Raw genomic sequence first — 115,343 nt, forward strand, 5'->3', positions numbered from 1 at the left:
GTATTCCGGGGAGGGACACACCTGTGGGGACGCCCAGTCGTCACTCCAGGTCCGGAATGCGACTACCTTCAGGAGCGGTATGAGCAAAAAGACACCGACGGCAGAGCAGGTCGCGGCAGCCATCTTTCAGGCGCAGGGGAGGTTCGACGTTCCAAAACCCTGTGGCGAGGCCTCGTTCCTCGATTTTGTCAACGATGTTGGGGTGGAGGTGGCGCGAAGCAACTTCGAAAAGATCATGGGCATGCTCAGTTGGGGAAAGTCACTTGAGGAAGTCACCAGGAAACTGAAGGAAGGCCAATGACCGCGCCTCCAAGGCACACAGCGTTCTTCCCAAGCGTGGTGCACGCTTCAACCACGTGTGATTTCACCCCACGGGCGCGCGACAACCGCTTTGTGCCGTCCCGTTCCACTCCCAAATCCCTCAGTCACCGCAGCGCCCCCCAGCCACCGGTGCGCGGGCGGTGCCTCGCCCGTTGCCGCCACGCCTCGCCGTTGAGAGCATGGGTCAAAGTGCGGACTTCTTGTTGACCGAGCCCGGCGGGCGAGCTGAATGCGCATGGGGAGAATGGGGCCTGCCGAGGACCGTACTGGCCGTACACGCCGGGTAAGCTGCTGGCTCCCCCCCTCCGGCACGACCGCATACCGCTCCTGAATCCGGTGGGTGCAGGGGCAGGAGGGGGGGCCTCTTTCCGCGCTTGCCCTGTGCAGAAGTGTGGCCCACGGGGCCTCCCGGTTTCCCTTCTAATGCGCGTACTCACATTGAAGCGCTTCCAGGAGGACACCATGTCGCCGATTGCTCCCTTTACCGCCCGGTTCTTTCTCGGTCTGGCCCTCTCGGTCTCCACGATGGCGCAGGCCGGGAAGGTCACCCTCACCGTCACCCGCCTTCCTGCAGGCACCCCCGCCGACGCCCGGCTCACGCTGGGGGCCAACGTCAACGGCTGGAACCCGGCCGACCCCCACAGCATCCTGAAGAAAAACGCGGACGGCACCTTCAGCGTGAACCTCGACGTGCCCGACGGGAGCGTCCTGGAGTACAAGGTGACCCGGGGTGCCTGGAGCAGCGTGGAGAAGAACGCCGACGGCTCTGAAATGGCCAACCGCACGCTGAAGGTCCAGGGCGACGCCACCGTAAAGCTTGAGGTGGCGCGCTGGGCTGACGCGGGAACGGCGGCGGGTACAGGGACGGCGGGCACGGTGACGGTGCCCACCCCCGGTCCGGTGGACGCGCCCAGGGTGCAGATGTTGCCCCGCGCGCCTGTCGCCGCCGCCAATGCCTGGTGGGCGAACGCCGCGGTTTATCAGGTGTTCGTCCGGAGCTTTCAGGACAGCAATGGGGACGGGGTGGGGGATTTCCGGGGGCTGACCTCCCGCCTCGACTACCTCAAGGACCTGGGCGTCAACACCCTGTGGCTGATGCCCATCTACCCGTCGCCGTCGTACCACGGCTACGACGTGACCGACTACGAGAATGTGCATCCGGACTACGGGACCCTGGCCGACTTCGACGCGTTCGTGAAGTCGGCCCACACCCGGGGAATGCGGGTGCTGCTCGACTGGGTGCCCAACCACACCTCACGTGCGCATCCCTGGTTCCAGGCGGCCCTGGACCCCAAAAGCCCCAAGCGCGACTGGTACCTCTGGCGGTCCCAGAACCCGGGGTGGGGGCCGCCCTGGGGCGGAATGGGCAACGTCTGGCACCGCTCGGGCGACGCCTACTACTACGGGGCCTTCTGGGAAGGGATGCCGGACCTGAACTGGCGGAACCCGCAGGTGAAGGCCGCCGTGAACGGCGCGGCGGCCTTCTGGCTGAAGCGGGGCGTCGACGGCTTCCGGGTGGACGCGATTCGCTACGTGGTCGAGGGTAAAAACGGCAATACGCCCGACAACCCGGACAACCTCGCCTGGGTGCGGGACTTCGAGACCTTCGTAAAGGGCCTCAGGAAGGACGCGGCGGTGGTGGGCGAGGCCTGGACGGGCGCCCCGAACGTGGCCAAATACCTGCTGGGCGGCGCGGGTGAGGACCTGGCCTTCGACTTCGACCTCCGCGACGCCCTGCTCAGCGCAGTGGGGGGCCGCAGTGCGGCCCCCCTGCAGGCCGCCCTCGATCAGGTCACGGCCCTGTACCCAAAAGGCAGCGTGGACGCGATTTTCACCACCAACCACGACCTCGTGCGCCCCGAGTACGGGGGCCTGGCCCAGGCAAAGGTGGCGGCCAGCCTGCTGCTGACCCTGCCCGGCACGCCCTTTCTGTATTACGGCGAGGAGATCGGGCTGCCCAACGGCCCCGGAGGCGCAGACGAGCAGAAGCGGACGCCCATGCGCTGGAACCCTGGCGTGGGGGCAGGCTTTACGAGCGGCCAGCCCTGGTACGCCTTCAGCACCGACGCCCCGTCGGTGACCGTCGAGGCGCAGCGCAAAGACCCCACGTCCCTGCTCAACCACGACCGCCGCCTGCTGGCGCTGCGGGCGCAACATCCGGCGTTGCGCGTGGGCGGCTACGTGCCCCTGCTCGCCCAGGACGGCGTGCTCGCCTATGCCCGGTACCAGGGGCAAGACGTGGTGGTGGTGGCCGTGAACCTCGGGGCCACGGCCGCGCCCGTCAAGCTGGACCTGACCCGGGTTCCGGTGGCCCTGCGGGGACCGGTCACCGACGCCTGGAGCGGCCGGCGCCTGACGGATGTGGGCGCGGGAAACGCGGGCCACTACGACGCCGGGACGCTTGACCCAGACGGGTTGGCGGTGCTGAGCCTCCGCGCCGCGCCCTGACACGGCTGTCCCGCGCCTGTTCGCCGCTGGCCCCCGTGGACCCGGCGGCGTTGCCGGGGGGTTGCCGGCGGCGAACTTGAGGGCGAGGTGATGGGGGTTGGCGGATCATCCGCCACGCTGGTCATGGCCAGCGCTGGCAACGTCAGCCGCTCACCCGGCCGCCCCTGCAGCTCCTCGGCCCCGTTGTTCACCACGATCAGCCCAGCCGCGCCCGCCGCAAGGGCATTTGCCAGGAAGAGGACCTGACCGCGCTGCACCACCGCCACCTGACCACTGACGTCCACTGTGCGGAAACCCTGGGGCGTCCTGCCGGTCCGTGCCGGGCCCAAGTCCCGCAAAGGGGAAATGGCCAGGCAGTCGGTCCTGCCTGGAGTCGACCGCTGGAGTGCAGGGCGTACCGGAGTAAAGTTCCGCCAGCAGGGTCACCGGCTGATCTTCACCCTGCCGCTGAACGTCCCTGCGCGGCCCAACCGCGTGTACACGGGCCTCAACGTAACGGGCACCGCCGTCTTCAACAGCGGCGCGAGCAAGCCTGTCTGTGAGCCGCTGCCGGTCCGGCCCGCAAACTGAAGCGGGAGGGGCGCGGCCGCTTCCCCGAAAGGAGCCCCATAGGTCTGGCGCCTCACGTGCGAGAACACTCTCGGGAAACGGGCGCGACGACGAGGGGCGCGGCCAACCTGCCTTCCTGGTGGAGGAGGTGGACGGCACGGTCAACGTGCATGGGGAGGCGCACCCCAGCCGGCCCTTACCCCCGCTGAACGCTCCGCCGCCGGTACCTCTGAACGGCAACATCGATGAAGCGCGGAACGGCTGCGCCCAGTCCCTGACCCGCCTGCTGCGCGGCCGTCCAGCACCCGAGTGCCCCGTCCCGGTTCCCCAGGTGGAGGTGCGCCTCAGCCAGGCCAAGGAGGGCCAACCAGCGTGCTGGTGCGTGCCCCTCGGCCTTCTCAGCGTCGGTGACGACAGATGCAAAGGTCGCGCTGGCTGCCACCCAGTCGCGACGCCGCAGGGCCAGATTCCCCAGGCCCAACCGGGCCATCAGTTCACCCTGCCGGTTCCCGCAGCTTCTGGCCCCCTGAACGTCGCTCTCGAAGCACGCTTGTGCTTGACTGATGTGGCCCAGGACGCTGAGCACGAACCCACGGGCGTTGACATTGTCGCGGACAGCGAAGCGCCCTTGCGCGCTGAAGGTTTCGTCGGCCTGATCACACCAGCCGAGGGCCGACCGAACAGCTGCCTTCCGGTTCCCCGGACCGATTCTGAACAGGCAGATGAAGGCCAGGGTGTTCAGGCAGCTGCTGGCCTCGGGCCGGAAGCCGAGGGTGGTGAACAGAGAAAGGGCTGAGCGAAGGCACTGCTCGGCCGATTCCAGTTGACCTTGCATGGCGTGGACCTGCCCCAGCAGCAGGTGTAAGTCTGCCTGGATAAACGTCGTTCCCAGATGCCTGACGAGGATCAGGGCCTCTTCAATATCATCTCGGGCGGCCTTCCCGTCGCCTCCGGAGAGGACCACGCTGGCGCGCCTCCTCAGGGTAATGGCGAGCGGCGCAGGCCTTCCGGTCTGGACGGCCGCGCCGTACAGTTCTGCCATCAGGGCGCGGCGCGTGGGGTCTCCCCGCTGCTGTGCTCCGTACTCCCGGATGTAGAGGGCGCACATGACCGCAAAGTCGTTGTTCGCGCGCCGCGCGGCCGCCAGAGCGTCCCCGACCGGCGCGACACCGCTGTACATGGCGAGCGCTTCCGCCGTGATCAGCGCCCACGCGTACGCGTCGGCGTGTTCCGGTCCTTCCAGGTGGGGCAGGAGCGAGAGCACCGTCGGAAGGGAGGTACCCGCCAGCCCCCGGTTGTTCCACTCCCGGTGGAGGTTGCGCGCCAGATACGCTGCCGAAACGAAATCACTGCGGGCAACGGCGCTCGTCAACGAAACCGTGAGATTCAAGTATTCCACAGTAAACCAGACGCGCCACTCGGTCTGCCGGTGCCCGTCAAGCATGTTCTGAAAGCCCAGATCCGATCGCTGCAAAAAAAATGCCGTGTGCTCCGCTTCCATGACACGCTGTACCGCTTCTGGAACGTTCAGGCGCTGGCGCGAGAGCTGGGCAATCAAGGGGTGCCGGCTAAAGCGGCCCGTCACGTCCACGCGCAACATGGACTGATCGACCAGCGCCATCAAGTCGTGGAGCGTAGCTCCAGTTACGCTGGAGGCCGCCTCAAAGGTGAAACCACCCTGGAAGACCACCAGCGCTGCGAGCACCTCCTGGTTCCGGGGGGTCAGGCGCTGCCAGCTCTGCTCCAGCACCGCCCGCAGGTTGCGGTGCCGTTCCGGCAGATCCAGGACCGGCACGTCCAGCAGGTCCAGGCTGGCGTGCAGTTCACTCAGGAGTTGCTTGGGCGTGAGCATCCGAATCCAGTTGGCTACCAGCTCGATGACGAGCGGTAGGCCGTCCACGAAGGCACACACGTCCTGCGCGTGCGCCAGGTCCTCGCCCGTCAGGCGGTACGTCGGGCGCACCCGCTGGACCTGCCCGATGAACAGCGCCAGGGCGTCACTGTGGGGCTGACCTGGCAGCGCATGCACGTTCAGTCCGTTGAGTTCAAACGTCGTCTCTGCGCGCAGGGACAGCCGGCGGCGCGACGTGACGATGATCTTCAGGTGAGCACATTTTCCAAGCAGATCGGCCAGCAGGGGGGCTGCCCCACCCAGATGCTCGAACTGGTCGAACACGATCAGCGCGGGGCGTTTGCGCAAGACGGTGACGACCATGTCCAGGGCAGGGCGACCGGGTGTGAGCGCCGCCCCGATCGCCAGGGCCGTATGTGCGAGCAGATCGCCTGGCTGGCGGACGTCTTCCAGCGCGATCCACCACACCTGGTCCTGAAATGCTCGCCCGGCGTTCCGTGCGGCCCGCAGGGCCAGGCGTGACTTCCCAGCGCCGCCAACCCCCCAGATCGTCAGCAGGCGCACGCCTGGGTCCGCCAGCGCTTGGCCAAGCTGCTCGAGGAGTTCCCGGTGCCCCACAAAGGGCGTGACCTCCACCGGCAGGTTGGTTCCGGGAAGGGTGAGGGGCTCCAATTCGGCGGCAGGGAGCAGACTGGCCTCCACGTCCACGCCCAGCTCACGGGCCTTGCGGGCGACCCACCCCGCCTGCTTGCTCCCCCCGAGCAGCAGCAACCGGTGCAGACGACGCAGGTCATGCACGTCGCGGGGCGGGAGTCCCGGCAGGAGCCAGGCGGCTTCGGCCTGCACGGTCGCTTCTTCCAGGCGCCCCTGCCCAGTGAGGTGTTCTGCGGCCTGGATCAGCGACTCCCACAGCTGTTCCGCGATGGACTCCCGGGTGTCCATGAGCCACTCCTCCAGCTCCGGACCAAAGAGGGTCGGGGAGAGTTCGGCCAGAAAGGGCCCACGGTACAGGGGCAGGGCCTGGGCCGGGCGACCCGCCTGAATATGCCCAAGCAGATCGGCAAAGTCACTGCCGCACTGGAGAATCAGGTGGTCCCCCCGCTCGGTGATCAGGCCAGGTGCGGTACGGCGCATCGTGCTGAGCAGCACCCGGAGGCTGGCCGCCGCGCTCGCGCTGCTCGGCCAGAACAAGGAGCGCAGCCGCGCACGGCTTGCCGAGCCTTCCACCGCCAGATAGGCGAGGAAGAGCAGGTGCCGGGGTGGGAGCCGGGGGCCGGAGAAGTGCGGGGCACCGAAGGTGTTCAAGTACATGGAGCCTCAAAAGCGGACGGACGGTGTGCACCGGCGGAAACGGGGCCTGAACCTATGCGGAGATGCGCCACGGCGGGTGCAGAAAGCCTGCTTCCGTCCTGTGCACTAGGGCTGGTCAACGGGCATGGGGTTGGTCAGTGAACTTAGCTGACCACGTTCGTCCACCGACCGCAATTGGTACTGGCTTTGAGGTGTGCCCGCGGTGTCCGTGAACGATCCCGCAGTGATCAGGTCCGATGCCTGAAGGGCTGGGCGGCCCGCGGCGTCCAGGCGGTAGACGACCACGGCCAAGCCGGGCGCGGCTTTCCAGGTCACGCGGTTGCCCGCCCGCGCCCCCAACGCCTTGACCTGCACCCCCTGGGGCGCAGCCGGAACGCCCGTGCTGGCCCGGTGGATGGCCACCGGTGTGGACGGTGCGGACACGTTGCCCGCGCCGTCCACACTCCGGACGCTGTACGCGTACGTCACGCCTACCTCGGCGGTGGCGTCCAGATATGTGCGGGTCGCGGCGTTCAGACGGCCGAGTTCTACAGGGGCGGCGTTGCCCGTCGCGCGCAGCACCCGGAAACCGGCCAGGTCCGGAATATCTGCCTGCATCCAGCTCAACTTCACCCCTTCGGCGCTGACCGTGAAGGGCAGCAGGGCCGGAGCGGGGGGCGGCGTCTTATCGACGAGCTTGGAGGAGACGGTGGCCGAGCGCGCCGATTCCGCCTGGGAAGTGTTCAGGGCCGTCACGCGGTAAAAGTACCGGTTGAGGAGACCGGCCCTGAGAGGGTCGGAGAAGGTCGTCCCCACGACGGGCTCGGTGTTCACGAGCAGTGCGGGGGCACCGGGCTGCTCGGATTCGCTGCGGTAGATCTGGTAGCCGCGAATGTCCTCTTCCCGGTTGGCCTTCCAGCTGAGGGTGAGGGCCGATTCGCCCGCTTTGATGGTCACGCCACTCGGTGCGGCGGGAGGCCTGGTGTTGACAGGCCGAGCGGAGACGAGGTTGCTGCGGGTCCCGACCTCTCCGCCCGCCGTCCCCGCGATGATCGCGTACACGTAAGGCTCGCCCACCCGTCCGGTGGTGTCGGTGTAGGTGGCTTCCCCGGGCTTCAGCGTCGCCACGGCCGTCAGCGGCCGGCTGGGGTCGGTGCCGCGCACAACGACCTGCCGGGTGATCCGGCTGTCCTTTGGGGGAGTCCAGCGCAGGGTTACGGCCCGTTCCCTGACGGTGGCCCGCAGGTCTTCGGGAGCGGGCAGAACCGTCACGGCCTCGGTGGTCACCGTGATGGGGACGGTCCGGGCCGATTCCCGCCCGAACAGATCAACGGACGCCACCCGGTAGCGGTAGGTGGTCTTGGCCTGGAGGTCCGCGTCCTTGAATACGTCCCCGCCCGGCTGGCTGGACGGGAAAAACGGTGCGGGCCGCAGCAGCACGAACGGGCCGTTGCCCGCAGCGCGGTAGATGTTGTACGCCACCACCAGCCCGCTGGACGCCGCAGCCGGAACCGACCAGCTGAGTTGTACGGCAGCGGGCGCGGCCTTGGCCCTGGGCGGTCCGGGCTGGGGCACGGGCATCAGGGGAGCGGTTGCAAAGGTGGCCTGCCCGACCTTCGTTTCCGTGCTTCCCAGCGCGGTGACGGTCACGGTGTACTGGCCAGGCCTGAGGTCCTTGAGGGTGATCATGATGCCCAGCGCGCGAGCATAGGCGGGCCGGGCGACCACGCTCAGCCCGAAAAAGGCCCGCTGGGTACGTTCGCTGGCACTGCGGGGCGGCGTCTTGTATGTGGCGATCAGCGAGTCGTACTCGGGCCGGGGCAGTCCCAGGGCCGCCGTATACGGTTGCGGTGAGGAAACGGAGACAGTGCGGGTGCCGCCCGGGCCGCTGAGGCGCAGGGCAAACCCGCGCGCGGGCAGTACGTCCCCGGGCAAGTACCAGCGCAGGTAGGCGCCGTCCGGGGTGGGCAGGGCCGCGACGCCCCCCTTGGTGGGGGCGGTCTGGGCAGCGGCCACGCCGAGGCTGGCCGTCAGGGTGAGTAGCAGCAGGGTTCGCATGGGGGTCCTCAGGGTGGGGAGGGATAAAGGGAGCGGCCCGCAAAGTCGGGAACGGACCGCTCTGTCCGGGGGGCTAGAAGTCTGCGCGCCCGTTCACAGAGAAGCTGATGTCCGGAATCACAGGCATCGTGACCCGGCCCGCGAACGTGCCCTCGAAGAAGCGGCTGGCTGCCGAGACGTACAGGCGTCCCGTCATGGTCAGGCTGACGCCGACCGTGACATCGACGCCGCACGCACCTGCCCCTGCCGACGCACTCGCCCCCAGGCTCACGGAGGCGTCCAAGGCCGTCGGGTTATAGATGACGGCGAAGTCGGCGTTGATGCCCACCCAGGCTTCCGCCTCCCAGTGCCAGTTGCAGACCGCGCCCTCGCCCTTCTCGCCGATGCGGTAGCGGTAATTCGCGCCGAAACCCGCGCGCACGCTGTCGCTGGCGAACATCAGGTAGCCGTTGATCTCCAGACCGTTCTGCTTGGTCTGGACGGGGGGCGCGGGGGTGGTGGACGTGGCGTCCGCATTCGGAACGCTCGGCGCCGTACTGCCCAGGGCCAGCAGGCGCACACCGATGGGATTTTGCTTCGTGCCGAGGTACACGTGCTGCCCGTCTCCGGAGAAGGGAGTGTAGACCTCGGCGTAGCCGCGCAGGGCCATGATTCCAGCAAATTCCAGCTCGCGGTTCTTGCTGCAATCCAGGCCGCGCCCGATGTTGGTCGCCGGTCCGACGCAGGCCTGCGCCAGGAAGTACCCGGAGCTGGGATCATCCACCGGGACGTTCAGGACGACCAGCGCCGCCGCGTTCGGCTGTTCGGTGCCGAAGGCCCCGTCCTTGAGCAGCGTGAGGAACCAGCCCTTGGCCGAGATGGCAATCGTGCCCGCCGTGTCGATCCCGAGTGCGCCCCGGAAGTGTACCGTGGAGCCCTTATCGGCCCACGGACCGAACACGGTCCCGGCCTGGACAGCGACGGTAACTCCGCTTTTCGGAATGGCCTTGACGGGCGGCACGTCGAAGTTGCCGTCTTTCCAGCTCATGTTGATGGCCAGCCCACCGTTGAATTCGTAGAAGCCGAAAGCGCCCACTGTGGCCAGAGGCTTGACGCTCAGGTCCGGGGCCCGGTACTTCGCCCACAGAAAGCCGTAGCCGGTACCGTTCTCGCGACCGAAGCCCGCCTTAACGCCCACGCCAAGCTTCTTAGCAATGGTCAGGTCGCCCTCACCGATGAACTCCAAGGTGTTCTCGTCCTTGAACATCGCGCTCACGGCCACGTCGAAGCTGACGGTCTTGATCTCGCCCTTCACCCGCAGCTTCTCGAAGACGATCTTGACGTCCTTGCCATCCTTGACCCAGAAGTTGACGGGTTCCACGGTGCCGCTGAGCGGCACCGCTTCGGTCAGCTGCAGCTTGCCGCGCAGGCTCAGGGTGTACTGACCTGCACCCTGATACGCGACACCAACGTCGGCGGCGGGGAAGGGGTACTGAAACAGGCTGAAGTTGGTCAGGCCCGTGGCGCTGGCCCACGCTTCTCCGTTCAGACTGACGCCGCCGTCTGGCGTGAAGGTCAGGTTGTAGAGCGGGAGTTTGACTTCCGCGCCGCTCACGCCGCCCAGGTTCCAGCGGGCATTGGAGAAGGTCAGCTTGGCGGTGCCGTCCCCACGGGTTTCCCAGGCGGGGGTGCCCAGGTCCAGCTTGGTCCGGCCAAAATCATGAACCGCTGGAGACCCGGCGGCGCTGAAGACCCACTTCGCACCTGGCGTGCCCAGTTGGGTGTTCCAGCCGATGTTCAGGGGCAACGCCTCGTTCACCATGGGCACGGTCAGGCTGCCCTTACCGCTCACCTTGGCGATCACGCCCCCGCTGATGGTGACCTGCATCCCAGCGGTTCGCACCGACCAGCCGCCGAAGGACAGGGTGGTGGACTCCAGGTCAAAGGCTGTGGTGTAGCCACCGAGGGTGTAGGCGGCGGGACCCGTCACTCCGGCCACCGTACCCGTCACGAGGGGCGCGCCAACGAGCATGCGGGCGGTGGGCAAAACCACGCCCATCCACTCGGGCCCGGGCGCACCGGCCTCGCTGCGGGCATAGGCGGTCTTGAGCACGTCGGAATTCTGCTTTCTCGACAGGTCGAGAACTCCCTCGACCGCCGAGACGGTAATGCCCGTCCCGAGGGTGGCGTCCCTGATGCCGGAACCTTCGCCGCTCAGTTCGGCGAAGAGTTCGCCGCCTTCTTGCAGGGCCGCGTCCCGGAAGGCCAGGCCCTCGCCCGTGTTCCCCGGTAGCTGCACCCTGCCGCTCAGCGTTGCCCCATCCGTCTTCAGGGTGAGGGTCTGGAGGCGCACGTCCGCCTGTCCCAGACTCAGAACCCTCAGTTGCAGGGAACCCAGGTCCACGCGGGTGGGCGCGCCGCCCGTGACTTTGTATCCCGCCTCCGTGCGGGTGACCTGAAGGGCCGAGAGGGTCACGTTCTGCGCGCCGAGATCGGATCCGCCGACGATCAGCCGCACGGTGCCCGTGCCCGAGAATGACTGGAGGTCCAGGTTCGTCACGCCCGTCAACTTCACGGTCAGGTTGCCGTAGGTCAGGGCCGTCGGGACGTCCAGCGTGTAGCTCAGGGTGTTGGCGGCGGGAATGCGTGGGGCCGAACACGCGGCGGCGCAGCGCGGCGTGACGCCTGTGATCTGGAACGACAGCGTGTGCCGCCCGGGTTTGGGCGGAGCCACCGTGTAGGTCGCCGTGGCGGCGGTGCTCCCCTCGGGCAGGTCCACCGTCACGGTGGGTCCCGCCTGTCCGTCCAGAACCCATTGGCCGGTCAGGCTGCCGCTGCCGGTATAGGCGACGTTCAGGCGCACCCCCACCGGGTCCAGGGAACTGAGCGTGAGGGTGGAGCCGGACGGCCCTCCCGGGAACGCCAGGGTCGCGGCGCTCAGGGTCAGGGGCTGCTGGGCCTGCACGGTGGTCACGGCGCGGACGCTGCTCACGCCGTCTGGTGTACGCAGGCTCAGGGTGAGGGTATAGATGCCTGTCTGCGCGTAGCGGTGCGTCCAGCGGCCCGACTGACCGGTAAAGGTCAGCGGTTCGACCTGGCCGTCGCCATAGTCGAGCAGGTAGGTGGCGCCGGTCAGCAGCCCGGTGATGCGGAAGTCCAGCACGTCCGGCGAGGAACCGGGCGTGGCGGTGATGACCTCCCGCGGGGGCAGCCCAGCGGTGAAGGTGGTGGTCACCAGATCAAGGCCGGGGGCCGTCACAGTGACCGTGTATTGACCAGGCTTCAGGTACGTGTGAACCAGGGTGGTGGTCGTCCGTCCGGTCACCGTGTCCTGCTGGCCGTCGCCCCAGTCCACGGTGTAGGTGAGGGCGCTGACCAGTCCGCCGAGGGTGGCGCTGGCGCGCAACTCGGGGGACACGACCTGGAGGGTGAGGGGCTTGACCTGAAGGACGGCGGTGGCCGTGACGTCGGCGGTGCCAGGGGTACTCAGGGTGAGGGTGTAGGTGCCGGGTTTGGCATAGGTGTGGGTGAGGGTATCGGCGGCCACGCCGCTGACGGTGCGGTTCGACCCGTCGCCCCAGTTCAGGGTATAGGTGAGCGCCTTTTGCAAGCCGCTCACGTTGGCCGTGACCGTCAGGGCGTCCGTCGTGGCGCTCAGGGTGGCCGCCGTGACGGCCACGTTCACCGTGACCTTGACCGGAGCTGCACCGGGAACGGTGAGGGTCAGGGGATACACACCGGGTCGGCCGTAGGTGTGCGTCAGGGCCTTGGTGTCCACGCCGGTGATCTCCACCGCAGGGGTACCGTCTCCCCATTCCAGCCGGTAGGTCAGGGCAGGGATCAGGCCCGTGACCGTCACCTGGGCTTCCAGGGCGGTGGAGGTGGCCGTCACGACGGGCACCGGTTGAGTAACCGTGACGGGCGCAGTTGCTGCTGGGGACTGGGGAGCCTTGAGACTGACGGTATAGGTCCCGGCCTGCGGGTAGGTGTGGACCTTCTGGCCCTCGGTGACGCCGGTGATCGTGTCCCGCTGCCCGTCGCCCCAGTCCAGGGTGTAACTCAAGCTGGGGATCAGCCCCCGGAAGTCCGAACGGACTTCCGCATACACGTTGGCGCTGGAGGGGGTGACGGAGAGGATGGGGGCGTCCACGCTGACGTACTGAAGGGTGACGGGAACGCTGGCCGCGTCGCCGAGTTCGGGCGTGATGGTCACGGTGTAGGTGCCCGGAGCCGCGTAAGTGTGGCTCAGGGTGGTCTCGGTGGACTGAGCCGTGAGGGTCTGCTCCTGGGCGTCGCCCCACTGCACGCGGTACGCGGCGGTCTTGACGAGACGCCCGAGTTGCAAGGTGAGGGTGAGGTTGGTGCTGGTGGTGCCCAGGACCGGTGCGGGAACCCGCACCGTGACGCTTTGCTGCGCGGGAGGTGCGTCCGGAGACGTGACGGTGACAGCGAAAGTACCGGGAAGCGCGTACTGGTGAACGCGGGTGAAGGTGGAGACCCCAGTCACGGCTTCGGTGCTGCCATCTCCCCACGCGAGGGTGTACGTCAGGCTCGGTACCAACCCCGAAAGCGAAGCGGTGAAGGCCGTGTCCGTCTGTCCCTGGGCGGGCGTCACGGTCAGGACAGGGGTGGGCACACTCAGCGTGACGCTGGCCGTGACGTCGGCGGTGCCAGGGGTACTCAGGGTGAGGGTGTAGGTGCCGGGTTTGGCATAGGTGTGGGTGAGGGTATCGGCGGCCACGCCGCTGACGGTGCGGTTCGACCCGTCGCCCCAGTTCAGGGTATAGGTGAGCGCCTTTTGCAAGCCGCTCACGTTGGCCGTGACCGTCAGGGCGTCCGTCGTGGCGCTCAGGGTGGCCGCCGTGACGGCCACGTTCACCGTGACCTTGACCGGAGCTGCACCGGGAACGGTGAGGGTCAGGGGATACACACCGGGTCGGCCGTAGGTGTGCGTCAGGGCCTTGGTGTCCACGCCGGTGATCTCCACCGCAGGGGTACCGTCTCCCCATTCCAGCCGGTAGGTCAGGGCAGGGATCAGGCCCGTGACCGTCACCTGGGCTTCCAGGGCGGTGGAGGTGGCCGTCACGACGGGCACCGGTTGAGTAACCGTGACGGGCGCAGTTGCTGCTGGGGACTGGGGAGCCTTGAGACTGACGGTATAGGTCCCGGCCTGCGGGTAGGTGTGGACCTTCTGGCCCTCGGTGACGCCGGTGATCGTGTCCCGCTGCCCGTCGCCCCAGTCCAGGGTGTAACTCAAGCTGGGGATCAGCCCCCGGAAGTCCGAACGGACTTCCGCATACACGTTGGCGCTGGAGGGGGTGACGGAGAGGACGGGGGCGTCCACGCTGACGTACTGAAGGGTGACGGGAACGCTGGCCGCGTCGCCGAGTTCGGGCGTGACGGTCACGGTGTAGGTGCCCGGAGCCGCGTAAGTGTGGCTCAGGGTGGTCTCGGTGGACTGAGCCGTGAGGGTCTGCTCCTGGGCGTCGCCCCACTGCACGCGGTACGCGGCGGTCTTGACGAGACGCCCGAGTTGCAAGGTGAGGGTGAGGTTGGTGCTGGTGGTGCCCAGGACCGGTGCGGGAACCCGCACCGTGACGCTTTGCTGCGCGGGAGGTGCGTCCGGAGACGTGACGGTGACAGCGAAAGTACCGGGAAGCGCGTACTGGTGAACGCGGGTGAAGGTGGAGACCCCAGTCACGGCTTCGGTGCTGCCATCTCCCCACGCGAGGGTGTACGTCAGGCTCGGTACCAACCCCGAAAGCGAGGCGGTGAAGGCCGTGTCCGTCTGTCCCTGGGCGGGCGTCACGGTCAGGACAGGGGTGGGCACACTCAGCGTGACGCTGGCCGTGACGGGAGTGCCGCCATCGGGCGTTACCGTCACGGTCTTCGTGCCGGGGGCACTGTAGAGGTGCGTGAGGGTCATGGTCGGCCCAGTCGCCGTGAAGCGCTCGGTCGCCCCACCTCCCCAGTCAATGGTGTACGCAACCCCCCTGTACAGGCGGCCCGCGCTCAGCGTGGCCGTCAGGGTGTCGGCCGTCAGGGTCAGGATGGGCCCGCCGGGCCGGACGGTCACGGGTGCCGTGGCCGGGTTGACGTTCGGCGCGCTCAGTTCCACCTGATACGTGCCGGGGGCCGTGTACACGTGCGTCTGGGTGGCCTGAGTCTCCAGGGGCGTGAATTTCAGGGGAGGGCTACCGTCGTTCCAGTCGAGCATGTATTCCAGGGCGGGAACGAGGTCCATCATGGCGGCGGTGACGGGCTGGTCGGTGTCCACGACCGGGGGCGTGACGGTCAACTTCGCCTGCGAGGCGACGACCGACACGGACTCGGTGGCCGGTGCGCCGCGAGCAGGTGTGACCGTCACCGTGTAGGTGCCGGGGGCCGTGTAGGTGTGCGTGAGGGTGGCCGCCGGACCCGTAGCGTTCAGGGATTCAGGCGTTCCCTGACCCCAGCTCACCGTGTAGGCGGCTCCCGCCACGAGGTTCTGCACCTGAAGGGTCAGCGTCAGGCCCTGGGCGGTGTGCGACAGTACCGGGGTGGGCACCTGCACGGCGACGGTGGTCGTCCCCAGTGGCTGCCCGCCGCTGCGGACCGTCACGGTGTAGTCCCGCGCGGCGGTGTAGGCGTGCGAGCGGGTCGTGGTGGTCTGCCCGGTGATGCCGGACTCAACCGTGCCGTCGCCCCAGTCCAGTTCGTACGTGGCCGCCTCGGCCAGCCCGGTCAGGGTCAGCACGACCTGTCCCCCGATCACGGGTCGGTCGGGCGCGGCACTGAGGCCCACGTTGCCCAGGGTGGCGGTGAAGGTTCCGGTGGTCAGCACCCCCACGCTTCCGTTTGCGGCGGGACCGTACAGCTTGACCGTGTAGGTGCCAGGCGCGGCGTAGGTGTGGCTGGGCTGCTGGCCCGGAGCGTCCCGCGTCAGCGGTGTGCTGGAGCCGTCGCCCCAGTCCACCGTGTAGTCCGTGCCCCCCTGAAGGCCGCTGAACGACAGGACCGCTTTCGGGCCCGTACCGCTCACGGTCAGGGTGGGGGGCGGCGACTGAACGGTCACGGTCGGCGGCGCGCTGTTGGTCAGGTTGACCGAGCCGAGCGTCGTGATCTGGTACACGCCGTCTTTCTTGTACTGGTGCGTCACCGTCTGCTGACTGCCGTCCCCGACGAGTGGTTGGGAGGTGCCGTCGCCCCAGTTCACGGTGTACGTCCTGCCTGTAACGAGGTAGTCGTACGAGACGGATACATCGGTAAAGGCGGCGGTCGTGGCTGGGGAATTCAACGTGATCGTGGGCAGGCTGATCACATGGTTTGTCTGATAACCCAGATCTGATTCGGTGTGACTCCTCGAATAATCCGAAACAGTGAACTTGCTGGAGATGGAGGACTGATAGAGGAATCTGCCGGGGGTGGTCAGGCGGTAGGTATGCTGGAAGGTATGGGTGGGCGACCCGTCACCGATCCAGGTGTCGACGCCGTCCTTCCAGTCCATGGTATAGATGACGTCCTTAGCTGCATTGGTAATGCCAACAGTCGCTGTTTCACCTGATTCAAAACGGGTATTTTCATTTGTCAGTTGAAGTTTATCGACAGCGACTGAAGGGGTAAATGTATATAGAACGTATGAGTTGTTCGTCCATGGGCAGGCAAATTCATATGTGAATCTAACGGGTCCGGCAGCAAGAGGAAACGTCTCAAATTGATACTGTGCTCCCGGACCCTGATAACCACCCAGTAGGAGATAGTTGGATTCACCATTTGGCCAGTACCAATAGAGGATTCCAGCATCCCTCCCTGTATCTGAACCCGATCTACAACTTCCGTTTGAGATGGTCGCTGTGAGGCGCTCACCAAAGACCGCACGGGTCTTGTTGAGCGTGATGGTCGGTGCGGTCTGGCCAGGACCTGGCCCAGCCTGCGCCCCGCTCCAGCTGATGACCAGGGCAACGAGGGTCAGCAGCAGGTGCCGCCCTCCCGCTCCAAGTGCGTGCGCCAGGACCTGCCCTGGCAACCAACTTCTCCTCATGCTCATCCTCCGCCGGGCCGCTGTCAAAAGCGGTACCGAAGTCCCACGCCGTAGCGCAGGCGAGCGGGCGCCTGGGGGCCTGAACCGGCCTCATACCGCAGGCTGCCCGACACGTCGTATTTCTCCCCAACGGCATACGCGGCCGTCAGGTCGGCGAAACCGCTGATCTGCCACGCGCCGGGCGTCGTCCCTGTCTGCCCCGCGCTGGGGCTGCTTGCGCTTTGCGTCGCGTTCAGGGCCACGGTGCTGCTCACGTCGAGCTTGCCGCTGCGGTAGCCGAACGTGCCCGAAGCGTTGCCGCTCTGGTTGGGGTCCTGCCGCCGGTACCCCACGAACAGCGAGCCGTACAGGGGCGCCGCCTGGCTGCTGACCGACGCGCCGACGCTAAACGCCGGGGCCGTGCCCGGCCGGGTGCCCAGGGACGTGTTCGCGCTGAGGTACGCGGCCCCCAGTTTGCCCGAGGCGTCAGCGGTGTAGGTCACGTCGGAGGTGGTGGGCGTGAAGGCGACGCTGCCCCCCAGGCTCAGGTTGGGGTTTACGGTGGTCCGCACCCGCCCGCTCACGGTGTACGCAGCGGACGAAACGCTGATGGCAGAGCCCACGCTCAGTTTGCCCTTGGGCGTCCCTGTCCCCAGCAGGGCGCTGGCGTCGTACTGGACTTCGGCGGAAGCCGTGGGCGGAGATGAGGACGAAGCGTTGGCGTTTGCAGACAGCGTGAGGTCGCTTCGTGGGGCGGTCCGGGCATTCACGCCCACGTTCCAGCTGGCTTTACCGTCCGCCAGGGAGACGCTCGGGCTGGCCGACACGGTGGTGGCGTCCTTGCGGTAATTCAGTGAGCCGGAGAGGGTGGCGCTGCGCTGCGTGCTGCTGGACGTGCCCGCCTTGATATCCACCAGAAAGACGGAACCATTCACCGACCCGGACAGGGTGTCCGAAAAGCGCACGCCGAAGTTCAGCCCGCCCGAATGCACCTGAACGGACTGCGTAGGTGACTGGCTGGCGCTGTACGAGTAGTAGGTGGAAAACGACGACATGGCGAGGCCCGTGGGCGCCAGAGCAGGGGAATAGCTGTAGCTCAGCGTGCCGGACAGCGTGGAGTTGTTCAAAATGGGGTCTGACTGGCGGCGCGCCTGAACCTGAAAGAAGTTGCGGCCCGACGAGTACCGGGCGGTCAGGTTCTGCTGCCGCGACTCGGCCAGCAGCTCGGCAGCGTAACTGCTGGGGCCGCCCCCTGGGGACTGAATCCTGAACTGCACGCTGAGGGCGTCCGCGAGGGTCTGCGGAGCCGCAAAGCTGTAGAACTTGACGTGGAATTCTCCGCTCGCGCCCGCAGCTCCGCCAAGGGCGGCGCAGCACATCACTGTCCAGCCTGCGAGGCAGGTGAGTTTCGGGCCGCAGGAGGGCGTGACCGCTTCACGCGGCCGTGCTGGGCGTGCGGGTTCACCGGGTCTAAGCTTCAACTCTCACGTCCTTTGGCGTCCTCCGACAGTGGATGTTCATCCACAACGCTGCGCTGGCGTCCGCCGCTGACCGGAATTCGGGCAGTCAGAATGGACAGAGCGGAGGAGACTGACGACAGTGTGTCAAAGCAGACGTAAAGAAAGCGTAAACACCAATCTCACGGCCAGCCCATCATGCGTCGGGAGACCGCCTCGCCCAATCCAGGACCGTCAACGGTGGACCCGTCCCCGCCCGGTCCGCGGCGCCCTGCCTGGGCGCAGGTCTCCTCGGCGATATGGGTAAGACCTCGGGCTGTTGGGAGCGAACTGGGGTGGTCATGGTCTTCCCCTGTCGGGGTGGGGGCAAGTGGCGCCCGGCCATATCTGGGCCAGGAGAAAAACGGGGACGGGTCTGGGAACGGCCCGGTTCGTGGGCCCTTGCGGCGATGCGGTATGGCCGAGATCAGTGTAGGGAAGCTGCGTCACAACAGCGCAGGAGGCGCCGCAAGGCGGGACCGGCGTGGTCTGCCCCAGCTCAGCAGCTCCGCCGCCTCAAACCAAAACCAGCGGACGGCCACCTCTGATGCGGTTTGTGGATCATCCCTTCCCTCCCCGCCCCTTCGGTGACTCCTCGCCTCTCCGTTATGAAGCCCTGTTCGGCGGTGGGACGGACGGCTGAGCAGCGGGCTGTTCCCCCGGTGCGCGAAGGCCTGCGTGCGTTCACAGGGTGGTGCGGGAGAGGCTGCGCGTAGAAGTCTGGCCACTGACCCTCCCCGGTCAACGCCGGGGAATGGCGCGGGCACAACCACCCCGAGCAGAGGCTGAACCCAGGGGCAGACGCAAACGCTCTGCAGGGGAGTGCGGAAGGCCTCCGCGCTGCACCCCGCCACGGCGTGTCCCGGGAAGCCGTCCGCGGTTTATCCCCCAGCGGGTGCCGCCGGTGCAGGAGCCCACGCACCCCTGTCCTCTCCGTGCGGCGGGTGACGGACGGCCCTGCTTCCCGCAGGCGGCATGATGCCCTCACCGCCTTTGCCCTCCGGAGGGGAGGCACTCACCGGCTGCTGAGCGCTTTATCGGGGCGGCGCCGTGACCAAGGAGGGGAGCCAGAGCCGTGTGAACGGCGCCGGGCGCCCCCTCGGTGGGAAGGTCACGCGCAAGCCTACGGGCCTTGGTCTGCGCCTGCATGTTCGGGGTTGCGCTGGAGTTGGAACAGGAGGCCGCGCGCGTGGGGCCAGCGGGAAGCGCCGTGACAGGGCCCCACGTGGCCTGGGTCCTGCCCCACGTCAGCTGCCATTACGCCCAGAGCGTCTCGGGAATCCAGCCGCTCCAGAGCGCAGTTGTCCGAGTGGCGCCGCGCGTGGAAGGCCGCTCCTCACGGCTCCCCATTCTCCCCCATGCCCATTCAAGTTCGCGCGCTGGACCTGATCAAAAAGAAGTCCGCACCTCGACAAATGCTCGAAAATACTGCGTTGAATTTATGGAATTTCTGCACGAAGCGGGGAACTGTCAAAATCGCGCATCCGCTGCCAGGTTTGCTCGACCTTATCGGCGAGCAGGATCACCAGATCCCCCGGCTGGGCGACGCTGAGGGCACGGTCCACGGCGTCCATCTCGTCGAGAACCGTCGTGACACGTTCAGCGGGGAAGCCAGCCTCCCGCGCGCCCTCTTCCAGCAGGCGCGCCCCCTCGCCTTTGGGGCGGCCCCGGCGCAGTTCGTCCTCGCGAACGATCAGTTTGTCGAAGGTCTCGGCAGCCAGTACGCCCATGCGTCGGATGTCCTCGTCGCGGCGGTCCCCGGCCACGCCCATCACGCCGATCACCCGTCCCCTCGGCGGGCGGAGGTGGGTGACGAGGTCGCGCAGGTACTCCATACCCGAGGGGTTGTGCGCGTAGTCCAGCAGGACGCGGAAGGGGTGGCCGTCGTACAGGTTGAGCCGTCCCGGACTCTGCTCGAAGGAGGTGGTGAAAGACCCGAGTGCCGCGCGGATCACGCCCAGATCCACGTTCTGCGCCACGGCGATGGCGGCGGCGGCCAGCGCGTTCTGCACGTTGACCTGCGCGAAGCCGCCGAGGGTGGCGGGAATATCGCGTGCCCGCAGAATCGGGCGGCGCTGCCCGCCCTCATACAGCACGATCTCGTCGCCAAGCACGGTCGGCTCGCGCACCAGGGCCGTGCCGCCGCCCGCGATGTGTTCCTGCAAATCCTTGGAGGCCGCGTTTCCGCCGTGCATGGAAAAGAGCGTCAGGCTGCCCCTCGCCTTCCGGCGCATCTTCAGGGTCAGCGCGTCGTCGGCGTTCAGCACGCTTGTGCCGCCCTCGGTCACCACCTCCACCACCAGCGACTTGACCCAGGCGAGGTCTTCGACCGTCTCGATACCTTTCAGGCCCAGGTGATCGGCCTGGATGTTCAGCACCGCGCCCACGTCGCAGCGGTCGAAGCCCAGCCCTTCGCGCAGAATGCCGCCGCGCGCCGTTTCCAGCACCGCGACCTCGACATTGGGGTCACTCAGTACGACTTTGGCGCTCTTGGGGCCGGTGGTGTCTCCGCTGACGATCTGTTCGCCGTTGATGTAGATGCCGTTGGACGTCGTCAGGCCCACGACCTTGCCCGCGTGCCGCAGGATGTGCGCCACCATGCGCGAGGTGGTGCTTTTGCCGTTCGTGCCCGTGATGGAGATGATGGGCATGCGGCAGGGCGTGTCTTTTGGAAACAGCATGCTCAGCACGGGGCCAGCCACGTTGCGCGCCTTGCCCTCAGACGGCTGAAGGTGCATGCGGAACCCGGGGGCGGCGTTGACCTCCACGATGCCGCCCCCCGTTTCGTGGACGGACCGGGAGATGTCGGGGGTGATCAGGTCAATGCCCGCCACGTCGAGCCCGATGACCTGCGCCGCCCGGCGGGCGATGGTGATGTTTTCGGGGTGCGTCACGTCCGTGCGGTCCACCGCCGTGCCGCCGGTGGACATGTTGGCGGTGTCGCGCAGAAAGACGACTTCCCCGGCTGTGGGCACCGTGTCGGGCGTCTGTCCAGTGCGGGCAAGCAGGGTCAGGACATGCTGGTCGATCTTGATGCGGGTCATGACGTTCTCGTGCCCGTTCCCCCGGCGGGGATCCAGATTGATGTCCTCCACGAGTTGCGCGATGGTGCGCGTGCCGTCGCCCACCACGTGTGCGGGAACGCGCTCAGCCACCGCGACGACCTGGCCATCTACCACGAGGACGCGGTGGTCGTTGCCGGTGTAGTACTGCTCCACCACCACCCTGGCGCTGTGTTGCCGCGCTTCCTCGAAGCCCTGGCGCACCTGCTCGTCTTCGGTGAGGTTCAGGGAGACGCCGCGCCCGTGGTTGCCGTCCAGAGGCTTGGTCACCACGGCGCCAGGCAGCCGCCGCGCCGCCGCCACCGCTTCCTCTGCGCTGCGGACCACCACGCCCTGCGGCACAGGCAGTCCCGCGCGGTCCAGCAGCCGCTTGGTCAGGTCCTTGTCGCTGGCGGTCCCGGTGGCGATATGCGGCGTCTTGCTGGTGATGCTGGCGCGAATCTGCTGCTGGTACTTGCCGTAGCCGAGCTGCACCAGGCTCTGGTCATCCAGCCGCAAAAACGGTATCCCGCGCCGTTCGGCCTCACTGACCAGCGACTGCGTCGTTGGTCCCAGGGCGAATTTCTTGACCAGGCGGCGCAGTTCGGTGAGTTCACCCTCGAAATCGAACTGCGCGGCTGCGTCCAGGAGGGTATGGCCCTCTGGAAGCAGCCGCTCAATGCCCTCCAGCCCCCGAAGTTCAGCGGGCAGGAGGCTGTTGATCAGCCGCAGCGCCACAGCCCCGGCAAGCAGGCCCACGCGCTCCTCCGTGTAGCTGTACAGCACGTTGTATACGCCCGGCTGCCCCTTCACCGAGCGGGTCTTGCCGTAGGTCACGCGCGTGCCCGACAGCGTCTGCAACTCGAGCGCCACGTGTTCGGTCACGTGCCCCAGCCAGGTGCCCTCACGCAGCTGCGGAACAGAACTGCGTAGCGTGGGGAGCAGCTCCACCAGGCGGTCGCTGAAGCCTTGCAGCTGGTCCGGTGGATATTCTTCCAACGCACCCAGGTCCAGCTGGAGGCGAATCATGGGGCCATAACCGTAGATGTTGGGGCCACGGTAAATTTGCCGCTCCAGCACACGTAGGGGGGCAGCGAGAACTGGCGAGTCAGTAGACTCGCCAGGAAGATATGCTTTGCTGGTCATCTTGGAACTCCCGTTTCGCCCAGGCTTCTACCGCCCTAAGGGGCTCTCCCAAGGTAGCGTGCAGCGTTGCCTGGGGAGGCCGAGAGATCATTGGGGCAATTCTTACCCTACTCCTCAGGAAGGTAAAGCTGCGCTCATCTTCAGGAAGTGGGACCAGGCGGGAGCAGGGGTTGGTGGCCGGGGCGCTGGCGGCACTTTGTACGCACCGGGAGCACCGCAGCGGCCAGTGCGGGTGTACGGCCCTGCCCTGAAGTCCGGGGGCGCCATTGAAACGGACGCTGCACCCGTGGAAGTCGGTCCGTCGCAGAACGGAGGTGGCTTCCCGTCAACGCTGTTCGTTCTGCACCGCAGAGCTGAGCACTGCTGAGGCAGTCGCAGGTGCGCAACTTCAAATTATCTGCCCTGACCGGGCCTCCGAGGAGCTCGCGCATCCCCAGGGAATGCCCCGCTCTAAAGAGCGGGGATGAACTATACGGCGCGCCCATCCTCGTGAACTTGGGCCGGAGGCGTCAGTGCGTGCCAACGCATCCGGTGAACACACCGGCTTTGACCATCTCATCCGCGATCCTGCCGGCAAAGACCCCCCAGACCCCGAGGCCCAGCGGAAAAGCGAGCAAGAACGCCAGCAGCAGCCCCACTGCAAACGGCCCGATCAAGTCACCGATCACGGCGACACGCGTGTCTCCGCCACTGGGGACTACCCCACCGCCCAGAATCATGTTCCGCGCCTTGAACACCTGAAATGCTCCGTTGATCACAACATCCCAGAACGCGATATGGAGGGTTTGGGCGCCCATACCTGGATACAGGTGCGGCAAGAAAAACGCAGAACCCATAAACAGGACCCAAAGACGCTCCCCGTGAACACGCCGGCGCGCAGGAGCGCATGCGCCCACAGGCGGGCCCGGCGGTGCTGCCGGCCCCCACAGCGTGCCCAATGAGCGTTGTACCTGCGGAGGGCAACCCATACGAGGCAACCATGAAGATGCCCCCGAGCGACTGAACCATTTGACTGACGGCCAGCGCAGGGGTGCCCAGACGCCCCAGCAGCAGGGTGTAGAGAAAAGCCCCGCCACTCCACGAAAGCAGGGTAATGGCCAGGGGAAATGCCAGGCGCAGCAGTTCTGCCGAGAGGTTACGCCCAACAGCCGCAGACTTGGGCCAGGCCGCGGGAACGCCGCTGGACCGGACGTGGAGCAGCCACAACAGCAACCCCGCCCGAACAACCTGGGCCGTGAAGTTCGCGCCTGCCGCCCCCAGCAGACCAAGCTCTGGAACAGGCCCCCCCATCCGGTGACCAGGACATACGCGAGGACAGCATTGACGAGCACCGCGACGATGGAGATGGCCATGGGTGTGGGCGCGTGACCAAGGGCGCGGAAGGTGGCGGTGGTGATCGCCGCGTTCATCATGAGTGGCAGGGCCAGGACCGTGAATGCAAAATAGCCGGCGCCAACGCGGGCCACTTCAGGTGGGGCGCCCAAAGCGGCGAGCAACGGCACGGCAAAGTGCGCAGCAGCCAGGCACAGCCCCAACGTCAGGACGAAAGCCAGGGTTTGAGCGACCCTTACGGTTCGCGCGACGCCCACCGGATCACCCGCACCGTGGGCACGTGAGGTGACGATGGCGCAGGCCGTCCCCACAGTGCCGAGGGTGACACCATGCCGACCAGAATGAGGCTATTGGCGAAGCCGACGCCAGCGACCGCCAGTATGCCGAGGCGGCCAACGATCAGTTGTATGGCGAGGTTCAGGACAAGTTGGAAGACCATTTCAAAACTGACGGGAACGGCGATTCTGTCGATTTGACGGTGCGTAGAAGGTAAGCTCAAAGCGTCTCCCCACCATGGGGTCCCAACAGGTGGGGAAGGCGGGCAACGACTGGAGAGGGTGACGCGCGCCGCTTCCCTCCTGGAAGGCAGGTCTGGACGGCCGCCGATCACGCTCACGCAGCGGCGCAGCGAGAACGTAACGTCTGGAAGGCCCCCACCTCCCCACGGCAGATTTTTTCGATGTTCCACTTCTTGAAAGCCCTTTGAATGTGTTTCGCAACGTGGCTAACCGTCGGCCCTTCTGAGGAGTCACCGCATGCATGGAGGGATTGGAGGCGCCGACCGCGGCGCACAGGACGAGGCGCTGATCGGTGAAAGACCTTGATAAGGGTTTCAGAAAAATTGTGAGGTGCATGCTCTACATCCGGTTTTTCGGGCCAGGTCCATGTACCCACCCCTGAAACGTCCCTATGGATTCCGGCCCGTCAGCTATGAAATCACTGATCAAGTCGAGCGGCGCAAGCAGGAACAACGGCGACGGAGAGGCGTGGAATCACCGAAGTGGAGCCGCGGGGGTGGAACGGAGGATCCGGAAACCGTATTCGAGGGCGAAAGCGCCGTCAGAAACCCAGGGTGGTGGAACCCGCGAACGCTGCGGAGCAGTAACGCCTGTAGGCCCCCTCGGCTCCTGGAGAAAGTGCGCAAAAGGCAGTGTGGACGGACGCTGTCACCGCCGTGCCCTGGTCGCTGTACGGGCGCTTCGGGGACGTGGGCATGAGGGCCCGTCTTAAGGGCCTGTGCGCGTGGGTGAATGTGCTTGACCGCCACTGTGGAGCTCCCAGAGGCGATCAGGGATTCGGGTCTGGTGGCAGGTGGGTTGCCGCGTCGCCACTGGATCAACCTGTTGCGGCGAAGAACGCGGTGCAGATCGCCGCAACGGGGTGTTTCGCTGGGTCCGCACAAGGGTCCTGCAGGCTGCTGCCGTCCTCGGCCTTGCTGACCGTGCGGAGGATTCCCCCTTCCTGGCGGTGAGAAGCAACTTCAGCGGATGATCTCCGTACCCAGCGGCTTGATGCTCAGGTCCGCAGGCAAGCCGGAGGGCGTGACGCTGACCACTCGGGGAATAAAGGCTGGCGCGCCCTTCCTGCCACTGGCAGGCCGTAAAATTCGTTGAGGGCGAGGAGAACGGGGGACGTGCAGAAAGGCGCGGCGCCCAGCCAGCCTCCGCGGTTGTTGCAAAGCCCCAGGCGCCGCGCGACTCCCCTCATTGTCCCCCAGGTGCACTTCAGCGCTCCGGCCGGGTATTTACGGAAGACTGTTCGGACATACCGGGGCGGACCGGCACCCCTCCTCCGGTGGTGAAGTCGGCGCGGCGGAGCCCCAGGGCGATCAGCAGGCCCCCCAAGGCGAGGGCAGCACCGACCAGCGCAGGCGAGGTGTAGCCGTATCCTGCGGCAAGCGGCACGCCGCCCAGGAACGCTCCAAGGGCATTGGCGATATTAAAGGCGCTCTGAATCGCAGCGGACGCCAGCGTCTCGGCACCACGCGCAGTGCGGATGATCATAAGCTGCAGGGGACCCGTCAGCGCAAATGCGGTGGCCGTGAACAGAAAGACCGTGGTGACAGCCGCCGCAGGCCAGTGCGCCGTGGTGGCCAGGACCACCAGGATGCCAGCCAGGGCCACCAGGAGCAGGTAGGTGGACGTAAGGGGAGCGCGGTCCGCCAAACGCCCACCGATCAGGTTGCCAGCGACCATCCCCAGGCCTGCCACCATCAGGATAGGCGTGACGGTCCGGGGACTAAATCCCGCCACCCTGGTCATCAGCGGCGCAACGTAGCTGAAGCAAGCGAACATCCCTGCCATGCCGATCATGACAACGCTCAGGATCAGCCACAGTTGCAGGCTCCGAAAAGCCTGGAGTTGAGTTCGCAGGCCGCCGTGTTGATTGTTGTCCAGCGCTGGGATCCAGCGCCATACGCCCAGGGCGGCGATGACGCCGATCGCAGCAACCACTCCAAAGGTCAAGCGCCAACTGTAGTGCTGCCCCAGGTATGTACCGAACGGAACGCCAATCACGTTCGCGAAGGTCAAGCCGAGGAACATCAGGGAGATGGTCTGCGCTTCGCGGCCATGGGGAGCAAGGCGGGCGGCGACCACGGCACCGGCGCCGAAGAATGCACCGTGCGGCAAGCCCGACAGGATGCGCGCCAGCAGCAGGGTCTCATACGTGGGGACGAGCGCAGACAGGAGGTTGCCAAGCGCAAACAGACCCATGAGCCCTGCCAGGATGGGTTTGGGGTTGAGCTTCCGAGCGAGAATGGTGAGGGTAGGCGCACCGATGACAACTCCCAATGCGTAGGCGGAGATCAGGTACCCAGCAACTGGAATGCTGACCTGCAGGGCATGCGCAATGTCGGGCAGCAGCCCCATCGCGACAAATTCCGTCATACCTATGCCGAAGGCACCGATGGCCAGGGAGAACACGGGAAGACGCACACACCATTCTACGTGTGGCGTGCGGCGGCGAAACGGCCAAGCTTGTCGTACCCGCCGAGCACCGCCTCCACGTCTGCCGCCGCGCACACGCTCTCGTCAGTATCACGCCAGGCTGCGCGGCAAACTCGGGCGAGCCCCTCCACGTCAGTCAGGGTTGCTGGCCGCACCGTGACGGCTAAAGAGGGAGCGGTCAAGATGCACCTCACCGTGGACCTCAGACATTCCAAAGCCTGAATCATGCTCTCCGGGCTGCACTCTGGTCCAAATGCCCTTGGGCGAAAGAGAAGGCGACCCGGAGGCCGCCTTTGTTGAGCATCATGGCCCGCTGTGCAGTCGCCCTCACGGTAAACACCTGCGGCCCCACCGCCTGGGCCTGCTGGATCATCCCCGCGCCGCAGAGCGTCGAGCAGCAGCACCCGCTGGCGGGACTGCAAGGGCGCTGCCCCGCGCCCTTCCGGGCAGCTTCCACGTCCACCGTGCGGTCGACACGCGGTGAATTGATCCAGGCTGCCAGGACAGCGGCAAGCGCGCCCCCGGGGATCAGCAGGCGCCGTCTGTGCGAAGTTGGTCCACGCCAGGCTGATCACCTCAGGATGTTCACGGCGCGGCTGGCCACCAGGACCAGGGTCAGCAGCGAGGTCAGGGCCTGGAAGGCCATCAGCCCCTTGGCGCGCCGGGTAAGCGGGAGGGTGTCGGTAGGACTGAAGGCGGCAGCGTTGGTGCAGGCCACGAAGAGATAGTCCACGTACTCAGGCCGCCACTCCTGCGGGGCGAGGCCCGGCGTGCCCTGCTGCGGAAAGAGGAAGTCCGGGAAGGCCCCCGGCAGACTGCGGCTGAGGGCGCCGCCCCGGTCGAGTTCCCAGTACCACAGCGAGAAGACCAGCACGTTCGTGACCCAGAGGTTGAGCGCGTCGGCGAGCAGGGCGGCGCCAGTCGCGCCGCTGCCCTGCAGCAGCCCCCGCACCAGCAGACCCAGCGAGGTGAGGTTGGCGAGGTGCAGCAGCCCGGTCAGGGCCAGCGAGAGGGGCCTGGTAAGCTGCGTCAGGCGCGGGTGCAGGTGACCATACCGGCGCAGGTGCTCGCGTTGCCGGACGCGCAACGCACTCAGGGGCAGCAGCAGCAGGACCTCCAGCGCCGGGAGCAACCAGTTCGGCCCTGGGGTAAGGTGCTCGCCCAGCAGCAGGTTCAGCGCCAGGACCCCCAGGATGGCAAGTCGAGCGGGCCACAGCGACTCAGGGGCGGCGCTCACACCCGGCCCCGCACCTTCGCCCGGGCCGACCGGCCGCGTCAGCCCCACCACCCGTCCCAGACCAAGGCGCGGAGCGCCGCCAGGCCCAGCAGGTCCATTTCGGCGCGCCGCACCGAACCAAATGTCGTCATGCCCTACCCTAACCTTGAGGAGGTGGTCTTGCGCTGATGCCCGTCCACAACGCGCTCCGTGAAGCGCGGTCGGCCCACAAACGTGCAGGATCATCCACACCCGCGGGGCACCTCGGCTGAGCTGCCGGTCCGCCATGACTGCCGGGTGAGGCGCCGAAGGAAGGACGTGGAGCGTAGGAGGCGGGGGAAGCCTCTTGGCGGGCCTCCTCGGCACCGTGATGGCGAAGGAAGGAAATTCCCCGGTTTATGAGAATTCCGGCCAAGCAGTTGGTTCACAGTGGACCTCCCGGGCGCACGTGCAGCGCTGCGCAGCAGAGGGGACGGTACGGATGGTCCGGAAACGGAGTCGGCCCTGCCGCCTCCACGCCTCCCTCTTGGCTTCTCATTTATCCCCAAGCCCCCACACCCTTCAGCCCGTCACCATAAAGAGGATGACCGCCTCATCCCGCACCCGCAAACGCGCCCCCACGCCAGAAGCACCGCCCGAATCCCAACCCGACCCACAAGTCGCCCTCCCGGACGCGTCACCCCCCCTCCCCGAAGAACCTGATCTCCAGGACCTCCTCGAAGAAGAAGAACTCCTCCCCGAGGAGGACCTCGACGAGGAACCGCCCGAAACGGAAGACGACCCTCCCCTCCTGCTCGAACTCACCGACGTCCCCCTCGCCGTCAGCATGGACCCCATGCGGCAGTACCTCCACGAGATCGGCCGCATTCCCCTCCTCACCCACACCGAGGAGATCGAGCTCGCCCGCCGAATGGAAGTGGGGGAAGAAGCCCGCCTCAGCCTGGAGGCAGAGCCTGACCTGGACGGCCGAGCGCGGCGGTCCCTCACCCGCGTCATTGAGGACGGCCAGGCGGCCAAAGAGCAGTTGATCCAGGCCAACCTCCGCCTCGTCGTCAGCATCGCCAAGAAGTACAGCAACCGCGGCATGAACCTCCTTGATCTCATTCAGGAGGGAAACGGCGGCCTGATCCGCGCTGCAGAGAAATTCGAGTACCGCAAGGGCTTCAAGTTCTCCACCTACGCCACCTGGTGGATCCGCCAGGCCGTCAGCCGGGCGATGGCGGACCAAGCGCGCAACATCCGCATCCCCGTGCACATGGTGGAGACCATGAATAAGCTCTCCCGCACCGCCCGCACCCTGGGCCAGGAGTTGGGACGGGAGGCCAGCCCGGAGGAGATCGCCGAAGCGATGGGCCCCGGCTGGGACCCAGCCCGGGTCAAGGAAGTGCGCTCCCTCACGCAGGACACCATCAGCCTCGACCTCCCCATAGGCGAGGACGGCGACAGCATGTACGGCGACTTCATCCCGGACGAGACGCGCGACTCTCCCCTCTCGCAAGTCACCACCGTCTTGATGTCCGAAGAGATCGACCGCATGCTCGGGATGCTCGATCCTCGGGAAGCCCAGGTCCTGCGGATGCGCAAAGGCCTCGTGGATGGGCGGGAGCACACCCTGGAGGAAGTCGGGCAACACTTCAAGGTCACCCGGGAACGCATCCGGCAGATCGAGAACAAGGCCCTGCGCAAACTCAAGTACAACCAGGGACGCCGCAGCACCCTCCGGGAATACCTGGAGGACTGATCAGGATTCGGGTGAATCGGTTCTTTCACCTCTGATGAGCGTCAGGGCGCCCCGCAGGGGTTGGATGACACCGCCGTGGGGAGGTGGGGAAAGGGAGGAGATCGCCCGTACCCGCTCCACCCACCCCAGAACCGTCCCAAGTTTCCGCGTGGCCCTCGGGCGGTCAGGCAGGTCGCCGGGCCACCAGACACGCGCCTCGCGGAGGCAGCGTCATTCCTCGACCTCCAGCGGGCCACGTTGACGCACGTCACCGACCAGGGCGGCGTCCTGCCCGGCCGCGGTGCGCGCTTCCAACGCCCGCACCACGGCGATCATGTCCTCACGCGACGCACCCAGGGCGACGGTCTCGCCGAGCAACGCGCGCGTCAGGGCGATCAGTGGAGCAGCCGTTCCTGAGTTGCTTGCCGCCGCGCTGATCATGCTGGCGCTCTTGAACGCGTCGCTCATCGCGGCCTGCACCGAGAAATCACGCGCTGCGAGCTTCGCGACCTTGACGCGCGAAACGCTGCTGGCCATCGGCCCTGCATTCAGGACCGCCTGAAACTGCCGCAAGTCCAACCCCTGACGCTGCGCGAAGTGCGCGGCCTCCGCCAGACCCGCCAACATGACGTTGAGGTACAGGTTCACGGCGAACTTCATCTGCAGCGCGTGGCCCACAGGACCGCAGTACACCGTCTCGCAGCAGACCGGCCGAAGCAGCGGGCGAACGGCTTCCACCACCGTCTGGTCGCCGGCCAGCATCCCGACCAGGGCACCCTGCTCCGCTGGAACGCGCGAACCGGAGACCGGCGCTTCCACATACTTCCCGCCATGCGCTTGAATGTCAGCGGCCAGAGCGCGGGAATACTCCGGCGTGGTGGAGCTGGTCACGATCAGGGTCCGGCCGGCCACCAGCTGAGGAAAATCGGAGGTTCCCCGGCCGAGCACGGCATCGGTGGCCGCTTCATCAACGAGCATCAGGATGACCGAATGGGTGCGTGAGAAGACTTCAGTGGGGGTGGCCGCCACCTCAGCGCCTGCGGCCTGCAGCGGCATGCACCGTTCAGGGCTGCGGTTCCACACCACCAGCGGTGTACCGGCGCGAACGAGGTTGAGGGCCATGGGTTGTCCCATCACGCCCAGACCGAGAAAGCCGGTGGCAGAAACGGAGGTGTCTGTCATCCTAGGAGTATTCAAGGCAGGTGGCGCAATATACCGGATGTCAGCACACCGAGAACGGCGGGAGGACGATCCCTCCAGAACCACCGGGGAGGTGCTGGGGGCCGTCCACCGCAACGGTGATGCTCCCGTCACCAGGAGCCGCAAGCCCCGCAGGACGCTTTTTGCCGCGCCCACGCCGAGCTTGACGGTCGTGGCACCACGCGCGTGAGGGCCGCTACCTGCGCGCCGAGTATGCCTCTGCTGGCGGTGTTCAGGCCGGCGTCGACACCGAGCGTGGGTTGATACGGTTTCCGGATTATCGCGGAGCATCCCCTCTGCTGCGCAGCGTTGCAAATCCGCTCCGCTCTGGTGACTCCACGCCTCTCCGTCACCGTTTTTCCTGCTCGCCCCGCTCGGGCCTATCCGTTACTTCATCACCGATGAGCCGGAATCTGTATGGGTCACGCACCACCGCCTCCAGGAAAAGAAAAAAACCGCCCTTGCGTTTGGGGTTCGTCGCTGCTCCGCACCCGGCGCCCTCCCCCGGCTGGCCCTCCACTGGCCACCCGCGTGAATTGGACGTCACCAAACGGCGCCCCGCCGCCTCCCCTTCCGGAACAGGATGGGCCAGGCGACCGCTGGCTGTTAATCCGACTTTACAAGTCGGATTAACGTCTGCCAGAATCACGGCGCCGCTGAACGGTGGCCACAGCCCCTTCAGACAACGAGGAGTTTTATGCAGACAAGAGTGTGGTATCCGGCCTTCCTTCTGTGCGGTCTCACGCAGGCTGCAGCCACCACGTACCCAGTGACGCTCACCCACGCTGCTGGAACCACCACCGTGCAGAAACGACCCCTGCGGGTCGTCGCGCTTGGGCCCCACGCCCTGGACCTGCTGTTGTCACTTGGAGTGCAACCCGTTGGCTACGGCGAGGCATCAACGTACATCAAGACGCCCGCCTTCGGCTCTCCCATACGTGACATCAAGTACCTGGGCAGCCGCGTGACTTCCAGCCCAGTGAATGTAGGTGACCGCTTTAGCCCAAGTATGGAAATCTTAACGACCCTGAAACCCGACCTGATTATTGGCGAGAATTATGCGCTTCCTGTCTACAACCAGCTGAGCCGTATTGCGCCAACACTCCTTTTCAAAGGCACAGACAGGAACGAGTGGCAAAAAACGCTCCCGATTATTGCCAAAGCACTCGACAGGGAAAAAGCGTATGACAATGCACTTGACAAATACAACAAGAGCGTACAAAGCGCAAAATCTCAGCTGTCAAGCATTATAAAAAATAAGAGAGTGCTCGTTCTTTGGACCGGAGGTGGCCCTGAAAAGAATACATTTACCATCAGCGACAGCAACGACTGGACAGGAGGACTTTTAAAAGACCTGGGGTTCAACGTCATAGACGGTGATAAAAGAGATGCCGCGGTGAGCATTGAGGGCTTGGCTGCCATAGATCCCGATGCGGTGATTGTCCTCGCGTCCGGCACCAACACGCCAACACGCGCAAAAGCCGACTGGAATTCCAGCCCACTCACAAGCGGACTCAGGGCAAGCAAGGCAAAGCAGGTCTACTATTTTGACTATCACTTGTTCAGGCGAATTCGCGGTCCCATCGCCGCGCAGCTGATTGAGCGCCTCCTGGTGAAAGAGATAACAAAATGACAGGAAGCGGCCCAGGCCAGCCCCACAGCTGAAGAGCTCGGCCGGAGGCCACCAGGACAGCAGCTCAGCACGGTTGAATTCTTCGTGCTGAGCTGCTGCCGAGGTTTTCGAGCTTCGCCTTGATGGGGGCGAGGGGTTACCGATCTGCTTTCGCCCTGTTCATGCGGACGCCACCGCCCTCCGCTCCGCTTCGGGGATTCCACGCCTCTGCGTCACCGTTTTTCCTGCTCGCTCCGATCGGGTTCATCCGTTCCTTCATCACGGATGAACCCAAATCTTTATCAGCGCGGTGGGGCAGCGCCGGACCGCGGAGGGACCCCTCGGTAGAGACCAGGGCGGCATTGACTTTTGCTGTTATCACACTTAAAGTTATGACACCCGAGAGGCAACGGCTGCTTCGCAACGCCGCAGCTTCCCAAGCCCCTATGACCCACGCCAACCCAAGCCTTCTCCAGCGCCTGCTGTCAGAGCTCTACCCCCGCTCTGCCCCGGCAACCGTTCAAGCTCAGGAGCCCACCATGACGAACCCCAAAATTGCGATCATCATCGGCAGCACCCGCGCCACCCGCTTTGCGGACAAGCCCACACAGTGGTTTTACAACATTGCCAAGACCCGAACGGATCTGGATTTCGAAGTGGTGGACCTGCGTGACTTCCCGTTGCCCTTCTTCGATGAAGTTGCTTCGAACGCCTGGGCACCCACGCAGAATGAAGTGGGCGTGCGGTGGCAGCAGAAGCTGGCAGGGTTTGACGGTTACGTCTTTATCACCGCCGAGTACAACCACGCCCCCACCGGCGTGCTGAAAAACGCTCTGGACTACGCGTACCCCGAGTGGAACAAGAAGCCCGCCGCCTTCGTCGGTTACGGCTCGGTGGGAGCGGCCCGCGCGATTGAGCAACTGCGCCAGATCGCCGTTGAGCTTCAGATGGCTCCCATCCGCAACGGCGTTCACATCATGGGCGCGGACTTTTTCGGCGCGTGGCAGCAGGGCGCGGCCCTCGAGGACATGGCGCACATCCAGCCGAGCGTCCAGGCCCTTCTCGAAGAGCTTGCCTGGTGGGCCAAGGCCCTCAAAACCGCGCGCGAAGCCTGAGCAGCGTACGCATCAGGGGGTGGGCGGATCCGTGGATCCGCCCACCCCCTGTTTCGGTGTCAACACACCAGATTGGAGCCTATGGGTTCTTTACAAGACGAACTTCAGCAGCGCCGTCCCTTTCGCAGCCTGGAAGAAGAGGCGGCCCTGAACCTCATGCGCACCGTCAGCCTGCTTGATGAGCGAGGAACCGAGCTGATGCGCCAGTATGGCCTGACGCTCAGCCAGTACAACGTGCTGCGCATCCTCCGCGGCGCCGGCGAAGCCGGGCTGGGCCGCAACCAGATCGGCGACCGTATGATCACGCGCGCTCCGGACATCACCCGGTTGCTTGACCGCATGGAGGCGGCCGGCCTGGTGCACCGCGTTCGCAGCACTGCCGACCGCCGCTGCGTGCCGACCCTCCTTACCGACAAGGGCCGCGCGCTGGTAGACGCCCTTGATGGGCCCAGTGCGGCGTTGCAGCACGCGAACTTCGGCCATCTCAGCCAGGGCCAGCTCATCACCCTGATCGAGACCCTGACGCAGATTCGCGGTCACCTGCCGGCAGGCAGGACCGAATAGGAAGATGGACACGCCCACCCCGGAGGAGTGGGCTTTCCGCCCACTCCTTTTTCTGCCATCTGGGACCCTCAGGTCTTGCGCACAGGGCGCTGGACGTGCCTGCGCGCCAGACGGCGGGCATCCGGAACACAGTGCCCTCGTCACGGCGAACATGGTGGCGTTCCCGCCCGCCGCGCCGCTGGGTCCGGGGGTGCCCACATGACCGCTGCTGCCGACCGCCCGCAAGACCGTTTCATACGGTTTGCGGATCATCCGTTCCATCCCCTCCGTTCCGGTGGTTCCGCGGCGCTGCGTCACCGTTTTTCCTGCCTCCTCCTGCGGCGCAGCGTTGCACGCCGGCTCGGGTTGGGCCGTGATTTCATCACGGATGAACCGGAATCTTTATGAGGGGGGAATGCACCGGGCAATGGCCCCAGGTTCACCTCCGCCACTTCACTTCCGGCAGGTGAGTCGGACGCGGAAGCTCGGATCCGGGACGCTGTAGTGGAGGCCCAGATATGCCGGAAGGTGTGGATTGACCTGCAGAATGAACTTGCTCGGCTTCAGGGCTGCTGCCTGCAGTCCAGAAGTTCCCTTTGGAAACGAGAAACGCAGTTTGAAGGTCATCACGCCGCCCTGAAGGACTTCCTTGCTCCAGGGTTGAAGAAAGTCGTTGTCGTCGAGGGTCAGGGTGTTGCCATCGGCGAGCACCAAGGCCGGCTGGCTGGCTCCACTCGCTGCACCAAATCCGGTCTCCATCAGTGACGCCGTTTGTTGGGCTCCGTTGCGCATCTCGAGCGTGACGGCCCAGCCAGGCGTATCTGAAGCTCCTGGATCAACCGTGCGGAGCGCTTCGAGCGAGGTCACCCTGACCCGCCAGATGCCGTTGAACAGGGGTTCGTTCAGGCAGCCTTCGAGCGCCGCGATCTGGTTTGCTCCACCGGGCGCCGCCCCAGACAGTGTCCCGCTCCCCCGGGCACTCAGGGTCAGCGCGTTGCCCTTGAGGCTGCTGGTGATTCCCAGCCGCTTGAGGGCCGACAGCGGCACGTAGGTTTCGCCGTTGATCACCACCGCAGGTTTGGCGGCGGACTGTCCGTTTACGATCACGCTGTACCCGGTTGCGGCGAGCGCGGGCCCTGTTAATCCCAGGGCAAGCACGCCAGCGATTGTGGACTTCAGGCGCACAGCCATACCGTACCTCCTGACCACCACCCCACGGAACAGACGGGGGCGTGGTTTTCTGCCTCCTGGACTTGAACACGCGGGCGGCGGGCAGAGCCACGTGATTTCACTTTGGCGCGCCCTGACAGGCGCTGCGCGGAAAATGTAGACGGCACCAGCTGGGGCGGGCGGCGCGGCAGACCGCGCTTCTGTTCGCCAGAGCTGCTCCAGGGCCGCGTCACCGAACGCGTCTGGCCTCTGCCTGGGCGTTGTCGTCGTGCGCCTGCTGACGCGTTGCCGGCGCGACGCACACGGCGTCACCGTCATACGCGTCGCGCCAGACATAGCCTGGAAGGCAGGCGGCGCTGTTGGGCTGCTGACGGGCCGCCGCCTGGCTGTTGTCGAGCGTTGCCTGGTCGCGTACGGCGGGGGTCACGCAGACGTGATCTCCCGGGACCGTCTCGCGCCACACGTAGCCTGGAAGGCACGTCTCCGGCCCAGAGGAGAGGACCAGGCGGGACTGGGCCTGGGCATTGTCCGCTCTGGCCTGCGTGCGGGCTGCGGGCAACACGCACACGGCGTCGCCCGCGTACGCTTCGCGCCACACGTAGCCCTGGCGGCAATTGCGTGATCCCGGCAGGTGGCGCCCAGGTGCCTGGCGGTTGTCGGCGGCCACCTGGGCACGAACTTCTGGCGTGACGCACACCAGATCACTCGGCGTGGCCGCCCGCCACACATACCCTGGCAAGCAGGTATTCGGCCCGTAAGGCAGGCGGGTGGCGGCCTGCGCTGGCGGCGTGACCAGGGTCAGGAGCGGTGCGGCCAGGAGCAGGCCGCGGACGGTGATGGAGCCGAGCTGGGTCAGGTTCATGGGGACCTCGTTGGGTTGGGGGCGCTACGGCTAAGGGCCGCGAGCATGGGTGGAGAAGCCAACCGTCCGTCATGGCGCCTCCCCTCGGCCTTGACCCGGCTGGAGGAGGGGCTCGCCGCAGGCCGCGCAGTAGCGGGTGTAAGGGCTGGAGATCGGCGCACAGCACAGTGGGCAGTGTTCTGCGAGTCAGGTGCCGTCGTTTACGCAGTAACGCTCCGGAGAACTCAGCGGCGCTGCGCGCGAGCAGCGCCAGCACAGCCGGTAATAAAGCGGTGTCCAAACGGCAGCTTTGTCGGCACTGTCCTTCACAAGGTGGTTCAGCCTCCCCTCTGCCCTGAAGTCTGGGGGACGCTGGATCGGAAGCGAATCGGAATTCTCAGGTCAGGCTGCGCTCTCACCCAGGCGCTGAGGTGGCGCCGGGGTTCATCAGAAATTCCTGCCAGGTCCCCGGCAGGCGCTCGCCGACGTCCAGCAGCCGTGTCCGCGCCAGTTCGTAGGTCCGCTTCTGGCCTCTGAGGTTCCCCAAGGTGCCCTGCGCCCTCAGGCTTAGCTCAAGCGCCTTCAAATGATAGGGATCGGCATCGAGAAGCAGCTGGGCGGCCCGGACGACCTCGGCAGGATCGTCCGCCAGCGTTGCCTCGAGGCGATGCTGCAGCGCGAGAGACAGCGCTTCCCGAACAGTTTCGGAGCGGGCCCCCAGGTCCAGCCCACTGAACAGCGCGCCGCGCCACACGTGGGTGTCGCCGTGCGCCAGAAAAACTTCGGCGTCGCTGAACACGTCAGGTCCCAGCGCGTAGCCGTCGACCGTCGTGGTGACCGCCCCCGCTCCGAGGAGCTCCCGCACCTGGTAGACCAGATCGGCGAGCAGCTTTCCCGCCTGCATCTCCGCTTGATCTGGATAGAGCGCTTCAATCAGGCCCAAGCGGCTCACCTCGGAGCGGCCTGACAAACGCGCCTCGAGCAGCGTCGCCAGCAGTTCCTGGCGCTTGCGTCCCCGCACAGGAAGGCTCTGGGTGCCCGTCGTCAACCGCATCGGGCCAAGCACCCCGAGTTGGCATGAGGACGCGGCCGGTGCTGGGGTCGGGGGGGTGCTCGCGGGCCCCCCCGCCAGTTCTGGAAAATGGCGGTGGGCCAGACGGACGCCGTGCCGCAAACCACGCTGTTCAAACCATTCCGTATGTCTCTTCGCGCCCTCGACGTCGCGGTTGAGGGCACAGCATTCAAGTCCGATGAGGTGGGCTGGAAAAGGCTCGGCGATCTCCTCCGCCAGGCGGCGGGCCTCGTCCAGGCTGTGCCTCGCCAGCGCCTGCTCACCGAGGGCCAGGGCGACGCGGGCCCTGACCTGATGGGCCGCCCGCTGCTGCCGGGGCCGGCGACCCGCCACGGCCAGGTCGAGGGCCTCACCGGCGCGTTCCCACGCCCTGTGCACCTGACCGTCAAGGAGCAGCGTCACGGCCAACACCCTGGTGGCGAAAGCGGTCCCCACCGAATGGTTCAGCGTCCTGGAGACCCGCAAGGCCTCAGAGGCGTACTTCCGGGCCAGGGTGACATTGATCGGCGTTTCCAGGAATGCATGCAGTTCGGCCAGTGCATTCAAGCAGTCGATCAGGTATCCATGGGGCTTCTGCCGTTCCAGAACGCCGAGGCTGTCCAGATAAAGGCCCTCGGCCCGTTCATACTCACCTTGCCACACCAGATGATCGGCGATCGCAAGGTTGGCTTCGGCGAACTGCACAACGTGACCGCGCTGAAGGCTCAGCGCCGCCGCTTCCTGGAGCTCCACGAGCGCCTCACCGTACTCGCCCAGGTCCTGCAAGACCAAGGCGTGAGCGTGGAGACCGGCAATGACGTTGTGGGTGAGTCCCAGCGTCCGGAAGATTTCCAGCGACTGACGAAAACAGAGCTCCGCCCTCTTGTTGTCGGTGTCAGAAGCAGAGATGATGCCCTGCAAATAGATGAGCGACGCCCTGATGCGGTCCGTCAGCGCTGGGTGCTGTTGGGCCTGGCTTGCGAATTTCTCGGCGTCCTCGGTTCGTCCGAGATTCAGCAGTGACCAGGCGACGTCATAGCAGGTCTCCGGGCTGGCACCGAGCAGCGAAGGATGCTGCTGGACCAGCTCGAGGACGGCCTGGTCGTCCCCAACGATACTGCTCAGGCGGATCTGCCGCCAAAGCCCGCGCTCTCCCCGCTCGCTCTCCGGGAGTTGGGCCAGCACCCGGTGGAGCTTCTCCTGCTCTTTCCGGCTGGCGAAGATGCTGGCCAGCAGGTCAATCGTCGGCACATCGTGCGGGTTGAGCGCCAGGGCCAGCTCGCCCAACCGGAGCGCGGCGGGCAGGTCGCTTCCCTTCAGGGCGGTCGCCGCTTCGAGCGCCAGGGCGGCCTGTTCCGGGCCGGTGGCGTAGTCGACCGCCTCAACCAGCCACAGGTGGGCCTGCGTTCCCTCCTGGGCCTGCGCGGCCCGCCGAAGCAGGCCCAGGGCGTGGCCCGGTTCGAGAGCCGCGTCCTTTACAAAACGGGCCGCCTGCTGGGGATCGTCCCGGTAAGCCGCGATGGCCCGGCGGCTGAGCCACTGACGCTGCTCGGCAGGGACCCCACGCGCCATGACCTCGGCGTACAAGGGATGGGCGAACTCCCCATGAATGAGGAGTCCGGCCCGCGTCAGGCCTTCGGTGGCGCCCTCAAGTTCGCCGGGGCTCAGACCAGCGACCTGGGCCAAACGCGGCGTCGCGACGTCTTGCCCGAGGATTGCCTTGGCCTGAAGGACGGTGCCCAGCGTGGGGAAGTCGCTCACTCCGGCGACGACCTCCTCGATCAAAGCTTCTACGGTGGTGGGCATGATCCGCTGCTCCGGCGCGCGCCAGTGCCAGCGCCGAGCGTCATTCCAGAGCAGACCCTGCCGTGCCAGGAAGCGGAAGAATTCAAGCGTAAACAGTGGGTTGCCACCGGCCCGCTCATAGATCCAGGTCAGTGCCTCAACGGGCAGCTCCGCCCTGACCTGCGCTTCGAGCAGCGCGTCCGAAGCGGCGCGGTTCAGGGGCTGGACCCGGATGGACTCGAACTCCTCGGAGAGCGGCGTTCGGCTGGTCACCAGCAGTCCGGCTCCCTTGGTGCGCCTCAGGCGGGCCGCCAGTTGCTGCCAGAGCTGCCGCTGCTCCGGCAAGGCGGCGTGCAGGTCCTCGACATGGAGGATGAGTGGGGCACCGTGGGCGAGCTGTGCGGCGAGGACCTCGACCAGCTGGGGTCCAGGAAGCGGATGCCGGCTGTGCAGGCGCTGGATGGACTCGGTCAGCCAGCCGCCGGGCCGCTTTGGCTCGGGCAGCGCCAGGGCGACCTGCTCAAGCGCCTGGCCTGCCTGAACACTCAGCGAAGGGCAGGGCGTAGAGCGGATCAGGGACTGGGCGAGGTGGGTCTTGCCGACGCCCGGCTCCCCCCAGAGGCCAACCGTCAGACCGGCACGCTTGGCGATCAGTCCCCTCAACCGCTTGCTGATCTGTTGATCGTCTCCGATGATCTCGACCTCCCGGTGTGGAAGCTGGGCTTCTGACAGGCTACTGCACGCCGAAGCCCTGACGCGGCGAGAACGGGCACATCCGCTTCCTGGAGGCCGTTCCGCGGCGGTGAAGGAGCGTCAAGCGGCGAGGGCAGGGGTATCCGGAGCCCCTCTCTGAAATGGGGCCCACGGCCTGCGCTGGCACCCGCGCCTACACGGCCAGGCAGGAGCGGCGCGCTGCCGCTGCCGTTTGCGATCACCCCCGCTCCACGCCGGCGGAGGGCAGCAGGACCGACGCCGACCATGCCCGCGCGGGCAAGAAGAAAGCCCCCAGGGACGGGGAACCCGCCCGCTGAAACGAAGTTGACAGGACGCTTCTGCCAGACTGCCGCATGTCGAAGTACCCAGCCATCAAAGCGGCCATCAAAGAACGTCTGCTGGGAAATGAATACGCGGACGGCCACGCCCTTCCCAGCGAGCCACAACTTGCCCGCGAGTTCAGCGTCTCGCGCATGACGGCCAGACGTGCCATTGATGAACTCGAACGCGAAGGATACCTTTACCGTGTCCAGGGCGCCGGCACCTTCCCGAGTGGCAAGCGCTTCCAGCAGGGCGGGTTTCCCGTCTCCCTGTTCGCTGACTGGTCCTCGCATCCGAACAAGCGCACGCAGGTGCTGCGCGCCGAGCTGCTTCCCGCCACACCAGAGATCGCCGCCGTCTTGAACGTCTCCGCAGGAGACGCTTTCGTCTTCATCCACCGTGTGCGCTGGGACAAGGAGACGCCCATCGTCATCGAGAAACGCTATGTGGACGCGCAGGCCCTCCCCGACCTGCTGTCCTACGACTTGAGCAAGGTGAGTGTGCACGACCTGCTGGCCAGTCAAGCCACGGTTCCGCTGACCCGGGTCGAGCAGTACCTGCAGGCGGTAAACGTTTGGCCAGAGGAAGCGGGACTGCTCCAGCTCGCGCCGGGCACCGCGACGCTGTTGATTCGCCGCACCGCTTTTAGTGGGAACAGGCGGGTCAGCTACGTCAACTATTGGGTGAGGAGTGACCGCTTTAGCTTCCAGAACGCGTTTACGCCCTGACGTCGCGGGGAGGTCAGCAAGCCCTCGCGTAAAGGCGGGGGCTTTTAAAGGCCCCTCTCGCTTACCGGAAGACGCTCACGCGTCAACGATTTCTGAGCCATGACGCCTTCAGATGCCTCGCCAGTCGGCAGCTTTGCCGCGGGAACAAAGAAAGCCGGGAAGGGAAAACCCGCGCCCCTGATACCGCACAACAAGCTCAGAAATGCTCCCCCAGGCAGACTTTACAAGGCGCTTACGCGCAGGGACGCAAATGTCCAACCGAGTGTTCGTTCATCCAGACAACACCTCCCATGCCCTGCACAGCAAAGCGGGCGCGGAAGGTGCTGGAAGCCGGGAGAGCTGCCGTGTTGCGGCGCTCTCCCTTCACGATCAACCTCAAGGCCGGGTCGCCTCGGCAGTCTCAGCCCCCCGCGCTGAAGCTGGACCCCGGTTCCAAGACGACGGGGACAGCCTTGGTACTGGAGGTCAAGGCTGGCAAGTAGTGCATCTGGGAAGCAGACGTTCAGCGTCCCGGCCTTGCCAGGGGAGCGGTGGTCAAAAAGAGGACTTCTTTTTGACCGGGCCCAGCGGGCGAACCTGAATGCGCACTGGGGAGACTGGCACCGTGAGGGGTGCCCTTCCACGCGCGGCGCCATTTGGTTAAATGCCCCCACTGGACTTCGGGGAAGATTCACATGTCATGCAAAAGCCGTCCTGGATGTGACCGAGCCTTGTCGGTCTGATCTCTCAGGGGCAAATGGTGCTGGGTTGAACCCCTGGATCTGGGCTTCACGATTGGCGCCGTCCCCCCATTCCTCCGCCAGACCGAAGGGCAGCCGCTCCTTCCCTTCTCTGGGTCACAGCACACCGTGGTTTCAACGCTGTATGGGCCCGTAAGTCCTGTGCCAGACAGCAAATACATACTTTCCTGTATCTCCCCAAGTACAGCCAAAAGCTCTATTGCCAAGCTGAGCAGAGCCGCTTGACTCAACCCAAGAGGGTTGATTTGACGCCATTTTGACGTTCTGCTCCTTACCCTGCTACTTGCAAAAGGGAGCACCATGAACTTACTCTTCCGGACCATCAGCCTCTTTACCCTCCTGCTGTGCACCGCCTCCGCGCAAACGCCGCAAACCACCCTCACCCTCAACGGGCAGTCCGTCTCACTCAGCACCGTCACGGTCAGCGGCAAGGCCTACGTCTCCCTTGATCAGCTACGCGCGGCCCTCAATGCAGCCGGTGGGGCCAACGCGCTCGGCTCACAAGAAGGCTGCCGCGGCCAGTGGTTGTTCAACGGCATTTGGCGCATGAAGGTCACGGACGTGACGGCCCTGCGCGACGACAGCCGTGGGGGTCACCCGGGCTGGGGCGTCACAGTAGAGTTCCGCAACGGTACCAAAGAGGCCCTCAGCCTGTACCACACGGGGCTCGAGAAAGGCACCAGCCTGGCGCTGACCACAGGCGATACTTGGGCACGCGCAGACAGCAGTGCGTGGGCAGACATGCTGTTCAAGAAAGTGCCGCAAGGGGCAGGCAGCGTCTTTCAGTACCGCTTCTGGGCACCAGACTCCACCGATAAGAAGGCGGCACCGCCCCAACCGGACAAACTCGTGATCACCGTTGATCCGGGACAGCTGAAGAATCACAACCTCGTGGGTAAAGTCAGTTACACCACACCCAACCCAAGTTTCCGTGTGAACCTGCGCTGCTCGAAATAACCGAATGGCCGATCAACACTGTCCATCCCAACGCGAAGTCATGATGTCCGCAGAGCTACACATTCCAGGGTTCAGCATTCGCCGCATCACCCCAGACGAATGGGACACGGCGGCCCAGGTCTGGAATCAGGCGGTTTCTCACGGTCCGGTCACCGGTGAAGACCTACGCAAAAGGGACGCTGAGCAGCACAGCTGGGGCTATACCGCCTTCACGCTCGCCGTTGTGGACCGTGAGCAGATCGCCGGTCTGGCCAGTGTGTACCAAAATCCTGGAATGTGCCGTTCATCCTGACCGACAGGGAACAGGAGCAGGCCAGGTTCTGTGGGACACACTGCGCAGTGAACTCAACCGGCTGGGCGCGCAGCGCATTCGCACCCTTACGCGGGAAGACCATGCGACCGGACCAGGATTCCTGAGCCGCCGGGGCTTCACACCCGGTCAGCGGTACTTCCCGAGTGCCCTGGAACTGGCCACGTTTGATGCGTCCTCCTACGCTCCGCTGCAGGAGCGTCTGAGTGGGGCTGGTGTCCGAATTCCCAGCTTGGCAGAGCTGCGTCAGGAGGGTACGCCGGAGTTGCACGCGCGCACCTTCACACCCTGATGAGCGGTGTCCGTAATGGTGTTCCTCGTCCAGAACCGGCCACGCCACTGGGCCGTGAAGTTTTCGAGGAAGCGGTTGTGGGAGATCACGGCCTTATCCCCGAAGCGTACCTGGTGGCGGAGGACGCCGGAGGCGCCTGGGTGGGTCAAACCACGCTTTTCCGCCACGGGACCAGCCCTGACTTTTTACAGGTTTAACGGGTGTGACTCGCGCTTTTCTGGGACGGGGTACCGCGCCCCTGCTGAAGCTGCGGGCCATTCGCGCGGCGCAGGAACTGTCGCCCGGCACATCTGGACAGATAATGAGAGTAACAATGTGCCCATGCTCGCCATTAATGACCGGTTAGGTTTCGTTCGTGAACCGGCCAGCGTTCCTGATACCCTGCAACCCGCAGACCCAGGGGCAAGCGCTGATTCAGCCAGTGAAGAAGGACTTTTCCGGTAAGTGGATCTAATCCACTTGCCAACACATCATCCAACTGCCAGCTCGCCTGCTACCGCACGTGAACGCCTGCTGGGAGGTTGTGTCAACCACGGTAAAGGAATTGAAAATGACCGAGTTAACGCCAGCTGTCCTAAATACCCTTCGCGGCTTTTTGCACGCGGTGCCCGGAGAGTCGGCAGAGGAGGCCGTGGCACGCTATGACCTCTTCTTTCGTGCAGCTTATGATTCCGGCATCAATATTCCTGAATCGTTTCACACCACCACTGGGCGAGCGCAGGGTCTGGAAGATGCGGAGGGTCGCCTGGGCATGACCTGTCCGGCACCATTGCGGCGCTTTCTGGAAACGTGCGGCGTGCGGCACAGCGATGTCGGTCCAACGATATGCCCGCCACAACGGTGGCAAGGATTTTTCGCGGCCGTAGAAGAAATATGGGGCGGCCGTGAGGACCTGCTTCAGGAACTGGGTGCGCAAGAAGTTCAACGTCTCAACCGAGAATTTGTGTTGTTTGGAATGCGTTTCATCGATGACAACGTGCATGTATATTACGCATTTGATCGTTTGGGCTTGTGTTACCGAATATTATTCGACCAGGACTCCATTGGAGAGGAAAATATCTTGGAGCTGCTAGGGAATGAAGCCTTCCCTTTTGATTATATTATATCGCGTGAAATAGATGATTCCTTGTGACTACTCACCGCGGGGATCCTCCTTGTGATGAGTAGTCACCATTTGAACAGGAGCACACACGCCTCGATACCTGGGATCGCCCTCAACCAGGGGTAGGATTTCCGTGTTCCAGAAAATTGCGAAGGACTCCGTGATCTGAGCTTCTTTTTGGAGATGAGCATTAATTGAGAACAGTATTCTGTTAAATTCTTCTATTGGAAGCTCATCCAGATACAGCTCGTAGAGCCACTCGCTGAATACTTCTGTGCGATCAATGTGGGGCAGAGTGGAGTGAACCCAATGGAGCGGACCGCAGGGCAAGTCACATCTGGGTAGCAGTGTAGCGGGCAGCGAACTCGGCAGGTGGGACGTATCCCAGGCTGGAGTGCAGTCGGCGGCGATTGTACAGGTCCGCAATAAAGAAATTGATGTGTCGCCGGGCATCGTCCAGATCGACGTACTCTTGCAGATCGACCTCCTCGGTCTTCAGGGTCTTGTAGAAACTCTCCATTTTGGCGTTGTCATAGGGATTGCCTGTCCTGGACATGCTTGGCGTGATTCCTGCGGACCGCAAGCGGTCCACGTACACTCGGCTCGCGTATTGCATGCCCTGGTCCGAGTGGTGCAGCAGACCGGGAGCAGGACAACGCGCCGAAAGCGCGTTGTTGAGCGCTGCCAACGGCAAATCCGCGTCCATGAACTTTGACATGGACCAGCCCACGACCTCACGGGTAAAACCGTCCAGCACGCAGGCCAGGTACACAAAGCCTTGCCGGACTCGCACGTAGGTCAGGTCTGCCTGCCAGACCTGATTGGGCCGTACCGGAACGGCGTCACGCAGCAGGTTGGGAAAGCGCTTCTCGCTGTGGTTGGAATCCGTCGTCGCCCGGTGGCGGCGCTTGGGACGGCACAACAACCGTCGTTCCCGCATGACACGCAACACGCGCTTGTGATTGACCGGGCGGCCCCGTCGGGCCAACTCGCGGGTGACACGCCGATATCCGTACCCGTTGAACTCCATCACCACGGCCTCAATGTCCTGGGACAACGCCTGATCGGTGTCCATCTCCTCCCGGCCCTGCTGTTCGTAGAACCACGAGCGATTGACGCCGTGCAGCTCGCACAGACGACGTACCGACACCTGGGGATACGCGAGTCGCGCATCCTCGATCATTTGATGCCGTTTTTCGAGCGGTACGTCGCCAACGACTTTTTTAGAATCGTGTTCTCCAGCGACAACTGTCCGCAAAATCGTTCCAACTCGGCGATTCGTTGTTCCAACGACTGGTCGGGTTTGGCCTGGTCGGTGAACGCTGCTTCACCTCGCGCCTCGACCTCTTTCCGCCAACGGTGAATCAAGCTGGGCGACAGGGCATGTTCTCGGCAGAGCTGGGCGGTCGTCTTGTGAGCCCCATTGATCTGGTTCACGATGTCAAGCTTGAATTCACGGGTGTAGGTGCGTCCGGGCATCTTGGCTCCTTCGGTGCTGTCAGCCTACGGGCTGACGGGGACGAAGTGCTTGGCCTCTTGGTCCGGTCCTAAGGGGTCAGTCCAGAGCATCAAGTCCGGCCTTAATGCCTTCCAACATGTCTTGAAAGAATGCCCATGGGATCAAACCTGGTTCATGATCAGTAATGTGGACAAAAGCTTTCATATGGTTAACCCGTAGTCATTCATCATACGCGTGAGAATTGAGGAAAAAGGGTCGTAAAAACTCAGCGCGAGAACGAGAATTGAGGAAGAAGGACGTCGTTCCGAAAGATGCTGACCAACCCGTTATAGGCACAGAGGCCTTGCTTCTGAAGCGTCGAGAGATAACTCCGAATGCGGCAGAAGTTCTTCCCTCCCGCGGCAGAACGAAAGCCACCAGAGATCTTGCGCTTCACGCACACCATTCGAAGGTCTCGCTCGGCTTGATTGTTGTCAAACGGGACACCGTCCTCGAAGAGGAAGCGCAACACCTTGTCTCGGTGTTTCTGACAGCGAAGCGCGAGGTTGCGCCCTGGGGACTGCTTCACCCGTCCCCGCTGCTTCGGAACCGGCTCCGCGGCGGGGTTGGTTTCCAACCCCGCTTCCACGAGGGCATCAAAGCGAACCAGGAACGCGGCGTGTTCCGCCTGAGTGAGGGTGCCGGCCTTGTGCTGATGGTAGATCCCTTGGAGTGCGGTCCGCAGTTCCCCCGCCCAACCTTGTTGCAGCTGTTCGTAGAGGAAACGCAACTCCCGGAGCAGATGCGCGTTACACAGTGCATGCTGGGCACAAAGTTGGAAGTACGAGAGCCAGGCATCATGCATCAACACGCCGCGGTACCGGGGTAGGACCCCCAACGCTTGGATGGCGGTCGACCCGCGGTGCGGCTCGTGCCCGTAGAGGGTGAGTTGCTTGCTGCTGATGACGTGCACCCAGGCGAGCTTGCCCTTCACCTTGCTGCCCGTCTCGTCCACATGCAGGACAGGTTCTTCAAGCAAAGCTTCTTTCAGGCTGACCTCAAACCCAGCCAGTCGCTCTGTGGCGAGGTTGAGGTGCAGCGCGAGTGTTCCTTCACTGGGGCGCTGACCGTACAGCGTTTCGAGCACGTCGCTCACTCGCTTGAAAGGGAGGAACTGAGCCACATTGAGGTATACCGCCACAGCCTGGAACCGAGGGCCGTACTGCACTTGACCGCGCACGTCCTGTGGGAACGTGGCCTGTTGTCGTTGGTGACAGCGGGGGCACACTTTTACTTCGGCCTGGTACTCGGTCACGTGCAACTGGACTTCCGGCAGGTCCTGGACCTGCCGAGCCAGGAGGTCGTGCACTTCGACTTCATTCCAATGCTGTCCGCACGTACAGCTTCCTGTCACGGGGAGCACGACGACCTCATTGGGAGAAGGGTTCATCTTCAAGGTGGTGCCTGGGTGTCCGACCTGACCACCAGAAGAGCGAACGCCTTTCTGGCGTTCGCTCTTGGGTTTCTTCCGCCAGACCTGGTCCTGGCTGGGGGGTTGATGGGACGTCTCGCTGGTCTGCGCGACCTGAGCTTCCAATTCGCGGATGCGCGCTTGGAGCCGTTCGCAATTCGGGCAGGTCACGTCGGAGATGGCTTCACGTTACCGCATTCCACACGGATCCGCAGGGGCTGGTGAGTAGTCACGATTCCTTAAAGAAATTGTTTGAGTTCTGCGTCGCTTGAATTCAACCTCCTGTCGCGTTTTTTGCCCGTGTGCTGCTCCTGTGCCCGCCCCAACAGGCCGGAACGGGGGTGTGCGGATGACTCGGGAGCGTGGAGGGGAGGGCACCGTCATCACCAAACCGCCGAGTCGTCTTGAACGTCGCCAAGGCCTCCGCTTCTTCCGGTCGTTCCTCCCCGTAAGGACCCGTGAGCCCAAACGCCTTGAACAGACCGTCCATAGGCACTCCTTCACGCGCCCAAACAGCGCCATCCGGCTCCGGCACAGCACTCCCCCGGTACAAGGGGCGTTCCACGCTCCTCCCAGACGCCATACGCCGGGGATCTTGCAGCGTGTTGGGGGTACAACGAATTTCGGGACATGCAGGTGGACAGACCAAACTTGACGCTCCACAACCTGGAATCTGTCAGAACATCTGCCGCCCGCAGGGCAGAGGGCAAAGAGGCAGAATGCTTTCTGGTACAGCGCTTAGCGGGCAATCAGCACATCGGTCGTGGCGGCGTGACTCACGGCGTCGCCAGTGCTCCCCGCCATAGCGGCGCTGAATGCCGTCGTATGGCGTCGTCCCATGACGATCAGGTCCGCGCCCACATCGCGAGCAACGCCCAGGATCGCGTCCGCAGGTTTGATGCCTTGCAGCAGGTGTTCATGAACGAGGAGTCCCCGCTCTCGAGCGACTGCTGCGACCTGCTGTAGGTGATTGCCGCGCAGTTGGTGTTCGTCCTGTGCCTGCTGCTCTTCGAACTTCCCAGCACCAGGCATGCCAGCAGCGATGTTCACGAAAACGTTTGCTCCTATGGGAATAACAGCAACGATGTCGAGCGTAGCGCCAAAGTGCACCGCGAGCGCAATGGCCCGCTCAACAGCCTTCTCGGAATGAGGAGCACCACCCGTAGCAACGAGAATCCGTTGGTATTGCACGCCCGTTCTCCTTTCATGCTGCAAATGAGGAAATCTCGGCCGCTCTTCTCGAGGAAACGTTTCGGGCCATGATGGCCACCCTTTCCTTAATCTCCCCCCAAACAGGCAGAACAAAAGTTCTGCTGGCACCCTGTTCGCGTCCAACCAACTGCAAAACGGGTCTCAAAGGAAATCCAGAACGCCGCTGCCTGTATCTGCCGCAGGGAAGTGGCATGGGAACGGGAGAGGGCCCTTGCCTCCCTGCACCAAGGACAGCAAGCGGACCGGCAGGGAAGGAAGAGTCATGCCTGTCTTATCACCGCCCTTCGCACCAGGCCCACTCGGCCCTGAGGTCCTTTCCCAGGAAGGAACGGTCCGAAGCCGCTGGCTGCTCCCTGCCCGACACTCCAGGTGGGCCACCGCGCCAACCGCTCAAGTCCCCAGGCAGAGGCGCCTCGCGAGGAGGACCAAGCACTTCTCCACCCCGGGCCAAACGATTTCCTGCGCCCGTAGACCGGGGATGGCTCCCGGGGTCAGGATGGCTGTGCCGCGCGCAAGTGGGCGGGATCAGCGTGTTGTGCGGGAGCGTTCCAGTCCAGGGCGACAGGGCGCGAACGCCGTAGAGGTAGGTCCTGACGCTGCCCAGCGCCTGCTGTCCAGGTGGTGCACTTTGGCGAGCGCGGGCCTCGGTGTGCTCGACGTACGCTTTGAGGTCTTCGGCGGTGGGCTTCTGGAGGCTGTAGCGGGGATACTCGGGAGGAGCGGTGAAGTCGAGGAAGTCCCGTACGGCGACGCTGGAGTCGCGCAGGGCTTCGCGCCGGCGGTTGTCGGGGTTGGCCCAGGTGGAGGCGAGGACGGGGGCATGCGGTGGGAGAACGCAGGGAGAAGGAAATACTCCACGGTACTCGCGCTTCCTTTTCAGGGAGTTTGTTGAAATTCCTCAAGGTGACCGTTCTCCTAAAGGCTGCGTAAGAGGCCGAGTCGCCTGGCGCTCACCGGTGAGGGGTCATCGTGCTGGCCGGGAAGCGGGCCGAGCCAGAATGGCGCTCCGTTGCCCCTTTATGGAAGCGGGACATCGTGACGTTGGTTTGTCCATACCCCAGTCCACTAAGTTTCAACACGCGGCCACAGCAGCGTGTCTTGGCACTCGGGGTGACGGTGCCAGGGTCCTGTTTTCCGCAGGGTCCGTGCGTCTGGGGCGATGTGGATTACAGGGGGCAGTGGCCCTTCTCCACTCCCGCAGCCGTGGAATTGCGCTCAGGACCCCGAACGCCGCGTTCCTGTATGCGCAGTGTGACAGGGAAAGCCCTACCTTTGAAGGGTGAACTGGGCCGGAATCCGAACGCCTTCCCGAGCAGGAACCCTGCACCCGAAGGAAGGGAATTCCGGGTGCAGGTAAGTGACTTTGACCTCCCCTTTGCGGCGAAGCGTTCCGAACGCTCTGTGGGTCCCCGCAAGACGGTGGCGGTGCTGACCGACCACATGTTTCACCATTACAGCACCACGCTGCTCGCGGGCGCGCAGTCGGTGCTGAACGCGCATGGGTACGGCGTCACAGTGTATGTCGGCGGGCACCTCACGCCGGGCGCACACGGGTACGAGCAGAGCAGCGCGCTGTACAACTTGATTCGTCCGGAAGCGCACAGCGGCGCGCTCCTGTTCTCGCTGACGCTGAGTCTGAGCGAGAACACGCAGCAGTTGGAGGACTTCGCGCAGTTTCTCTCGCCGCTTCCGCTGGTAAGCGTGGGCCGCCGCGTGCGCGGGATTCCGGGCGTCGAGGTCGACAACCACACTGGGATGCGCGAGATGATGAAGCATCTCCTGGACACCTGCGGGTACACGCAGCTTGCCTTTGTTCGGGGCATTCTGGGAAACTTCGATTCCGATGAGCGCGAGGGGACCTTTCGCAAAGCCCTGAAGACGCACGGCCTGAAGGTGGGCGAGCACCAGATTCTTTCGGGCAACTACTCGCGTGAAGCGGCCCACCGGGCCACCGAGGAGTTCCTGACCTCGGGATGCATGCCCGGCGTGCAGGTGTTGGTGTGCGCGAACGACGACATGGCTGAAGGGGTCATGCGCGCCGTGCGTGAATCGGGACGCCGTATTCCCGAGGACATCGCCGTGGTGGGCTTCGACGATATCGGTACGGCACGCACGGCGCTGCCTCCCCTGACCACGGTGCGGCAGCCGATCTTCAAGGAAGGCCAAGCCTCAGCGCAGATGCTGCTGTCGCTTCTGGGTGAGCGCAGCGACCCGCTCACCGGATTGTCTTCCGAGTTGGTGGTGCGTGAGTCATGTGGCGTACACCTCCGGAGCCCTCCTCCACAGGTTTTGCCAAATGTGGCCGTTCACCCACCGCGCCCCGTTCGCCTTCCCAGGGAACGGCAACTGCGACAGGCCTTCTCGGCGGCCATCATGACAGACCAGCCTCCGGACTTCCTGTCGCTGTGGCGCACAGCCATGGCCGAAGTTACGCACAGCGACGCGGAAGTGAGCTTGTGGCGCGATTTTCTGCAGACCCTGTCCGCCCCTTTTCAGGCGCAAACGGCGGAGGAGGCGCGGAAGCTTGCGCAGCTGCAGTTGGACGCGACCTGGCTGCTGCTCGACGCCGCGCAGACCTTCCGCGCCACGCAACTCCACGAGGAGGGCGTGCGCAGCGCCCGGGTGGCAGCGATGTTCGCAGCGCGCAGTCAGGACGCGCTGTCTCACGCGGTTCGCGATTACTTTGATCACCTCAGGCTCGCGCGCTACATCCTGGTGGTGTACCCGGAACCTACCGATCAACCCAGCCCGGTCGGGCAGGTGGTGCTGAGCGGACCGGGCCCGCTGCCGATCGACAGCGGGCCCTTTGAAACGCGGCAACTGCTTCCGGCCCCGATGCAGGGCGAACTCGACCGCCCGGTGCTGCTGGTCGCGCCCCTCAACACCGCGGAGGTGCATTTCGGGTACCTGCTCTACGAACGCCCCGATGAAAACACCGACTGGAACGAGGAGACCGCCAAGGTCTACTTCGACGATGAGACGCAGTTGCGCACCGTCACGCACGCGCTGCTCTACCAGCGTGAGCGGCAGGTGCGTGAGCGCCACGCCGCTGAGCTCGAACGTCACGCAGCGGAACTTGAACGCCACACGCACGAACTCGAAGCGGAAGTGCAGCGCCGAACGGAGCACATCGCCCACCGCGAAGCGCGCTTCCGCGCCCTGGTGCAAAGTGCGTCGGACCTTATCACGGTTATGTCGGAGGATTTCTCCATTCAGTACATCAGCCCTGCCGCTCAGGCGGTCTTCGGGCACGCTCCAGAGGCCATGCAGGGCAGGAGCTTGCTGGAATTCGCGCCGTCCGATCAGTGGGGCGATAGCAAACGCCTGATAGCGCGGCTGCTGCGCGAAGGGCAGGGCAGCACCCTCCGGCGTGAATTCCGGTTCCTGCACGCCTCCGGAGAAGAGCGCTGGATGGAAGGGCGAATCACGAACCTGCTCAGCGACCCGGACGTGGGGGGCCTGGTGCTCAACTCCCGCGATATCACGGACGCCGTGCGTACACGCCAGGAGCTGGAAGCCAGCCATCAGGAAGTCCTGGCGAGTCACCAGCAGGTCCTGGCCAGCGAACGCCTCGCGAGCCTTGGGCGGCTCACGGCGGGTCTGGCGCACGAGATCAACACGCCGCTGGCGGCCACCATGAATTACCTGCACTCCCTCCGCCTGCTGGTCATGGAGTACAAGACGTCGCTCAGGACCCCCGAAGTGACGGCGGACGATCACGAGGAGATCAGCGCGGAAATGCTCCAGGTGCTCGAAGACGCCGAGAAGACCACCGGGCGCATCGGGGAGTTCATTCGGCAGATGCGCACCCACACGCGCAACGTGGCGGGTGGCGTGAGCATCTTCGATCCATTCAAGCTGGCCTCGGAGACGCTCGCCATGGTGGCGCATCAAGCGCGCCTTGCGGATGTGGAACTGCACCTGGAGTTCTACCCACTGGCCCTGAGCTTGCGCGGAGAACCGGGCCGGTTCACGCAAGTCCTGACGAACCTCGTCGTCAACGCCATTCACGCCTGCGAGGGCCTGCCCCGAGGACGGCGCGTGGACGTGCGCTTCAGGTGCTCAGGAGACCGCCTGAACATGCAGGTGGAGGACAACGGCACCGGGATGACCCCCGAAGTGCTGGAGCGGATCTTCGATCCCCTCTTCACCACCAAGGATGCTGGGAAAGGCACCGGCCTGGGGTTGTCCATCATTCACGACATTGTGCACGGCCACTTTGGAGGAGAGATCACCGTCGAGAGCACTGTGGGCGCCGGCACACTGGTGGACGTGCGCTTCAAGACCCCCGACGCAATCGCCTGATTTTGCATCCCCTCGTCTATGTAAAGTCGCCTTACCCCACATCAGTCAAAAGCTGCGACCATGTAAATAGATGGTACCTTCAGGTCTCTACACGCTAATTCTGCCCATCCGAGTTCAACATCTTGAAATTCTTTCATTGATAAATTTCCTTTGGATTGAGTAGAAATATTACCTTCACATTTCTCACTCTCGCGAAAAACGCGTCAACATCCACGCTCCCCCCAGTGCCGTCCCCTCTCCCCCACGCTCACCTTCGCCTGGCCTTGCCGGTCCCACTTCCAGGTCTTGAGGACGTGGCGGGATCAGGAAATTCGGGATCACCGCTGTCGCCACTTCTGGTACTGAGCGGGCCCCGACACCCACAAGTTGGAGGATGCTCAGGAGACGGACCTCTCCATCTCCTCGGTGCCAGCGGCAAAAGCGGGTGGCCCGGCCGGTTCTTTCGCTTTGTCTTCTGTTTGGGGACAGGACACGGCGAACTCCACACCCAGCCGATACTTTGCGCCGCCGAGGTCGCGTCCTTTCAGCACACTGCATCAAGCCTCCCCCGCTAAAGCAAGGCGATGGGGTCATCTGGAGTGCCAAGGTCAATTAATCCCGCCGCGTTACCCGTTCCCCCAGAAACGCTCTGGAAACCGCCGTTTATTCTCCTCAACGCCCTCTACGAGGAATGGCACGGGAGGCTCGCCGATGCCGAGGCGGGCCGGGAAGATCGCGACGCGGAATATCTCGAGGGTGCGCCTGTATCTCCATGCCTGCACGGCTCGCCTGGCCGTGACCTACGGCTGCACGCCCATGGTAAAGACGGCCCTGCCAGCCTAGACGTTGCAATCTAGCCCATACGTTTTGCCCTGCACCTTGGGATTCGCCGGTCAGCCCGACCTCGCGCACCCCTGGGGTTTGGCTGCTCAAGCAGGGCGCTGTGGTGTGAGGAGCCCCGCGAGGAACAGTGGATCACCAAGTGCCGAAGCGGGCGTATGGATCGAGTTGCGTCGCGTCCGGGTCAGTGAGGATCACGTTCAAATGCAGCTGGGATGCCTGCGCCTTGCGGGCCGCGGTGGCAAAGCCAGCATTGTGATACTCGACCACGTAGATGGCCTTGCCTGCATCGCGCAAGCGCTTCAAAAGAAAACAGTCACCGGTAAAGTCAAAGCACTCCTCGTTGAGGGCACCGTCGTAGACGTCCTGCAGATCCGCCACCTGATCCAGATCGTTCTTGAGGAGTACGGAGAGACCTTGCGCATGTGCGGCGTCTGCCGTCCAACGGTTGTAAGCCAGTTGGTCGGACGCTGAAACAGCGTTTCGGGGGGTTCCGGCCGGTGCGTTCTGGCTCACGTCATTGCTCCAGGCATCCACATTGTCCGGCTCCACAGCGGCACATCCTTTGCTCCGGGCGAGGGCGAGCCGGGCACCCATAACGCTACGGATTGTGGCGATTTTCCCAGTTGCCGTACGGCTGAATCCACGAACGTCGAGCCACTTCTCACCCGCCCAGATGTCGCTGTCGCCACGTTGGACCTCACCCAGATTAGACCTCTTGCGAAAGTCACGATCGGCAGGCTTGGGTGAGGTTGCACAGCGCTGCGATGAGCTGAACCCGGAGTGCAAACCGACGCCGCCGATGTCGGTACACGCCCTTCAGCACACGGAAGATCTTCATGCGACGGATCATATGCTCGATTGCCTGCCTGGTATGCGCGAGGACACGGTTGTCCTGGCGCTGCTCCGCGGACAGAGGCGACGCCTGCGTCGCCTTATGGGGGGTAAGGGCGTGCCTGTGGCTTCTCCACAGGCCCTGATACCCTGCATCTCCAATAAGCGCCGTTTGGTGAGGAAAACGAACGCCTGACTGACGAAACAGCTTTAGGTCATGAACCGCCCCAGCGCTCGTGGCGGTGCCCAGGATGCGCTGCGTCACTGTGCACATCAGCACCTGAAATTTCAGGGTGTGCCGCTTTTTCTTGCCGCTGTACCACGCGCGCTGCTTTTTTTGGGCCGTTCACAGGGCACTTCGGAAGCATCGACCGCGACGATGCTGTACACGAGTTGTGCTTCCTGAAACACGCGTTTCTTGGGCAGCTGGAACCGTGCACTGGCAATCAGAGCCGCTTCCACGCGTTCCACCGTGCGATGCACGGTGGCTTCGTGCACACCCCAGTCGTCACCCAGGTGGGCGAAGGTCCGGTACTCGCGCCAGAATTCCAGGGTCATCAGCAGTTGTTCCGCCACGCTGAGCGCGGCGGGGCGGCCTGATTTCTTTTTCTGTCCTTCGCGTAGGGTCAGCACCTCTTCCATCTCAGCAAACGTTTCCGGGTAGACCCCGGTGCGTCGACGGAACTGCTTGCGATTCATCTTCAGCGTGCGTGTCAGACGGTCTCGCTCCACCCTCCCAGCTTAGCCTACGACTTTCGCAAGAGGTCTATTGAGCGCTGGATCCAGCAGTTTCAAGCTGTCCGGGTCAGTGCGGTAGCGCTCTGACGTACCCGCACTGTAGTAACACACCACGTACTTGCCCCTGCCCCTCAAGCGGGTGATGGTCGCCTGGGTGACCGCATAAAGGTCGAGGCTGATGACCTGACCCGTGGGGGTGGCCCCCCCGTTGAGCGCCTCTGAGCTGCCAATATTGTATGACCAGGAGGCCTGAACCGGCGGCTTCTCGCGAACAGGAAGCCCCGCTCCTTTGAGATTGGTTTTACTCTGGCGTGAATCGGCAGCTGAACCGTCACTGTTCAGAAATACCATCACCGCAAGAAGGACCCTGGTCGTGCTGCGCGTACGTCTCATCGGACTTCCTTATCAACCCTGAGGGCGTCGCGGCGTCCTGCTCCGGCAGCCGGGGCGCCACGCAGTTGACGCGGCGTAAGTGGACGCTTTGCTGTGGAGTGCGTTTGAAAGTCCCCAGCACTCCCATGGCCCCAGCATCAGGTCATGCTGCCTCGCATGATCTGATCCTGCTCACGCAGCCGGGCGTCATCTTTCCCAGAAATCTCACTACGCCAGACAGGGCGGGCCATGCCCAAGTCTACCTTCCAACTGCGCTGCATTTCATTTCTGTCAGCCATTCCTCCTGAGAGTCTCCCGGTACCTTGGCGGGCCATTGAAGTGGCCCCGGGCCGCTGAGGAACATCGGTATCCGCCGTGTTCCGTCATTCCCCGTTGTCTCCCAGAAGATGACCGGTAACGGGAAGAAGCCGTGCTCATTGACTGCCTGAGGCGCACTTGAAATGCGCAAGTCACTTGACACCTTCTCCACTCAGACCTAATATGTGACCGCTAACACCACAACAGATTCGAGGAACACTTTTCCACTGCCCTTGATCCCCTCGCCGCCTTAGGCCTCATTTGCCCTGGACTGGGTTGAGATAAAAGCCTGAGCCCCCTCTCCCCCACCAACGTGCGAAAACCCGCACCGAATTTGGGGAAATTCAGCTTCTCTTTTCTGGAAGCGCCGCTAGAAACCCTCTTGTTCTGAACTCCAGTTCAGGGGGCCAGAGTTCAGGGATACGGGCCTCCGAAAGGGACGCCCAGGAGGACATATGGAGTACAGAACGCTGGGCAAGACGGGATACGACATTTCCAGCATCGGCTTTGGGGCCTGGGCCATCGGCGGAACCTGGGGCGAAGTGAACGATGCGCAGAGCCTGGGCGCGCTGCACCGCGCGCTGGACCTGGGCGTCAACTTCTTCGATACGGCTGACGTGTACGGTGACGGCCACAGCGAGCGGCTGCTGCGGCGCCTGCGCCAGGAACGCCAGGAACCCTTTCTGATCGCCACCAAGGCGGGACGGCGCCTCGATCCCCACGTGGCGGGCGGCTACAACCGGGAGAACCTGCGCGCCTTCGTGGAGCGCAGCCTGGACAACCTAGGCGCCGAGACGCTGGACCTGCTGCAACTGCACTGCCCGCCCTCCGAGGTCTATGGCCAAGACGAGGTGTTCGGGGTACTGGATGACTTCGTGCGTGAGGGATTACTGCGGGCCTACGGGGTCAGCGTGGAAACGGTGTCCGAAGCCCTCACAGCCATTCGTCATCCTGGCGTCGCCACCGTGCAGATGATCTTCAACGCCTTCCGGCTCAAGCCGGCCGAGGACTTTTTCGCGGCGGCGCGGGAGGCGGACGTGGGCATTATCGCCCGGGTGCCCCTGGCAAGCGGCCTGCTGACCGGCAAGCTGCGACGTGAGACTTCCTTCGCCCCAGACGATCACCGCGCCTTCAACCGCCACGGCGAGGCGTTTGACCGGGGTGAAACGTTTTCCGGGGTCGAGTACGAAACTGGCCTGGAAGCCGCCCAGCAACTTCAGGAACTGGTGCCCCCTGGCATGACCCTGGCGGGGTTCGCCCTGCGCTGGATTCTGATGTTCCCGGAAGTCAGCTGCGCCATACCCGGGGCCCGAACCCCGCAGCAGGCCGAGAGCAACGCCGCCGCTGCAGATCTGCCGCCGCTGGATGAGGCGCAGATGCAGGCGGTCCAGGACGTCTATGACCGCCTGATCCGTGCCCAGGTGCATCCCCTGTGGTGATGGGCTGAGTAGGGGGCTCCCCTTCCGGAGCGTGGCCCACCTTCCGGGTCCAGGCAAGGAAATACGCCGAAGGCGAACGGCCAGGCCTCCGGAGTCTGACCACGGATGGCGTCGCCCGGGTCAAGGCCGCCCGCACGCCAGGACGCACCCGGAACGCCACGTCCTGCCCAAAAAATTGCTGCTTGCCCTGAAACGGCTTCACCTCATACCGGATGGGCAGCCCTCTCGAAAGATGCAGGTACCCACACCAGTCCAGCAGGATGTCCGCACACGCCCAGCGCAGTTGTCAACGTGCGGACTTCTTTTTGACCGAGCCCGGCGAGCGAAATGCGCATGGGGGAGAATGGGGCGCCGTGAGGGGTGTCCTTCTCCGCGCGGCGCCCCTCTCCCCCACGTCCTGAAAAATTATGCCCGCTCGGGCGTGCGGCATCTTCATACGGGTCATACAGCGCGCGCAGGGTAATCCGAAGCTTCCTGTAGGTCGAGGAAGGGGTGGTGCTGGGGCAGGGCGAGGCCCACCGGGTACGCCTCAACAGCAGCGGCACGGCCCACAAGCTGCGCGAGTGGGCGGAAGTGGTTCATACGGTGGGCGCCGAGACGCTGGCGAACTTCGAGACGGACTGTACCGCGGGCTTCCGGGCGATCACCCGCAACACTTTCGGCGCGGTGCGGGCCGACTGCCTCGCGGGGGACTTTCCCCGGGAAACCGTGAGCCTGGTGCTGGAGGAAGCGCTGGGCGGGGGGTTCGCGCCTCCCGCCTCCCTGAACAGCCGAACGTCACCCTCTCCGATCTCGGCGAGACCCAGGTGCTCCACCTGCTTCGAACATGGGGGAGAATGGGGCGCCGCGTGTGGAAGGGCACCCCTCACGGCGCCCCATTCTCCCCCATGCGCATTTCGCTCGCCGGGCTCGGTCAAAAAGAAGTCCGCACGTTGACAGACACTCTAAGGTGCGTCCTGCCCGGCACTCCAGCCCGGCCTGCCGGGAGGCGGAACCCGACCCGCTGGGGGGACGGAGCGGCGCTTCCCCCGGTGATCACCCTGCCGCCCTACAGAACCGAACTGATCCGCTACGAACGCCCGGTCCGCCTGGACGAACTTCACGTTCAGGACCAGGCCCCGGCCCTCGCGCTCAGCCCCTGAGCGTTTCCTGGAGTTCCCCATGAACAAGCGTTTCACTGCCCTGACCGGCCTGACCCTTCTGCTGTTCGGCTGCACCTCAGCACCTGCGCCTTCCACGCCCCGGGCCTCCGGCAGCGGGCTGAGCGCACAGGCCACCCTGTCCAGCACGGCGATCATCGACACGCGAATTCGGCACCAGACCTTCCGGGGCTGGGGCACCTCGCTGGCGTGGTGGGCGAATGTGGTGGGGGGCTGGTCCAGCACGTCGCGCGACGGGATCATGGACGCGCTGTATTCCCCGGCTGGCCTGAACTTCACCGTCGCCCGTTACAACCTCGGCGCAGACGCCCCCGATAACGTCTGCCGGGGCCAGATGCGGCCCGGCGGCAACGTCCAGAGCCTGTCGACCGCGCCCGGCGTCTATGATTGGGCACGGGACGCCAACCAGCGCTGGGTGCTGAAGGCGGCGCAGGCCCGGGGCGCGAATCTGCTGGAAGCCTTCGTCAACTCGGCACCCTCTTACATGCTGACCAACCGCTGCACCGCCGGGGCCACCTCTCCGGGCTACAACAACCTGCGGACCGACCAGTACAACGCTTATGGGGACTATGTCGCCACGGTTCTCAAGCGTTTCCGGGACGTGGAGGGGGTCAAGTTCACCACCGTCGCTCCCCTGAACGAGCCGGATTCCGGGTACTGGTTTTCCACCGGCAAACAGGAAGGGATGAACGTGACCCGCGCCGAACAGCCGAAGATCATTGGAGCTGTGGCTGCCGCGCTGGGACGTCAGGGCGTCACCACACCGCTCAGCGCGATGGACACCACCGACATCGACCTGACGAACACCGAGTTCCTGAGCTATCCGGACACCACCAGATCGCTGATCCGCCAGATCAACTCGCACGCTTACAAGGGCAGCCTCCGCAGCGTTTTGCGCAACACGGCGCAGAGGTACGGTAAGGGCCTGTGGATGTCCGAGTACGGATGCTGCGACGTAGGGAACACACCCGAAAACCAGCTGTCCACGGCCCTGCGGCTGGCCGGGACCATCCAGAAGGACCTGACCGACCTTCAGGCGGAGGCCTGGGTGTACTGGCAGGCGGTGGAACATGCCGACGGCAGCGCCGGGGCCAACCACACCTGGGGGCTCATCAAGGCCAACCTCGTCTCTGGCGAGACCTTTGGCCGCACAAAGGCCTATTTCGGCATGGGCCAGTTCAGCAAATTCATTCGGCCCGGCGCCCAGATTCTGCCGATCAGCCGGACAAACACCGTCGCGGCCCTGAACACCACCAACCAACTCGTGGTCGTGGCGATCAACGACGCGGGCAGCGCGACCCCGGTGACCCTTGACCTGAGCGGCTTCACGTCTACCGGCGGCACGGCCCGGCTCTACCGAACCTCGGGCACGGAAAACCTCGCCCAGCTGGCCTCGGTGACGGTGAGTAACCGGTCCCTCGCCCTCACGCTCGCCCCGTCCTCGATCACCACGGTGGTGATCGACAGTGCCTCCGCGGCCGCCCCCAGTACGGCCCTTTCCAGCGGCAAGAGCTACAAGATTCTCAACAAGAACAGCTGGAAGGCGCTGGAGGTATACGGCGAATCAGCGGCGGACGGCGCGGCGGTCTCCCAGTACAATGACAGCGGCAGCCACAACCAGCGCTGGATCATCTCGGATCTGGGCAACGGGTCCTTCCGGCTCACCAACAAGAACAGCGGCAAGGCGCTGGACGTGGCCGGGGGCAGTACCGCTGGAGGGGCGGGCGTAATCCAGTACGCCAGCAACGGTGGCCTCAACCAGCAGTGGCAGATTCAGCCCAGCGGCCAGGGCTACTACAAGCTGATCAACCGTGGCAGTCAGAAGGCGCTGGACGTGAACGCGGGGTCGCTGAACAACACCGACCCCGCCACCAACACGGCCAGGATCATCCAGTGGGACAGCAACGATGGAGACAACCAGCAGTGGCTCATTGTGCGTGCGGATTGACGGTGGAGTGAGGGCGAGCGCAGGACACCCTGGAGGTGACCCAGGGGGAGCGTGGAACCCCGAGGGGTGCTCTCCCACGCACGGCGCAATTCGGACAAATGCGCTCATGCTCGGCATGTGCTGCACGCGCCTGGTCCCACCGAAGGGGACGCGGAACTGCTGTTTTCAGGGACAAACAGTCTGGCGCTCTTTCGGGCGAGTGGCGGTGGTGGATGTCAAGGGGTGCTGGCGACTCTCCGGGCGTAGGAAGAGTGCAAAGGAAAAGAGAGCCTGAAACGGCTCTCTTTTTCATCGTTGGGGTTGCTTACCAGCGGTCGTCGCGGCGCTGGGGGCGGTCACCGTATGCAGGGGCTGGAGCGGCCTTCGTGACGACAATGTTCTTGGCCTGTGGGCCCTTGCCGCGCTGGCCTTCTTCCACGTCGAACTCGACCTCGTCCCCCTCGTTCAGCTTCTTGAATCCACTGCCTGTGATCGCGCTGAAGTGCGCGAACACGTCCGGGCTCCCCGGCGTCTCGATAAATCCAAAGCCTTTTTCCGCGTTAAACCATTTCACTCTTCCTGCAGGCATACTTCACTCCTCTTCTTCCAAGAACGAAACCGTCCGTGGTGGGTCTCTGCGTGCGCACCATGTTCGGTGCGCACTTCAAGAACTCCTACTGCATGGTAGTGAACCTTGCCCTTCCTCACCATCCCTCCAGCTTTATGACTGGTTGAAGCTTTCGCGTGCCCGGGGACTGGCTCTCTACACCCGTGCCGGGACCAGCGGAACAGCACGTCCTGCGCTGCAGAAGTACCTTTCCAGCTCAACACCTCTACGGTAAAGCGGCCGGGAGCTTTGACGGAGAAGGTGTAGGGGTCGTGGCACCCATGGAGGGATTTGGTTTTAAAGCCAGCAGCATTCTATCGACCTTCAAGCCCGAGTACGGTGCTGAGGGGGTTCGTCACTGTTCAGAATTCGGTGCGGCAGGAAACGGGATCCACGGAGGTGTGGCCGGACACGTGCGAACATCCGGCGCGTGCTCGGCCCGGAACATTTGTCCGAATGCGGCGCCGCGCATAGAAGGCGCACCCCCACGGCGCTCCATTCTCCCCATGCGCATTTCGCTCGCCAGGCTCGGTCAAAAAGAGTCCGCACGTCGACACCTGCGCCAAGCCCGCGCGGCGGTGGAGCATTCACCGCGACTGGATGAGCGTGGCCGCTTGCTTGAGCACCTCGAGTGCCAAGACACGCTGCTGTGGCCGCGTGTTAAAACCCAGCGGACTGGGGTGTAGACAAACCAACGTCACGGTGTCCCGCTTCCGTGAAGGGGCAACGGAGCGCCATTCTGGCTCGGCCCGCTTCCCAACCAGCACGGCGACCTGGACTTCCGGCAGCAGGGCTACCGTCGCCTGGCCTTACGGCGGCGATCACCTGCCGACGTACTGGGCTGGCACGCATAGTAGAGAAATCCCTGGTTTTGCCCAGCAACAAGCGAGCAGTGTGGGGTTGAGGTTCGGGCAATAGGCCAGTGCTCTCCACCTCAGACCTTCAGCAACGCGTGGGGCGGCAGTGCAGCGTCCTCATTGGAAGCCGTGATCTGGAACCGCTCGCGCAGAAAGCGGCCCTGGGTCAGCACCCGGTCGGCGGCCTCGTGATCGAGTAGCAGCGCGTCTTGCACTCCCTGACGAATGAGGCCGAGTTGTTCGGAAAGCAGCGTCTCGGGATTCATGCCCTGGACGGAGAGCCGCTGTCGGGCGCCATCCTTGAGGTCGAGGTAGGCGCGCAGCGTTTCCGGTAGGTATTCGGCCTGTGTCTGCTCAATCAGGTAACGGCTGCGGGCGTCAAGCGAGGCGGGCGCGTCTGCAAGCTGGCACAGGAGAGCCAGAGCCACTGAGCGTTGTGGCTCAGGTAGGCGCAGGGCGAGCGCGGAAGCGGCGTGGGGGTCGGCGGGTGCAGGTGCCGGAAGGGCCACGGGGCGCTGCGCCTCGGCCAACAGACGTTTTTCGCGCAACACCTGAATTTTGTTGCGTCCCGAGACGTTCAAAATGGCCACCACACCACCGAAAATGCTGCCGAACACGGCGACGACACCCAGAGCTTCTTCCACCGGAATTCCTCCTTGGAGCGCCGCACAGGTCCGTGCCCCAGGCCATTTGACCACAGCTTGACGCCGTCCGGGATCCACCCGCGTTGCTGAACACGCTCGGTGTGCAGCGCTGCAGCGTCTGCTTCACTCTGCCAGCGGGTGACTTGAGCCATGGGCGGTGGCGCGAACGGCGACGATACCAGCGGTTGTAAGGGGGGGCACCGCTCCCCACACCTACCGTCCACGCCGTCCTGAGCACCGCCTTCACGCTTTCAGGCGCAGATCCATTGCTTGGGGCGTAGGCGTGTCGCCCAGCCATTCCCCCGTTCGAGAACCGAAGCGCCTGTCCCTCCACACCCGGTCCCTCCGGCGCGTCACCTGTCCCACCCGCAACCGCGCAAAATGTTCCTCGAATACCACCACCGGGACTCCACCTCCCCGCGCCAACACCGAGGTGTGCAGGGCGTGATCATCTCGCCTGCCTTCTCTCGCAGCCCTGTCTGCCGCTGACGCGCAAGATCGTGCACGTGGATGCGGAACCGTTCTTCGCGGGCGTGGATCTGCGGGACAACGCCCAGCCTGAGAGCGAGGCCTACCGCGGTGGCGCATCAGGGGCCTCGCCGTGTGGTAACGACAGCGGCCCAGGGCGAGCGAACCCAGTAGGCAGGTCCACGCGAGAGGCCGATGGAGGGGTGGGAAGGAAACATGGGCGCCTCCTGGGTGGAAAAGGTGGGAGCGGAGGAAAAAAGGCCGAGTGCGCGCAGCGCAGGCGCGGGGGCGTGACTGGACCCTGATTCGCGGCTTACCCGGTCCCATACACACTCCCAGGTGGGGGGTTCAGTTCCCCTCCTCTACGCCACCCGCCACTTCTCGGCTTCTCGCTCCGCTTAGGGTGGGTGCACCACCGCCTGCCAGCGGCTTACCTCCCAGTTGGCGGACCGCTCCGGCGCATGCGAAAGAAGGGCACAGAAAAGACGCTGTCGGGAACGCTCTGCCCACTCACCCCTCTCCGGCGTAGCTCTCCGGGTCCGGGCCGCTCGCCGTGCATTGTCTTCGCCCCCCTCTGCTCGTCAGCTTTGGAAGCTGAGGGCGAGGAGACGGGAAGGCTGTCCTGACGGCATTTTTTCGGGGGTGGGTCGAAAACTTACCCGGCCGTTGGTCAGCGCCCGCGTAGCGGTCAGAGGAGGTGCGGCGTAGGCAAAAGGCGGTCCCCGGGGCGATCACGCCCGGATCAGGGCCCCTCATTTACGGTCTGTTCATCACGCCCAGGGCGTGAAAGGAGAATCCCCATGACGCAGACCCTCGGAGCCCAATTCATCCCCGACCCGACCCCCAAAGTCTCCCGCGTCCCCACCCCATCCGTGGACTTCGGACCCCTCGCTGCCGCAGTGATGGGCGAGGTGCTGCTGCCCCCCTCCGCCCGGTATGAGGAGGTCCGGGGCGTGTGGAACGCGGCCGCCGACCTGTATCCCGCCGCCATCGTCCGGCCGCTGAATGCCCGGGAGGTGGCGTGCGCCGTGCGCTTTGCACGCGCCAGCAGCCTCCCCCTCGCCGTCCGCAGCGGCGGCCATAGCCCCGCCGGATTCGGCACCGTGGAGGGCGGCCTGGTCCTGGACCTCTCGGCCATGAAGGCCATCTCGGCCGATCCCCAGACGCGCCGAGTCTGGGTGCAGCCGGGCCTGACCTGGGGTGAGGTGGCCGATTCCCTACAGTCCTACGGCCTGGCGATCACGGCGGGCGATACCCCCACAGTGGGCGTGGGTGGCCTGACCCAGGGCGGCGGCATCGGCTGGTTCGTGCGCAAGCATGGCCTCGCCCTGGACCGCCTGCGGGCCGTGGAGCTCGTCACGGCCGAGGGACAACTCCTGCGGGCGAGCGCTGGGGAGAACCCCGAGCTGTTCTGGGGGATTCGGGGCGGCGGCGCGAACTTCGGGGTCATCACGCAGTACGAATTCGAGGCCCACGAGGGCGGGACAGTACTCGGCGGCCTCGTCATCTTCAGCGGCGTGGACGCCCGGCGCATCCTGGGTGAGTACGCGCGCCTTGCCGCCGCCGCCGACGACGGGCTCTCCACGCAGGCCGTGCTGTTCGCCGCTCCCCCGCTGCCGTTTGTCCCCGAGGAAGCGGTGGGGCAGCCCCTGGTTGCCATTTCCATGTGTTACAGCGGTGACCTGACGCAGGGCGAGGCGGTCCTCGCGCCCCTGCGCCGCCTGGGCACCCCGGTCCTCGATACCGTCGCACCTATTCCCTACAGCGGCATGCTGCGGCTGCCGCTGTACGCCCAGGCCGGTGACCGGGGTTTTCGCCACTTCATCCGCTCGCAGTTTGTGACGCAGGTGGACGGCACCTTCCTGGACGCCCTGGTAGACGGCACGATGCAGGTCTTTAATCCGGGCACGCTGGTTCAGCTGCGCGTCCTCGGCGGCGAACTCGCGCGCATTCCGGCCGAAAGCGCCGCCTTCTCGCACCGGGACAAGGCCGCCGTGCTGATGATCGCGCACCTGGTCCCTGGAGAACACCCCGCCGAGGCGGCCGAACTGGCCCAGCAGGCCACCGAACACGTCTGGCAGGCGGTCAGGCCGTTTGCCTGCGGTACCTACGGCAATTTCCTGGCCCTGGGTGAGGAGGGGCGCGTGGGAGAAGTGTTCCGCACGTCCGCGCTCCAGCGGCTGGCGGTCCTCAAGGCCCAGTACGATCCGCACAACGTCTTTGCCCGCAACGCGAACGTCCGCGCCTGAGCAGTGCTTCGGCAGCGTTTCCAGTCCGGCGACCGGAAACGCATGGAAGACGAGGAGCCGGGCTTCCCCCTCACGCGGGGGACTTGCAAAGCGGCGGAGCCGAGGGTGAGCTGGGAGAGCACAAACACCGCCCCCGCAGAGCGGAAGCCTGGCTCCTTTGGCAACGGACCGGATGCCCGGCGAGACAAAGTGCTCCGGTCTCAGGAACCGTCCGGGCAGGCCGGGAGGCAGAAAGGACGGCGTGGTTCCGCTCCACGAACATTCAACAAAGCGCCAGATCTTCGTCCCGTTCCCCACCCCCTCTTGAGCCTCTTCACCTCCCAGGAGTCCCCATGCCGTTCGAGACCGTGTATGCCCCGCACCCGCCCCAGTTCGCCCTCACCCTCACGCCAGAAGAACTTATTCGCCGGGACGCGCGTTTTGCCCACATCCAGCGCCTTCAGGAACGGGGAACACTCGACTTGCTGCTGCAAGACAGCGCGGACCTCCAGAATGCCCACCTGACCCTGCGGTGGGGCGAGGTGCGGTGGCAGGGCACGCCTGGCGGAAACGGTGGGGAGCGCCTCTGGCGGGACCGGGACGGCAAAGCCCTGAACTGCGCCCTGGGCCTGGACCTCACCCATACCGAGGTGCAAGCGGTGGAGGCCTCTCGCCTCGCAGCCGAGGTCATCTCCTGGGACCAGGGCGCCGTGTATATCCTGACGGGGAAGGCTGGGTTGCCCACCGTGACCCGCCGCCTGAACCTGGGAGACTTCTGCGACCGCCTGGAGTGGGATTTCCTGACCGACACCGGCTTCGCCGCCATTGCCGAGGTGCAGGCCCACCGGCTGGGAAAAGGTGGGCAACCCGTCGTCTGGCGCACGGCCCTGGTTCCCCCTGAACGGGCAGAACTCGGAGTGGGGGCCTTGGGACTGGGATGAAGGCCGCTGAGGCGGACCGCCGATGTCCCTCCCCCTGTGGTCAGGGGGAGGGACATCGGCGGTCTGAGCCTTTGCCGCTCAGGCTGAAGGTGTGTCCAGGCTGTCACCGCCGCCGACAGGCGGTGTTTCCAGGGAACGTGCGGGGTCAGGTGCAGTATGGCCCTCGGTTCCAGGGCCTCGCGGTGTACCTGAATGTCGCCCAGTTCCTCCCCTTCAAGCGCGTCAGTGACGTCCTCGAGACGCTGTCTGACCAACGTCCCAGGGAAGGAACACTGGCGCTGCACCTCAACCTCGCCACACAGGGACTCGCTGGGTTTGAGGCCGGCCTGAAAGAAGCCTTGCTCGAAGAACCCGTCCTGCATGTGGACGAGACGGGCAGCAAGGTGAAGGGCTGGACTGGCCCAGTTTTGTGGACGAAGCGGACTGGAGACTCGGCTCAGGGTGGGTGTACGCCGCGAGGTGGAGCGGTGGGGTGGCCCCACCGCTGGGCGAACTCGTCGGGCGTCAGGTACGCCAGGGAAGAACGCGGTCTGGTGCTGTTGTAGAACGTTCTCCAGCCGTCCAGGAGGACCTGGGCATGTCGAGCAGAGTAAAAGACCTCCAGGTTCAGCAATTCGTCGCGGAGTCGGGCGTGGAAGCTCTGTGCAACACCGTTCTGCCATGGTTTTCCGGGGTCAATGTATTTGGTGCCTACCTCCTGCACGGCCAGCCAAATCTTGAGATCGTGGGCGATAAACGCCGAGCCATTGTCGCTGCGAATAAAGGTCGGCACGCCCCGTTTCCGCATCACCTCGACCAGGGCAGCTTCCACGTCCACAAACGTGAAAGCTGCCCCACAACGCAGGGCCAGGGATTACCGGGTGAACTCATCGGTGAGCGTCAGGATTTTCAGGGGTTGTCCTCCGGGGTCTGGTCAAAGACAAAGTCATAGGTCCAGACCTGGTTCGGCTGCTCGGCTTTCATCGGAATGTGTTGTCCTGTACGAATTTTTCTCGTCTTGCAGCGGGTGAGAAGCGCAAGACCCTCACTCTTCCAGAGGCGGTGCACCGCCTTGCGGTTCACCTGAACACCTTCCTGGCGGAGGGTGGCATGGACCCGGCGGCATCTCCAGCGGGGATGCTCGCGGGCCAGCGTCCTGATCCGTGCGCTGAGCTGCCCATCGTGTTTGGGATGTGCCAGGGAAGACAACGATGACCGAGGGAGGCCAACCAGCCCGCACGTGCGCTGTTGCCGGATGTTCTTATGGACCAGGTGTTTGGCGGCCTCCCGGCGCTCGGGGGGCCGTCAACGCTTTTTTGCCAGGATCTCTTTCATGCCTTCCAACTCCAGACGCTGCTGGCCCACCAGCTTCAACAGCCGCTCGTTCTCGCGTTCGAGCTGGCGGAGCCGCCGGGCTTCATCGACCGTGGCGTCGCCGTATCTCGCTTTCCAAGTGGAGAGGGAGGCCGTACTGCATCCGGCCTCTCGGCACAGCTCCTCTATCGGCTTTTCGCCTTTTTTGGCGCCCTGAAGCAATTTGATGATCTGTTTCTCACTGAACCGCTTCTGCTTCATACGTCATCCTCGCTTTCTCGCCGGGAGAAGGGGCTTCCCCTTCTCCCGGCTCTACGGCGAGCCAATCAACTCCAGTCAGTTGTGTCCAGTTTCTGGGGGGCAGACCAGGGCCCCGGCCGACCAGAAGCCCTCCTCGCATCCCTCCACGCCGCTGCTCTCCGGTATGCAGCACCCCGCACTCAGGAGGTAAACTGAAACGCGCATGCCGAGAAACACCCATGGCTGAGGGTACCGTTGACGTGTACCACAATCTCACCGCCGGTGTTGGTCCAACCGTTGCCGTCGACGTCGCCTGACGCGACAGATCTGGGACTGCCGCCGACCGGGTACGTCACGTTGGAAGCGAAGGTCTCCCCAGCCTGGCCCAGCAGGACGGAGGCGGTCCCTTCATGGGGGCTTCTGGGTAAGCGGCATCGGCACCCCATCTACAACCCCCTGCGCGTGGTCCGCAGGGAGGGCAAGACTCTGCCCGCGACCGCCAATGTGACGGAGAAGCTCTATCCGAAATCCACTGTGCGGCGCGGCGGTAAAGAGCCTGCGTTGAACCGCCGTCATGGGACGAGCGCAAGGGGCTGCAAGAGGCCAGCGCCCTAGACTACACCCCCAGGTAAGCCCTGATGATGTCTGGGTCCCCCATCAGCTCCTGGCTGGGGCCTTCCTTGACCAGCCGCCCGAGTTCCAGGACGTAGGTGCGGTCCGTGACCTTAAGCACCTGCCGAACATTCTGCTCGACCAGCAGCACGGTCAGCCCCAGTTCGCGCAGCGAGCCGATCACGCGCATGACCTCGCTCACCACCAGCGGGGCCAGGCCCAGCGAGGGTTCGTCCATCAGCAGCACCTCGGGTTCGCTCATCAGGGCACGGCCAATGGCGACCATCTGCTGCTCTCCGCCGGACAGGGCCGCCGCCGAGGTCAGGCGCTTTTCGGTCAGGCGGGGAAAGAAGTCGTAGACCTTCTGGAGGTTCGCGGCGCGGTTCGCCTTGGTGCGGGGCAGGTACGCGCCCATCAGGAGGTTTTCCTCAACCGACATCTGCCCGAACAGCTGCCGTCCCATCGGGACGTGCGCGACGCCCAGGTCCGTGATGCGGTGTGGTGGCACGCCGTTGAGGTTTTGACCCCGGTAGGTGGCGGTTCCGGCCCTGGCCCGGAGCATGCCCGACAGCACGCGCAAAATGGTGCTCTTGCCGCTGCCGTTGCCACCAACCAGTCCGACGAGTTCACCCTTGTCCACATGCAGCGAGATGCCGTACACGACCTGTACCTCGCCGTAAGCCACCTCCAACGCCTCGGCGTTGAGAACGCGGTCGCGCTGAACGGTCGCCGGTTGAGGAGAAAGGCCAGTCGAAACGGGGCTAGTCATGGTCGTCTCCGAGGTAGGCGCGGATCACGTCCGGATGGGTGGCGACGGCCTGGGGGCGACCCTCGGCAAGCAGTTCTCCAAACGCCATGCAGATCACGTGGTCTGACAGGCCCATGATCACGTGCATGATGTGCTCGACCATCACGATGCCCAGGCCGGAGGCGGCCAGCGTGCGAATCAGGGCGACCATCTCCTGCTGCGCGGGGGGATTGAGGCCCGCGATGCTCTCGTCCAGAAACAGGAGCCGAGGTTCGAGCGCGAGCGCCTTGGCGAGTTCCAGGCGGCGGCGGCGGGCGAGGTTGAGCTCACTGGCGGGCTGCGTGGCACGGTCTGCAAGCCCCACCCGTTCGAGCACGGCGTAGGCCCGGTCCTCGGCGTCCCGTCCCCGGTGGCGCAGGAAGCTGGCGACCAGGACGTTTTCCAGCACGCTGAGGTCCTCAAAGGGCCGCTCGACCTGAAAGGTACGGGCCATGCCCAGTCGGGCGCGGACCTGAGGTGCCAGCGGAGTGATGTCGCGCCCATCCAGGCTGACCCGGCCCGAGCTCGGGCGCACGAAGCCGGTCAGGGCATTGAACAGGGTGGTTTTGCCCGCTCCATTCGGCCCGATCAGCCCGAGGATCTCGCCTGGGCGAACCTGGAGGCTGATGTCCTTGACCGCGACCACTCCGCCGAAACGCACTGTGACGCGCTCGGCCGTGAGGAGGGGCGGTCCCTGCGGCGTGCGGGCGGGTTCCCCCGGAGACTCGGTGAGTTCGGGGAAATTCGGGGAGGCCGTCACCTCGCCGTCCCCAGCTTGCGCCCACCCCGACCGAAGAGGCCGAGCACGCCGTTCGGCGCAAACAGCGTGACCGCGAGGATCAGCACCCCGTAGATCAGCAGGTTGGCGTTGGCAAACATGGTCCGGAACACCTCGCCGAACACCGCCAGCAGCAGCGCGCCAATCACCGGCCCCTGAATGCTGGCCCGCCCACCGATAATCGCCATCAGGGCAATCTGCACGCTGAGGGGCAGTTCCAGCAGGGTGTGCGGCTCGAAGGCCTGCAGGTAAACGGCGTACAGGCTGCCGCCCAGGGCCGTGAGCGCCGCGCTGAGCATGAACGCGATCAGCTTCATCCGCGCCGGGTCGATGCCGAGCGCCCGCGCTCCGTCCTCGTCCTCGCGCACCGCCTGCAGGGCGTAGCCCAGCCGGGAGCGGCGCAGCAGGTGCGTGACGAGCAGCGTGAGGGCCACGAACGCGAATGCCAGCCCGTACTCCACTTTGCGGTCGAAGAGGTCCAGCCCGAAGGGAGTGGGGAGCTCCGGCATAAAGAGGCCCTCCGCACCGCCGGTCCACTCGCTGTTGATGGCAACGAGCCGCAGCACCAGCGCCACGGCGATGGTCGAGAGGGTGAAGTAGCTGCCCTGCAACCGGAATGTCAGCGCGCCCCAGACGGCGGCGAGCAGCACGGCCAACCCCATCCCGATCAGCGCGCCCCACCAGGGAGCGACCGGGCCGCCGAACAAGGTCGGAACGCGGTCCGGCATGGCGAGCAGCGTCATGGTGTACGCCCCTACACCCATGAGCGCGGCGTGCCCCAGGCTGGTCTGTCCGGCCCAGCCACCCAGGATGTTCCAGCTCATGGCGAGCCCCGCGAAGATCAGGGTGGATACACCGAAATTCAGCGCCTTGCCGAAGACGAACGGATACAGCAGCATCACGGCCAGCAGCGCGAGGCTCAGCCAGACATTGCCGAAGGTAAGGGCACGCGGGCGCGGAGTGGAAAGCGGAGCCGTGGTGGTCATACGCGCTTCACCGTCTTCCCGAACAGCCCTTCCGGGCGTAGCAACAGCACCAACAAAAAGGCCACCAGGCCGTAGGCGTCGCGGTAATTGTTGCTGATGTAAAAGGCCCCCAGCGATTCGATCAGGCCGAGCACCAGCCCTCCGGCAATGGCTCCCGGCAGGCTGCCCAGGCCGCCGAGCACCGTGACGATAAACGCCTTGGTGGTGTAGTTTTCCCCGACGGTGGGAAAGGCGTACAGCAGCGGCATCAGCAGCACGCCCGCAATGGCCGCGAACGCCACGCCCAGGCCAAACACAATGGCCTGAATGTGGGCGGTCTTCACCCCCTGAAGCTCCGCACCCAGCGGGTTTTGCGAGGTCGCGCGGATGGCGCGGCCCAGCTCGGTGCGGTACAGCAGCAGGTTGAGCCCTGTGATCGCCACCACCGTGCCCAGACCGGCGATCAGGAGCGGAATGCTGATCTGGATACCGCCCAGCTGAAAGGTGCTCGTCGCGTAGGGCACGTTGATGTTCTGCGGCTGCGCGCCGAAGGTCAGGAGCAGCGTGTTGCTGATGATGAGGCCCAGCCCCAGCGTGGCGAGCATGCTGCCCTCGCTGAGTCGGTCACCCAGCCGCGCGAGCACGAAGCGCTGGATGAAAAAGCCCAGCGCGAATCCCACGGGCGCAGCCACGAGCAGGCTGACGTAGGGGTCCACATGAAAGGTGCGGAACAGGGCCAGCGTGATGAACATACCGATGGCGAGAAAGTCGCCGTGCGCAAAGTTAATCACGCGCATCACCCCGAAGATCAGGCTCAGGCCCGTGCCGATCAGGGCGTACAGTCCGCCCGTGAGCAGGCCCTGCGCCAGCGTTTGAAAGAGCGCCGTGACGGCAGCCTGGTCCATAGATTCTCCCTCGGAAAGGGGAGCAAAAGCGCTGGGCGCTCTGCCCCTCCCAATTTATCTTTTCGGAAAGATAACCTTCCCGCGCGCCGCCGTGGCGGGAGCCACCGTGACGAATTTTCCGCCCTGCACCTGGGTAATCAGTCCAACCACGCTGTTCTGGTTCTGGTATCCGCCGTAACTGCGGAAGGTTACCGGACCGAAGGCGGTCGAGAGCTTCGTCTGCGTAAGGGCCGCCCGGACCTTCTCGGGGTCGGTGCCGCCCCGGCGAATGGCGTCCACGGCGGCGAGCATCGCGGCGTAACTCTGCGCGGCGTGCTGCGAAGGTTCCTCGCCCCCCAGCGCTTTTTTCAGCCGGGTGTAGAGGCGCTCGGCTCCCGAATACTTCACGTCCGGGTTCCAGACCATCGTGACGAGGTAGTTCTCGGCGGCGCTGCCCGCACTTTTCAGGAAGTCGGGCAGCGCAAAGCCCGTGGCGATGCCCGCGATCACCCGGGGCGCGAGGCCGACTTCCTTGACCTGTTTGGCGAGGGCGACGGCGTCTTCCTCGTAGCTGGCGAGGATTACCACGTCCGGGTTCTGACCCTTGTAGCGGTTGAGCAGCGGACGGAAGTCAGTCAGGCCCTTGTCGTAGGTGTCTTTCGCCAGCACGGTAAAGCCGGCGCGCGGCAGCAGGATGGTCGCGTCCGTCAGCACGCTCTTGCCGAAGGCGTCGTTGCTGGTGAGCACGACCACCGTTTTCATGCCGCCCATCTTGCGCAGCTGCTCGATCAGGCTGCGGGTATAGACGCTCGACTGGTTGTTCACCCGGAAGGTGTAAGCGTTGCCGGGCTTGGTAATCGTCTCGTCCACGGCGGTCGCCACAATCAAGGGCACCTTCACGCGGGCGAGGTACTGCGAGAGCGGCTTGGTGATGCTGCTGGAGTACGCGCCGATGACCACCGGAGCGCCAGAGGCGACGAGGCGCTCGGCGGCGTTGAGGGCCTTGTTGGTGTCGCTCGCGTCGTCTTCGAGGAGCAGTTCGACTTTGTTGCCGCCGATGCCGCCCCGGCCGTTGATCTCCTCGAGGGCGACCCGAAAGCCCGCCTGCTGCATCCGCCCGAACGTGGCGAACCTCCCGGAGAGGCTGGTGATCGCCCCCACCTTGACCGTGTCTGCAAGGGCAAGTGCGCTGGAAAGCAGCGTCAGGGCGGCGAGACCCCGGAGCCCAGAACGAAAGGGCCCTGGCATCTCAGCGCTCGAACCGGATGGGGCGGGGGATGACCGACTTGGGATAGACGGGCACGAACGCGCCGCCCTGCACCTGCTGGGCCACCATCGCCAGCGGGTTCTGATTGCGGAAGCCGTCGAAGTCCTTGAACTGGATGGGGCCGAACGCCGTCTGCATGGTCAGGCCGTTGAGCGCCGCCTTCACCTTCTCGCGGTCGGTGCCGCCTGCCCGGCGAATCGCCTCGGCGGCGACGAGCACGCCCGCATACGCCTGGGCCGCGTGGTAGCTGGGGTCCTGGCCGCCCAGCGCCTTTTTCAGCTCCACGTTCAGCTTCTGGGTGCCTGCGTAGCGCAGCTGCGGAATCCAGGCGGTCGCAGTGACCACGTTCTCGGCGGCGCTTCCGGCGTCCTTGACGAACTCGGGCAGCGCGAAGCCCGCCGCGCCTCCGGCAAAGAGCCGGGGCTTGACGCCCACCTCGCGTGCCTGACGCATCAGGGCCACGCTGTCTTCGGCGTAGGACACCATCAGGATGCCGTCGGGGTTCTTGGCCTTGATGCGGTTCAGAACCGGGCGGAAGTCGGTCAGCCCCTTGTCGTAGCGCTGGTCTTCCATGAGGGTGATGCCGTAATCCCGGGCGAGGTCCTTGGCAGCGTCGGCGACGCTCTTTTCAAAAGCCCCGGTGCCCGCGATGACGGCGATGCTTTTGAACTTGTTCGCCTTGAAGATGTCCAGAATCACCCGGGCGTACTCGGTGGCAGGCTGGTTGAGCCGGTAGATGTAGTCGCTGCCCGGCTTGGTGATGTCGTCGCCACTGCTGGTAATGACCAGATTGGGCACCTTCTGCCGCGACAGGTACTGCGCCTGCGCCTTGACCAGACTGGAGGAATACTCGTTGATGACGAGCGGCACGCCTGCGTTTACGAGGCGCTCGGCGGCGGCCAGACCCTTATTCACATCGCTGGCGTTGTCCTCGATCACGAGTTCGACCTTGCGGCCGAGAATCCCACCTTTGCGGTTGACCTCGGCGACGCCGACCTTAAACCCGGCGAGTTGCATCTTGCCGAACTCGGCGAAGCGCCCGGTGACGGAGGTGATGGCCCCGATCTTGATCGTGCCCTGCGCCTGGGCACTGGAAAGGGTGGAGAGGGAAGCGGTGAGGGTCAGGGTGAGCAGGGCAGTGGGGCGCATGGGAATCTCCTTGAGCGTGAATCAGGTGTGGTGGCCCTGGGCGTGGTGGGTACGGACGGCCTGGGCCACGCGGGTCAGGTGGGCGCGCATGGCCTGTTCGGCGGCAGGGGCGTCCCGTTGCCGCAGGGCCGCCTCGATGGTGCGGTGTTCCTCGTGGCTCAGGCGCAGGTGCGGGACGGTATTCAGAAGCAGTGGTCCCGCGAGCCGCATCTCCCGCGCCAGCAGCTCCGCATGACGGGTCAGCCGCGCGTTGCCGCAGGTCTGCACGATGATCTGGTGAAAGCGCGCGTCAAGCTCCCGAAATCCCCGTGGATCTAGCGTTGCAGCGGCCCCCTGGGCGTCGAGGACGCCCCGTAGGGCCGCGAGGTCGGTGCCTGACATTCGGCTGGCGGCCAGTCCCGCCGCCAGGCTGTCCAGGGCTGCACGCAGGTCGTACAGTTCGAGCAGGTCCGCGAGGCCCAGCCGCGCCACTTCCACACCTCGGCGGGAATGCTCGACCGCGAGCCCTTCTCCGACCAGCAGCAGCACGGCCTCGCGCACCGGCGAGCGGCTGACCTGGAGGTGGCGCGCGAGTTCGGGCACGCTCAAGCGGGTACCTGGAGCGAGGTCTCCAGCCAGAATGGCCGCGCGGAGACGCTCACGCACATGGTCCACGACGCGTGCCGTGGCGATGGGTTGAAGCAAGGCGGCTCCCCTTTCTCTGGGCCAAGCGGCCCTCCCATACGGGCTCCGAAAGGTTGACGTGTACACCTGAGATGCGGCCGGAGCGAGTAGGAGAAAGTACGGACCTTGCGGTATAGCGCCGCATCGCAGGACTTTCCCGATTGTTGCGTAGTTGAGCGGAACCCAGATAAGCGCGGCGGCGCGGCGTTAACCGCAAACATTTTTCTTGTGGAACAGACGCAGTGTTACATGTAGCAGGCAACATAAGCAAGCGGGGGCGTTGCACGGGAGGGCCGAGCCGCCGCGGCATACTTGGGTCTTTATGACAAATGTTTCAGATCTCCGCTGGTCAACGATTTGGCCTCTTTGATCAGGGCTTGTACGGCGGGAGAGGCTTCTGCCAGGGAGCGCACCACGAAGCCCAGCTGACGCACCGGCCTCGGTGATACGGAGAGCAGCGCCACCCCCTCTGGTGCCCTGGGCAGCGCCAACCTCGGGACCAGGGAAATGCCCAACCCTTCCCTGATCAGACTCACCAACGTTCCCAGGTCCTGCACTTCGAAGCGCACATTCGGGGTGAGACCCTCATGCCGGTAAGCGGCCTCAATCAAATGCTCACTGCTGTACCTCGACAACACGAACGTTTCCCCTACAAGCTCCCGCACCCGGACCTCCACACGGCCGGCCAGGTACGAAGTGGCGGGGACCACCGCGCACAGCTCGTCGTGCAGCAGCGGCACCGTCTCGAATTCGGTGACCGGCAATTCCAGTAGGGCCAAGTCAATGGTGTGTGAGCCAAGCCACTCCAGGAGGCGTCCTGTTCCCTGACTGGGCTCCTCGAGCAAGACCAGTTCAACATTGGGAAACTGCCGTCCGAAGGCCGCCAGCAGCCGGGGCAGGAAATCCACCGTCGCGCTGGGAATCGAACCGATCCGTACCCGCCCTGTCACCAGGTGAGCGGCGCCCCTCGCCTCTGCCCGGATGCGCTCGAGTCGGGCGAGTACCTCACGGGCGTGAGGGAGGAGCTTTTCTCCCACCTCCGTCGGCCGTGAGCCTTGCCGACCACGCTCCAGCACCACCACACCAAGTTCCCGTTCCAGGGCGGCGACTGCGTGACTTAGGGCCGATTGGGACACTCCCAAGCGTTCGGCAGCGAGTGTAAATGAGCCGACTTCTACGATGGCGATCAGGGCTTCAAGTTGGTGGATCTGCACATGAATAAAATAGATGTTGGACATGACTTTTGTTTGTTTGATTCATCCATGCTGCGTTCGTACACTCTTGGCGTGATCACCGCAGATAGACGGGTGCAGTTTGATTTCGAAGTGGATTTCTCAAATGGCGGCGGTCTACAGGGCCAGGACTTCCGCCTTGACCTCGCGCAAGGAGAAATCAGCGATCAGGATCTCGCCGATTACATCGTGAGGGACCTGCGCCTGCTGATGGTCCGCAAGGTACGGATCCTCAACAAACGCCTCATCTCAGAGCAGCACAAGCGGAGCGCAAAGCCAGCGACGACCCCCACACGGGGATCCGGAAAAGAACCGCGCTTCGTGGATCTCAGCCACACCATTGTTGAGGGCATGGTGACCTACCAGGGCTTCCCTGCCCCGCTTGTCTGCGACTTCCTCAACCGTGAGGCCTCGCGACAGCAGTACGCCGAGGGCACAACCTTCCAAATCGGGAAAATTGAAATGGTCGGCAATACCGGCACGTACCTTGATAGTCCCTTTCACCGGTACGCTGATGGGAAAGACCTCTCTGAACTCGACCTTGCCTGCCTGGCTGACCTCGATGCTCTGGTGGTTCGCGTGACCGGAACGGATGGTCGGGCGGTAGACCGGGAAGCGTTCGTGTCGTCAGACGTCCGTGGCAAAGCGGTGCTCGTCCACACGGGTTGGGCGCAGCACTGGGGGAGTGAGCGCTACTTTGAAGGGCACCCTTTCCTCACCGAAGCGGCCGCCATTTACCTCAAGGAGCAGGGGGCGATTCTCGTTGGCATTGACTCTCTCAACATTGACGACACGAGCGGCGGAACAAGACCGGTACACTCCACGCTTCTGGGAGCGGAGATTCTGATCGTTGAGCACCTGCGCGGGCTGGAGCAACTGCCCACGTCAGGGTTTACCTTCAGCGCCGTGCCCGTGAAGGTCAAGGGGATGGGCACATTTCCCGTGCGCGCCTTCGCCACCCTCCGCGGGTGAAAGCAAAGCACCTGGGCGTTATCTGCGCCCTGGGAGCGGCCCTCACGTTTTCTACACTGTCAATCTTCGGAAAGCTTGCGCCGGAATTCGGGCTGAGCACAACCACACTGCTGTTCTGGCGCTTTGTACTGGCCAGCGGCGTGTTATGGAGCTTTTCGTATCGGGTGGGCTTGACCCAGCCGCTCCAACTCCGCACAGTTGCCCTGGGCCTGCTCTACGCAGCGCAGACCACGCTGTACTTCACGGCCCTTGCGCACCTCTCCGCGGGCACGACCGCACTCATCCTGTACCTGAGCCCAGCTCTGGTACTGGGCCTAACGTGGGTGAGCGGCAGACGCCCGGCGGCGGCCCACCTCGTTGCTGCAGCCTGCGCTTTGCTGGGCGTCGTGGTGCTGGCAGGGCAAGCGGACACGACCGATCAAAGCGTGTTGGGCTGGATCCTGGCCCTCAGCTCCTCCTTTTGCTACGCGCTTTACCTGTTTCTGGGAGAGCGGCTCCTGAACGGCGCAGCCGCTGTACCCGTCACGGCCCACACAACGCTCGGAACAGCGCTGGGCCTCGGATTGCTGGGGTGGCACACCCAGCAGTTACATCTTCCCTCGACGGTACAGCAGTGGAGCTTGACTGGTGTCGTTGCGCTGTTCCCAACGGTACTGGCCCTTCCCGCAACGCTCTTCGCCTCCCAGCGATTGGGGGCAGACCGCACAGCGCTGCTGCTCGTCCTGGAACCAGTCTTCGTCCTGGTCCTCGCCGCTGCACTGCTGCATGAGCCTGTCGGTCCAGCGCAGTGGTCCGGAGGAGGGTTGATCTTGCTCGGTGCTGTACTGGTGGCCCGAGCACCCATGATGCGAACAACTGCACCTGCGGAAAACGAGGGTCATGCCTGAGTCCCTTGCGTAACGGAGGTGGACGTGAGGACCGCTTTGCCTGGCTGGTGACGGCGTACGAACAGTCAGGGGCGCAACTTCACACGGAGGCCGTCCGGAGGTGCCCGCCAGTTCCTCCGGCCGCTCATTTGTGGGTTGTGCATCTGCCGTGCTCGGGCCAATCCAGATTGGAAGAGTGCCGTGGTAGCACCTGGCCTTCACTTTACAAAGACGAACGTGGCCAGATGGAGGCGGTCGGGTAAAATTCCAGGCGCGAAGGTGGGCTCCGGTAGCGCATATGTCCGGGCAATGTCGCAAATGGCTTTAGGAGACAAGTTCACAGCCAGATAGATGTCTTGACGTGCTGGCTGCAAACCAGCTTCTTGCAAAACCCTCTGGGTCATCGGGTCATTCCCTTCCGGGGGAGGGCCAAAGAGGGACCAGAACATCATCAGGTGCGATCCGCCCTGTACTGCGACCACCAACTTGCCACCAGGTTGGAGAACCCGCAGCGCTTCACGGAGTGCTTGCGTTGAATCAGTGACGTGAAATAGGCTGCGGACGAACAGAACCACCTCAAAGGACGCATCCGGAAAAGCAAGTGTCTCGGCTTGACCGCAGAGCACTCCAGGGCCTGGCACAGGATCGAGCCCCACCCGTACACCCTGATGGCCACGCTCGTGTAAGCACATGAGGAGCTGGCCCGCGCCGGCTCCGATATCCAGGATGTCGCTGTTGATTGGCAGATCGAGAGCGTCCAGCAACGGCCGGTAGGGCCAGCGTTGGCCACAGAGCTCGGAGAGCAGAGCATCACGATGGGCCAAGGTCATATCCCCAGCGTAGTGGAAGAGGCCTTTTTAATTTCCTGGAAGGAAGGCACTGTACCTGATCCACAAGTTCTCCTCCCGCATCCTGAGTAAAGGAATTGCTTTTAAGGTGGGGTATGCCGGACACGCTTCCGGAGAAGGATCTCGCCGAGGGTATCCGGAAACATGCTGAGCAATTCGAGCATCCTGTAACTGAGAACCGCGCCCTTTGAGCAAAAAACGTGCGGCTGAAAAAGCGGATTGAAGAACTGGAGCGCAAAAACCGGAAGTGCGCCGCACCTCACAGCCGGGAGACGCGCAAGACAGACCCAAAATCGCCTGAGGCGCGGATCAACTGCCCGCTTCAAGCGGGGCTCGGCAGACCGCCAAGATCACGCTGACGTTCTTCGCCCGTGGACCGCAAAACGCGGTGTACCCGGGCATGGGAGCGACTCCCGTTTCGGTTTCCAGCAGTTCGGCGCAAGTGGTCAGCCCCTACGCGGGGAGAATGGGCCCACCCTCAGTCGCCGCGCACTGTCTCGTCCTCCCACTTGCTCTCCTCAGCTGGTGAGTGTACACTCACTCACATGACGCCTGTCAACAGCCCTCTTTCCACGGCCGAAGCGCGCCGTGAAACAGTCCTGAGAAGTGCTGTGGTCGTCTTCGCCCGCTCCGGTTACCTGGGCACACCCATCACCGCCGTGGCCGAGCATGCCGGGATTTCCCCCGCCTACGTCTTCAAGCTCTTCCCCAGCAAAGAGGCCCTGTTCGTCGCCACGCTTGACCGTTGTTTTCACCTTGTGGAGGCGGCGCTGATTCGCGGCGCCCAGGCCAGTACCGATCAGACACCGGAGGGCGTCGTGTGGGCCATGGGAGGCGCCTACGCCGAGCTGATCTCCGACCGTTCCCTCATCATGCTGCAAGTCCACGCCCAATCCGCGGCGGACGTTCCAGAGATCGGTACAGCCCTGCGAAAGGGGCTGCAACGGATCACGACTTTCGTCAAAAGTCGCTCTGGCGCCTCCGATGAGGCGGTTCAACGGTTCATGGCGTACGGCCAGTTGTGTCACCTCATTGTTACGGCTGCCCTCGATGCCGAGGACGCCCCCTGGGCACAGCTCCTCACCTCCGGCTTCCGCCATCCCCCAGACGTCGGCTCTGAGCGCCCCTAGGGTCCACGCTTTAGCCAGGTCAAGCCCTTCTTCCTATAGTGAGTGATCAGTCACGCAATAACATCTTTTCAAGCCTTTCCTAGCAGGAGCACCCTCATGATCAACGCCAGCACTCTGACCACCGAAATTGTGATGCCCGGCCTCGTCCAACCCTCCGGTTTACAACTTCGGGAACGCGCCCTTCCCATCCCCGTCGCAGGTCAGGCTTTGGTCCAGATTGACGCCAGCGGCGTGTCCTTCGCCGAGCAATCCATGCGGCGTGGCCTTTACCCTGGACAGCCGAAATTCCCCTTCGTCCCCGGCTACGACTTTGTGGGCACGGTGCGCGCTGTGGGCCCAGGCATTGACGGGCACCTTATTGGGACGCGGGTCGCTGCCGTGACCAAGACTGGCGGGTGGGCCACCCACACCCTCGTCCCCGCGACCGACCTGGTGCCCGTCCCACCCGCCCTCGATCCGGCCCTGGTCGAAGCGGTGCTCGTCAATGGCGTGACGGCGTGGCAGATGCTGTACCGCCAGGCGCACGTCAAGGCAGGTCAGACCATCCTGGTTCACGGTGCCAATGGCGGCGTCGGCACGGTCCTGAGTCAGCTCGCCCTCCACGCCGGGGTCCGGGTCATTGGCACCGCCGCGCCAAGGCACCACGGTGCCCTGCAGGCGATGGGGGTCGAACCTGTGGATTACAGTGCTCGGGACCTGGCGGCGCGTGTCCGGAATCTGGCCCCCGGGGGCGTCGACGCGGCCTTCGACCACCTCGGCCTGGAGAGTACGCACGTCTCCTTCAGTTTACTGGCCCGTGGTGGGAGCCTCATCGCGTACGGCAACGCGGCGGCCCTCAACGGCACAGACTCAATGGTCAGCGTCTTTGTGAAACTGATGGCCCAGCTCACGCTCTGGAACGCGCTCCCCAACACGCACCACGTCGCGTTCTACAACTTCTGGGCCGGTCATTCCGTGGGCCGGGCGGCCTTCCGTCGCCGGTTTCACCAGGACCTGTTGGCGGTGCTGGACCTGCTGGAGCAGGGCGCCATTACCCCACGCATTGCCGCCCGGTTTCCGCTGAGCGAGGCGGCCGCGGCGCTGGAACTCGCAGAATCCCGCACGGTGCAGGGCAAGGTGGTGATCGTCCCCTGAGCGGGGTGCCTGCCCCACAGGCCCAAATGAACCCGTGACCTGCAATCAGTGCCCAGACAAACCTCCCGGGCGTGGGCGAGCCGCCGCAAGCGGCGAGGCCGAGCAGCAGGGCAATGAGACCCAGGGATCGGTTCTCCGCGCTCATACCTACCCGGTCCGCTGTTCGAGCCCCGAGCGGTGCGTGCCGATCTTACGCAGCAGGTTCATTTGCGTCTATCTCTTGGGAATTGAGGCGTCAATGCGGCAGCAGCAAGGCGAGGCGCTTGATCAAGCCGGAGAGCGGGGCAGGGGACAATTCGTGTGCGTTCAGGGCTCTGGTGGTGTGTTTCAAAGGTCCTTTAACAGTTTCGCAAGGTGAGGCGCGAGTCATCTACCCGCTTCGCCTGTTCTGCAACTGTCAACGTTTTTCTGGAACGGACCACCAGAGAAGGCTGGGCTGAGGCTTCACTGTACGCTTACCGCTCGACAGAACCGCTCCAGCTGATTAAATGACAGATGTAGCGCGGTCCATCGTATGGCTCAATGAACGCCTATGACCTGGCAATTTGATGAAGCAAAGGCAGCAGGACCCGAACACCTCGCTGCAGAGCACGTGACAGCCTATGACCGGAAAGCGCGGTTCGACCCCACCTCTGAGCTACAGCTCCTCCAGGCCTTGGGCTTGAGCTCGACCTCTGAGGTGCTGGATCTGGGCGCGGGGACCGGAGAATTCGCGCTTGCAGCGGCGAAGATGTGCCGCCGCGTGGTGGCTGTAGATATTTCACAAACCATGCTCAAGGTGCTCCACCGCAAGGCGTTGCAAGCCCTTGCCACCAATCTGGAAGTCGTAAACAGCGGACTCCTTCAATTCGTTCCAGACGGTGACTTTGATTTCGTCTACTGCCGGAACACCTTGCATCACCTCCCGGATTTCTGGAAGGTTCAGGCCTTAGGGCGGATGCACGCCGCATTGCGTCCTGGTGGCGTCCTTCGCCTCCGTGATCTGGCGTTCTCTTTTGAACCTCAGGAAAGCGGCGTCCGGATTGAGGCCTGGTTGACCCAGGCTGAGCAGCAACCGGGAGGTTTCCCACGGGCAGAACTCGAAGCCCACGTGCGCGGAGAATTCAGTACCTTTACCTGGCTTCTTGAACCCATGCTGGTGCGTACTGGTTTTGCTCTTGAATCGGTGGTGTACAGTCCATCGGGAATTTTCGCGGCTTACGTCTGCCGTCGCCTCTGAATACGCCCCGAAGTACAGAGAGAAACCACTTCCTCTAAATGTCAGGATTTCTCGCTGACAGGCAAAAGGTGGCGGGGAAGGATGCTCGCGATGAATTCACATTCTGGCCATGCCTTCTGGCCCATCTGGAATGGCCTGCTCTACGCCCCTCCCCCACGCGGGGCAGCCCCAGGCCCCCAGGCCACCAATGTTTTTGGTCATTCGTATGGGCATCACCAGCGCGTGGTGGACAAGTGAGAGGTGACGCGAAAGCCCTCCCAGCGTCTTCCTTTCACGCTGAGACAGTATGTCTGTACTGACCCTCCTCGCGGGCGTCCTGCTGCTGCTGCTGCTGCTGCGGGACGTCTACGTCACCGTGTTCGTGGCGCGGGGGCCTGCAGGACCCATCACGGGTCGCCTGTACGTGTACGCCTGGCAGCTCTGGCACCGATTGTTCGGGCACAGCACACCCGAAGCCAGGCGGCGGCTGTCTCATCTGGGTCCCCTGCTGGTGCCGCTCACCATTCTGATCTGGGCCTTCGTGCTGTGGTTGGGGTTCGCCTTGATCTTCCTGCCCTACGCGCGGCAATTTCAACTGGATGGTGCCGCGCCTTTTCCGGGTTGGTTCAATGCGTTGTACATCAGTGGGTACAGCATCACCACCTTGGGTATCGGTGACGTGACACCGACCGGTATGGCGCTGAGATTGGTTATGGTTCTGGCGGGCGCGACGGGTTTCATCCTGATTACGGTTGCGGTCACCTACCTCCTGTCCGTATCGGGAGCGCTGGGACGGATGACGTCCCTGTCCTTTGAGATTTACCGCTTTGTTGGCCGAGATGAAGGATATGGGCCGGTCAACGTCCTGATCGTCGCTGCGCGTACCCAGTCCCATGATGAACTGACAAACTGGTTGGGGAGTACCGCCTCGGCTCTGTCCCAAGTGGTGCAGTCGGAAGATGAATTTCCGCTGCTGCACTACTTTCATATGCCGAACGAGCGGGCCATGCCGCTCGCCCTCGCGGACCTGCTGGAAATCGTGACCCTCTGCCGAACCCTGCTGGACCCGGAGGTGTATCCCGTGGTGACGCAGGGACTGGTGAGCGCGGGAACGCAACGGATCGTCATGCGGTACTTCCACGCGCTTCGCCCTAAGTACGAACGCATTCAGGTGGAAGCTGGACGTGTCGAACAGGACCGGCAAAGGCGGTTCGAAGCGTCTTGGGCAGCGCTCGAAGCCGGTGGGGTCAGGCTGCGCACGAAAGGCGAAGCCTGGCAGCGGTACTGGGAGCTTCGGCAGGAGTGGGATACGCAGAGCGCAAGTTTGTGCCTGCAATTTGGCTACCCGTGCCTGGAGGACTGGCCCGCTCTCCCCGGACGTCAACCTGGAGCCCGGAAGGACTTCGTGGAGGATTGAGCGACACGCCGGGTTGTCCAGGCGCTCGTCTGATGCGGGCTCCAGATCACCCGTTCCGTCCGCTCTGCAAACGATTCAATCGGATTTTGTCCAACCCGCTCTCCCCTTGGTGTTCCGCGAGACCCTTCTCTACCTCCCGGTCCAAGCCCGGCCATGGTGACCAGCTGCCATGTAGGCCAAGTCCACTCACGCTCACGGCGAGCAGCGTTGATCCCCAGTTGGCCCAACTTGTAACGCCCCCGCCGCACAGGCTTCCCACACGGGGAACAGGAGCGCTTATCCTCGCCCGTTCCACACCCCGGTCGGCCATTCATCCATTCCTTCCAAAGGACGTCTCATGACGCAGCGCGCCCTGCACTACTACCCCTGCCTGCAGAGCTCCTCCTACGAACACCCGGAAGACCGCCGTTTGCCCGCCTCCATCAAGGCCGTCAAGGGCTTTGACCAGCTGGTCAGAGCCTTCTACCGAGCCGGCCGAATACGCCCTCAACCTTATTGACAACGTCCGCGTCACCCCCCACCAGTACCCGCAGCTCTACCTGCTGTTCAAGTGGGCCGTCAAAGCCCTCGACTCGACGTGCCCGAACCCGGAACTCTTCGTTGACCAGAGCCAGGGCGTCAGCGCCCATACAGCAGGTACCAAGCACCCCCACACCGTCGTCAATGCGGGCTTGCTCGAGACCTTTACCGAGGACGAAATCCTGTTCGTCCTCGCGCACGAACTGGGCACATCAAGTCTGGGCATGTGCTGTATACGACCCTCTCGCGGTTTCTCGCCGCGGTGCTCTCCTCGTCGTTGGGCGGCATTCCCTTCCTCGGTCCAGCCTTCGCCCAGGCCCTCCAGCTCGGCTTCCTGCGCTGGTCCCGGCAGGCCGAGTTCACCGCGGACCCCGCCGCTCACCTCGTCGTCAATGACCCAACCGTCGCCCGGAGCGTGATGCTTAAACTGGCCGGCGACTGCCCTGGGGGGCTCCGCTTTCAGGTGCTGGCCCCTGGTTTTCCTCAACCAGATCAGGACGGCAGCCCCGTGGAGACGCCGTACCCGGTCCTGCTACGTCAACTCAACGTACGTCATCTGGCGCTGGAAAAACAGGCAGGGCTGGAGACGTTTCTGGCGCAGGTGGGTGAGGTGGTGGCGGAGGAGGAGTTCGGCCTGGTACCCACGGCTCCCACCCCCGCTGATGGGGCAGCGCTGCTCAAAGCGGGCATTCTCAATCCTGAAGAGCATGCACGCGCGGTGACCCGCCTTAAAACTTTGGACGAGATGGACGGCTTTCCTACCTGGAGCATGTGTCAACGTGCGGACTCCTTTTTGACCGAGTCCGGCGAGCGAACCGGAATGCGCATGGGGAGAATGGGGCGCCGTGAGGAGTGCCCCTCCACGCGCGGCGCCATTCGGACAACTGCGCGAAGCATCCGGCTAACTCGGAACGAGAAAAAAGGCAACCTGACCCTTGAGGAGTTGCCGGCAAAGAAGCCCGCCGTCTTGAAGAAGCTCCGAGAGCAGCGGCGGAAATGGCCGCGGGAATGTGCGCACCGCAAGATCTGCCTGGGCAGCAGCAACACCGTTGGACCCCAACGGCGAGTACCGCTGCCGTTCGGGAGAGGTCAGGTGCTGGCAATGATTCTCAGCAAGGCGTTCGTGCCCGCGGACGACGCGCACTTCACCGACAAGTCTCCACCCTGACTCCAATTGACTCCCGGCGCGGGTCTTCTCCGGGGTTCAGGCGCTCAAACGGCGAATCTCCCCGACCACCCGGTAGAAACCTCCGGCGTCAAGCAGGCCGTCCACGACGTAGCGCGCACCCTCTTCGCGCAGGTCACGCGGAAACTGCACGTTCCAGGCCTGAAAGCCGCCTCCAACGGGCTGAACACGGAGCTTGACTCCGTCCCGCACGCACACCAGCACGACGCGCCCTCCCGCTTCCGCGGTCACGGGCAGGGCCGTCTGCGGGGCGCGCACTTCGAGCGCAGCGGCCATTTTGACGTCCCGGACCTGCGGCGTCACGCCCTGCTGCGCCGCTTGAATGGCGGCCTCGCTGGCGTCCACCGCTGCCAGAAAGCCTTGTGAGGTGACGATGTAAAGCCGCTGCTGCGCGTACTGCATGCTCAGCGCACTTCCGCAGCCGCTCCCGAGCTTCCACAGGCGGGTGCCGTCCTGCGCGAAGCAGTACAGCGCACCGGAACTGTCCCCGGCGAACACGTACTCGCCCTTGGGGCTGGTCGCGCACGACAGGATGGTCCCGTCACACGCGTAATCGGCTTCGTGGACGCCAGCCTTGGAGAAGCGCTGCACCAGGTTCGCGGTGGTGCCCGCGTATACCGAGGCGCCTTCCTGCCAGCCGAACAGCACGCCGCCCCGCGTGGACTTCTCCCAGAGGGAAACACCCGTCGTCCGGTCGAACATCCCCACGCCCTTGCTGTGGCCGTAGTAGACGCCCTGGTCATCCACCCGGACCATCCACCCCATGGAGCCCTTCTGGTCAACGTTGCCCCACTGCTGGTCACTTTCAGCATCAAAGGCGTACACGCTGCCCGCGCTGTCACTTACGCCCAGCATGCCCTTGTGAATGTCGAGCCACAGCAGCGCCGCGCCTGCGGTCACCTCATAGGCCACGAAGGGCAGCTTGCCACTCAGGTCGTACACGTTGCCGTCGTCACACCCCGCGAAGGTCCACTGCCCGTCGCGTACCAGGCATTTCACACCGTCTGGAAGCTTGAACTTGAGGTCAGGCTCCCCCTCCAGGGTCAGCCCATACACCTCCCCGCGTTCATTTCCCACCCAGGCGCGGTCAGCGTCCACGAATACCCCGAAGGCCATCGCGCCAGACTGAAAACGCCACAACACCGGAGCGCTCTTCTTCGTCGTGGCTTTGCCCTCGGTAATGGTGCGGCGCATGACGCCGCGTTTGGGCGTGGTCCCCTCGACCGCGTCGGCATACCCTTTGCGGCGCTTCTCGGCCGCTTTCTTCAGGGCTTCAGCCTCGGCCTTCTGGGGCGTGGGGAAGGTCTTGACCTGCTTTTGCCCGTCTGTTCCGATCCGGCCGTACCGCGCGGTGAGTTCCGCACCGCTCACCGACACTTCGTAGAACTTGTGCTCGGCGCCGTTGGGGTCAGAATATTCCAGGTAAATGCGTTCCACCTCGCAAAGGTATCCGTTTTGACCAGAAGCCGTCCAGGGAAAAAGGGAGCAAGGCGAGCGTGACGCCGGCGCCCTACCGCTGAGGTGCACCTGCACGGTGGCGCCCCGGTGCTGAGGAATAAAAAGAACGTCCCTGCCTTGAGGCAGGGACGTGTTTGTCGTGAACGTCCTGGCAAGCCTGTGTCAACTCAGGACGCGGCGTGCACCGAGGTAGCGGGCGGCCCAGTAGGCATTGCTGAGCATCGGTTCGATCACGGTGCGGCCCTGGTAGCTGTTGGCGTTTGCCATCATGCCGCCGCCGACATACACGCCAACGTGACTGACGCCATGTCCCAGGGTATTGAAAAACACCAGGTCACCCGCCTGCAGGTCCCGGCTGTTCACGGCCTGCCCAACGTTCCACTGGGCTGCGGCCGTACGCGGCAACTGAATACCCATCTGTTGAAACACCTGCCGGGTAAAGGCAGAGCAGTCGATGCCACCCTTGCCCGTGCCGCCGAGAGCATAGCGGATGCCCAGGAAGCGGGAGGCAGCCGTGCGAACGAAAGCACTTCCTTTGGATGTGGATAAGCCCGTTGCTTGCGCCCGCGGCCAAGCAGTCGGGGCAGCGACATTGCCGAGATTGAGACGCTGCCCAACTTTGACGGTCGTACTGGGCAGGCGGTTAAGCCGCATTAAATCGGCCGGCTCGGTATGATGGGCAACCGCGATCTTAGACAGTGTGTCGCCAGGTTTCACGGTGTAGGTGAGGGCGGAAGCACCGGGAGTACAGAGTGCGAGGACAGTCAGGAGGGAGCGCAAGGCATTCATCGACGAGCCAAGTTTAACAAATCTTTATTTAACTTACCTTAATTAAAGGGAAAAACCCCGTTTTTTATGCGCCTCACGTGAATAATGCACCAGCAGAGACGATGAAATCGGCAAAAATCGACATCATTCCTTAGAATTCTTAAAAACTTACTTATTGCTTACATTTTTAGAGAATTCCGTCTAGCACGCCAATTTGGCGTGAATCCGGTTTCACTTGTGCTCATTTCTCTCATTTTAAGGCGCATGCGGTGGAACATCGGTGGCTGCACCAGCGCCTAGAGCAGTTGTCCGGATGGCGCGTAGAAGGGCGCCCCTCAGGGTTCCCCATTCTCCCCCTTGCGCATTTCGTTCGCCGGGCTTGGTCAAAAAGAAGTCCGCGCGTTGATACATGCGCCAAGGCTGGGCACAGCGGTGTACGCGGCGCAGACCATGGCCGGGAATTCTAAGGTGTCAGGCCAGTGCTCTCGCGGCGAATCTCCTCGCCCTGAGTGGACTTGCTCTGGCACGCGCGACCCAGGGCCATACGCTCCGGCGTGGGATAGCAGGGCAGACCGTCTGTGACCCTCACTCCGGGAACAAGGGCCGACCACCGGAGCGCTTCGGGGCCCTGAATCGGCGCGGAATGGCAACCTGCTGGTACAGGCGCAAGCGTGCGGCAGGAGCCCCACCCGTTTTCTTCGCGACGGAGTCCTGGTCTTCCGAGCCCGCGCCCCATCTCCCCACCGATCCAGGACTTTTACGCACCTGGGTTGAACTGGCACCATATGCGGCTGTTGCCCCTTTGCACCAGGTGAACCTAAGCCCCTGTCGCCGTTTGTGCCGCCTCATCTATCCTGCTTTATGCACCACGTTCTGTTTCTCGTCGCGAGTGCTCGCCAGGATGGGAACACCGAGCAGATCGCCCGATTGACCGCTCAAGGCCTGCCTGAAGGGACCGGCACCTCCTGGGTTCGGCTCCGCGATTACCCCCTGCCGCCGTTCGAGGACCAGCGGCACACGACGGACGTCTATCCTTGGCCCGAGGGAGCGGCCGAAACGCTCCTGGACGTGACCCTGGCCGCGTCTGACATCGCCTTTGTGGCTCCGGTCTACTGGTACAGCGTGCCGACAGACCTGAAGCGGTACCTGGACGAGTGGAGTGCCTGGTTGCGTGTGCCTGGGTTGCAGTTCAAGGAGCAGATGCAGGACAAACACTTTTGGACCATTGCCAATAGCGCTGGGAAACCTGAGCACGCCCAGCCGATGCTCGAGTCTTTGCGCTTGTGCGCCCACTACTTTGGAGCGCGGGTCATGGGGGAACTGCTTGGAAATGGGAGTAAGCCGGGGGACGCGCTGAACGACCCTGCGGTCAGCGCGGCTGCCCAGCGGTTTTTTCGAACGCATCTGCCCGCAGCGGAGGCACGGGAAGGTTGACGGCCAGCCACGTGAAGCCGCGTGCCCCACGCAACCTCCGCACACCCACGCTGGTGGAGTTGACGGAGAAGTGGAGGAAGCGTGGCAACACGTGCGGATACCGCCCTGCGTGCCCACCCGTCTCATGCCCGCGGTAACCTCAGATGAAATTCACGTAGGAGGCGCTGGTAGACATGTGCACAGAAGCAGGCAACACGACCAATGGCCTTCCGCCGGACGCGACTGGCCACAGTGATATGCCCCCTAATCCACCCGATAAGCCGGGCTACTCCCTCACGTTTCATGAGGAGTTCGATGCGCCCACGCTCAATAAAGAGCGGTGGCTGCCGTACTACCTGCCGCACTGGAGTGGCCGTGAGCGGGCCGCTTCGCGTTACTCCCTGCCCGGAAAGGGACTGCACCTCCACATCGAGCGGGACCAGCAGCCGTGGCTGCCCGAAATTGACGGACAGCTCCGTACGTCTACCCTGCAAACGGGCTGCGTTTCAGGACCTGTGGGCAGCGCCGAGGGGCAGCTGCGCTTCCACCCCGACCTCCGGGTTCGGGAGGCGCAGCCTCCGATGCGGTTGTATACGCCGCGTTTCGGCTTCTTCGAGACCCGGCTCAGGGCGGTGCCCATTCCCGGCTACATGGTGGCGCTGTGGATGATCGGTTTCGAGGAATACCCGGAGGAGTCCGGCGAAATCTGCATCTGTGAGTTGTTCGGGCAGGACTTGAGTCCAGGCAGGGCTGTGGTCAAGTCCGGCGTGCACCCGTGGAGCGACCCGTCGTTGCGCGAAGAGTTTTACGCCGACACCTTCGCGTTCGACGCGTCACGCTTTCACATCTATGCTGTGAACTGGACGCCCGCCCGTTTGGAATTTTTTGTGGATAACGTCTTGGTACGGACCATTCATCAGTCGCCGCAATACGCGCTGCAGTTCATGTTGAGCTTGTACGAATTGCCCCAGCAGCTCACGGTGGACGCAGCGCAGCAGCCCTGGCCACGCACCGCGTGCGTGGACTACGTGCGCGGCTACCAACCGATTGGCGAGTAGGCGATCGGCTCGCCACGCCCTGATGGCTACGCCGCAATCAATTGGTGGACGGCCACCGCCTGAGTGGAATTGGCCGTCCAAACAGTGTTGCCGTAAGGTCCCCAGCCAAACGGGCCCCGCAGGCCATTGCTCCAGATCAAGTGTGGCGCCGTCAAATACATCCGAAAAGGGATTGATCTCAAGGGAAACGGTAGGAGGAGCGCAATCGTGGAGGGGCGCGCGGAGGACACGTGCGGTTTTCAGGTTTCCGAAGCATCTGCTTTCTGTCTCCTGAGAGGGTGGGGGCAAAGCGGAAGAAAACGCTGCGCTCTGCCACCACCCCGGATTCAGGCTCAAGCGTGGGCGGAATTCACTCCGCCACCGTCTCCTGAAGGCGAAGGACCGGCATCACCGCAGGCTGCGCGTACCTGCAAAAAGGTGGCTGGGGGCCGCTTTGATGCTTGAAAGCTGAGGATGAACCGCCTCTTCAAGCGTGTGCACACAGAACTGCTCTAGAAGGACCCGGCAAAAACGCCTCGACCGGATGCGGCTGCGTGGGTGCGACGAACACGGTGACCAGGGCGCCCAGCAGGGCCAGGCCACCGCCTGTCAACACTCCTGGGATGCCAGCGTGATCCAGGGTTACACCGCCCAGGGGCGCCCCCAGGATCACCCCACCCTACCCTGGACCCTGCAAGTCACCGGCACGTTCCACCTTGTCCGGCACCGCATGCGCGGTTCAGTTGGACCACACGACGAGCAGGAAACTGCGCAGCACCAGCAGCGCGGCAGCCACGGCGGATACGGTTTCCGTATCCGCCGTTCCATCTCCTCCGCCCCGATGATTTCCACAGCCTCTTCGCCACCGTTTTTCCTGCTCGCTCTGCGGCGCAGCGTTGTACGGTCACTCGGGTTGGCCCGTTATTTCATCACGGACGAAGCGGAATCCTTAGGACCAGGGTGCTGAAATCCGAGCAGGCCCAGGGCACCGCCCACCGGGAATACGCCACGCCAGCCGATCAGATCTCCGAGGAAAGTGCCGAGTGGCGCCGCGACGGGGGCAATGGACACACCGGTGAAGATGATGGAGAGGGCCTGGGGAAGTCGCACATAAACGGTGAGGCCGTAATCCCTCAGGGTTGACCTGCTCGGGAGCCTGGGATCCTTCCAGGAGGGAAGCCCCAGCGGAATTTCCGAACAGCAGGTGCCGATCAAGAGGCCCGGAATCATTCGCACGCCTGCGGAACCCCAGGAGGACGAACCCTACAGCGGCAGAGTGCGAAGTCCAAGTCGTGCGGGCCATAGGGACTCACGGGCCCTACCGATTCTTGCCAGCTGCAGTCATTCCAGCAGACACCGTACACGGGCCTGCACTTACGCACCAACGCGGCGAGCGCTCACCACCCAATCGGTCAGTCGACTTCCAGCGGGAACCACCGGAATATTTTCCTCAGCGGGGACAACCGCATGGAGCAGCGACGGGCCAGGTTGTGCCAGCCACAGCTGCAAAACTTCGTGGAGCTGTTCGGCGCGGCATACCGTGAAGGCTGCAATTTGGTAAGCCAGCGCCAATTGCGCAAAGTCCGGGTTGCCCGGCGCGAGCTCCACATGGTTACGGCCGGACTCGGTAAAGAGGTCCTGGTACTGCCTGACCATGCCCAGATGGCCGTTGTCCAGCACAAGTATCTTGACGTTCAAATGGTGGGCGGTCATGGTGGAAAGTTCTTGATGGGTCATTTGAAACCCCCCATCTCCGCAAATGCAGATGACACGCTGATCCGGATTTGCGACTGCTGCGCCCATAGCCGCGGGCAGAGCATAGCCCATGGTACCCAGCCCACCAGAAGTGAGCCAGTGGCGAGGTTGAGACGGCGGACAGTGGTGTGCCGCGAGCATCTGGTGGTGGCCGACATCTGTGGCGATCAGGTCTTCTGGGTTGAGCACCGTCCTCAAGGTCTGCAGGACGTAAGTCATGCTCCAGCAGGCAGGTGGAACGTACCCAGCGAAGCCTTGAATTTGCGTCCACCACGCACCGAGTTCCAGAGGTTGTGCCAGCGCCGACAGCGCTTCAAACGCCTCTTCTGCACAGGCTTGGATGCCCAGCTCCGGTTGGAGCAAGCGGCCGAATTCCAGAGGATCGAGATCGATATGAACGATTCGTGCCTGCGGAGCAAACAGGGCCAGCTTGCCCGTTAGACGATCATCAAAGCGGACACCGATCCCGAGGATGAGGTCCGCTTGACTCAGCGTCTGATTTGCCCGGCCGCTGCCATACACGCCAGGCATCCCCACACGCTGTGGATGATCTGCAGGAAGGATGCCGATGCCCTGCAGCGTATGCACCACCGGAACGCCAGTGGTTTCCACGAAGGGCCGAACCATCGACGCGTCTTGCGCCCCTGCACCTATCAACAGCACTGGCCGGGCCGCCACCTTCAAGAGGTCCATAACTTTGCGGTAGGACTGAGGATGGGAAGTGACGCGCACCTGAGGTTCAGTATGAAAGTGAACGCCCATATGCGCCTGTTGGGTTTGCACGTCCTGGGGCAGGTCAATCAGGACGGGACCGGGCTTCCCGCTCTGGGCCAGGTGCAACGCTTCTCGCACCAAGCCGGGAATTTGACCGGCTGTACGTGCCTGAAATGCCGCCTTGGTGACCGGACGGGCGATGGAGACGATATCAAGCTCTTGAAACGCCCGTGTGCCCTGGAGGTGGGTCGGCACATTGCCCGTGATGGCCAGGAGCGGGATATGGTCGAGTAGGGCGTCGCCGAGGCCTGTGATCAGATTGGTGGCTGCGGGACCCGAAGTGGCCAGGCAGGCTCCGGTCCGTCCGCTGCTGCGGGCAAAACCTTCTGCAGCGTGCACCGCCCCTTGTTCGTGACGCGTGAGGATGTGCCGCATGCCGTAACGTTCCAGAGCATCGTAGATGGGGAGGTTCATGGCTCCGGGAATGCCGAAAAGGGTGGTGATGCCGTTTTCTCTGAGGGAGTGGAGGAGCAGCTCTGCTCCGGTCACCGGCTGTGTCATGTCTTCCTCCAAAAAAAAACTCCCCAACCGCTTTGGGTTGGGGAGAGGCAGGCTGCTGCGAATCGGCAAAGTCAGCTACGGTTCTCCCCATAACTTACAAGTACCGCTACGTTGTGCTGCAGGAGCATGCCCATTTCCCACGAAGGGTAAGCGGGAGTGATTTTAGGATGCATCGGCCAGATGGCGTACCGAGATCGCCTCTAGAGCAAAACGGGACGCAGCTGTGGCAATGGTCAAAATTCAGGACGCCTGACGCAACGCACCGCCTGAGGATGGTTGCCGCAGTGACGGCCAAACAGATTGATGCCTCCAGGGTATTTCGCATCCTCTTTGACACCTGGCCGGACACCAACCAACCGTGGCGAGCATCACCGGCCCCTCGCCTCTCAGCCGGGTCGCCAGCCTGCGCACACTGCTCCTGTGAACGCCGCAAACCCACCCTGCGCGATCTGCGCGAGGCCTTGACCGCGGCCTGTGGGACCAATTACGGCGCTCACAGCCCCACCTGGATCTCGAGGTTCAACGGCACCACGCGGCAGGCCGCGTCGTACCGCAAGGAGCGGGTGCTGCTGGCGGGTGACTCGGCGCACAGTCACGCGCCGAACGGTGGGCAGGACCTGAACCTGGGGGTACAGGACGCGGTGGGCGTGGGATGGAAGCTCGCCCAAGTGGTCCGAGGCACCTCTCCCGAGACGCTGCTGGATACCGATCATGCCGAGCGCCATCCAATTGCCGCCCGGGTGTGACGCACCAGTTGGGGCGCCCCATCCAGCGGCCCGCTCCCACCTACGCCATATCGTGTCACCCTGATCTTGACTTGGGGGAGGTGTCAGCGACTCGAGATCCCCCGCAGGGCCAGGCCCAGAGGTACGGTAAATTCCGGCGCGTTGGACTGCAGGTACCCGGTGTCCACGTTGGCCCCCTCGGTTTGCACCGTCAGCCAGGGGCTGCCCACCTCTACCCGGAAGCCAAGCTGGTTGCTGATGGCCGGGGCCAGGCCGCGCAGTTTCGCGCCGCCGCCCGCGATGTAGGTCCGGTCGATCACCACGTCGCCGCTCTGGACCCGGTAGAAGTCCAGCGAGCGGCGAACCTCGGTGACCAGATCGCCCAGCACCGGGCGAATCACCTCGAACACGCGCGCGGGGCTGTACTGCTCGCGCGTCTGGCTGAGGTTCACCTGCCCGTGGTCCGTGGTGCCGGCGTCGCTGGGTGTGGTGGCGGTGGCGTAGTTGAGCTTGACTTCCTCGGCGGCGCTGAAATCCAGGTCAAAGGCCTTTTGCAGCGCTGTGGTGAAGTCGTCGGCCGCGACGCTGATGTTGCGGATCATCAGGATGCGGTCGCCACGAACGAGGCTGATCACGCTGCTGCTCGCCCCCATCTCCAGCACCAGCGCGATCTCGTTGGCCTCGGTGTAGTTGTTGCCGATCAGGGTCTGCTTGGTGAGGTGCTTGCCCAGCAGGTTGCCGCGCAGGGCCCGCAACGCGGAAAAGCTCTTGAGGTCCACGACGGTGGGCTCGAGGCCTGCCAGCCGCAACACCTCGACCTGCCGCGATCGCCGCCTCGCTGGGCGAGGCGGCGATCACGGCTTCCATCTGCCCGTCTTCAGGGATGGTGCTGGGATCGTCCTGCAGGTCGAAGTCCAGGTTCACCTCATCGATGGGATAGGGCAGGTACCGTTCGGCCTCCCACTTGATGGCTTCCTGCAGGTCCTTGCGGTCCATGCGCGGCACCATGATGTTGCGCGTCACGGCCGACTGGTTGGGCACCGCCGTCACCGCGTAGCGGGCGGTGATGCCGTGCTGCGCCAGCAGGCCGCGCAGCTCGTTGGCCACAGCCTGCGGCCCGGTCACCAGCCCGTCGCGCATACTCCCGATGGGCGTCGGGGCCATCACCGCGTGCTGGAGAATCGGCGGCGCACCGGGGCGCAGCGCCACCACCTTGATGGTGCTGGTGCCGATCTCCACGCCGATGGCACTCGGCCGTGAGTTAAAGAGGCGTTGCATTCTCCCTCCAGCGTCCTGAACCAGGCGCACTGCACCGCGCATCACGGCGGCCCAGCGAGCGCCGCGGCGTTTCCCACACCCCACATCTGATTCTGAGGTCTCACGAGGATTCCGGTTGGTCAGTGATGAAATCACAGGCCGATCCAAGGGGAGCGAGCAGGAAAAACGGTGACACAGAGGCCTGGAATCGCTGGAACAGACCAGCAACGCTGCGCCGCAGGGGGATGGAACGGAGAACCCCCAAACCATATCTACCGGCCACGGCGGGTTTTCCTGTGGCAGGATGGAGTCATGGTCTTGCCGGCGGGGAGGAAGGCCCTGGACGTTCAAGGACGGCGCCGACGGCAGCCGGTGTGGACGGCCCTGTCCGAACTGTTTCTGGACACGGAGCTGACCGAAGCGGACTTGCGGCGTATCGCGCGGGTGCTGGACGCCTCGGGGTACCCGGACACAACGCTCCGGAAGATTTTGCACCGCGAACTGGCCCCGTTTTTATTGGGGAACCTCTTCACCGTGGCGGGCGTGTGGAACGGCTTCGACGAGGCGTGGGTGTGTGAGCAGGCCGAACGGTACGCGCGCCGTCCCCCCACTGGAGGAGCGCTCAGGGCCTGGCTCTCCGCACGGACGCTGGGCGCTGCCTGGCGGGGACTCCAAGGCTGGCGCGCCTCCCAGTGTTGAGGGCCGGGTCCCCGAAGTCGCTCCGTCAGCCCAATGGAATCAGGACCAGGCTGGTGACGCGCAGGGCGGCCAGCAGGTCGAGGTCGCTGGATTTGGCATGCGCCCTGAGCAGGTGTCAAAGTACAGACTTCTTTTTGACCGTGCCCGGCGAGCGACCTGGAATGTGCCTGGGGGAGAATGGGGCGCCCTGAAGGGTGCCCTTCTACGCGCGGCGCCATTCGGACCAATGCGCGAAAGGCCGAACACCAGCGGTGGGACGCGGCAACCGGTTTCGAGCTCCACTCCGCTTCCTGTTCATCAGCGGCAGTCCGCCACCGTTGGGCCTTCAGCAGCGATGTGGAAGGATTACCTCAACAAAATGCATATTTCTCCAAGAGAGACACCGCGAATCCCATAGTTTAGACAAACTGTTCGACTTTTTTACAACAATTTGCATTAATATCATCCTCAGTCCAGGAGGCTGATGGTTGGAGAGGGGGAACGCTCCAGCCGAACCTTGCTCAACCCGCAGGAGAGGCCATGACCAAAACATCAACGCGGCAACTGTCAGGACTGGGTGTCCAGGGGGCTGCCCCTCCTTCCCGTCCAGTCTCCTTGCGTTCCCCCCGCTTGCCTTCCCCCCACGAAGACAACCGTGGATCTGCTCTCAGGGAAACCCAGTGACCCGCCCCTCAACCCAGGGAGCAGCGTCCGTGCGGATGGCCCGGCGCCCCTCTCCAGACGAGAGGGGTGCCCCGCCCCTGGGTGCACTACCGCCAGTCTGGCCGTCCGGACTCACCGATCAGTCGCCCTTACCGTTTTCGCTGTGGCGCGTCCTGCATCAAGTGGATGGAGTACGAACGGCCGAGGAGATCGCCCGCCTTGCGGGCGTCACGGCGGCCGACGTTACCGCTGCCGTCGCTCAGGCGACCGTATGGGTACGGCGCAGTCAGGCGCAGGTCCAGAGCCTGACACCAGAGCAGACCCAGGTCGTTCTCAATGGCCTGACTCAAGTGCTCGGGCCAATGGCTGAATTCGCGATAGAGGACGCCCTGGAAGAGCTCGGAGAGCAGATCCCGCTGGGCACATTCCTCTCTCGACTGGCGTCGCCACTGACCGAAATCCAGCGGCAGACGTTCGCGCAACTGCTGCGTGCGCGTCATCTCCTCTGAACTCGCCGGGGCGAACGGGACTTCGCAGCCCCCACCCCGTTCCCAGCCGCTTCCCACCGGCGCTCCGGCAGTGTCCTCTGCGGCCGACGGACCCTCCTGCGCTTGCGGCCAGAACGAGGACGTGAACCGCTCCAGATTGTCTCCCCACCTTCCCCCTCGGCCGCCTGGAATTCCCGGTTCGCCCAGACCTCTTGGCTGGCCTGCACCAAGGGGAGACGGTCTTCCGCTCTGAGGCGCAGGGGAGCGCTCGCCACGCCCTGGCAGCAGGCGGTGCGGCCACCACGAAGGGCGGCGACGGCCTGCGGTTCATCCGGAGTTGCGGTGTGCTGTCCAGCCTTGCCGGCAGGCCGCGAGAAAGGCCGGGGGTGAATGGCGTCGTTCGGCAGGCGCCACCCCCACGGTCAGCGCTCGCCGTGGCAGCGGGAGCGGCCCCGGGCCCCGGGCCTCAGAGCGGAAGGGCGCCGTTGAAACGGCCGGCTTCACCGCTCCTGTCAGCCCGTTTCTCCGCCTCACCGTGGCTCCTGGACCGGCGAGACCTACTTCCCGGTTCCCCTGCCGCGCTTGCCAGCGGCCTCAACGAGCCGCCTGAAGGTAGGGCATTCCAGATGTGACGGGGCTGGACAGTCAGCAACGTGGCGGAGCGTGTCGCGCAGAACGGTCAACCCGTGGATCTGCTGGTCAATCGCGTTGGCCTTTCGGTGGAGCGCGGCGCGGGGCAAGGCCGGCACGCCGGAGCTGCCCAGCATCCCAGCAATCTCGCAAAGCGAAAATCCTGCCAGTTTCCCCAGCGAAATCAACTTGAGCTGCAACAGGACCTCCGGCGAAAACTGTCGGCGCAGCCCATGCCGGGAGACGGAGGAGATCAGGCCAACCTCCTCGTAATGGCGCAGTGCGGACGGTTTCAGACCACTCTTGGCGGCGACTTCTCCGATATCCAGGAATTCCATAGCTTGACCTCAAGTCGACTTGAAGTCCTAGCTTACCCTCCATGGAATTCACAGGGAAGAGGGAAAGCCGATGAAACAGGCGCAATCACCCGTACCGGGCGGACGACAACCGGGAATCACCACCGCACTGGCGCTGTCGATGCTCCTGGCATCCCTCGGCACCAGTATTGCCAACATTGCCCTGCCAACCTTAGGCGAGGCTTTTTCTGCACCGTTCTCCGAGGTGCAGGGGGTCGTCGTCGCCTACCTCGCCGCCCTCACGGTGTCGTCCCTCATCGCCGGGCGGCTGGGCGACAGCCACGGCCTGAAACCGATGCTACTCGTGGGCCTCTGCCTGTTCGCTGGGGCGTCACTGCTGTGCAGCGCCGCGCCCAACCTGCGCTGGCTCGTGGGTTTCAGAGCGCTTCAAGGCGTCGGTGCAGCCTTCCTCATGACGCTCCCGGTGGCGCTGACGCGCCAGGTGGCAAGCGGGGGCCATGTGGGGCGGGCCATGGGTCTGCTCGGTACGGTTTCAGCGCTTGGCACGGCGCTCGGCCCTCCACTTGGGGGGGCGTTGGTTCTGGCCACGGGGTGGCGCGGCGTCTTTTGGGTCCTGTGCCCGCTGGCGGTTATCACCCTGGGGCTCACCTTCACCGCGCTGCCAAACCATACCAAGGCGCCAAAGTCCTCCGCGGCGAGCTTCTGGGCTGTACTGAACCGGGGCCTCGCGTCCAACCTGCTTGTCAATCTGCTGGTCGCCGCCGTCATGATGGCAACGCTGGTGGTCAGCCCGTTCTTCCTCCGTTTTGGTCTGGGTTTGAAGGAAACGGCCGTGGGATCCATCATGGCGATCGGTCCTGTGATCTCCAGCGTCAGCGGCGTTCCCTCCGGGCGGCTCGTCGATGCCTACGGAAGCAGGCGGGTGCTCGCAGCTGGGCTTGTGTTGCTGGCCAGCGGATCGTTCCTCCTGGCGCTTCTGCCAAATCTGATCGGCGTTGCTGGCTATGCGCTGTCCATCACCGTCTTGACACTGGGCTATCAGCTCTTCCAGGCGGCCAACAACACAGCGGCGCTGGCGGCCATTCCCAAGGACCGACGCGGCACCATCTCGGGACTGCTCAGCCTGTCGCGCAATACCGGACTGCTTGCGGGGGCGTCCGCTCTGGGCGCCGTCTTCGCTCTGGGCGTCGGAACAGGAGATTTCGCGCATGCGGGTTCCACGGGCATCGGGGCTGGCATGCGGCTGACCTTCCTGCTCACCGGAGGCCTGATGGCCGTCGCCACCGTGATCGCGCTGGGCTCCGTGTCCAGACGGAAGCCAGGGGAGTACCCCTGACCCCGGGTGTCACAAGGATTCCGGTTCATCCGCTCCGTCTCCTCCGCTCCGGTGCTTCCTCGCCGCCATGTCACCGTTTTTCCTGCCCCCATTGCGGCGCAGCGTTGCGCGTCCGCTCGGACTGGCCCGTGACTGCATCGCCAACCTGAAACTGTGTCACGCCCCAGCTGCGCAGCGGAGGCGTGAACACCGTTCCTGCTTTCGTGACGTTGCGCGCGCCGAATGGTCCCGCCAGCGGCGCCCGCTTTCCCTCATGGGGTGGGGCGCAGTCGCCGTGCTGGCGCAGCAGCTCCTCGCGCTTCCGGACCTGCCGTGCGGCGCGTCGGTCTTCCCCGTGGTCTTGGGCGACCGGCTACACCACTTGATTGCGTCCCTGATGTTTCGCTCGGTACAGCCGGCGGTCCCCCAGGACCATCAACTGACGCTCATCGCGGCCATCCTCACTGTGGGCCACGCCCACACTCACGGTCACCGCCTCACCCTCTGTCAGGATTGGCCACGCCTCCTGCGCCACCGCTGCGCGCATGCGTTCTGCCGTCGTGCGTGCCGCGGCGGCCAGGGTCCCCTTGAGGAGGACCGCGAACTCTTCCCCACCGATGCGGGCCACCACATCCTTCACTCGCGTGTGCTGCTGCAGAATCTGCCCGAGTCGCCGCAACACCTGGTCCCCCGCCGGATGACCGTATTTGTCGTTGATCCGCTTGAAGTGATCGACGTCGACCAGCATCACCGCGACCGCCTGGTCGCCCGTCAAGCTTTCAGCCAGTTGCGAGAGGAACTGCCGGCGGTTGGCGAGACCGGTGAGCGGGTCTTCGTTGGCCAACCGGGACAGTTGCGCGGCCTGTTCCTGCATCCGTGCGTGCGCTTCCCGCAATTCCCGGTTCACCCGGCGCTGCGCCTCTGACTGCTCACGTTCACGGTCGAGGTCCTGCTGCAGCACCAGGAGCTGCGCGTGACGGCGAGACTCTTCCAATTGCACCTTCATGGCAAGTTCGTGGTACTGCTGAAAATGCTGCAGGGCTGCGCGGTATTCCTGCCGCTGTGCCAACACCCCGCTGAGTTCCTGATGGGCCAATTTGCACGGTCCCAGCAGCGCCGCTTCCTGCGCCACGCGCAGCGCGTCTCTCAAGTACACTTGCGCCTTTTCCAACTGGCCCAGATGCCGCAAGGCGCGGCCCAGTGTGGAGAGCGTCACGGAGGTCAGCAAGGGGTCCTCACCTTTCCGCGACGCCGCCACCGCTTGCTGAAGGTGCGCGTACCCCTCGTCCACGTGACCCTGCATGACGAGGTGCTCGCCCAGTGTGCACCGAATGTACGCTTCCCACCGGGTGTACCCGCCTGCCACGGCGCGCGTCAGGCCTTCTTGCAGCAGCGCTGTGCCGGCCGCGTGTTCCCCAAGTTGCAACAGCGTGCGGCCCAGGTTCTCACGTACCAGAATGCTGGAGAAGTGCAGCGCGTGGGTGTGCACCAGGGTGAGTGCCCGTTCCAGGAAGGTGCGGGCGTCATCCGGGGTTCCGAAATCGTTGAAGCTCGCGCCCACGTCGCACAGCAAGACGGTTTTCAGAGAGGGAGACTGCACCGCCTCCAGGTGCCGGAGCACCTCTTCCTGATGCACGAGCGCCCGGGCATGGTCTCCTACCAGCAGGTGCGCAATGCCAATCAGACTGTGGGCGTGGACGATGTGCTCCGTGACGGCCGCCGCCTGCGCCAGTTTCAGGGCCTGGTGGCCGCAGCGCAGGGTGGTCGGAGCGTCACTTTGCCCGACAGCGAGACGACCGGACAGACACTGCGCGTGGGCCTGCAGCCCCGCGTCACCGGCGATTTTTGCCTGCTTTGCCGCCGCGTCAATCTGCACCCGCGCTTCCGAGGGACGCTGCTCTACCAGTCCCCACGCATACGCAAGTCGGACGCGCGCCTCCAGGGCAGGACGACCGTGGGCCTGCGCCTGAAGAATGGCTGCGCACGCCTCTAGAGGACCTGCGGGATCTTCCACTGCGCACAGTTGCTCCACCTGTATGACCGCGGCCCGCAATGCTGGAAGGCCGGAAGTGCCGGGAAGCCCAGTTAATCCAGCATGGTTCGCCGTCTCTTCCCGTTTTGGCGTGGACATGAATGTCTCCCCAGACGATTTTACCGAAACCAGAAACACCTGAAGCGTCGCATAACACTGTTTCCTGGGCCCAGGGTGCGGGCGCCAGGACCCGTCCGGTCTTCCCCGGAGAACGCCGGGGGGAGACCGGACAGCTGCACTTTCCAGCGCTGCTCTTCCCGACTCAGGGTCAAGTGCCCGCACAGGGCCGGCAGGGCTTGCCCGAGGAGGGAGCGCACAGTTGCGTCCAGGAGGTGCGCCGAACGCCAGTTCACGCTTCACACGGCAGTTTCCCCAATTTCCCGCACCACGGCCTGGCCCGGATCAAACACCGTCCGCCACGCCCCTGCCCAGGCGCGCACCTGCTTCGGCTTCCTGCGCGGAGACCGAACACGGCCGCCAGGACGCTCTCCCCGTGGTACAGGGGGCGCAACAGCGGGACCAGATGCAAATCCCCGTGGCCGGCGTTACGCCCCCCACTCAAGCGCTGCCACTTGCGCCCACCGCTCCCTTTTCACGCCCAGCCTCAGGCCGCGTCGCGGCGGGGGTAGGACCAAAGTCGGGGGTGGTCTGGGACGATGGTCCGGTGAGGCCACCCGGTCTCCGGTCCGTGTCGGCGTGAGGGGGGTCTTGCCTACAGTGAAGGCACCCAAGGAGGTCCCCATGAAGCGCAACACCGTTCCTTACATCATCGCCTTGTCCAGCCTGCTCACCCTGACGCCCGCCCTGGCCCGCGAAACGGGCCCCGGACACCACGGTGGGCACGCGCAACACGCTGCCCACGACCCGTCCTCTTCTGCCCCGCGGGAAGCCGAGCCCCGTGATGACCGGGGCACCCACGGGGAAGCGGGAGATGACCGTGGGCGGGGCGGGCAGCAGGAACCCGGCGATGACCACGGCCACCATGTCGCCGGACACCGTTGACCGCATGGTTTGGGCGCGTCCAACAGACGGCCCATGACGGTGACAAAGGAGTACGCAGGGGCTGGGAATACGCCCCACACACCGGGGAGGAACGCATGAAGGCAGGACTTGGCGCAGGACTATTGGGAATGGGACTTCTGGCAGGTATGGTCGGCGCACAGGCAAACAGCACTTCCGCCCAGAGTGGCGCGGCGCAGGTGCAGACCGTTCAGGTCAAGCTCAAGGAATGGACGCTGGGAATGCAGACGGTCAACATCAAGGGGACGGCGGCGCGCTTCGAGGTCGAGAACGACGGCCAGTATCCGCACGCTTTTAAACTGGAAGGCAAGTTGGGCAACCAGAACTTCGAGATTGCCACGCCTGTGCTGCGTGCGGGCGAAAAAAGCGTCCTCCTCGTGAAGCTCCCCGCTGGGACGTATGAGGCTGACTGCCCCGTGGGAGACCACGAGGAACGCGGCATGAAAAACACCGTCGTCTTCGGCAAAAAGTAAGGAGAGCGCAGAGAGACCCGGCCTGAGCGGTCGGGTCTCTCGCTTGTTCGTTCCAGGGAACGGGGAACTTCCCTTCCGGCGTGACGGCAAACCACGTCGTCGCCGGATTGAGGCCGACGCTGCTCCCTGTTGCCGGGAGTGGGAGCAGCGGAGCTTTGCAGGTGGAGGCGGCGAACCACTGACCGCAGTCGTGGGCGATCTGCTGGTTCTTGGTTTTGCCTTCCAGCAGGCGGCGCAGCTTGATTCTGACGTTCCCGATTTTCGGGATGCTGATACGCCGCCCCTCATCCACTGGCCTGCCGCAGGCTGCCCAGCCGCTCCTCCCGTTGTCGCGGCACTGCTTGAACCTGACCGAAGCCCAGCGCTGGGCAGGCTTGAAGCGGGGGAATCCGGCCCGCTTCGCCCCCTTCTTCACACGGCCAGGAAACGCAGGGATTGCGGTTTCTCTGTGAGGAGGTCACCCATTAAGCCGAGCGGACGTACAACGCTGCGCAGCAGAGGGACGGAACGGATGGTCCCCAAACCGTCCTGGCGCATTTGTCGGAATGGGGCGCTGCGCGTAAAAGGGCACCTCCCTCACGGCGCCCCATTCTCCCCCTTCGCGCGGAGGTTCGCGCGCCGGGCCCGGTCAAAAAGAAGTCCTCTTTTGGTCAAACGCTCTATACGCCTTGCCTGTGCAGCAGGACCTGGGGTGACGACCCCTTCAGCTGGTAGAGTTCCGCCTGGCTCTGCCCCGAACGCACTTCTCGCTGGCGGCTCTGGCTCCCGGAACACTCCGGCGGCAGTCCTGATGGCAGTGGGGTCAGACCACTCCAGGGGGTGCCCGGCTGTTTGCAGTACGGCGGAGCCGCCGGCTGCTTCCAGCGTCCGAGGCCGAAGCGTTCCAGCGCGAGCAGGGCGGCAACGCGGCTCCACAAGACGCTACTCGCTGGCATGGTCCAGGGCACTCTCGATCAGGGCGGTCACGTGGTGGTCCAGCAGGCGGTAGTACGCGATGCGGCCCTCCTTGCGGAAGGTGACCACCCGGTGCGCCCGCAACACGCGGAGCTGGTGGCTCACGGCACTCTCGCTGAGCCCCACCACGGCAGCCAGGTCACACACGCACAGCTCACCCAGGTGAAGCGCGCTGAGCAGTTTCAGGCGGCTCGGATCGGCCACCACCTTGAGCAGCTCGCTGGCCCGGCCCACGCAGTCGGGCTCGGGCAGGGCTGCCCGGGCCCGCTCCACCGCTTCCGGGTGAACGCAGGTCACTTCACAGGTGTCGTCTTGAGAAGTGATTCTCACGGCGCGAGTGTAGCGCGCGGCTCCCCGCACCCCTGGTGCCGCGCCTTGCTTTTGCCGCCCCTGGAGGGTGGGCACGCGAGCTCCTCAGGGGCCACGGTTCGTCCTGCTGACCCCAGCGGCCGTGGAGCCGTTGCGTTGTCTGGTGCACAAGCGGTACCCGCAAAGTTCCAACAGAAGCGGGGATGCATTTCACTCCCTGTGGCCTCGGTCTGCCGGACTGCCCAGCGTTTCCCGAAGGGGGCTTAACCGGGTGCGGGAACAGGCGCAGGCAGAGGTCTCCACGGCCTCCTTTGGACATGTGTACTGTCCTACTGTGGGGCGAATATGGACGGTGGCGCGTCAGGAGCGGCAACGGCCCGCTACTGCACGCTCTGCTGCACCTGGCGCATGTGTCAAAGTGCCGACTGCTTTTTGACCGGGCCCGGCGCGTGAACTGCAGTGCGAATGGCGCCGTGAGGGGTGGGGTGCCCTTTTACGCGGGGCGCAATGCCGACAAATGCGCGAGACCGCCCGAGTCATGGCACGCCGCGCCTGGAAAAACGCGGCATGGAGTTGGATACGTTGGGTTCGACCAGTCAGGGCCAGAGCAAGATGGCCAGCCTTGGAAACCCACAGCGCGCTTGCGACAACGGGTTGCGCTTCGGCGAAAGTTCTTCAAGGAGTTCAACAGGCGCTCCACCTTGTTGCGCTCCCTATACACAGCCGCACCGAAGCAGATGTTCGGCCCCTGATCCTTGCGTCCGGGAATCGACATACGCGTCCCACAAGCAGGTGAGTGCTTCCGGACGACCGTGTGGCCGTAGCCCTTACCGGCGAACCGGCGGCCGGAACAAATTCTCGGGCGTCCCCGTCCTGCCCGCCTACCTGCTCCTGTCACCAGCAAGGGTTGCCGCTGTTTTGACTCGTGGCGTTGCCCGCCACTCAGGACGAACGCCACCGGCTTTCCTTGCCCTTCAGCACGAAGGTAAATCTCGGTACTGAAGCCGCCCCGCGGTTGTCCATTTGCCCAACCGTTCAGGAACATCGCGCCATGGCGTACCCGTTCGGAGAACCCACACGGGGCCCCGGACGATCGGGGTTCAAGGTACGGACGTTCCGAGCCGGGGAGGGGTGGAAACAGGGATTCCAGACGCTCCCTCTGCGCATCCGAGATTTCTCCGCGCCGCAGCACGAAAGGCTACTCACCGTCAAAACGCGGCACCTCTCCTTGTCAAGACGCCCGCCCATCATCCCTTCTGCTGCGCAGCGTTGCAGCTCCGCTCGGGTTGGCCTGTTACCTCCTCACGGCTCAACCGGAATCCTGATCACACCTCCCCGGCAGCGCCCAACTTGAAGGAGTGGGCCTCAGACCCCGGTAACCCCACCGTCCCTGGCGTTGAGCTTGAGGACGTCGGCGGCGGGAAACACATCCAGCCAGCCGGCTCTCCACTCCTGGGTGGGGCCGAACAGCAGGGCGAGCAGGACAGCCCGGGTCTGGCAAGGGCTTCACGACGACGCCCTGACCCATCGCGGTTTCCCACTTTGCTCGGGCCCCACGCGTTGCCGGGGTACCCCAGCAGCGCGTGGGGCCACCGCTGTCAGGGGACCCTCGGCAGACTGAGGTCGAAGTCGGCCATCACCCCGTACTGCGGCTCGCGGCGGAAGGTGATGACGCCGCTGGACGCCCAATCGTCCTTCTGCGGCGACTTTACCAGCATGTCCACCGCAGGCCCGGACCTGGGGACGTAGCGCGCCATTACCCGGTACTTGCCGAGGGGCACGTCCGGGATCGTGTTGCCGTCCACCCGGCGCCTGAGGACCTGCCCCACGCCGCCGCCGATGAGCGGGCCGACGGGCGTGAGGGTGACCTCCACGTCCTTGTTCTCGAAGTGGCCGCCGCGACTGCTCGGGTACACCCAGACGGTGCCGCCCCAGTATCCGTTCCCCCGCCTCCCCGAGATCAGCAGCGTGAAATTGCGGACAGCGCCCTTATCGGTGGCGAAGGCCGCGCCATTGTCCACGTCGAGGTCAAGTTCGTACGTCTCGCCGTCATACACGGTCTTGAAGCGGGCGCCCGCGCGCCACGTGCCGAGTCGGTCTCGGGGCAGCGCGATGACGAAGCGGCCCTGCGCGTCCGTCTTCCCGAGCGCATTCATGTTGTAGTGCAGCGTGTTGTCCGCCCAGACCTCCACGCCGGGAATGGGTTGCCCGGCGGGGTTCTTCACCGTGCCCTTGAGGACATAGGGCGTCGGGGTGCTGAAGTTGGCGGTTGCGGCAGGGGTACCCGCCGGGGCTGCTCCGCCCGCCCGCCTCATCGCAACCGTGCCGGGCCCGTTCAGGTCGTAGGCCCCCTGCAAGGCGCCGTTCTTAACCATGCCGACCACCTTCACCGTGCCGTTGCGGTGCTGGTATGAGAAGCTGAGGCGATTGGCGCTGGCCTTCCACTCCCCCTGGACCCGGTACGTCTTGCCGAGGGACATGACGGTCCCCGTCACCTGCGAGCCCTGCAGCTTGAACTGGGCGGTGAAGTCGATCACGTCGTCGAACTTCCCGGTCCACGTGCCGCTGACGGTGTCGGCAGTGGCTGCGGTCCTGGGGGGAGCGCCCGCCGTGCTCTGCGCCGCGAGACTGGGCCCCCCGCACAGCACGAGCAGGGCGGTGAGAACGCCGGTTGCCCTCGTCTTCTTGTTCATGGTGTTCCTCCCAGGGCGCCGCGCTGGACGCGTGGGCAAACTGTAGAAATCAGGCGATGGCTGGGGGATGACACCTCGGTGCCCGTGGGGAGCAGAGCGGCGGCGCCCGGTGGGTGAGCGCCCCTGGCGCGAGGTCACGGAACGCGAATGGACTGCACGAAGCGGTCAAGCCGGGTACGTCAGGCGGTGCAGGTGCCGCCTTGTGCGCGTTACACACCCCTTCCAGCCGGCGTCCGCCCGCGTCTGGTCCCCCGAATACAGCGCGCCTTCAAACCTCTTCAGCTCCGGAGGCGTGACGCCTTGGGGCAGTTCACGTCACGGCAGGCCGTACTGCAAGGAGACGTGCTCTCCATCGTTCGTCGCTGCCACCTGACGGCCGATATGGCGGTCACCGGCAAGCACGGGTACGGAACTCCTCAGACGCGGTGGGGCACTGGGGCGGCAGTGGCGGGGCTGGGAAGAGCGGAATCACTCCCCTTCCAGCGGAGCAGGCGCAGGGCATTGGCGGTGACGAGGGCCGTTGCGCCGGTGTCCGCCAGGACCGCCATCCAGAGGTTGGTGTAGCCCAGCAGGGTGGTCACGAGAAAGATCAGCTTGAGGCCCAGCGCAAAGGCGATGTTCACCTTGATATTGCCCATTGTCGCGCGGGAGAGCCGCACAAGGTCCGCCACACCGCTGACCCGCTCTTGCAGGAGCGCTGCGTCCGCCGTTTCGAGCGCCACATCCGTGCCGCCGCCCATCGCAATCCCCACGTCGGACTGGGCCAGCGCCGGCGCGTCGTTGATGCCGTCGCCCACCATCGCCACCCCACCCTGCGCCTTGAGGTCCGCGATGAGGCGGAGCTTGTCCTCAGGCAGCAGTTCGGCCTTTACGTCCAGTCCCAGGTCCCGAGCGATGGCCTGTCCGGTCCGGGCATTGTCGCCGGTCAGCATCACGGTTTGGACGCCCAGTCCGCGAAGCTGCGCGATGGCCTCCCGGGCATCGGAACGCGGCTCGTCCCGAATGGCGATGACGCCCAGCGGGGTCGTGCCGTCCAGCAGCACCACCGTGGTACGTCCTTGCGCCTCGAAGGCCTCAATGGTTGCGCTGAGCTCGGGGGGGAGAGGCGCGAGCGTGGCCGCGTGGCGGGGCGAGCTGACGCTGAGCGCTCGGCCCTCCACCGTGGCGGTCACGGCCTTGCCGGGAAGCGACTGGGCGTTCTCGGCCGTGGGCATGGTGAGGTGGCCCTGTTGCGCGGCGCCGGTGATGGCTTTTGCCAGAGGGTGACTGCTGCCCGACTCCACGGCGGCGGCGAGGCGCAGCACTTCGTCGCGGTCCAACCCCTGCCCGATCACATCGGTCACGCGGGGCGTGCCTGCCGTCAGCGTGCCGGTCTTGTCGAAGGCGACGGTCTTGACGCTGCCGATGGCTTCCAGCGCGCCGCCGCCCTTGATAAGCAGGCCCCGGCGGGTTCCAGCGCTGATCGCGCTGGTGATGGCGGCGGGGACCGAGAGGACCAGCGCGCAGGGGCACCCGATCAGCAGCAGGGCAATGCCCTTGTAGAGCCAGGTGTACCAGTCGGCGCCGAACAGCAGTGGCGGAATGAGGGCGACCAGGGCCGAAACCGCCACCACACCAGGGGTATAGGCGCGGCTGAAACGGTCGATAAAGCGGGCGGTGGGGGCCTTGCTGCCCTCGGCCTCCTCGACCAGGTGGATGATCCTGGCGATGGTGTTGTCCCGGGCGGCCTTGTCCACCCGCACCGTCAGCACGCCGTCCGTGTTGATGCTGCCCGCGTATACGCTGTTGCCAGCGCTCTTTACGACGGGCACGCTCTCCCCGGTCACCGGACTGTCGTCGAGGCTCGACGTGCCGGTCAGGACGGTGCCGTCGGCGGGCACGCGCGCCCCCGGGTTGACCTGCACGGTCTGCCCGACTGCGAGTGAGTCCGCAGCAACCTCGCGGGTGGCCTGACCTTCGAGCAGGAGCGCGGTCTTGGGCGCGAGGGCCGCCAGCGCCTGAATGCCCGCACGCGCCCGTCCGGCGGCGATGCCCTCCAGCAGTTCCCCAACCGCGAAGAAGAACACGACGACGGCGCCTTCCGCCGCCTGACCGATCAGCACTGCGCCTACCGCAGCGAGGCTGACAAGCGTGTTGATGCTGAACGGATCTCCGAAGCGTGCGCTGGCAACGGCCTTCTTCCCCAGCGGCCACACCCCGAGCAGGGTGGCCGCAACGTAGCCGTACACGGAAAACCGGGGTTCGACGAATCCGAACAGCCAGGCGAGAGCGAGCAGGGCGCCGGAAGTGAGGACCAGGCGGCCCTGTGCTGTCGCGTACCAGGCTTGACCTGGCTTCGGCGCTCCGTGGGTGTGCCCAGCGTGCCCATGGCCGCTGCGGTCATGCTCCACGGCGGCGGGCGTTCCCCCCAACAATGAGGGGGTATAGCCCAGGGACTGCAGGTGGCGCTCCAGGGTCGCGCGGGAGGTCTGCGCCTCGTTCAGCGCGAGGGCCAGCGTCTGTTTGCTGAAGCTCGTCTTCACGTCCCCCGTGCCTGGCAGTGTGGCGACCATGCGCTCGACTTTCTGGACGCAACTGGCGCAGTCCATCCCATCCACAAGGTATTCGAGGTGGGCTGCGGCAGACGCAGCGGGCGTGGCCACGCGAAGGGGACGGGGAGCGTAGCCCAAGGCGCGCAGGTTCTCCTCGAGGCGACTCCGGGGGGTGTGCGCCTCGTCCAGCTCCAGCTCGAGGGTCTGCTTGTTGAAGCTCGTCTTCACCTCACCCACGCCGGGCAGCCGCTCCACCATGCGCTCGACCTTCTGCACGCATGCGGCGCAGTCCATCCCGTCCACAAAGTATTCGAGGTGGGTCGACATGGAGCGGGGGGCCGAGGAGGTCATGCCCTTACTATATATGAATGACCGCTCATACGTAGATGCAGCGGGGGGAGCCCGCGTATGGACGGCCTGCAAATCGGAGAAACAGGGAGGTGGGGCCAGGAGGGACGTGCTCGGCCTCGTCAACCGTGTCGGCGCCCCTGGGATATTCTTCCGCTCAAGGCCCAAACGTAAAATCTGAAACAGAAGGCGAGCAGCATCAGCATCCCGTCCTTCGGGCAGCTGGGCTCTGCGCCCAGACCCTTGCTCTGCCATACGGTTTCCGGATCATCAGCTATGAAATAACGGATGCTCCGGAATCCTTCTAAGCATGCCGTATGTAGAAGGGCAACCCTCACGGCGCCATTCTCGCCATACGCCTTCAAGTTCGCTCGCTGGGATCGGTCAAAAAGAAGTTCTCTCTTTGACAGCTGCGCTCAGTCAGCGTTAAATCAGAAAGTTGACTACCTTGTTGCCAGATGACTCTGCCCCGCATCCTCGGCTCTGCCCTCTTCGCGCTCCTCACCGTGACTTCGTCTGCAATCGCCGGGGGTGGCCAACCTACGGCTGATCCCGCGCGCCTGCTTCGGGGCGGTCCCGGCTTCACCGTGAACTTTGCAAGCGCGAGCGCCTCGAACGCCACGTACCTCGCGTCCGCCCCGGGTGCTGGGGTTCTGGGCCTCGTCCTGTCGAGCGAGGCAACGCGCCTTGCCGAGGCCGCACAGGTCCGCCGCCTCTCGCTCCGCGCTCCACTCGATGCGGACGGGCACCTCGGTCCACGCGTGCGCCGGGCCCTGTTGACGGCTTCAAACGCGCTGGCCTCAGCCTGCCTGGGACGCTCTACGGTGAACCTGCCACGCCTCGTGGATCTCGTCGTGTCGGGCGCACGGGTCAAGCTTCCCGCAGGGACGCGCGTGACCGTGGAGGAGGCCTTGCCCTTTGAGGTGGAGGCCCGTTCCCTCCCGGCCTCCACCTCACCGCGCGTCGTGGCCGTCGAGTTCTCGCTCGCAGGAAACCAGCCACGTTGCGCAATGCCGGCGCCCAGCCGCTGACCAGGGAGGCTGGGCACGATACGGTTTTCGGATCATCCGTTTCATCCCCTCTGCTGCGCAGCGTTGCACGTCCGCCCGGGTCCGCCCAGGCCAAAGCGCCTTGCCGCATTTTCTTCACCGCCACTCGCGTGGCAGAGGCCCTTGCTCCGCTGCCGGGGGTCTGAGAATGAGGGTGTGGCGCGGGGCAGGCGTCATGAGTGTTCCCCCCGCATGAGCCCTGCGGCGGCCAGACGAACCGCACGGGCAAGGTGCGCCGCTTCCTCCCTGGGCAGTGCGGAGAGGGCAGCGGGCAACGTGCCCTCCAGATCGATGAAGACGTCCAGCTCGACTTCGTCGAGGAGAGCCTTCAGGCTGTGCGGACCCACCTTCGACCGGGCACTCTCCAGACGGGCGCGGCCAACAAGCAAAGGTACCAGCGTCAGGAGGTCCGCAAGTGGCAGGGCACGGAGGGGGTCGAAGGCGCGACTCCCGTCAAAGTCAGCCTCTCGCATCTCGGGGATCTTGCGCTTGGCCGCCATGGGGCGGCCAAGCGGCATGCGTCTGTCCAGCCACAGCACGTACCCCTCGGCCACGTTTTGCGTCAGCGGAGGGAGATGGTGCCGCGCGGACACGCGGCTGAGAAACCGCTCGGGCAGGGCAATCAGTTCCGCCCGCGGTCCCCGCGCCAGCACCGGCGGAAGCATAAGCCCCACCGCACCCGCGAGATCCACCCACTCGTTTAGCGCCAGCAACTCGCCGCCCTCATCGTCAGGTTGAGCGACGAGGGCGGCGAAGGGAGACCAGTGCAGGTCCGGGGCATACCATATGCCCGTTTGAATGGGTGAGAAGGCATTGACCCTCGGCACGTCGCCATGCGGATAGCCGCCGCCATACAGCTCGCCGTACAGCACCAGGTCAGCGCCGGGGAGCAGCAGCCCATTTCGCTCAAACTCCGCACGCAGGGCGCGCGCCGCTTCCTCCAGTCGGGGACGCACCAACTGCCAGCCGAAGAATGGCTCCTCCGGGTCCAGCCAGGCCTTGCGCTTGCCAACGTGGAGCATGTCACCCACACCGAAGCCGAGGACGAGTTGCGCGCCGTGAATTTTTTCAAGAGCGACGTAAGGCCCCTCGGGGGCTGTGTCCGGGAGGGCAACACCCATTTTAGGAAAGGGACGAAACCGCACGGTTACCCGTCCGAGGACGCGCGGCCTCGCCGGAGCGGCCGCGCCACCACCTGCACGTTAGCGGGCCGCTCGGAAAGGTCAGGGCCGACTTCTTGCAACCGGAGCCGACTTCCACCACGCCACCTTGGGCCAGGCGAGGTCCCTCGCTGCTCTTCTGCGGGAGAAGGCCGCCCGGTTCCCGGTGCGCGGCGGCCTTTAGCTTCTCGGTGAATTCCAACATGGGACAGGGGGATGGGGACGACACTCCTTTCGGGGACGCGTTCTCGCCCCCAGTGGTATGGCCCACCCTAATTCACCCGTCCCCACGGCGCCTATCCCTCATCTGGCGGAGGCAGGAACAAGGCCCTGCATGGGCGCAGCAGGACCAAGGCGCGCATCTGAGGGTCGGCGGCTCCCCAGGCAACCGGTGAGCTCCAGCTTCACTGCAGGGAGGCCGCTTATCCCGCGCCGCAGTGTTGTCCCTCATATGGTTTGCGGGATCGTCCGCTCCCCTCCGCTCCGGTGATTCCACGCCTCTGTGCCACCATTTTTCCCGCCCACTCCGCTCTGGACAGTCCTTATCCGCCCCGCGGCTTTGAGCGTGCGTCGAAAACGGACGCTGCCCCTGTGCTGGCGCGCAGCAGATTAACAACCTGCGCCGGGCTGTACCCCAGGAACTTCTCCAAGGTCCACTTGCAGGCCTTCATGATGCGGGGACTGGTGGCCCCGTCCCGTTTGCTCCGTGGAGGGCGAGGTGGGCCCCGGTCAGCGCCGACCGCCTTACGCCGTAGGGAAGAAAGGCCATCTCCCTACGGCGTGTAGGCAAAGGGGCGAACACTGCGACCAACAAGTACCACTGCGTCCTGCCTCCACCCCCATTTTCAAGTCAGGAATTTGAGATCACGCCACCCAAAGCGGAGTTCGAGCAATTCACCTTCAGGAATGGCAACTCGCTTCTCACCGTCTTGCTCGCCTCCCATATGGCGGTAGAACGCACAGGTTGGATTTCCCTTCAATACCCAAAGTGCCATTGACTTAAACCCTCGGGCACGCAATTTGTCGGAAGCGGCGAGAAAAAGGGCTCGACCAAGGCCGCTTCCCTGAGCGGATCTCAGGAGGTAGATCGCATTGATCTCGGCGTCATAAGGCTTGTCCTGTTCGGTGCTTGCTTGGAGGTGTTCGCGCATCGCGCCGGCGTTAACGAAACCCACGACCGTGTCGGCATGACTCACAACGTAAGTGATTCGCGAGGAGTCAAGCACAAGATTCGACCACAGTTGCTCGCGCCGGAGACGCATGGTGTCATTGGTCATCCGCCCCAGAAAGCCTTCTGGGAGCAGTCCAGCGTACGTTTCCTTCCAGGACTGCACATGAACGGCGGCCAGACCTGCAGCATCCTGGGCCTGAGCAGGGCGAAGACGAAAGTCCATAACAGGAACGTTAGCACCCTCAAGGCTTCGAGGCGGGTAGAAATCACGTCCCACACGTAATTACATCACTTTGCCTACACGCCCTAGAACAAGCAGAGGGGGCTCAACCTTGGGGCCGCACCACAACTGTTCCTGTCCAAGGCCGAGGTGCCGCGCCTCCACAAGACGCTTCGCGCCCTTCCAGCTCACGCCAGCAAGGAAGGGCGCCGCTATATCCCTGCTCCGTTGGAGGAGGCGAGGAGACGCGCAGATAACCCCCTGCAGGGAGGACACATCAGGTGGCCGCAACGAAGGGGCGTCTCGAGGATTGCTCTGGCGCGAGGTCTAGAGCATGTGTCGAAAAGAAGACTTCTTTTTGACCGAGCAGCGCGAGCGAACCTGAAGGCGCGTGGGGAAAAGGGCGCTCCTCACGGCGCCCTTCCACTCGCCGCGCCATCCGGACAGATGCTTTATTGCTCCGCGGCGCGCCCGCTTCCACCTCCTGATATAACTGTGATCCGCGACCACCGCAAGTCCGTACCACCCCTCGTTGGCATTGGGTGGCATTTTTCTCTCCCTGTTTGGCGCAATATGGTTGACTGCTGCCAGTTAAGAGTATGCCGGTGCCCGTCCGCCGGTTCTGGCTGCCATCGTGATCATCAGCCTCTTCATCACCGTATGGGGCACGGCGCGCTTCCGCTCGCGTCGCCGAGAATTCTCCGGGGTCAGGGACAGTGCCGAAGGCAAACGGGTGCGCAAAGGCTTTATCGTGGTCAACGCCGTGCAGTGGTCCAGCATTGGCACTGCGGTCTTGCTGCTGGCTTTGACGGATCACTCGGCCTGGATCACACCCTGCGTCATCCTGATCACCGGGCTGCATTTCTTCCCGCTCGCGCAGCTGTTCCGCTACCGTGGGTACAACTTGACTGCGGCAGCACTGGTAGTGGTGGCCGTGCTCGCCATGCTGTTCGGCGATAGCCGCGGCGCTTTGCTGAGTTTGTTGGCAACGGGCACCACCTTGTGGGCGAGTGCAGTTGCCCTGTTAAGCGTCATATAGGCGTCGCCTTCAGGTTGTGCGTCACCACATAGTGGGCCGTCAGGTTGGCTCTGTCAGGGGGAGCGGGCGTGGTTTTGGGCTGAGGCGTACAGCACCTCGTGCGCTTGAAAGCCGAGGAACAGACGCAGCTTCGTGCGCTCCTCAAGGTGGATCAGGCACCCACCCGGAAACTCACCCATGCTCGCATCCTGCTCAAAGCGGATCAACATGCCAGCGGGATGCACGACAAGCAGGCAGAGCAAGCGGGAAAAAACGGTGACGGAGAGGCGTGGCACCACCGAAGCGGCGCGGACTTGCAAAGCTTTGCAGCAAAGGGGACGGAACGGATGATCCCGCAAACCGCGTTACAGTTCAGCGCCCGAGCGGCGTTACGTTGACAAAACGCCCCCGACGTCAGATTGAGTTTGAAGCCCCACGCTTTTCTCGACGGGCGAGCTTGACCTCATACATCCGCTGATCGCTCAAGTGGAGGAGGTCTCCGGCCGTTCGGGCATCCCCAGGAAAGGCGGCGCTTCCCAGGCTCGCTGTCGCTACCGGGAATCCCACGTGCTTGACCTCCCGCTGCGCACCTTCCAGCGCCTTATGGAGGGCCTCTGTCCCTGGATTTCCCGGAATCAGGACCACGAACTCGTCGCCACCCAGCCGGTACACCTCGCCCAAAGTCCCAAACCACTTTTTGAACGCTGAGGCGAAGGCTTGCAAAAAGGCGTCTCCGTGAGCGTGGCCCGAACGGTCATTGACAGCCTTCAGCCCGTCGAGGTCCAACGCTGCTACGGTGAGTTCCAACCCTTCCCTGCTTGCCCGCTCCAACATCTGATCCATCCGGATGTCGAATGCCCGCCGATTGCCAAGTCCAGTCAAGCTGTCCGTTCGCGCCAGGGAAGCCATGCGTTCTGCCGCCTGAACCGCTGCCTGGCGCGCCTGTTCAAGTTCACGGGTGCGCTCCACGAGCAACTCCTCGAACACCGTGAGTACGTGGTTCGTATCCTCCTGCGTGAGGGGAATCAGCTCATCTTCTACCAGGACATCCCGTGGGTCGTGCTGCGTCAGAATGGGGAGGGCCAGGTCCACCAGCGTAGGATCAAAGTGGGTTCCCCGTTGCCTGGCGATCTCCTCCGCGGCCTGCTCTGGCGTCCAGGCGGTTTTGTAAGGTCGGGCCTGCGTCAGGGCATCAAAGACGTCTGCCAGGGCAACGATTCGGCCCGTGAGGGGGATCTGCTCGCCCTCCAGACCCTCCGGGTACCCCCCACCGTCCCAACGCTCATGATGGGTCCGGGCAATCTCTTCTGCCATGCGGAGGAGTTCCGATCGCCCACCGGAGAGAATGCGGGAGCCGATGAACGTGTGCGTCTGCATCTGCCGGTACTCGTTGGCGTCAAGCTTGCCCGCCTTCAGCAAGACGCTGTCGGGAATCCCGATCTTACCGACATCGTGAAGCCGCGCCGCAACGCTGAGCACACCCGCCTGCTCTTTTGACCACCCCAGCGCCAGGGCGATGGAGGCCGCGGCGCGCCCCACCCGGCGGGTGTGCTCCCCGGTGGTGTCATCCCGGTACTCAGCGGCCATGGCCAACCGCGTCACGACCTCCTGCTGGGCCTGCGCGAGTTCGGCCGTGCGTTCCCACACGATCTTCTCAGCCGCTTCACGCCCCTGGCGTTCCAGGTCCGTTCTGACCCTGTACATCTCCATCTCGTGGCGAGCGCGGGTCACCTCGAACTGGATGCTCAAGTTGCGCGTCTGGCGGTCGCGCTCGGCGTTGAACAGTTCACGC

88 protein-coding genes and 4 pseudogenes (1 of these 92 only partly in view) are annotated in these 115,343 nt (G+C 64.5%); 40 read left to right on the forward strand and 52 right to left on the reverse strand.

Going from position 1 to position 115,343, the window contains the following annotated elements; translation table 11 throughout:
* The first annotated feature begins 79 nt into the window (after nucleotides 1-79).
* Together B9A95_RS07060 and B9A95_RS07065 are read left to right on the forward strand one after the other, a co-directional pair.
* Nucleotides 80-301, forward strand: a complete 222-nt coding sequence (locus B9A95_RS07060; RefSeq protein ID WP_084046232.1) for a hypothetical protein — start codon at nucleotides 80-82, stop codon at nucleotides 299-301.
* A gap of 482 nt (nucleotides 302-783) precedes the next feature.
* A complete protein-coding gene (locus tag B9A95_RS07065; protein WP_170928495.1) occupies nucleotides 784-2,769 on the forward strand; it encodes an alpha-amylase family glycosyl hydrolase in 1,986 nt (661 codons plus the stop codon).
* Here B9A95_RS07065 and B9A95_RS07070 read toward each other — a convergent pair.
* Nucleotides 2,706-3,098 carry a PA domain-containing protein gene (locus B9A95_RS07070; protein ID WP_245808169.1) on the reverse strand — a complete coding sequence of 131 codons (393 nt, stop codon included), beginning with the start codon at nucleotides 3,096-3,098 and terminating at the stop codon, nucleotides 2,706-2,708. The genes B9A95_RS07065 and B9A95_RS07070 overlap by 64 nt on opposite strands.
* Nucleotides 3,099-3,114: 16 nt before the next feature.
* On the opposite strand from B9A95_RS07070, the gene B9A95_RS07075 reads away from it, so the two are divergent.
* Nucleotides 3,115-3,339, forward strand: coding sequence for a hypothetical protein (locus B9A95_RS07075; protein ID WP_084046235.1), 225 nt, complete (start codon nucleotides 3,115-3,117; stop codon nucleotides 3,337-3,339).
* A 175-nt stretch (nucleotides 3,340-3,514) separates the two neighbouring features.
* Here B9A95_RS07075 and B9A95_RS07080 read toward each other — a convergent pair whose 3' ends face one another.
* The 12 genes and pseudogenes from B9A95_RS07080 to B9A95_RS07120 form a co-directional block, all read right to left on the reverse strand.
* Nucleotides 3,515-6,481 carry an ATP-binding protein gene (locus B9A95_RS07080; RefSeq protein WP_084046236.1) on the reverse strand — a complete coding sequence of 989 codons (2,967 nt, stop codon included), beginning with the start codon at nucleotides 6,479-6,481 and terminating at the stop codon, nucleotides 3,515-3,517.
* Nucleotides 6,482-6,586: 105 nt separating this feature from the next.
* Entirely contained in the window at nucleotides 6,587-8,518 is a 1,932-nt protein-coding gene (locus tag B9A95_RS07085; protein WP_084046237.1) for a fibronectin type III domain-containing protein, read from the reverse strand.
* 73 nt (nucleotides 8,519-8,591) lie between these two features.
* On the reverse strand, nucleotides 8,592-15,983 hold the full coding sequence (locus tag B9A95_RS07090) for a PKD domain-containing protein (RefSeq protein WP_084046238.1): 7,392 nt from the start codon (nucleotides 15,981-15,983) through the stop codon (nucleotides 8,592-8,594).
* A gap of 557 nt (nucleotides 15,984-16,540) precedes the next feature.
* A complete protein-coding gene (locus tag B9A95_RS07095) occupies nucleotides 16,541-17,977 on the reverse strand; it encodes a hypothetical protein (RefSeq protein ID WP_139806557.1) in 1,437 nt (478 codons plus the stop codon).
* 1,454 nt (nucleotides 17,978-19,431) lie between these two features.
* Complete coding sequence (cphA, locus tag B9A95_RS07100) at nucleotides 19,432-22,179, reverse strand: cyanophycin synthetase (RefSeq protein WP_084046240.1); 2,748 nt, start codon at nucleotides 22,177-22,179, stop codon at nucleotides 19,432-19,434.
* 509 nt (nucleotides 22,180-22,688) lie between these two features.
* Complete coding sequence (locus tag B9A95_RS35115) at nucleotides 22,689-22,976, reverse strand: hypothetical protein (RefSeq protein ID WP_245808170.1); 288 nt, start codon at nucleotides 22,974-22,976, stop codon at nucleotides 22,689-22,691.
* Between the two features lie 124 nt (nucleotides 22,977-23,100).
* A pseudogene (locus B9A95_RS36855) lies at nucleotides 23,101-23,469 on the reverse strand (MATE family efflux transporter); the annotation flags it as partial.
* Nucleotides 23,470-23,540: 71 nt separating this feature from the next.
* Nucleotides 23,541-23,822, reverse strand: a pseudogene (locus B9A95_RS36860) (MATE family efflux transporter); the annotation flags it as partial.
* Nucleotides 23,747-24,010, reverse strand: a complete 264-nt coding sequence (locus tag B9A95_RS33385; RefSeq protein WP_170928486.1) for a hypothetical protein — start codon at nucleotides 24,008-24,010, stop codon at nucleotides 23,747-23,749. The pseudogene B9A95_RS36860 and the gene B9A95_RS33385, both read right to left, overlap by 76 nt.
* A 1,225-nt stretch (nucleotides 24,011-25,235) precedes the next feature.
* Nucleotides 25,236-26,447, reverse strand: coding sequence for an MFS transporter (locus B9A95_RS07110; protein ID WP_084046242.1), 1,212 nt, complete (start codon nucleotides 26,445-26,447; stop codon nucleotides 25,236-25,238).
* Between the two features lie 8 nt (nucleotides 26,448-26,455).
* Entirely contained in the window at nucleotides 26,456-26,641 is a 186-nt protein-coding gene (locus B9A95_RS07115) for a hypothetical protein (protein ID WP_139806558.1), read from the reverse strand.
* 389 nt (nucleotides 26,642-27,030) lie between these two features.
* The gene (locus B9A95_RS07120) at nucleotides 27,031-27,696 is read right to left on the reverse strand and encodes a hypothetical protein (protein ID WP_084046541.1); all 666 of its coding nucleotides are present in this window, start codon (nucleotides 27,694-27,696) and stop codon (nucleotides 27,031-27,033) included.
* 562 nt (nucleotides 27,697-28,258) lie between these two features.
* Between B9A95_RS07120 and rpoD the strand changes: the two genes are divergently transcribed.
* A complete protein-coding gene (gene rpoD, locus B9A95_RS07125) occupies nucleotides 28,259-29,416 on the forward strand; it encodes an RNA polymerase sigma factor RpoD (RefSeq protein ID WP_084046244.1) in 1,158 nt (385 codons plus the stop codon).
* Between the two features lie 210 nt (nucleotides 29,417-29,626).
* Here the strand turns inward: rpoD and B9A95_RS07130 are convergent, their stop codons facing one another.
* Complete coding sequence (locus B9A95_RS07130; RefSeq protein ID WP_084046245.1) at nucleotides 29,627-30,577, reverse strand: NAD(P)-dependent oxidoreductase; 951 nt, start codon at nucleotides 30,575-30,577, stop codon at nucleotides 29,627-29,629.
* Nucleotides 30,578-31,364: 787 nt separating this feature from the next.
* Here B9A95_RS07130 and B9A95_RS07135 point away from each other — a divergent pair.
* The 3 genes from B9A95_RS07135 (at nucleotide 31,365) to B9A95_RS07145 (ending at nucleotide 33,886) form a co-directional block, all read left to right on the forward strand.
* Nucleotides 31,365-32,228: an ABC transporter substrate-binding protein gene (locus B9A95_RS07135; RefSeq protein WP_245808171.1), complete on the forward strand. Its 864-nt coding sequence runs from the start codon at nucleotides 31,365-31,367 to the stop codon at nucleotides 32,226-32,228.
* A 518-nt stretch (nucleotides 32,229-32,746) separates the two neighbouring features.
* The gene (locus B9A95_RS07140; protein WP_084046247.1) at nucleotides 32,747-33,322 is read left to right on the forward strand and encodes an NADPH-dependent FMN reductase; all 576 of its coding nucleotides are present in this window, start codon (nucleotides 32,747-32,749) and stop codon (nucleotides 33,320-33,322) included.
* A gap of 81 nt (nucleotides 33,323-33,403) precedes the next feature.
* Complete coding sequence (locus tag B9A95_RS07145; protein ID WP_245808172.1) at nucleotides 33,404-33,886, forward strand: MarR family winged helix-turn-helix transcriptional regulator; 483 nt, start codon at nucleotides 33,404-33,406, stop codon at nucleotides 33,884-33,886.
* A 432-nt stretch (nucleotides 33,887-34,318) separates the two neighbouring features.
* On the opposite strand, the gene B9A95_RS07150 is transcribed toward B9A95_RS07145, so the two are convergent.
* From B9A95_RS07150 to B9A95_RS07160, 3 genes are all read right to left on the reverse strand, one after another.
* The gene (locus B9A95_RS07150; RefSeq protein ID WP_084046248.1) at nucleotides 34,319-35,056 is read right to left on the reverse strand and encodes a hypothetical protein; all 738 of its coding nucleotides are present in this window, start codon (nucleotides 35,054-35,056) and stop codon (nucleotides 34,319-34,321) included.
* Between the two features lie 208 nt (nucleotides 35,057-35,264).
* Complete coding sequence (locus tag B9A95_RS07155) at nucleotides 35,265-35,897, reverse strand: hypothetical protein (RefSeq protein ID WP_084046249.1); 633 nt, start codon at nucleotides 35,895-35,897, stop codon at nucleotides 35,265-35,267.
* A 394-nt stretch (nucleotides 35,898-36,291) separates the two neighbouring features.
* Complete coding sequence (locus B9A95_RS07160; protein ID WP_139806559.1) at nucleotides 36,292-39,375, reverse strand: hypothetical protein; 3,084 nt, start codon at nucleotides 39,373-39,375, stop codon at nucleotides 36,292-36,294.
* Nucleotides 39,376-39,566: 191 nt separating this feature from the next.
* Here B9A95_RS07160 and B9A95_RS34500 point away from each other — a divergent pair, with 191 nt between their 5' ends.
* The 7 genes from B9A95_RS34500 (at nucleotide 39,567) to B9A95_RS31745 (ending at nucleotide 43,906) form a co-directional block, all read left to right on the forward strand.
* The gene (locus tag B9A95_RS34500; protein ID WP_212648268.1) at nucleotides 39,567-39,743 is read left to right on the forward strand and encodes a hypothetical protein; all 177 of its coding nucleotides are present in this window, start codon (nucleotides 39,567-39,569) and stop codon (nucleotides 39,741-39,743) included.
* Between the two features lie 36 nt (nucleotides 39,744-39,779).
* Entirely contained in the window at nucleotides 39,780-40,475 is a 696-nt protein-coding gene (locus tag B9A95_RS07170) for a GntR family transcriptional regulator (RefSeq protein ID WP_084046252.1), read from the forward strand.
* A gap of 290 nt (nucleotides 40,476-40,765) precedes the next feature.
* Nucleotides 40,766-40,957, forward strand: a complete 192-nt coding sequence (locus B9A95_RS07175) for an RRXRR domain-containing protein (RefSeq protein ID WP_084046253.1) — start codon at nucleotides 40,766-40,768, stop codon at nucleotides 40,955-40,957.
* A gap of 558 nt (nucleotides 40,958-41,515) precedes the next feature.
* Nucleotides 41,516-42,172, forward strand: coding sequence for a hypothetical protein (locus B9A95_RS07180; RefSeq protein ID WP_084046254.1), 657 nt, complete (start codon nucleotides 41,516-41,518; stop codon nucleotides 42,170-42,172).
* A gap of 4 nt (nucleotides 42,173-42,176) precedes the next feature.
* Nucleotides 42,177-42,464 (forward strand): hypothetical protein, encoded by a 288-nt coding sequence (locus B9A95_RS35120; RefSeq protein ID WP_245808173.1) that lies wholly within the window; start codon nucleotides 42,177-42,179, stop codon nucleotides 42,462-42,464.
* Nucleotides 42,427-42,774, forward strand: a complete 348-nt coding sequence (locus B9A95_RS35125) for a GNAT family N-acetyltransferase (RefSeq protein ID WP_245808174.1) — start codon at nucleotides 42,427-42,429, stop codon at nucleotides 42,772-42,774. The genes B9A95_RS35120 and B9A95_RS35125 overlap by 38 nt, the downstream gene beginning before the upstream one ends.
* Nucleotides 42,775-43,324: 550 nt before the next feature.
* Nucleotides 43,325-43,906, forward strand: a complete 582-nt coding sequence (locus B9A95_RS31745; RefSeq protein ID WP_139806560.1) for a hypothetical protein — start codon at nucleotides 43,325-43,327, stop codon at nucleotides 43,904-43,906.
* 301 nt (nucleotides 43,907-44,207) lie between these two features.
* Here the strand turns inward: B9A95_RS31745 and B9A95_RS07195 are convergent, their stop codons facing one another.
* The 4 genes from B9A95_RS07195 to B9A95_RS07210 form a co-directional block, all read right to left on the reverse strand.
* Nucleotides 44,208-45,059, reverse strand: coding sequence for an IS3 family transposase (locus tag B9A95_RS07195; RefSeq protein ID WP_084046256.1), 852 nt, complete (start codon nucleotides 45,057-45,059; stop codon nucleotides 44,208-44,210).
* Nucleotides 45,056-45,355, reverse strand: coding sequence for a transposase (locus B9A95_RS07200; protein WP_084046257.1), 300 nt, complete (start codon nucleotides 45,353-45,355; stop codon nucleotides 45,056-45,058). Before B9A95_RS07200 ends, B9A95_RS07195 begins: the two co-directional genes overlap by 4 nt.
* Before the next feature lie 245 nt (nucleotides 45,356-45,600).
* Nucleotides 45,601-46,956, reverse strand: a complete 1,356-nt coding sequence (gene tnpC, locus B9A95_RS07205; RefSeq protein ID WP_084046258.1) for an IS66 family transposase — start codon at nucleotides 46,954-46,956, stop codon at nucleotides 45,601-45,603.
* 567 nt (nucleotides 46,957-47,523) lie between these two features.
* The gene (locus B9A95_RS07210) at nucleotides 47,524-47,976 is read right to left on the reverse strand and encodes a universal stress protein (RefSeq protein ID WP_084046259.1); all 453 of its coding nucleotides are present in this window, start codon (nucleotides 47,974-47,976) and stop codon (nucleotides 47,524-47,526) included.
* A gap of 1,368 nt (nucleotides 47,977-49,344) precedes the next feature.
* Here B9A95_RS07210 and B9A95_RS07220 point away from each other — a divergent pair.
* Nucleotides 49,345-52,302, forward strand: coding sequence for a substrate-binding domain-containing protein (locus tag B9A95_RS07220; RefSeq protein ID WP_170928496.1), 2,958 nt, complete (start codon nucleotides 49,345-49,347; stop codon nucleotides 52,300-52,302).
* A 954-nt stretch (nucleotides 52,303-53,256) separates the two neighbouring features.
* On the opposite strand, the gene B9A95_RS07225 is transcribed toward B9A95_RS07220, so the two are convergent.
* Genes B9A95_RS07225 through B9A95_RS07240 form a run of 4 tightly spaced genes read right to left on the reverse strand, consistent with a single transcriptional unit; the run spans nucleotide 53,257 to nucleotide 55,086 of the window.
* Entirely contained in the window at nucleotides 53,257-53,910 is a 654-nt protein-coding gene (locus tag B9A95_RS07225) for an endo alpha-1,4 polygalactosaminidase (RefSeq protein ID WP_170928497.1), read from the reverse strand.
* The gene (locus B9A95_RS07230) at nucleotides 53,849-54,235 is read right to left on the reverse strand and encodes a transposase family protein (RefSeq protein ID WP_245808063.1); all 387 of its coding nucleotides are present in this window, start codon (nucleotides 54,233-54,235) and stop codon (nucleotides 53,849-53,851) included. The genes B9A95_RS07225 and B9A95_RS07230 overlap by 62 nt, the downstream gene beginning before the upstream one ends.
* Before the next feature lie 8 nt (nucleotides 54,236-54,243).
* Nucleotides 54,244-54,654, reverse strand: a complete 411-nt coding sequence (locus B9A95_RS07235) for a transposase family protein (protein WP_084045069.1) — start codon at nucleotides 54,652-54,654, stop codon at nucleotides 54,244-54,246.
* 42 nt (nucleotides 54,655-54,696) lie between these two features.
* Nucleotides 54,697-55,086 (reverse strand): endo alpha-1,4 polygalactosaminidase, encoded by a 390-nt coding sequence (locus tag B9A95_RS07240; RefSeq protein ID WP_084046263.1) that lies wholly within the window; start codon nucleotides 55,084-55,086, stop codon nucleotides 54,697-54,699.
* A gap of 752 nt (nucleotides 55,087-55,838) precedes the next feature.
* On the opposite strand from B9A95_RS07240, the gene B9A95_RS07245 reads away from it, so the two are divergent.
* From B9A95_RS07245 to B9A95_RS07255, 3 genes are all read left to right on the forward strand, one after another.
* Nucleotides 55,839-56,822, forward strand: a complete 984-nt coding sequence (locus tag B9A95_RS07245) for an aldo/keto reductase (RefSeq protein WP_084046264.1) — start codon at nucleotides 55,839-55,841, stop codon at nucleotides 56,820-56,822.
* 495 nt (nucleotides 56,823-57,317) lie between these two features.
* Nucleotides 57,318-57,758: a beta-galactosidase trimerization domain-containing protein gene (locus B9A95_RS07250; protein WP_170928498.1), complete on the forward strand. Its 441-nt coding sequence runs from the start codon at nucleotides 57,318-57,320 to the stop codon at nucleotides 57,756-57,758.
* 225 nt (nucleotides 57,759-57,983) lie between these two features.
* Complete coding sequence (locus B9A95_RS07255; RefSeq protein WP_084046266.1) at nucleotides 57,984-59,930, forward strand: RICIN domain-containing protein; 1,947 nt, start codon at nucleotides 57,984-57,986, stop codon at nucleotides 59,928-59,930.
* Nucleotides 59,931-60,234: 304 nt separating this feature from the next.
* On the opposite strand, the gene B9A95_RS07265 is transcribed toward B9A95_RS07255, so the two are convergent.
* On the reverse strand, nucleotides 60,235-60,498 hold the full coding sequence (locus tag B9A95_RS07265) for a cold-shock protein (protein ID WP_084046268.1): 264 nt from the start codon (nucleotides 60,496-60,498) through the stop codon (nucleotides 60,235-60,237).
* 952 nt (nucleotides 60,499-61,450) lie between these two features.
* Complete coding sequence (locus B9A95_RS07270) at nucleotides 61,451-62,017, reverse strand: hypothetical protein (RefSeq protein ID WP_139806562.1); 567 nt, start codon at nucleotides 62,015-62,017, stop codon at nucleotides 61,451-61,453.
* Nucleotides 62,018-63,285: 1,268 nt separating this feature from the next.
* Here B9A95_RS07270 and B9A95_RS07275 point away from each other — a divergent pair.
* The 3 genes from B9A95_RS07275 (at nucleotide 63,286) to B9A95_RS36865 (ending at nucleotide 66,199) form a co-directional block, all read left to right on the forward strand.
* Entirely contained in the window at nucleotides 63,286-64,734 is a 1,449-nt protein-coding gene (locus B9A95_RS07275; protein WP_084046269.1) for an FAD-binding oxidoreductase, read from the forward strand.
* A 332-nt stretch (nucleotides 64,735-65,066) separates the two neighbouring features.
* The gene (locus B9A95_RS07280) at nucleotides 65,067-65,654 is read left to right on the forward strand and encodes a hypothetical protein (RefSeq protein ID WP_084046270.1); all 588 of its coding nucleotides are present in this window, start codon (nucleotides 65,067-65,069) and stop codon (nucleotides 65,652-65,654) included.
* On the forward strand, nucleotides 65,651-66,199 hold the full coding sequence (locus B9A95_RS36865; RefSeq protein ID WP_084046271.1) for an IS66 family transposase: 549 nt from the start codon (nucleotides 65,651-65,653) through the stop codon (nucleotides 66,197-66,199). The genes B9A95_RS07280 and B9A95_RS36865 overlap by 4 nt, the downstream gene beginning before the upstream one ends.
* On the opposite strand, the gene B9A95_RS31750 is transcribed toward B9A95_RS36865, so the two are convergent.
* From B9A95_RS31750 to B9A95_RS07335, 11 genes are all read right to left on the reverse strand, one after another.
* Nucleotides 66,091-66,465: an integrase core domain-containing protein gene (locus B9A95_RS31750; RefSeq protein ID WP_139806563.1), complete on the reverse strand. Its 375-nt coding sequence runs from the start codon at nucleotides 66,463-66,465 to the stop codon at nucleotides 66,091-66,093. The two genes, B9A95_RS36865 and B9A95_RS31750, sit on opposite strands and share 109 nt — an antisense overlap.
* Nucleotides 66,466-66,542: 77 nt before the next feature.
* A complete protein-coding gene (locus B9A95_RS31755; protein WP_170928500.1) occupies nucleotides 66,543-66,842 on the reverse strand; it encodes an IS3 family transposase in 300 nt (99 codons plus the stop codon).
* Between the two features lie 96 nt (nucleotides 66,843-66,938).
* Nucleotides 66,939-67,208 carry a transposase gene (locus B9A95_RS07295; RefSeq protein ID WP_084046272.1) on the reverse strand — a complete coding sequence of 90 codons (270 nt, stop codon included), beginning with the start codon at nucleotides 67,206-67,208 and terminating at the stop codon, nucleotides 66,939-66,941.
* A gap of 595 nt (nucleotides 67,209-67,803) precedes the next feature.
* The gene (locus B9A95_RS07300) at nucleotides 67,804-68,568 is read right to left on the reverse strand and encodes an ABC transporter ATP-binding protein (RefSeq protein ID WP_084046273.1); all 765 of its coding nucleotides are present in this window, start codon (nucleotides 68,566-68,568) and stop codon (nucleotides 67,804-67,806) included.
* Nucleotides 68,561-69,346: an ABC transporter ATP-binding protein gene (locus tag B9A95_RS07305; protein ID WP_084046274.1), complete on the reverse strand. Its 786-nt coding sequence runs from the start codon at nucleotides 69,344-69,346 to the stop codon at nucleotides 68,561-68,563. The genes B9A95_RS07300 and B9A95_RS07305 overlap by 8 nt, the downstream gene beginning before the upstream one ends.
* Nucleotides 69,343-70,350: a branched-chain amino acid ABC transporter permease gene (locus B9A95_RS07310; protein ID WP_084046275.1), complete on the reverse strand. Its 1,008-nt coding sequence runs from the start codon at nucleotides 70,348-70,350 to the stop codon at nucleotides 69,343-69,345. The genes B9A95_RS07305 and B9A95_RS07310 overlap by 4 nt, the downstream gene beginning before the upstream one ends.
* A complete protein-coding gene (locus B9A95_RS07315) occupies nucleotides 70,347-71,234 on the reverse strand; it encodes a branched-chain amino acid ABC transporter permease (RefSeq protein WP_084046276.1) in 888 nt (295 codons plus the stop codon). Before B9A95_RS07315 ends, B9A95_RS07310 begins: the two co-directional genes overlap by 4 nt.
* A 54-nt stretch (nucleotides 71,235-71,288) precedes the next feature.
* Nucleotides 71,289-72,461 (reverse strand): ABC transporter substrate-binding protein, encoded by a 1,173-nt coding sequence (locus tag B9A95_RS07320; protein ID WP_084046277.1) that lies wholly within the window; start codon nucleotides 72,459-72,461, stop codon nucleotides 71,289-71,291.
* A gap of 1 nt (nucleotide 72,462) precedes the next feature.
* Nucleotides 72,463-73,629, reverse strand: coding sequence for an ABC transporter substrate-binding protein (locus tag B9A95_RS07325; protein ID WP_084046278.1), 1,167 nt, complete (start codon nucleotides 73,627-73,629; stop codon nucleotides 72,463-72,465).
* Between the two features lie 21 nt (nucleotides 73,630-73,650).
* Nucleotides 73,651-74,313, reverse strand: coding sequence for a GntR family transcriptional regulator (locus B9A95_RS07330; RefSeq protein WP_084046279.1), 663 nt, complete (start codon nucleotides 74,311-74,313; stop codon nucleotides 73,651-73,653).
* Nucleotides 74,314-74,612: 299 nt separating this feature from the next.
* Nucleotides 74,613-75,530 (reverse strand): LysR family transcriptional regulator, encoded by a 918-nt coding sequence (locus B9A95_RS07335; protein WP_084046280.1) that lies wholly within the window; start codon nucleotides 75,528-75,530, stop codon nucleotides 74,613-74,615.
* Nucleotides 75,531-75,578: 48 nt separating this feature from the next.
* On the opposite strand from B9A95_RS07335, the gene B9A95_RS07340 reads away from it, so the two are divergent.
* Together B9A95_RS07340 and B9A95_RS07345 are read left to right on the forward strand one after the other, a co-directional pair.
* A complete protein-coding gene (locus B9A95_RS07340; RefSeq protein ID WP_212648269.1) occupies nucleotides 75,579-76,496 on the forward strand; it encodes a cyclase family protein in 918 nt (305 codons plus the stop codon).
* The gene (locus B9A95_RS07345; protein WP_084046282.1) at nucleotides 76,493-77,383 is read left to right on the forward strand and encodes a DMT family transporter; all 891 of its coding nucleotides are present in this window, start codon (nucleotides 76,493-76,495) and stop codon (nucleotides 77,381-77,383) included. The genes B9A95_RS07340 and B9A95_RS07345 overlap by 4 nt, the downstream gene beginning before the upstream one ends.
* A gap of 197 nt (nucleotides 77,384-77,580) precedes the next feature.
* Here the strand turns inward: B9A95_RS07345 and B9A95_RS07350 are convergent, their stop codons facing one another.
* Complete coding sequence (locus tag B9A95_RS07350) at nucleotides 77,581-78,192, reverse strand: class I SAM-dependent methyltransferase (protein WP_084046283.1); 612 nt, start codon at nucleotides 78,190-78,192, stop codon at nucleotides 77,581-77,583.
* Nucleotides 78,193-78,755: 563 nt separating this feature from the next.
* Here B9A95_RS07350 and B9A95_RS07355 point away from each other — a divergent pair.
* The 6 genes and pseudogenes from B9A95_RS07355 to B9A95_RS35135 all read left to right on the forward strand — a co-directional run bounded on the left by B9A95_RS07355 (nucleotide 78,756) and on the right by B9A95_RS35135 (nucleotide 84,776).
* A complete protein-coding gene (locus B9A95_RS07355; protein WP_084046284.1) occupies nucleotides 78,756-79,340 on the forward strand; it encodes a TetR/AcrR family transcriptional regulator in 585 nt (194 codons plus the stop codon).
* A gap of 96 nt (nucleotides 79,341-79,436) precedes the next feature.
* Nucleotides 79,437-80,474 carry a medium chain dehydrogenase/reductase family protein gene (locus B9A95_RS07360; protein WP_084046285.1) on the forward strand — a complete coding sequence of 346 codons (1,038 nt, stop codon included), beginning with the start codon at nucleotides 79,437-79,439 and terminating at the stop codon, nucleotides 80,472-80,474.
* Between the two features lie 532 nt (nucleotides 80,475-81,006).
* On the forward strand, nucleotides 81,007-81,693 hold the full coding sequence (locus tag B9A95_RS07365) for a class I SAM-dependent methyltransferase (protein WP_084046286.1): 687 nt from the start codon (nucleotides 81,007-81,009) through the stop codon (nucleotides 81,691-81,693).
* 286 nt (nucleotides 81,694-81,979) lie between these two features.
* Nucleotides 81,980-83,089, forward strand: coding sequence for a potassium channel family protein (locus B9A95_RS07370; protein ID WP_084046287.1), 1,110 nt, complete (start codon nucleotides 81,980-81,982; stop codon nucleotides 83,087-83,089).
* Nucleotides 83,090-83,529: 440 nt separating this feature from the next.
* A pseudogene (locus tag B9A95_RS36870) lies at nucleotides 83,530-83,757 on the forward strand (hypothetical protein); the annotation flags it as partial.
* Between the two features lie 77 nt (nucleotides 83,758-83,834).
* The gene (locus B9A95_RS35135) at nucleotides 83,835-84,776 is read left to right on the forward strand and encodes a M48 family metalloprotease (RefSeq protein WP_084046289.1); all 942 of its coding nucleotides are present in this window, start codon (nucleotides 83,835-83,837) and stop codon (nucleotides 84,774-84,776) included.
* Nucleotides 84,777-84,812: 36 nt separating this feature from the next.
* On the opposite strand, the gene B9A95_RS07385 is transcribed toward B9A95_RS35135, so the two are convergent.
* A complete protein-coding gene (locus B9A95_RS07385) occupies nucleotides 84,813-86,231 on the reverse strand; it encodes a WGR domain-containing protein (RefSeq protein ID WP_084046290.1) in 1,419 nt (472 codons plus the stop codon).
* Nucleotides 86,232-86,414: 183 nt separating this feature from the next.
* Complete coding sequence (locus B9A95_RS07390) at nucleotides 86,415-87,041, reverse strand: C40 family peptidase (protein ID WP_084046291.1); 627 nt, start codon at nucleotides 87,039-87,041, stop codon at nucleotides 86,415-86,417.
* A gap of 840 nt (nucleotides 87,042-87,881) precedes the next feature.
* Here B9A95_RS07390 and B9A95_RS07395 point away from each other — a divergent pair.
* The 3 genes from B9A95_RS07395 to B9A95_RS33390 all read left to right on the forward strand — a co-directional run bounded on the left by B9A95_RS07395 (nucleotide 87,882) and on the right by B9A95_RS33390 (nucleotide 90,613).
* On the forward strand, nucleotides 87,882-88,454 hold the full coding sequence (locus B9A95_RS07395; RefSeq protein ID WP_084046292.1) for a flavodoxin family protein: 573 nt from the start codon (nucleotides 87,882-87,884) through the stop codon (nucleotides 88,452-88,454).
* Between the two features lie 236 nt (nucleotides 88,455-88,690).
* The gene (locus tag B9A95_RS07400) at nucleotides 88,691-89,491 is read left to right on the forward strand and encodes a glycoside hydrolase family 16 protein (RefSeq protein ID WP_245808175.1); all 801 of its coding nucleotides are present in this window, start codon (nucleotides 88,691-88,693) and stop codon (nucleotides 89,489-89,491) included.
* Nucleotides 89,492-90,430: 939 nt separating this feature from the next.
* Nucleotides 90,431-90,613, forward strand: coding sequence for a hypothetical protein (locus tag B9A95_RS33390; protein WP_084046295.1), 183 nt, complete (start codon nucleotides 90,431-90,433; stop codon nucleotides 90,611-90,613).
* Nucleotides 90,614-90,844: 231 nt separating this feature from the next.
* Here B9A95_RS33390 and ilvB read toward each other — a convergent pair whose 3' ends face one another.
* Nucleotides 90,845-92,500 carry a biosynthetic-type acetolactate synthase large subunit gene (gene ilvB / locus B9A95_RS07415; RefSeq protein WP_084046296.1) on the reverse strand — a complete coding sequence of 552 codons (1,656 nt, stop codon included), beginning with the start codon at nucleotides 92,498-92,500 and terminating at the stop codon, nucleotides 90,845-90,847.
* Nucleotides 92,501-92,784: 284 nt separating this feature from the next.
* On the opposite strand from ilvB, the gene B9A95_RS07420 reads away from it, so the two are divergent.
* Nucleotides 92,785-93,246 carry an FAD-dependent monooxygenase gene (locus B9A95_RS07420; RefSeq protein WP_212648270.1) on the forward strand — a complete coding sequence of 154 codons (462 nt, stop codon included), beginning with the start codon at nucleotides 92,785-92,787 and terminating at the stop codon, nucleotides 93,244-93,246.
* Between the two features lie 83 nt (nucleotides 93,247-93,329).
* Here B9A95_RS07420 and pilM read toward each other — a convergent pair.
* Nucleotides 93,330-94,503: pseudogene (gene pilM, locus B9A95_RS07425) on the reverse strand (type IV pilus assembly protein PilM).
* Nucleotides 94,504-94,794: 291 nt separating this feature from the next.
* On the opposite strand from pilM, the gene B9A95_RS07430 reads away from it, so the two are divergent.
* Nucleotides 94,795-95,181: a DUF7079 family protein gene (locus tag B9A95_RS07430; RefSeq protein WP_084046298.1), complete on the forward strand. Its 387-nt coding sequence runs from the start codon at nucleotides 94,795-94,797 to the stop codon at nucleotides 95,179-95,181.
* Nucleotides 95,182-96,005: 824 nt separating this feature from the next.
* Nucleotides 96,006-96,332 (forward strand): DUF8082 domain-containing protein, encoded by a 327-nt coding sequence (locus B9A95_RS31770; protein ID WP_139806568.1) that lies wholly within the window; start codon nucleotides 96,006-96,008, stop codon nucleotides 96,330-96,332.
* Between the two features lie 536 nt (nucleotides 96,333-96,868).
* On the opposite strand, the gene B9A95_RS07440 is transcribed toward B9A95_RS31770, so the two are convergent.
* Nucleotides 96,869-97,279: a helix-turn-helix domain-containing protein gene (locus B9A95_RS07440; protein ID WP_084046300.1), complete on the reverse strand. Its 411-nt coding sequence runs from the start codon at nucleotides 97,277-97,279 to the stop codon at nucleotides 96,869-96,871.
* A gap of 70 nt (nucleotides 97,280-97,349) precedes the next feature.
* On the opposite strand from B9A95_RS07440, the gene B9A95_RS07445 reads away from it, so the two are divergent.
* Nucleotides 97,350-98,594, forward strand: coding sequence for an MFS transporter (locus B9A95_RS07445; RefSeq protein ID WP_084046301.1), 1,245 nt, complete (start codon nucleotides 97,350-97,352; stop codon nucleotides 98,592-98,594).
* 352 nt (nucleotides 98,595-98,946) lie between these two features.
* Here the strand turns inward: B9A95_RS07445 and B9A95_RS07450 are convergent, their stop codons facing one another.
* Nucleotides 98,947-100,704 carry a tetratricopeptide repeat-containing diguanylate cyclase gene (locus B9A95_RS07450; RefSeq protein WP_084046302.1) on the reverse strand — a complete coding sequence of 586 codons (1,758 nt, stop codon included), beginning with the start codon at nucleotides 100,702-100,704 and terminating at the stop codon, nucleotides 98,947-98,949.
* A 642-nt stretch (nucleotides 100,705-101,346) separates the two neighbouring features.
* On the opposite strand from B9A95_RS07450, the gene B9A95_RS07455 reads away from it, so the two are divergent.
* Nucleotides 101,347-101,607 carry a hypothetical protein gene (locus B9A95_RS07455; protein WP_084046303.1) on the forward strand — a complete coding sequence of 87 codons (261 nt, stop codon included), beginning with the start codon at nucleotides 101,347-101,349 and terminating at the stop codon, nucleotides 101,605-101,607.
* A gap of 95 nt (nucleotides 101,608-101,702) precedes the next feature.
* Nucleotides 101,703-102,098, forward strand: a complete 396-nt coding sequence (locus B9A95_RS35140; protein ID WP_245808176.1) for a hypothetical protein — start codon at nucleotides 101,703-101,705, stop codon at nucleotides 102,096-102,098.
* 921 nt (nucleotides 102,099-103,019) lie between these two features.
* Here B9A95_RS35140 and B9A95_RS07470 read toward each other — a convergent pair.
* From B9A95_RS07470 to B9A95_RS07485, 3 genes are all read right to left on the reverse strand, one after another.
* The gene (locus tag B9A95_RS07470) at nucleotides 103,020-103,382 is read right to left on the reverse strand and encodes an ArsR/SmtB family transcription factor (protein ID WP_084046546.1); all 363 of its coding nucleotides are present in this window, start codon (nucleotides 103,380-103,382) and stop codon (nucleotides 103,020-103,022) included.
* Nucleotides 103,383-104,959: 1,577 nt separating this feature from the next.
* Nucleotides 104,960-106,054, reverse strand: a complete 1,095-nt coding sequence (locus B9A95_RS07480; protein ID WP_084046305.1) for a hypothetical protein — start codon at nucleotides 106,052-106,054, stop codon at nucleotides 104,960-104,962.
* Nucleotides 106,055-106,470: 416 nt separating this feature from the next.
* Nucleotides 106,471-108,936 (reverse strand): heavy metal translocating P-type ATPase, encoded by a 2,466-nt coding sequence (locus tag B9A95_RS07485; protein WP_084046306.1) that lies wholly within the window; start codon nucleotides 108,934-108,936, stop codon nucleotides 106,471-106,473.
* A gap of 455 nt (nucleotides 108,937-109,391) precedes the next feature.
* On the opposite strand from B9A95_RS07485, the gene B9A95_RS07490 reads away from it, so the two are divergent.
* A complete protein-coding gene (locus B9A95_RS07490; protein WP_084046307.1) occupies nucleotides 109,392-109,964 on the forward strand; it encodes a hypothetical protein in 573 nt (190 codons plus the stop codon).
* Nucleotides 109,965-110,155: 191 nt separating this feature from the next.
* On the opposite strand, the gene B9A95_RS07495 is transcribed toward B9A95_RS07490, so the two are convergent.
* Nucleotides 110,156-111,103, reverse strand: coding sequence for an RNA ligase family protein (locus B9A95_RS07495; RefSeq protein ID WP_084046308.1), 948 nt, complete (start codon nucleotides 111,101-111,103; stop codon nucleotides 110,156-110,158).
* Nucleotides 111,104-111,987: 884 nt separating this feature from the next.
* Nucleotides 111,988-112,536, reverse strand: coding sequence for a GNAT family N-acetyltransferase (locus B9A95_RS07505; protein WP_084046310.1), 549 nt, complete (start codon nucleotides 112,534-112,536; stop codon nucleotides 111,988-111,990).
* Nucleotides 112,537-113,167: 631 nt separating this feature from the next.
* On the opposite strand from B9A95_RS07505, the gene B9A95_RS07510 reads away from it, so the two are divergent.
* Nucleotides 113,168-113,572 carry a DUF7010 family protein gene (locus B9A95_RS07510; RefSeq protein ID WP_084046311.1) on the forward strand — a complete coding sequence of 135 codons (405 nt, stop codon included), beginning with the start codon at nucleotides 113,168-113,170 and terminating at the stop codon, nucleotides 113,570-113,572.
* 53 nt (nucleotides 113,573-113,625) lie between these two features.
* Here B9A95_RS07510 and B9A95_RS33395 read toward each other — a convergent pair whose 3' ends face one another.
* Both B9A95_RS33395 and B9A95_RS07520 read right to left on the reverse strand, forming a co-directional pair.
* A complete protein-coding gene (locus tag B9A95_RS33395) occupies nucleotides 113,626-113,781 on the reverse strand; it encodes a hypothetical protein (RefSeq protein WP_170928501.1) in 156 nt (51 codons plus the stop codon).
* 184 nt (nucleotides 113,782-113,965) lie between these two features.
* A protein-coding gene (locus B9A95_RS07520) for an HD domain-containing phosphohydrolase (protein WP_084046312.1) crosses the window boundary here: on the reverse strand, nucleotides 113,966-115,343 show its 3' portion. It continues 1,202 nt past the right edge of the window; the window shows 1,378 of its 2,580 coding nt (coding positions 1,203-2,580); its start codon lies beyond the right edge, outside the window; its stop codon occupies nucleotides 113,966-113,968.

The organism is Deinococcus hopiensis KR-140, from assembly GCF_900176165.1.
Classification (GTDB): domain Bacteria; phylum Deinococcota; class Deinococci; order Deinococcales; family Deinococcaceae; genus Deinococcus; species Deinococcus hopiensis.

Bases quoted from the DNA above. Each gene is read 5' to 3' on its own strand.
- B9A95_RS07370 (WP_084046287.1), top strand. From the start codon at position 81,980: ATGTCTGTACTGACCCTCCTCGCGGGCGTCCTGCTGCTGCTGCTGCTG.
- B9A95_RS35115 (WP_245808170.1), bottom strand. From the start codon at position 22,976: ATGGGCGCCCAAACCCTCCATATCGCGTTCTGGGATGTTGTGATCAAC.
- B9A95_RS07400 (WP_245808175.1), top strand. From the start codon at position 88,691: ATGCCCCCTAATCCACCCGATAAGCCGGGCTACTCCCTCACGTTTCAT.
- B9A95_RS07130 (WP_084046245.1), bottom strand. From the start codon at position 30,577: ATGACAGACACCTCCGTTTCTGCCACCGGCTTTCTCGGTCTGGGCGTG.
- B9A95_RS34500 (WP_212648268.1), top strand. From the start codon at position 39,567: ATGGGGCCCACGGCCTGCGCTGGCACCCGCGCCTACACGGCCAGGCAG.
- B9A95_RS07395 (WP_084046292.1), top strand. From the start codon at position 87,882: ATGCACCACGTTCTGTTTCTCGTCGCGAGTGCTCGCCAGGATGGGAAC.
- B9A95_RS07325 (WP_084046278.1), bottom strand. From the start codon at position 73,629: ATGCGCCCCACTGCCCTGCTCACCCTGACCCTCACCGCTTCCCTCTCC.
- B9A95_RS07390 (WP_084046291.1), bottom strand. From the start codon at position 87,041: ATGAATGCCTTGCGCTCCCTCCTGACTGTCCTCGCACTCTGTACTCCC.
- B9A95_RS07505 (WP_084046310.1), bottom strand. From the start codon at position 112,536: ATGGACTTTCGTCTTCGCCCTGCTCAGGCCCAGGATGCTGCAGGTCTG.
- B9A95_RS07360 (WP_084046285.1), top strand. From the start codon at position 79,437: ATGATCAACGCCAGCACTCTGACCACCGAAATTGTGATGCCCGGCCTC.
- B9A95_RS07170 (WP_084046252.1), top strand. From the start codon at position 39,780: ATGTCGAAGTACCCAGCCATCAAAGCGGCCATCAAAGAACGTCTGCTG.
- rpoD (WP_084046244.1), top strand. From the start codon at position 28,259: ATGACCGCCTCATCCCGCACCCGCAAACGCGCCCCCACGCCAGAAGCA.
- B9A95_RS07320 (WP_084046277.1), bottom strand. From the start codon at position 72,461: ATGCCAGGGCCCTTTCGTTCTGGGCTCCGGGGTCTCGCCGCCCTGACG.
- B9A95_RS07265 (WP_084046268.1), bottom strand. From the start codon at position 60,498: ATGCCTGCAGGAAGAGTGAAATGGTTTAACGCGGAAAAAGGCTTTGGA.
- B9A95_RS07060 (WP_084046232.1), top strand. From the start codon at position 80: ATGAGCAAAAAGACACCGACGGCAGAGCAGGTCGCGGCAGCCATCTTT.
- B9A95_RS07335 (WP_084046280.1), bottom strand. From the start codon at position 75,530: ATGTCCAACATCTATTTTATTCATGTGCAGATCCACCAACTTGAAGCC.
- B9A95_RS07085 (WP_084046237.1), bottom strand. From the start codon at position 8,518: ATGCGAACCCTGCTGCTACTCACCCTGACGGCCAGCCTCGGCGTGGCC.
- B9A95_RS31745 (WP_139806560.1), top strand. From the start codon at position 43,325: ATGACCGAGTTAACGCCAGCTGTCCTAAATACCCTTCGCGGCTTTTTG.
- B9A95_RS07430 (WP_084046298.1), top strand. From the start codon at position 94,795: ATGGTCTTGCCGGCGGGGAGGAAGGCCCTGGACGTTCAAGGACGGCGC.
- B9A95_RS07075 (WP_084046235.1), top strand. From the start codon at position 3,115: ATGGCCAGGCAGTCGGTCCTGCCTGGAGTCGACCGCTGGAGTGCAGGG.
- B9A95_RS07180 (WP_084046254.1), top strand. From the start codon at position 41,516: ATGAACTTACTCTTCCGGACCATCAGCCTCTTTACCCTCCTGCTGTGC.
- B9A95_RS07365 (WP_084046286.1), top strand. From the start codon at position 81,007: ATGACCTGGCAATTTGATGAAGCAAAGGCAGCAGGACCCGAACACCTC.
- B9A95_RS07155 (WP_084046249.1), bottom strand. From the start codon at position 35,897: ATGAACCTGACCCAGCTCGGCTCCATCACCGTCCGCGGCCTGCTCCTG.
- B9A95_RS07455 (WP_084046303.1), top strand. From the start codon at position 101,347: ATGAAGCGCAACACCGTTCCTTACATCATCGCCTTGTCCAGCCTGCTC.
- B9A95_RS07485 (WP_084046306.1), bottom strand. From the start codon at position 108,936: ATGACCTCCTCGGCCCCCCGCTCCATGTCGACCCACCTCGAATACTTT.
- B9A95_RS07440 (WP_084046300.1), bottom strand. From the start codon at position 97,279: ATGGAATTCCTGGATATCGGAGAAGTCGCCGCCAAGAGTGGTCTGAAA.
- B9A95_RS07200 (WP_084046257.1), bottom strand. From the start codon at position 45,355: ATGCCCGGACGCACCTACACCCGTGAATTCAAGCTTGACATCGTGAAC.
- B9A95_RS07295 (WP_084046272.1), bottom strand. From the start codon at position 67,208: ATGAAGCAGAAGCGGTTCAGTGAGAAACAGATCATCAAATTGCTTCAG.
- B9A95_RS07350 (WP_084046283.1), bottom strand. From the start codon at position 78,192: ATGACCTTGGCCCATCGTGATGCTCTGCTCTCCGAGCTCTGTGGCCAA.
- B9A95_RS07145 (WP_245808172.1), top strand. From the start codon at position 33,404: ATGGGTTCTTTACAAGACGAACTTCAGCAGCGCCGTCCCTTTCGCAGC.
- B9A95_RS07175 (WP_084046253.1), top strand. From the start codon at position 40,766: ATGCCCTGCACAGCAAAGCGGGCGCGGAAGGTGCTGGAAGCCGGGAGA.
- ilvB (WP_084046296.1), bottom strand. From the start codon at position 92,500: ATGACACAGCCGGTGACCGGAGCAGAGCTGCTCCTCCACTCCCTCAGA.
- B9A95_RS07255 (WP_084046266.1), top strand. From the start codon at position 57,984: ATGAACAAGCGTTTCACTGCCCTGACCGGCCTGACCCTTCTGCTGTTC.
- B9A95_RS36865 (WP_084046271.1), top strand. From the start codon at position 65,651: ATGAAGGCCGCTGAGGCGGACCGCCGATGTCCCTCCCCCTGTGGTCAG.
- B9A95_RS07240 (WP_084046263.1), bottom strand. From the start codon at position 55,086: ATGAGACGTACGCGCAGCACGACCAGGGTCCTTCTTGCGGTGATGGTA.
- B9A95_RS07495 (WP_084046308.1), bottom strand. From the start codon at position 111,103: ATGGGTGTTGCCCTCCCGGACACAGCCCCCGAGGGGCCTTACGTCGCT.
- B9A95_RS07315 (WP_084046276.1), bottom strand. From the start codon at position 71,234: ATGGACCAGGCTGCCGTCACGGCGCTCTTTCAAACGCTGGCGCAGGGC.
- B9A95_RS07150 (WP_084046248.1), bottom strand. From the start codon at position 35,056: ATGGCTGTGCGCCTGAAGTCCACAATCGCTGGCGTGCTTGCCCTGGGA.
- B9A95_RS07355 (WP_084046284.1), top strand. From the start codon at position 78,756: ATGACGCCTGTCAACAGCCCTCTTTCCACGGCCGAAGCGCGCCGTGAA.
- B9A95_RS07450 (WP_084046302.1), bottom strand. From the start codon at position 100,704: ATGTCCACGCCAAAACGGGAAGAGACGGCGAACCATGCTGGATTAACT.
- B9A95_RS07310 (WP_084046275.1), bottom strand. From the start codon at position 70,350: ATGACCACCACGGCTCCGCTTTCCACTCCGCGCCCGCGTGCCCTTACC.
- B9A95_RS07300 (WP_084046273.1), bottom strand. From the start codon at position 68,568: ATGACTAGCCCCGTTTCGACTGGCCTTTCTCCTCAACCGGCGACCGTT.
- B9A95_RS07280 (WP_084046270.1), top strand. From the start codon at position 65,067: ATGCCGTTCGAGACCGTGTATGCCCCGCACCCGCCCCAGTTCGCCCTC.
- B9A95_RS07140 (WP_084046247.1), top strand. From the start codon at position 32,747: ATGACGAACCCCAAAATTGCGATCATCATCGGCAGCACCCGCGCCACC.
- B9A95_RS07090 (WP_084046238.1), bottom strand. From the start codon at position 15,983: ATGGACTGGAAGGACGGCGTCGACACCTGGATCGGTGACGGGTCGCCC.
- B9A95_RS07275 (WP_084046269.1), top strand. From the start codon at position 63,286: ATGACGCAGACCCTCGGAGCCCAATTCATCCCCGACCCGACCCCCAAA.
- cphA (WP_084046240.1), bottom strand. From the start codon at position 22,179: ATGACCAGCAAAGCATATCTTCCTGGCGAGTCTACTGACTCGCCAGTT.
- B9A95_RS35140 (WP_245808176.1), top strand. From the start codon at position 101,703: ATGAAGGCAGGACTTGGCGCAGGACTATTGGGAATGGGACTTCTGGCA.
- B9A95_RS07235 (WP_084045069.1), bottom strand. From the start codon at position 54,654: ATGAATCGCAAGCAGTTCCGTCGACGCACCGGGGTCTACCCGGAAACG.
- B9A95_RS07080 (WP_084046236.1), bottom strand. From the start codon at position 6,481: ATGTACTTGAACACCTTCGGTGCCCCGCACTTCTCCGGCCCCCGGCTC.
- B9A95_RS35120 (WP_245808173.1), top strand. From the start codon at position 42,177: ATGGCCGATCAACACTGTCCATCCCAACGCGAAGTCATGATGTCCGCA.
- B9A95_RS07195 (WP_084046256.1), bottom strand. From the start codon at position 45,059: ATGATCGAGGATGCGCGACTCGCGTATCCCCAGGTGTCGGTACGTCGT.
- B9A95_RS07490 (WP_084046307.1), top strand. From the start codon at position 109,392: ATGACTCTGCCCCGCATCCTCGGCTCTGCCCTCTTCGCGCTCCTCACC.
- B9A95_RS33395 (WP_170928501.1), bottom strand. From the start codon at position 113,781: ATGTTGATCCGCTTTGAGCAGGATGCGAGCATGGGTGAGTTTCCGGGT.
- B9A95_RS07445 (WP_084046301.1), top strand. From the start codon at position 97,350: ATGAAACAGGCGCAATCACCCGTACCGGGCGGACGACAACCGGGAATC.
- B9A95_RS07480 (WP_084046305.1), bottom strand. From the start codon at position 106,054: ATGAACAAGAAGACGAGGGCAACCGGCGTTCTCACCGCCCTGCTCGTG.
- B9A95_RS07245 (WP_084046264.1), top strand. From the start codon at position 55,839: ATGGAGTACAGAACGCTGGGCAAGACGGGATACGACATTTCCAGCATC.
- B9A95_RS07065 (WP_170928495.1), top strand. From the start codon at position 784: ATGTCGCCGATTGCTCCCTTTACCGCCCGGTTCTTTCTCGGTCTGGCC.